112 protein-coding genes and 1 pseudogene (1 of these 113 only partly in view) are annotated in these 111,147 nt (G+C 66.3%); 47 read left to right on the top strand and 66 right to left on the bottom strand.

From position 1 onward, the window contains the following. Positions 1 to 219: the 3' portion of a hypothetical protein gene (locus tag RJT48_RS18025; RefSeq protein ID WP_311173744.1), read on the top strand. It extends 45 nt beyond the left edge of the window; only the last 219 of its 264 coding nucleotides appear in the window; the start codon falls outside the window, past its left edge; its stop codon occupies positions 217 to 219. A gap of 76 nt (positions 220 to 295) precedes the next feature. Here RJT48_RS18025 and RJT48_RS18020 read toward each other — a convergent pair whose 3' ends face one another. Beyond that, positions 296 to 4,576: a HEAT repeat domain-containing protein gene (locus tag RJT48_RS18020; protein WP_311173743.1), complete on the bottom strand. Its 4,281-nt coding sequence runs from the start codon at positions 4,574 to 4,576 to the stop codon at positions 296 to 298. Positions 4,577 to 4,688: 112 nt separating this feature from the next. Between RJT48_RS18020 and RJT48_RS18015 the strand changes: the two genes are divergently transcribed. Continuing rightward, on the top strand, positions 4,689 to 6,527 hold the full coding sequence (locus RJT48_RS18015) for an ATP-binding protein (RefSeq protein ID WP_311173742.1): 1,839 nt from the start codon (positions 4,689 to 4,691) through the stop codon (positions 6,525 to 6,527). A gap of 42 nt (positions 6,528 to 6,569) precedes the next feature. On the opposite strand, the gene RJT48_RS18010 is transcribed toward RJT48_RS18015, so the two are convergent. From RJT48_RS18010 to RJT48_RS17975, 8 genes are all read right to left on the bottom strand, one after another. Continuing rightward, on the bottom strand, positions 6,570 to 7,325 hold the full coding sequence (locus RJT48_RS18010; protein WP_311173741.1) for a DICT sensory domain-containing protein: 756 nt from the start codon (positions 7,323 to 7,325) through the stop codon (positions 6,570 to 6,572). A gap of 21 nt (positions 7,326 to 7,346) precedes the next feature. Beyond that, complete coding sequence (gene tpiA / locus RJT48_RS18005) at positions 7,347 to 7,991, bottom strand: triose-phosphate isomerase (RefSeq protein ID WP_311173740.1); 645 nt, start codon at positions 7,989 to 7,991, stop codon at positions 7,347 to 7,349. A gap of 156 nt (positions 7,992 to 8,147) precedes the next feature. Continuing rightward, positions 8,148 to 8,681: a multiprotein bridging factor aMBF1 gene (locus RJT48_RS18000; protein ID WP_311173739.1), complete on the bottom strand. Its 534-nt coding sequence runs from the start codon at positions 8,679 to 8,681 to the stop codon at positions 8,148 to 8,150. 52 nt (positions 8,682 to 8,733) lie between these two features. Then, entirely contained in the window at positions 8,734 to 9,810 is a 1,077-nt protein-coding gene (locus RJT48_RS17995; protein ID WP_311173738.1) for a S1C family serine protease, read from the bottom strand. A 26-nt stretch (positions 9,811 to 9,836) separates the two neighbouring features. Beyond that, a complete protein-coding gene (locus RJT48_RS17990; RefSeq protein ID WP_311173737.1) occupies positions 9,837 to 10,031 on the bottom strand; it encodes a DUF8143 family protein in 195 nt (64 codons plus the stop codon). Beyond that, positions 10,031 to 10,246: a zinc ribbon domain-containing protein gene (locus tag RJT48_RS17985; RefSeq protein WP_311173736.1), complete on the bottom strand. Its 216-nt coding sequence runs from the start codon at positions 10,244 to 10,246 to the stop codon at positions 10,031 to 10,033. Before RJT48_RS17985 ends, RJT48_RS17990 begins: the two co-directional genes overlap by 1 nt. Positions 10,247 to 10,501: 255 nt before the next feature. Continuing rightward, positions 10,502 to 12,148 carry a hydantoinase B/oxoprolinase family protein gene (locus tag RJT48_RS17980; RefSeq protein WP_311173788.1) on the bottom strand — a complete coding sequence of 549 codons (1,647 nt, stop codon included), beginning with the start codon at positions 12,146 to 12,148 and terminating at the stop codon, positions 10,502 to 10,504. Positions 12,149 to 12,183: 35 nt separating this feature from the next. Beyond that, a complete protein-coding gene (locus RJT48_RS17975) occupies positions 12,184 to 14,199 on the bottom strand; it encodes a hydantoinase/oxoprolinase family protein (RefSeq protein WP_311173735.1) in 2,016 nt (671 codons plus the stop codon). A 534-nt stretch (positions 14,200 to 14,733) separates the two neighbouring features. Here RJT48_RS17975 and RJT48_RS17970 point away from each other — a divergent pair. Next, entirely contained in the window at positions 14,734 to 14,973 is a 240-nt protein-coding gene (locus tag RJT48_RS17970; RefSeq protein WP_311173734.1) for a DUF7120 family protein, read from the top strand. Between the two features lie 152 nt (positions 14,974 to 15,125). On the opposite strand, the gene RJT48_RS17965 is transcribed toward RJT48_RS17970, so the two are convergent. From RJT48_RS17965 to RJT48_RS17940, 6 genes are all read right to left on the bottom strand, one after another. Then, positions 15,126 to 16,592: an MATE family efflux transporter gene (locus tag RJT48_RS17965; protein ID WP_311173733.1), complete on the bottom strand. Its 1,467-nt coding sequence runs from the start codon at positions 16,590 to 16,592 to the stop codon at positions 15,126 to 15,128. Beyond that, entirely contained in the window at positions 16,589 to 17,224 is a 636-nt protein-coding gene (locus RJT48_RS17960) for a TetR/AcrR family transcriptional regulator (RefSeq protein ID WP_311173732.1), read from the bottom strand. The genes RJT48_RS17965 and RJT48_RS17960 overlap by 4 nt, the downstream gene beginning before the upstream one ends. Before the next feature lie 185 nt (positions 17,225 to 17,409). Further along, positions 17,410 to 18,009, bottom strand: coding sequence for a DUF7998 family protein (locus RJT48_RS17955; protein WP_311173731.1), 600 nt, complete (start codon positions 18,007 to 18,009; stop codon positions 17,410 to 17,412). 66 nt (positions 18,010 to 18,075) lie between these two features. Next, positions 18,076 to 18,396, bottom strand: coding sequence for a CGCGG family putative rSAM-modified RiPP protein (locus RJT48_RS17950; RefSeq protein ID WP_311173730.1), 321 nt, complete (start codon positions 18,394 to 18,396; stop codon positions 18,076 to 18,078). Between the two features lie 80 nt (positions 18,397 to 18,476). Next, a complete protein-coding gene (locus RJT48_RS17945; protein WP_311173729.1) occupies positions 18,477 to 18,878 on the bottom strand; it encodes an SRPBCC family protein in 402 nt (133 codons plus the stop codon). Positions 18,879 to 18,886: 8 nt separating this feature from the next. Beyond that, complete coding sequence (locus tag RJT48_RS17940; RefSeq protein ID WP_311173728.1) at positions 18,887 to 19,120, bottom strand: DUF2249 domain-containing protein; 234 nt, start codon at positions 19,118 to 19,120, stop codon at positions 18,887 to 18,889. A 173-nt stretch (positions 19,121 to 19,293) separates the two neighbouring features. On the opposite strand from RJT48_RS17940, the gene RJT48_RS17935 reads away from it, so the two are divergent. Both RJT48_RS17935 and RJT48_RS17930 read left to right on the top strand, forming a co-directional pair. Then, positions 19,294 to 19,722, top strand: coding sequence for a universal stress protein (locus tag RJT48_RS17935; protein ID WP_311173727.1), 429 nt, complete (start codon positions 19,294 to 19,296; stop codon positions 19,720 to 19,722). Between the two features lie 64 nt (positions 19,723 to 19,786). Continuing rightward, entirely contained in the window at positions 19,787 to 21,013 is a 1,227-nt protein-coding gene (locus tag RJT48_RS17930) for an MFS transporter (RefSeq protein ID WP_311173726.1), read from the top strand. Positions 21,014 to 21,027: 14 nt separating this feature from the next. On the opposite strand, the gene RJT48_RS17925 is transcribed toward RJT48_RS17930, so the two are convergent. The 3 genes from RJT48_RS17925 to RJT48_RS17915 all read right to left on the bottom strand — a co-directional run bounded on the left by RJT48_RS17925 (position 21,028) and on the right by RJT48_RS17915 (position 22,890). Then, positions 21,028 to 21,405: a hypothetical protein gene (locus RJT48_RS17925; protein WP_311173725.1), complete on the bottom strand. Its 378-nt coding sequence runs from the start codon at positions 21,403 to 21,405 to the stop codon at positions 21,028 to 21,030. 54 nt (positions 21,406 to 21,459) lie between these two features. Further along, positions 21,460 to 22,092, bottom strand: a complete 633-nt coding sequence (locus RJT48_RS17920) for a hypothetical protein (RefSeq protein ID WP_311173724.1) — start codon at positions 22,090 to 22,092, stop codon at positions 21,460 to 21,462. Between the two features lie 156 nt (positions 22,093 to 22,248). Beyond that, a complete protein-coding gene (locus RJT48_RS17915; protein WP_311173723.1) occupies positions 22,249 to 22,890 on the bottom strand; it encodes a helix-turn-helix domain-containing protein in 642 nt (213 codons plus the stop codon). Between the two features lie 216 nt (positions 22,891 to 23,106). Here RJT48_RS17915 and RJT48_RS17910 point away from each other — a divergent pair, with 216 nt between their 5' ends. After that, complete coding sequence (locus RJT48_RS17910; protein ID WP_311173722.1) at positions 23,107 to 23,724, top strand: halocyanin domain-containing protein; 618 nt, start codon at positions 23,107 to 23,109, stop codon at positions 23,722 to 23,724. Positions 23,725 to 23,743: 19 nt separating this feature from the next. Here RJT48_RS17910 and RJT48_RS17905 read toward each other — a convergent pair whose 3' ends face one another. Next, a complete protein-coding gene (locus RJT48_RS17905) occupies positions 23,744 to 24,112 on the bottom strand; it encodes a helix-turn-helix domain-containing protein (protein WP_311173721.1) in 369 nt (122 codons plus the stop codon). Between the two features lie 196 nt (positions 24,113 to 24,308). Here RJT48_RS17905 and RJT48_RS17900 point away from each other — a divergent pair, with 196 nt between their 5' ends. Further along, entirely contained in the window at positions 24,309 to 25,463 is a 1,155-nt protein-coding gene (locus RJT48_RS17900; RefSeq protein WP_311173720.1) for a multicopper oxidase domain-containing protein, read from the top strand. A gap of 162 nt (positions 25,464 to 25,625) precedes the next feature. Further along, a complete protein-coding gene (locus RJT48_RS17895; protein WP_311173719.1) occupies positions 25,626 to 27,908 on the top strand; it encodes a nitric-oxide reductase large subunit in 2,283 nt (760 codons plus the stop codon). Between the two features lie 191 nt (positions 27,909 to 28,099). On the opposite strand, the gene RJT48_RS17890 is transcribed toward RJT48_RS17895, so the two are convergent. Next, positions 28,100 to 29,266: a TIGR04053 family radical SAM/SPASM domain-containing protein gene (locus RJT48_RS17890; RefSeq protein ID WP_425604732.1), complete on the bottom strand. Its 1,167-nt coding sequence runs from the start codon at positions 29,264 to 29,266 to the stop codon at positions 28,100 to 28,102. A 153-nt stretch (positions 29,267 to 29,419) separates the two neighbouring features. Between RJT48_RS17890 and RJT48_RS17885 the strand changes: the two genes are divergently transcribed. Then, positions 29,420 to 29,689, top strand: coding sequence for a DUF2249 domain-containing protein (locus RJT48_RS17885; protein ID WP_311173717.1), 270 nt, complete (start codon positions 29,420 to 29,422; stop codon positions 29,687 to 29,689). Positions 29,690 to 29,910: 221 nt separating this feature from the next. Continuing rightward, the gene (nirK, locus tag RJT48_RS17880; RefSeq protein WP_311173716.1) at positions 29,911 to 30,987 is read left to right on the top strand and encodes a copper-containing nitrite reductase; all 1,077 of its coding nucleotides are present in this window, start codon (positions 29,911 to 29,913) and stop codon (positions 30,985 to 30,987) included. Positions 30,988 to 31,168: 181 nt separating this feature from the next. On the opposite strand, the gene RJT48_RS17875 is transcribed toward nirK, so the two are convergent. The 3 genes from RJT48_RS17875 to RJT48_RS17865 form a co-directional block, all read right to left on the bottom strand. Then, positions 31,169 to 31,474, bottom strand: coding sequence for a cupin domain-containing protein (locus RJT48_RS17875; protein WP_311173715.1), 306 nt, complete (start codon positions 31,472 to 31,474; stop codon positions 31,169 to 31,171). Next, the gene (locus RJT48_RS17870; RefSeq protein ID WP_311173714.1) at positions 31,471 to 31,902 is read right to left on the bottom strand and encodes a cupin domain-containing protein; all 432 of its coding nucleotides are present in this window, start codon (positions 31,900 to 31,902) and stop codon (positions 31,471 to 31,473) included. The genes RJT48_RS17875 and RJT48_RS17870 overlap by 4 nt, the downstream gene beginning before the upstream one ends. Before the next feature lie 75 nt (positions 31,903 to 31,977). After that, positions 31,978 to 32,286 carry a hypothetical protein gene (locus RJT48_RS17865; protein ID WP_311173713.1) on the bottom strand — a complete coding sequence of 103 codons (309 nt, stop codon included), beginning with the start codon at positions 32,284 to 32,286 and terminating at the stop codon, positions 31,978 to 31,980. A gap of 88 nt (positions 32,287 to 32,374) precedes the next feature. Between RJT48_RS17865 and RJT48_RS17860 the strand changes: the two genes are divergently transcribed. The 4 genes from RJT48_RS17860 (at position 32,375) to RJT48_RS17845 (ending at position 36,875) form a co-directional block, all read left to right on the top strand. Continuing rightward, complete coding sequence (locus RJT48_RS17860) at positions 32,375 to 33,721, top strand: hypothetical protein (RefSeq protein WP_311173712.1); 1,347 nt, start codon at positions 32,375 to 32,377, stop codon at positions 33,719 to 33,721. A 299-nt stretch (positions 33,722 to 34,020) separates the two neighbouring features. Then, positions 34,021 to 34,704 carry a DUF1405 domain-containing protein gene (locus RJT48_RS17855; protein ID WP_311173711.1) on the top strand — a complete coding sequence of 228 codons (684 nt, stop codon included), beginning with the start codon at positions 34,021 to 34,023 and terminating at the stop codon, positions 34,702 to 34,704. 62 nt (positions 34,705 to 34,766) lie between these two features. Then, positions 34,767 to 35,564 carry an SDR family oxidoreductase gene (locus RJT48_RS17850; protein ID WP_311173710.1) on the top strand — a complete coding sequence of 266 codons (798 nt, stop codon included), beginning with the start codon at positions 34,767 to 34,769 and terminating at the stop codon, positions 35,562 to 35,564. Positions 35,565 to 35,750: 186 nt separating this feature from the next. Further along, positions 35,751 to 36,875 carry an MFS transporter gene (locus RJT48_RS17845; protein WP_311173787.1) on the top strand — a complete coding sequence of 375 codons (1,125 nt, stop codon included), beginning with the start codon at positions 35,751 to 35,753 and terminating at the stop codon, positions 36,873 to 36,875. A gap of 45 nt (positions 36,876 to 36,920) precedes the next feature. On the opposite strand, the gene RJT48_RS17840 is transcribed toward RJT48_RS17845, so the two are convergent. From RJT48_RS17840 to RJT48_RS17830, 3 genes are read right to left on the bottom strand one after another with little or no spacing between them, the layout of a single operon-like run. Further along, entirely contained in the window at positions 36,921 to 37,898 is a 978-nt protein-coding gene (locus RJT48_RS17840; protein WP_311173709.1) for a hypothetical protein, read from the bottom strand. Next, positions 37,898 to 38,929 (bottom strand): sulfurtransferase, encoded by a 1,032-nt coding sequence (locus RJT48_RS17835; RefSeq protein WP_311173708.1) that lies wholly within the window; start codon positions 38,927 to 38,929, stop codon positions 37,898 to 37,900. The genes RJT48_RS17840 and RJT48_RS17835 overlap by 1 nt, the downstream gene beginning before the upstream one ends. Continuing rightward, positions 38,930 to 40,216 (bottom strand): YncE family protein, encoded by a 1,287-nt coding sequence (locus RJT48_RS17830; protein WP_311173707.1) that lies wholly within the window; start codon positions 40,214 to 40,216, stop codon positions 38,930 to 38,932. It abuts the gene before it with no gap. A 155-nt stretch (positions 40,217 to 40,371) separates the two neighbouring features. Between RJT48_RS17830 and RJT48_RS17825 the strand changes: the two genes are divergently transcribed. Both RJT48_RS17825 and RJT48_RS17820 read left to right on the top strand, forming a co-directional pair. Further along, a complete protein-coding gene (locus tag RJT48_RS17825; protein WP_311173706.1) occupies positions 40,372 to 41,580 on the top strand; it encodes a YeeE/YedE family protein in 1,209 nt (402 codons plus the stop codon). A 51-nt stretch (positions 41,581 to 41,631) separates the two neighbouring features. Beyond that, a complete protein-coding gene (locus RJT48_RS17820) occupies positions 41,632 to 42,657 on the top strand; it encodes a PLP-dependent cysteine synthase family protein (RefSeq protein ID WP_311173704.1) in 1,026 nt (341 codons plus the stop codon). A gap of 31 nt (positions 42,658 to 42,688) precedes the next feature. Here the strand turns inward: RJT48_RS17820 and RJT48_RS17815 are convergent, their stop codons facing one another. Beyond that, positions 42,689 to 42,970 (bottom strand): MoaD/ThiS family protein, encoded by a 282-nt coding sequence (locus tag RJT48_RS17815; protein WP_311173702.1) that lies wholly within the window; start codon positions 42,968 to 42,970, stop codon positions 42,689 to 42,691. Positions 42,971 to 43,199: 229 nt separating this feature from the next. Between RJT48_RS17815 and ubaA the strand changes: the two genes are divergently transcribed. Further along, the gene (gene ubaA, locus RJT48_RS17810; protein WP_311173700.1) at positions 43,200 to 44,048 is read left to right on the top strand and encodes an SAMP-activating enzyme E1; all 849 of its coding nucleotides are present in this window, start codon (positions 43,200 to 43,202) and stop codon (positions 44,046 to 44,048) included. A 148-nt stretch (positions 44,049 to 44,196) separates the two neighbouring features. Next, positions 44,197 to 45,402, top strand: coding sequence for an inorganic phosphate transporter (locus RJT48_RS17805; RefSeq protein ID WP_311173698.1), 1,206 nt, complete (start codon positions 44,197 to 44,199; stop codon positions 45,400 to 45,402). A gap of 6 nt (positions 45,403 to 45,408) precedes the next feature. Here the strand turns inward: RJT48_RS17805 and RJT48_RS17800 are convergent, their stop codons facing one another. From RJT48_RS17800 to RJT48_RS17785, 4 genes are all read right to left on the bottom strand, one after another. Next, positions 45,409 to 45,840, bottom strand: coding sequence for a universal stress protein (locus RJT48_RS17800; protein ID WP_311173696.1), 432 nt, complete (start codon positions 45,838 to 45,840; stop codon positions 45,409 to 45,411). Positions 45,841 to 45,948: 108 nt separating this feature from the next. Continuing rightward, positions 45,949 to 46,359 (bottom strand): desampylase, encoded by a 411-nt coding sequence (locus RJT48_RS17795; RefSeq protein ID WP_311173694.1) that lies wholly within the window; start codon positions 46,357 to 46,359, stop codon positions 45,949 to 45,951. Positions 46,360 to 46,362: 3 nt separating this feature from the next. Further along, entirely contained in the window at positions 46,363 to 46,707 is a 345-nt protein-coding gene (locus RJT48_RS17790; protein WP_311173692.1) for a rhodanese-like domain-containing protein, read from the bottom strand. 1 nt (position 46,708) lies between these two features. Then, on the bottom strand, positions 46,709 to 47,008 hold the full coding sequence (locus tag RJT48_RS17785) for a sulfurtransferase TusA family protein (protein ID WP_311173691.1): 300 nt from the start codon (positions 47,006 to 47,008) through the stop codon (positions 46,709 to 46,711). 136 nt (positions 47,009 to 47,144) lie between these two features. Between RJT48_RS17785 and RJT48_RS17780 the strand changes: the two genes are divergently transcribed. Further along, positions 47,145 to 47,630, top strand: coding sequence for a dihydrofolate reductase (locus RJT48_RS17780; RefSeq protein ID WP_311173690.1), 486 nt, complete (start codon positions 47,145 to 47,147; stop codon positions 47,628 to 47,630). Between the two features lie 97 nt (positions 47,631 to 47,727). On the opposite strand, the gene msrA is transcribed toward RJT48_RS17780, so the two are convergent. The 8 genes from msrA to RJT48_RS17740 all read right to left on the bottom strand — a co-directional run bounded on the left by msrA (position 47,728) and on the right by RJT48_RS17740 (position 53,118). Further along, complete coding sequence (msrA, locus tag RJT48_RS17775; protein ID WP_311173688.1) at positions 47,728 to 48,258, bottom strand: peptide-methionine (S)-S-oxide reductase MsrA; 531 nt, start codon at positions 48,256 to 48,258, stop codon at positions 47,728 to 47,730. Positions 48,259 to 48,343: 85 nt separating this feature from the next. Continuing rightward, on the bottom strand, positions 48,344 to 49,693 hold the full coding sequence (locus RJT48_RS17770; protein WP_311173687.1) for a glutamate-5-semialdehyde dehydrogenase: 1,350 nt from the start codon (positions 49,691 to 49,693) through the stop codon (positions 48,344 to 48,346). Beyond that, the gene (gene proB, locus RJT48_RS17765) at positions 49,690 to 50,520 is read right to left on the bottom strand and encodes a glutamate 5-kinase (protein ID WP_311173686.1); all 831 of its coding nucleotides are present in this window, start codon (positions 50,518 to 50,520) and stop codon (positions 49,690 to 49,692) included. The genes RJT48_RS17770 and proB overlap by 4 nt, the downstream gene beginning before the upstream one ends. A gap of 46 nt (positions 50,521 to 50,566) precedes the next feature. Next, the gene (proC, locus tag RJT48_RS17760) at positions 50,567 to 51,340 is read right to left on the bottom strand and encodes a pyrroline-5-carboxylate reductase (protein ID WP_311173684.1); all 774 of its coding nucleotides are present in this window, start codon (positions 51,338 to 51,340) and stop codon (positions 50,567 to 50,569) included. A 118-nt stretch (positions 51,341 to 51,458) separates the two neighbouring features. Further along, positions 51,459 to 51,752: a DUF7521 family protein gene (locus RJT48_RS17755; protein WP_311173683.1), complete on the bottom strand. Its 294-nt coding sequence runs from the start codon at positions 51,750 to 51,752 to the stop codon at positions 51,459 to 51,461. Then, positions 51,752 to 52,126, bottom strand: coding sequence for a helix-turn-helix domain-containing protein (locus RJT48_RS17750; RefSeq protein WP_311173682.1), 375 nt, complete (start codon positions 52,124 to 52,126; stop codon positions 51,752 to 51,754). The genes RJT48_RS17755 and RJT48_RS17750 overlap by 1 nt, the downstream gene beginning before the upstream one ends. Positions 52,127 to 52,362: 236 nt before the next feature. Continuing rightward, positions 52,363 to 52,608, bottom strand: coding sequence for a DUF8145 family protein (locus tag RJT48_RS17745; RefSeq protein WP_311173680.1), 246 nt, complete (start codon positions 52,606 to 52,608; stop codon positions 52,363 to 52,365). 3 nt (positions 52,609 to 52,611) lie between these two features. Next, a complete protein-coding gene (locus RJT48_RS17740) occupies positions 52,612 to 53,118 on the bottom strand; it encodes a macro domain-containing protein (protein ID WP_311173679.1) in 507 nt (168 codons plus the stop codon). A 107-nt stretch (positions 53,119 to 53,225) separates the two neighbouring features. On the opposite strand from RJT48_RS17740, the gene RJT48_RS17735 reads away from it, so the two are divergent. From RJT48_RS17735 to RJT48_RS17710, 6 genes are all read left to right on the top strand, one after another. Further along, the gene (locus RJT48_RS17735) at positions 53,226 to 54,107 is read left to right on the top strand and encodes an inositol monophosphatase family protein (protein ID WP_311173678.1); all 882 of its coding nucleotides are present in this window, start codon (positions 53,226 to 53,228) and stop codon (positions 54,105 to 54,107) included. 48 nt (positions 54,108 to 54,155) lie between these two features. Then, a complete protein-coding gene (locus tag RJT48_RS17730) occupies positions 54,156 to 54,839 on the top strand; it encodes a YqjF family protein (RefSeq protein ID WP_311173677.1) in 684 nt (227 codons plus the stop codon). Between the two features lie 138 nt (positions 54,840 to 54,977). Then, positions 54,978 to 55,436 carry a copper resistance protein CopD gene (locus RJT48_RS17725; protein ID WP_311173675.1) on the top strand — a complete coding sequence of 153 codons (459 nt, stop codon included), beginning with the start codon at positions 54,978 to 54,980 and terminating at the stop codon, positions 55,434 to 55,436. Positions 55,437 to 55,442: 6 nt separating this feature from the next. Then, positions 55,443 to 55,910, top strand: a complete 468-nt coding sequence (locus RJT48_RS17720; protein WP_311173674.1) for a PH domain-containing protein — start codon at positions 55,443 to 55,445, stop codon at positions 55,908 to 55,910. 1 nt (position 55,911) lies between these two features. Beyond that, positions 55,912 to 57,750: a PH domain-containing protein gene (locus RJT48_RS17715; protein WP_311173673.1), complete on the top strand. Its 1,839-nt coding sequence runs from the start codon at positions 55,912 to 55,914 to the stop codon at positions 57,748 to 57,750. A gap of 26 nt (positions 57,751 to 57,776) precedes the next feature. After that, positions 57,777 to 58,487, top strand: coding sequence for a carbonic anhydrase (locus RJT48_RS17710; RefSeq protein ID WP_311173671.1), 711 nt, complete (start codon positions 57,777 to 57,779; stop codon positions 58,485 to 58,487). A 33-nt stretch (positions 58,488 to 58,520) separates the two neighbouring features. Here the strand turns inward: RJT48_RS17710 and RJT48_RS17705 are convergent, their stop codons facing one another. The 3 genes from RJT48_RS17705 to RJT48_RS17695 form a co-directional block, all read right to left on the bottom strand. Continuing rightward, positions 58,521 to 59,180, bottom strand: a complete 660-nt coding sequence (locus RJT48_RS17705; RefSeq protein WP_311173669.1) for a bifunctional 4-hydroxy-2-oxoglutarate aldolase/2-dehydro-3-deoxy-phosphogluconate aldolase — start codon at positions 59,178 to 59,180, stop codon at positions 58,521 to 58,523. A gap of 152 nt (positions 59,181 to 59,332) precedes the next feature. Beyond that, a complete protein-coding gene (locus RJT48_RS17700; RefSeq protein WP_311173667.1) occupies positions 59,333 to 60,094 on the bottom strand; it encodes an ABC transporter permease in 762 nt (253 codons plus the stop codon). After that, positions 60,091 to 61,026 (bottom strand): ABC transporter ATP-binding protein, encoded by a 936-nt coding sequence (locus RJT48_RS17695; protein WP_311173666.1) that lies wholly within the window; start codon positions 61,024 to 61,026, stop codon positions 60,091 to 60,093. Before RJT48_RS17695 ends, RJT48_RS17700 begins: the two co-directional genes overlap by 4 nt. A gap of 107 nt (positions 61,027 to 61,133) precedes the next feature. Between RJT48_RS17695 and RJT48_RS17690 the strand changes: the two genes are divergently transcribed. Next, positions 61,134 to 62,573, top strand: coding sequence for a PQQ-dependent sugar dehydrogenase (locus RJT48_RS17690; RefSeq protein WP_311173665.1), 1,440 nt, complete (start codon positions 61,134 to 61,136; stop codon positions 62,571 to 62,573). A gap of 129 nt (positions 62,574 to 62,702) precedes the next feature. Here the strand turns inward: RJT48_RS17690 and RJT48_RS17685 are convergent, their stop codons facing one another. Together RJT48_RS17685 and RJT48_RS17680 are read right to left on the bottom strand one after the other, a co-directional pair. Continuing rightward, positions 62,703 to 63,722: a DUF7547 family protein gene (locus tag RJT48_RS17685; protein WP_311173664.1), complete on the bottom strand. Its 1,020-nt coding sequence runs from the start codon at positions 63,720 to 63,722 to the stop codon at positions 62,703 to 62,705. Between the two features lie 180 nt (positions 63,723 to 63,902). Further along, positions 63,903 to 64,991, bottom strand: coding sequence for an NADH:flavin oxidoreductase/NADH oxidase (locus RJT48_RS17680; RefSeq protein WP_311173663.1), 1,089 nt, complete (start codon positions 64,989 to 64,991; stop codon positions 63,903 to 63,905). Between the two features lie 94 nt (positions 64,992 to 65,085). On the opposite strand from RJT48_RS17680, the gene RJT48_RS17675 reads away from it, so the two are divergent. From RJT48_RS17675 to RJT48_RS17655, 5 genes are all read left to right on the top strand, one after another. Next, entirely contained in the window at positions 65,086 to 66,762 is a 1,677-nt protein-coding gene (locus RJT48_RS17675) for an acyl-CoA mutase large subunit family protein (RefSeq protein WP_311173662.1), read from the top strand. A 368-nt stretch (positions 66,763 to 67,130) separates the two neighbouring features. Then, complete coding sequence (gene mce, locus RJT48_RS17670) at positions 67,131 to 67,523, top strand: methylmalonyl-CoA epimerase (protein WP_311173786.1); 393 nt, start codon at positions 67,131 to 67,133, stop codon at positions 67,521 to 67,523. 51 nt (positions 67,524 to 67,574) lie between these two features. After that, entirely contained in the window at positions 67,575 to 69,236 is a 1,662-nt protein-coding gene (locus tag RJT48_RS17665) for a class I adenylate-forming enzyme family protein (RefSeq protein ID WP_311173661.1), read from the top strand. Between the two features lie 68 nt (positions 69,237 to 69,304). After that, positions 69,305 to 70,456: an acyl-CoA dehydrogenase family protein gene (locus tag RJT48_RS17660; protein WP_311173660.1), complete on the top strand. Its 1,152-nt coding sequence runs from the start codon at positions 69,305 to 69,307 to the stop codon at positions 70,454 to 70,456. A gap of 70 nt (positions 70,457 to 70,526) precedes the next feature. After that, complete coding sequence (locus RJT48_RS17655) at positions 70,527 to 70,727, top strand: DUF7835 family putative zinc beta-ribbon protein (protein WP_311173659.1); 201 nt, start codon at positions 70,527 to 70,529, stop codon at positions 70,725 to 70,727. A 158-nt stretch (positions 70,728 to 70,885) separates the two neighbouring features. Here the strand turns inward: RJT48_RS17655 and RJT48_RS17650 are convergent, their stop codons facing one another. Next, positions 70,886 to 72,691 (bottom strand): bacterio-opsin activator domain-containing protein, encoded by a 1,806-nt coding sequence (locus RJT48_RS17650; RefSeq protein WP_311173658.1) that lies wholly within the window; start codon positions 72,689 to 72,691, stop codon positions 70,886 to 70,888. Positions 72,692 to 72,950: 259 nt separating this feature from the next. On the opposite strand from RJT48_RS17650, the gene RJT48_RS20840 reads away from it, so the two are divergent. Together RJT48_RS20840 and RJT48_RS17645 are read left to right on the top strand one after the other, a co-directional pair. Beyond that, positions 72,951 to 73,115 carry a DUF7563 family protein gene (locus tag RJT48_RS20840; protein WP_425604731.1) on the top strand — a complete coding sequence of 55 codons (165 nt, stop codon included), beginning with the start codon at positions 72,951 to 72,953 and terminating at the stop codon, positions 73,113 to 73,115. Between the two features lie 132 nt (positions 73,116 to 73,247). Next, entirely contained in the window at positions 73,248 to 74,993 is a 1,746-nt protein-coding gene (locus RJT48_RS17645; RefSeq protein ID WP_311173657.1) for a DNA mismatch repair protein, read from the top strand. Positions 74,994 to 75,048: 55 nt separating this feature from the next. Here RJT48_RS17645 and RJT48_RS17640 read toward each other — a convergent pair whose 3' ends face one another. The 5 genes from RJT48_RS17640 to RJT48_RS17620 are packed head-to-tail and all read right to left on the bottom strand — an operon-like array spanning position 75,049 to position 80,731. After that, positions 75,049 to 75,933 (bottom strand): CheF family chemotaxis protein, encoded by an 885-nt coding sequence (locus RJT48_RS17640; RefSeq protein WP_311173656.1) that lies wholly within the window; start codon positions 75,931 to 75,933, stop codon positions 75,049 to 75,051. 6 nt (positions 75,934 to 75,939) lie between these two features. Beyond that, the gene (locus tag RJT48_RS17635) at positions 75,940 to 76,791 is read right to left on the bottom strand and encodes a CheR family methyltransferase (protein WP_311173655.1); all 852 of its coding nucleotides are present in this window, start codon (positions 76,789 to 76,791) and stop codon (positions 75,940 to 75,942) included. After that, positions 76,791 to 79,415 (bottom strand): chemotaxis protein CheW, encoded by a 2,625-nt coding sequence (locus RJT48_RS17630; RefSeq protein WP_311173654.1) that lies wholly within the window; start codon positions 79,413 to 79,415, stop codon positions 76,791 to 76,793. Before RJT48_RS17630 ends, RJT48_RS17635 begins: the two co-directional genes overlap by 1 nt. Before the next feature lie 3 nt (positions 79,416 to 79,418). Further along, on the bottom strand, positions 79,419 to 80,597 hold the full coding sequence (cheB, locus tag RJT48_RS17625) for a chemotaxis-specific protein-glutamate methyltransferase CheB (RefSeq protein ID WP_311173653.1): 1,179 nt from the start codon (positions 80,595 to 80,597) through the stop codon (positions 79,419 to 79,421). Beyond that, the gene (locus RJT48_RS17620; RefSeq protein WP_311173652.1) at positions 80,594 to 80,731 is read right to left on the bottom strand and encodes a hypothetical protein; all 138 of its coding nucleotides are present in this window, start codon (positions 80,729 to 80,731) and stop codon (positions 80,594 to 80,596) included. The genes cheB and RJT48_RS17620 overlap by 4 nt, the downstream gene beginning before the upstream one ends. 142 nt (positions 80,732 to 80,873) lie before the next feature. Between RJT48_RS17620 and RJT48_RS17615 the strand changes: the two genes are divergently transcribed. Further along, a complete protein-coding gene (locus tag RJT48_RS17615; RefSeq protein WP_311173651.1) occupies positions 80,874 to 81,362 on the top strand; it encodes a chemotaxis protein CheW in 489 nt (162 codons plus the stop codon). Positions 81,363 to 81,366: 4 nt separating this feature from the next. On the opposite strand, the gene RJT48_RS17610 is transcribed toward RJT48_RS17615, so the two are convergent. Continuing rightward, positions 81,367 to 82,965: an MFS transporter gene (locus RJT48_RS17610; protein ID WP_311173650.1), complete on the bottom strand. Its 1,599-nt coding sequence runs from the start codon at positions 82,963 to 82,965 to the stop codon at positions 81,367 to 81,369. A gap of 74 nt (positions 82,966 to 83,039) precedes the next feature. On the opposite strand from RJT48_RS17610, the gene RJT48_RS17605 reads away from it, so the two are divergent. Both RJT48_RS17605 and RJT48_RS17600 read left to right on the top strand, forming a co-directional pair. Further along, positions 83,040 to 83,555 (top strand): metal-dependent hydrolase, encoded by a 516-nt coding sequence (locus RJT48_RS17605; RefSeq protein WP_311173649.1) that lies wholly within the window; start codon positions 83,040 to 83,042, stop codon positions 83,553 to 83,555. Positions 83,556 to 83,650: 95 nt separating this feature from the next. Further along, positions 83,651 to 83,845 carry a cold-shock protein gene (locus tag RJT48_RS17600; RefSeq protein ID WP_185192500.1) on the top strand — a complete coding sequence of 65 codons (195 nt, stop codon included), beginning with the start codon at positions 83,651 to 83,653 and terminating at the stop codon, positions 83,843 to 83,845. A gap of 156 nt (positions 83,846 to 84,001) precedes the next feature. Here the strand turns inward: RJT48_RS17600 and RJT48_RS17595 are convergent, their stop codons facing one another. Then, positions 84,002 to 85,549 carry a cryptochrome/photolyase family protein gene (locus RJT48_RS17595; protein ID WP_311173648.1) on the bottom strand — a complete coding sequence of 516 codons (1,548 nt, stop codon included), beginning with the start codon at positions 85,547 to 85,549 and terminating at the stop codon, positions 84,002 to 84,004. A 178-nt stretch (positions 85,550 to 85,727) separates the two neighbouring features. Here RJT48_RS17595 and RJT48_RS17590 point away from each other — a divergent pair, with 178 nt between their 5' ends. The 5 genes from RJT48_RS17590 to RJT48_RS17570 all read left to right on the top strand — a co-directional run bounded on the left by RJT48_RS17590 (position 85,728) and on the right by RJT48_RS17570 (position 90,952). After that, entirely contained in the window at positions 85,728 to 86,315 is a 588-nt protein-coding gene (locus RJT48_RS17590; RefSeq protein WP_311173647.1) for a response regulator transcription factor, read from the top strand. Between the two features lie 218 nt (positions 86,316 to 86,533). Continuing rightward, positions 86,534 to 87,151 carry an SRPBCC family protein gene (locus RJT48_RS17585; RefSeq protein ID WP_311173646.1) on the top strand — a complete coding sequence of 206 codons (618 nt, stop codon included), beginning with the start codon at positions 86,534 to 86,536 and terminating at the stop codon, positions 87,149 to 87,151. Positions 87,152 to 87,202: 51 nt separating this feature from the next. Continuing rightward, the gene (locus tag RJT48_RS17580) at positions 87,203 to 87,703 is read left to right on the top strand and encodes a (2Fe-2S)-binding protein (protein WP_311173645.1); all 501 of its coding nucleotides are present in this window, start codon (positions 87,203 to 87,205) and stop codon (positions 87,701 to 87,703) included. Position 87,704: 1 nt separating this feature from the next. Further along, the gene (locus tag RJT48_RS17575) at positions 87,705 to 90,080 is read left to right on the top strand and encodes a xanthine dehydrogenase family protein molybdopterin-binding subunit (RefSeq protein WP_311173644.1); all 2,376 of its coding nucleotides are present in this window, start codon (positions 87,705 to 87,707) and stop codon (positions 90,078 to 90,080) included. Continuing rightward, the gene (locus RJT48_RS17570; RefSeq protein ID WP_311173643.1) at positions 90,080 to 90,952 is read left to right on the top strand and encodes an FAD binding domain-containing protein; all 873 of its coding nucleotides are present in this window, start codon (positions 90,080 to 90,082) and stop codon (positions 90,950 to 90,952) included. Before RJT48_RS17575 ends, RJT48_RS17570 begins: the two co-directional genes overlap by 1 nt. A 105-nt stretch (positions 90,953 to 91,057) precedes the next feature. Here RJT48_RS17570 and RJT48_RS17565 read toward each other — a convergent pair whose 3' ends face one another. Together RJT48_RS17565 and RJT48_RS17560 are read right to left on the bottom strand one after the other, a co-directional pair. Further along, entirely contained in the window at positions 91,058 to 91,858 is an 801-nt protein-coding gene (locus RJT48_RS17565; protein WP_311173642.1) for a creatininase family protein, read from the bottom strand. An 80-nt stretch (positions 91,859 to 91,938) separates the two neighbouring features. Then, entirely contained in the window at positions 91,939 to 93,072 is a 1,134-nt protein-coding gene (locus tag RJT48_RS17560; protein ID WP_311173641.1) for a polymer-forming cytoskeletal protein, read from the bottom strand. A gap of 116 nt (positions 93,073 to 93,188) precedes the next feature. On the opposite strand from RJT48_RS17560, the gene RJT48_RS17555 reads away from it, so the two are divergent. Continuing rightward, complete coding sequence (locus RJT48_RS17555; RefSeq protein WP_311173640.1) at positions 93,189 to 94,166, top strand: aldo/keto reductase; 978 nt, start codon at positions 93,189 to 93,191, stop codon at positions 94,164 to 94,166. 45 nt (positions 94,167 to 94,211) lie between these two features. Here the strand turns inward: RJT48_RS17555 and RJT48_RS17550 are convergent, their stop codons facing one another. Then, the gene (locus RJT48_RS17550; RefSeq protein ID WP_311173639.1) at positions 94,212 to 95,411 is read right to left on the bottom strand and encodes an MFS transporter; all 1,200 of its coding nucleotides are present in this window, start codon (positions 95,409 to 95,411) and stop codon (positions 94,212 to 94,214) included. A gap of 121 nt (positions 95,412 to 95,532) precedes the next feature. On the opposite strand from RJT48_RS17550, the gene RJT48_RS17545 reads away from it, so the two are divergent. Continuing rightward, a complete protein-coding gene (locus tag RJT48_RS17545; protein ID WP_311173638.1) occupies positions 95,533 to 96,834 on the top strand; it encodes a DUF7405 family protein in 1,302 nt (433 codons plus the stop codon). A gap of 131 nt (positions 96,835 to 96,965) precedes the next feature. Here the strand turns inward: RJT48_RS17545 and RJT48_RS17540 are convergent, their stop codons facing one another. Beyond that, positions 96,966 to 97,634, bottom strand: a complete 669-nt coding sequence (locus tag RJT48_RS17540; RefSeq protein ID WP_311173637.1) for a DsbA family protein — start codon at positions 97,632 to 97,634, stop codon at positions 96,966 to 96,968. A gap of 119 nt (positions 97,635 to 97,753) precedes the next feature. Here RJT48_RS17540 and RJT48_RS17535 point away from each other — a divergent pair, with 119 nt between their 5' ends. Both RJT48_RS17535 and RJT48_RS17530 read left to right on the top strand, forming a co-directional pair. After that, entirely contained in the window at positions 97,754 to 97,972 is a 219-nt protein-coding gene (locus tag RJT48_RS17535; protein WP_311173636.1) for a DUF1918 domain-containing protein, read from the top strand. 35 nt (positions 97,973 to 98,007) lie between these two features. Next, complete coding sequence (locus RJT48_RS17530; RefSeq protein WP_311173635.1) at positions 98,008 to 98,466, top strand: RNA-binding protein; 459 nt, start codon at positions 98,008 to 98,010, stop codon at positions 98,464 to 98,466. A 191-nt stretch (positions 98,467 to 98,657) separates the two neighbouring features. Here RJT48_RS17530 and RJT48_RS17525 read toward each other — a convergent pair whose 3' ends face one another. The 9 genes from RJT48_RS17525 to RJT48_RS17485 all read right to left on the bottom strand — a co-directional run bounded on the left by RJT48_RS17525 (position 98,658) and on the right by RJT48_RS17485 (position 108,770). After that, positions 98,658 to 99,221, bottom strand: a complete 564-nt coding sequence (locus RJT48_RS17525; RefSeq protein WP_311173634.1) for a thioredoxin family protein — start codon at positions 99,219 to 99,221, stop codon at positions 98,658 to 98,660. A 107-nt stretch (positions 99,222 to 99,328) separates the two neighbouring features. Next, positions 99,329 to 99,754 (bottom strand): EamA family transporter, encoded by a 426-nt coding sequence (locus tag RJT48_RS17520; RefSeq protein ID WP_311173633.1) that lies wholly within the window; start codon positions 99,752 to 99,754, stop codon positions 99,329 to 99,331. A gap of 74 nt (positions 99,755 to 99,828) precedes the next feature. Further along, positions 99,829 to 101,079: an MFS transporter gene (locus RJT48_RS17515; protein ID WP_311173632.1), complete on the bottom strand. Its 1,251-nt coding sequence runs from the start codon at positions 101,077 to 101,079 to the stop codon at positions 99,829 to 99,831. A 76-nt stretch (positions 101,080 to 101,155) separates the two neighbouring features. After that, entirely contained in the window at positions 101,156 to 102,058 is a 903-nt protein-coding gene (locus tag RJT48_RS17510; protein ID WP_311173631.1) for a DUF58 domain-containing protein, read from the bottom strand. 2 nt (positions 102,059 to 102,060) lie between these two features. Next, complete coding sequence (locus RJT48_RS17505; protein WP_311173630.1) at positions 102,061 to 103,008, bottom strand: AAA family ATPase; 948 nt, start codon at positions 103,006 to 103,008, stop codon at positions 102,061 to 102,063. 60 nt (positions 103,009 to 103,068) lie between these two features. After that, entirely contained in the window at positions 103,069 to 104,178 is a 1,110-nt protein-coding gene (locus tag RJT48_RS17500; RefSeq protein WP_311173629.1) for a DUF7502 family protein, read from the bottom strand. Then, a complete protein-coding gene (locus RJT48_RS17495) occupies positions 104,168 to 104,527 on the bottom strand; it encodes a hypothetical protein (protein ID WP_311173628.1) in 360 nt (119 codons plus the stop codon). The genes RJT48_RS17500 and RJT48_RS17495 overlap by 11 nt, the downstream gene beginning before the upstream one ends. After that, positions 104,524 to 106,959, bottom strand: coding sequence for a VWA domain-containing protein (locus RJT48_RS17490; RefSeq protein WP_311173627.1), 2,436 nt, complete (start codon positions 106,957 to 106,959; stop codon positions 104,524 to 104,526). Before RJT48_RS17490 ends, RJT48_RS17495 begins: the two co-directional genes overlap by 4 nt. After that, positions 106,959 to 108,770, bottom strand: coding sequence for a DUF7408 domain-containing protein (locus RJT48_RS17485; protein ID WP_311173626.1), 1,812 nt, complete (start codon positions 108,768 to 108,770; stop codon positions 106,959 to 106,961). Before RJT48_RS17485 ends, RJT48_RS17490 begins: the two co-directional genes overlap by 1 nt. Positions 108,771 to 108,925: 155 nt before the next feature. Between RJT48_RS17485 and RJT48_RS17480 the strand changes: the two genes are divergently transcribed. Together RJT48_RS17480 and RJT48_RS17475 are read left to right on the top strand one after the other, a co-directional pair. Then, positions 108,926 to 109,414: an Lrp/AsnC family transcriptional regulator gene (locus tag RJT48_RS17480; protein ID WP_311173625.1), complete on the top strand. Its 489-nt coding sequence runs from the start codon at positions 108,926 to 108,928 to the stop codon at positions 109,412 to 109,414. Further along, entirely contained in the window at positions 109,411 to 110,577 is a 1,167-nt protein-coding gene (locus tag RJT48_RS17475) for a pyridoxal phosphate-dependent aminotransferase (protein WP_311173624.1), read from the top strand. Before RJT48_RS17480 ends, RJT48_RS17475 begins: the two co-directional genes overlap by 4 nt. 87 nt (positions 110,578 to 110,664) lie before the next feature. Here RJT48_RS17475 and RJT48_RS17470 read toward each other — a convergent pair. Further along, a pseudogene (locus tag RJT48_RS17470) lies at positions 110,665 to 111,030 on the bottom strand (HalX domain-containing protein); the annotation flags it as partial. Positions 111,031 to 111,147 lie beyond the last annotated feature (117 nt).

Here is a 111,147-nt window from a genome sequence, read left to right as displayed (position 1 = left end):
ACCGCCGGGATGGCGCTGCAGGCCGGACCGCCCTCGGACCTGCCGGGAGCGGTGCCGGATTTCGTTGGCGGAATCCTCGATGAGATCGGCGCCTCCGCGGGTGAGGCGACGGACGGCCTCGGTGAAACCATCAGCGGCCTGACGCCGGGCGGGAGCGAAACGTCCGAGAGCGTTGGGTCGGCCGCGGGCGCGGCTGCGGAGAACGCTCCTGACCAGTAACTATCTCCTCTTTGCTCGGATAGCCCCCAGCTTCATCCCCGCTGACGGACGAAATCCTCCGGCCCGCCCGCCCACGTTATCCCGCTCCGGCCTCCGGGATCCGTTCTCGGAGCCGCTCCAGCGCAGCCGACGCTTCCGCCCGAACGCGCGGCTGTGATTCGTCGTCACTCGCCAGTGCCGCGATCGACGGTTCGTCCTCGACAGTGCCGATGAACCCCAGACAGCGACACGCTTCGGCCCGTACCACGGGATTCCGGTCGGAAAGCCCCTCACGAACCCGCTCGCGAACCGGATACGAGACTGCAGCCAGCAGCCGCTCGACCGTCGCTGCGTCGTGAGCGGCGACAATCGTGGTCACACTCTCCAGTGCGTTCCGGCGGGCCCACAGATCCGACGCGGCGAACGCGTCCTCGAGGGCCTCGAGCGCCCGTATCGGACTCCCGTCGGGTCCGTTCGCTTCGCTCCCTCCTCCGACGACTTCCCACTCGCTGGTGCTCGTGGGAATCCCATCGGTTTCGCCGAGTTTCCCGACGGCCAGGATGCTGCCTCGCTGCTCCAGGGAGTCACCCGCCTCCAGTAGCGTGAGGACTCGGTTTTCGACGTCGAACGTCTCGCGAACGTCGGCCGGCAGCCGATCGAGAATCTCCGCGGCACGGCGGCGCACGTGACCGTGTTCGTCGCCGAGCCCCGCGACAGCCACACCGACGACGGTCTCGTATTCCTCGATGCCCGCGCCTCCTGCGGCGAGTACGGCCTCGATCGCCCGATAGGCTTCGCTTCTGACTGCCCAGCTCCCGTCGCCCGCACAATCAAGCAGCGCCGATAGCACGGTCGTTTCAAGCACTGTCGCGTCGTCGGGATCCAGTTTTCCAACCGCTTCAGCGATCGAGAACGCGGCGTGCTGGCGAACGGCTGCCTCCGGATCGGCGAGTTTCTCAGTCAGCGCACCGAGCACCGCCGCTGTGCGCGATGGATTCCCTCGTATCGCCGGTCCGATCGCGTCGATTACGGCTTCCCTACGTTCTCGCCGTGGCGCCGACACTGCGTAATCGACGACAGTATCCAGTTCTGTGAGGGGCGTCTCGGATCGGTTGCGGATCGCCTCCCGGAGGTGATCCGGATAGTCTGGCGAGTAGAGACGGGCGAGGGCCTCACGCGTGTGCGGTTCGTCGGAGCGATCTGCAAGCTCCGTCTCGTACTCTCGCACTGCCTCCGGGTACTCCGCTGCGACCGCTGCGACAGCTGCACGGATCGATCGTCGGCCGAGTTCCGCCATCAGCCGGTCGAGTTCGCCGGCGAGAGCCTCGGCATCTGCCGTGGCCAGCGATCCGAGCGCGGTCGCGGCGTCCTCCTGTGCCCGCCCGGAGTCCTCGTCCTGGAGGAAGTTCACGAGGCGTCGGGACGCGCCCGGAACCGACGCGATCGCCTCGGGTGGCGCATATTTCAGCACCGAGACAGCCTCCAGGCGAACGAAATCGACGGGATCCGTGAGTCGGCGGGTCAGCGCCTCGACCGCGTCGGTCAGGAGGTCCGGGTCGACTGTTGCGAGCCGATCGAACGCCCCGACGATGTGCGCTCTCGTCGTCGGATCCTCGTCGTCCAGGCGGCCAGCCAGGGCCCCGATGTGCGGCCGGACCGTCTCCGGGGAGATCGCCCCGACCACCCCCACCGAGCGGATCACCCACTGCCGGACGAGCGGTTCCTCGTCGTCGAGGTGCGCGCCCAACGCGTCGATCAGCGCGGCTGGGTCTGCTGTGGTCTCGTCCGCAGTCGCACCGACACCGTATGCTGCCATCGCCCGTTCCAGCGGGTCGGCGGCATCGAGCCAGTCGACGAACGCGGCCGGGGGGTCGATCGCGGAGCCGTCGCCGTCCGTCACCTCGACGAGGAGCTCCCGGATCCGTACCCGGGTGCGTGCGTCCGCTTCGCGGGCGGCGACGACGCAACGCGCCAGAAACCGGTCCGGGGCCTGAGCCGCCGTCTTCCTGAGTGTCGTCCGTGCGCGCTTCCGTCCAGTCGAGGGGTATTCGAAAACGTCTTCGAGACCGTCGTCGCTGCCGCCCTCGTCCCCGGGGGCGTCGAGTCGCTGCCCAGCGGTTTCTGCCGCGTTCCGAACTTCGGTTCGCGGGTGTGCGGTGAACGGCTCGATCGCGCTGCGAACCGTCCCGTCACCGACGCGTCCGAGCGCCCGCAGCGACCACTCGGGGACGTGACTGTTCCAGTCGTCGAGGGCCTCGATCAACTCCGGTACGTAGCTGCGAACCCACCGCGGGTGGTCGGCAGCGATCACGGCGAAGGCCTCCGCGCCGTCCCACCGCACCCAGTCGTCGCCCGCTTCGAGTGCGAGCCGACACAGCTCCATCGTGAGCGGCGCGACCCGCACGTCGGCGCTCCCGAGTTCGCCCAGTTCGTGGATCCACCAGTTGACGGCGAAGTGATCGTCGACGGCGCGGATCTCGTGCTCCAATTCCGTCGCAATTCGCAGCGCAAACAGCGGCCGAAGGCTCGCAAGCCGGACCACGGCGGGCGCCAGCGCCTTGGCCTCGTAGTCGCCGATCACCCGCTCGATCATCCGGTCGTCGACCGCCCCGACCGCCAACAGCGCGTCGAGCAGAAAGCCCGCATCCGGCTGTCGTCCCTCCCCGAGCAGTTGCCCTCCCAGCGAGGCGGCGAACGGACGGACCGCACCGGGATCGGCGGCCGCGACGGCGGCGAGCGCTCTCGGGAGATTATGCGTCTCCGGCGTGTCCTCGTCGATCAACACGTCCACGAGTCGCTCGACGGACGGGGAAATCGAGGTGGGATACTCGCGGGCGACGACGACCAGGCCGTCGAGGAGGGCCTTCTGTCGGTCGGTCAGGTGGGCGTCACTCGAATAGGGTGTCGGCCCGTCCGCCGCTTCGTCGGCCTGAAACGACTCGAAGGCGCCGACGAACCTGTCGACCAGCACCTCGACGACGGGCGCGGCTTCCAGCCGGCAGGCCGTTTCCGCGACCATCTCGGCGGAGTCGGGGTCGTCGAGACGGCCGATCAGGGAGGCGCGGACACCCGCAGTGTCCCCGGCGCGGGCGAGCGCCTCGAAGGCGTCTTCACGGACCAACCGATCGTCGTCTCGCGTAGCCGATACGAGCGTCTTGCGGAGTTCCGGCGAGGGCTCATCCCGCCGCCCGAGGCGGTCGGCGATGGCGTCGATGGCCTCGCGTTGGACCGCTGTGGCATCCGCCCTCGCCCCCTCGGCGAGCGCCTGCTCGATCGACGCCTCCGCCGTCGATCCCGGGGCGATCCGGCCCAGCACCCGGAGTGCGGCCTTTCGTTCGTCGATTGGCTGCGCCGGCGCCGCCGCGGCCGTGAGGAGGTCGACCGCGTTCGGATCGATCGTCTCCGCCTCGGTGAGTCGCTGCAGCGCTTGCAGCAGCGCGACCCGTACGGATTCCGCGTCGGCGGTCGACAGCCGATCGAGGAGCCGTTCGATCGCCCGCTCCCTCCGATCACCGCGGTGGGCCGCGGCCCGCGCCAACGATGTCGCTGCCGCGGCGACGACGCTCTGCGCCGACGCGTCGAGTGTCTTCGTGATGGTCTCGAAGAGGTCGGTATCGGCCCCGTCCCAGGGGACGCCGAACGGCGCGTCGGTCCACGTTTCCGTCCCGGCGATTCGTCCCAGCGCCGAAACCGCCGCGGATCGGAGTTGCTCGTCGTCTGCATCCGCAAGGGCGACGATTTCGGGAACCGCTGATTCGACCATCTCCGGGGCGACGAGCCCCAACTGCCCGAGCCGTTCGAGCGCCGCCTGCTGGTCGGTCGTACTCCCGGTGAGATCGTCCCGAAGCGACTCGACGACCGGCTCGAACGCCGTCGGATCGGTCCGGTGTGCCCGCGCGATCGCCCAGCCCCGCTGTGGTCGGACCGTTTGGCCCTCGTACTCGGGATCGGTGAGGATCTCTAACTCCCCCGCGAGGAACTCGGGGTTGCGTCGCCCCATCGCTATCAGGAACGCCTCGATCGCCCACTCGTCGAATCCGACCTCTTCGGCGGCCCCGAGGAGATCCGAAATCGCCCCGGCCGACGCCGGATCGATCCGTGCCAGATCGAGTGCGAGCACCACCCCCGTCTGTCGATAGACGGCGTCCTGCCGCTCCAGCCCGTCGAGCACCCACGTCGAGACACGCGGCAGGATCTCCGCGACGACCTCGGGGCGTTCGCGGGCGATTTCCCGGGTCGCGTCGGCGGCGACCGCGCGGAAGGCTTCCCCGTTCACGACCTGCTCTACCAGCGCCGTCGCCGTCTCCGTGGCCTGGTCGCTGCCGTCGTCGTCTATACAGGCCCGCTTGCGGTGGACAATCTCGTCGGGGGTGAGCATCGAAACCCTCTCCGATCGGGCTGTCTCGCTACGTGTTCATAAATTGACGGCCGGCAGGGACCCGACTGTCAGGGGGAAGGAACTATGCCGCGCGAGGGAGACGAGTCGATAGATGACCGAGGACACGGAGACCATCGCCGTCGCGAACGTCAGCGAGGGGCCGGGCGGCGACGGCGACCACGAGCCGGGAACGGGGGTCGAACTGCCGGTCGTCGACATCCTGACCGGGCGGGGGTTCATCACGGGGAAGTCGGGGTCGGGGAAGTCGAACACGGCGTCGGTGATCATCGAGAACCTGCTCGAAAAGAACTTCCCGGTGCTCATCGTCGACACCGACGGCGAGTATTACGGCCTCAAAGAGCAGTTCGAGCTACTCCACGCGGGCGCAGACGACGAGTGCGACATCGTCGTCAACCCCGAACACGCCGAGAAACTCGCCTCGCTTGCGCTGGACAGCAACGTTCCGATCATCCTCGACGTCTCGGGCTACATCGACGAGGACGAGGCGCAGGAGCTCCTGCTCGCGGTCGCGCGGAACCTCTTTGCGAAGGAGAAGAAGCTGAAGAAGCCCTTCCTGATGCTCATCGAGGAGTGCCACGAGTACATCCCGGAAGGCGGCGGGATGACGGAAGCGGGCAAGATGCTCATCAAGATCGGCAAACGGGGTCGGAAACACGGCCTCGGGATCGTCGGCATCTCCCAGCGTCCCGCCGACGTGAAGAAGGACTTCATCACGCAGTGTGACTGGCTCGTCTGGCACCGGCTGACCTGGAACAACGACACGAAGGTCGTCGGTCGGATCCTCGGCTCGGAGTACGCGAACGCGATCGAAGATATGGGCGACGGCGAGGCCTTCCTCGTCACCGACTGGTCTGCCTCGCTCCGTCGAGTCCAGTTCCACAAAAAGCAGACGTTCGACGCGGGGGCGACGCCCGGGCTCGACGACTTCGAGCGCCCGGATCTGAAATCCGTCGACGGCGATCTGGTCTCGGAGTTAGAGGAGATCACCGAGGAGAAAGCCCGTCGCGAGAGCGAGATCGCGGATCTCAAGCAGGAACTGGACAAGAAGGAGGCGCGGATCCGGGAACTCGAACGCGAACTGGAGGAAGCGCGGGACCTCTCGCAGATGGCCGATCAGTTCGCACAGGCGATGTTCCAGACCGCAGAGGCGCCGTACCGCGGCGGAAGCGGCCGGAACCTCGCCCGCTCCGGTGACGGACAGGCCGCCCTGAACCAGTACGAGGACATCGACGCAAACGCCGCCGACGCGGCCGACACCGCCCCTGCCGACACGGATGCAGTCGACCCCGGCGACGCGGAGTCGACGTCGGACGACGAGACGTCGTCTGCCGACGAATCGGACGTCGTCACCGCCGCCGCGGCCGGCGCGTATCCCGGCCTCGACGTCGAGAACGGCTTCGGCACCGACAGTGGGAGCGGTCCGAACGGCGGCGACGTCCCGCCGGAGCGCGCTCACGAGGGAACAGCGGATCTGACCGGGCGTGCGGACGTGATCAAACGACTGCGCGGGGTTGTGACGTCGCTCCCGCCGGCGGCACAGCGGATGCTCGCCTTCTACCGGGAGGTCGACGCGTGTGATCCCGTGGATGCCCACGTCGCGGCCGGCGAGATTGGCGACAAGCAACTCGCGTACAGCCGGAACCGGGCGCTCCGGCGCGCCGGGTTCGTCGAACACGTGGGTCGGGGGCGGTACGCGTACACGCTGCCGGACCTGGTCCGCGAGGAGTTCGCCGACCGTCTCGACGAAGCGGAGCTTCGGGACGTCGTCGCGGCCGTCGAGGACGCGTTCCGACCGGACAGTGGGGGCGAATCCAGCGCGGACGGTGACGACGCTGCGATGTCTGGGGTCAAAGATGACGATACAAGCGAATCTGGCTCCGACGACACCACTGCGGAGTCGGACCCGGGAACCGAGACTGCCGACGACTAGCGGTGTCGGTTCCCTCGGCTCGGCTGCCGGTCTTCCGCCCTGCTACAGCTCCTGTTCGATGTAGTCGTTGATGTCTTTCACCAGTGACTCCCGGTAGGTCCAGAAGCCGGTCCACTCGTTTGGACCATCTTCGAGAGCGAGGAGGGCTACGTGCCCCTCCACGCCCTCCGGCGGCGTGTAGACGACGAACCACGATTCCAGGAAATCCTCCTCGTATCCGATGTGGGCGGTGATGGTGGACGCCGGCGACGGCTCCCAGCCGGGCGCCCCGTAGACGTGGACGTCGACCGGGGAGTCGTCGAGTCGCCGGTAGACCTGCTGTGTCCCGATCTCGTCTTGAATGCGATCCAGCGACTGGAAGGACGTCCTGAGCGTCCCGCCCTGCTGTTCCCACGCGGTCCGCTCGATGTAGCGCGAGACTAGAACCAAAAGCAGCTTTTCGGTGTGTGACTCCGGGTATCCACGGAGGAAGAAGGGCACGTCGTGGAGTTCGTCCAGCGCGGCCGGGAGTGTCACTTCGTCCAGTTCCCGCGAGCCAGTGATAAAGAGATCCGAGTTGACCATCAGGATCGAATCCTGCAGCTCCGAAAGCGGCGATCTGGCGACGACCGTGTCGTCTTCGACCACCAGCACCTGATCGTCGGCCTCGCGAGCCAGATCGACCTCCTCGACGTTGATCGGCTGGTTCTCGAACATCTTCTCCAGCATCCGCTGGAGCGGTTCGGGCGCCTTGCGGTTCAGGATGACGAGCGATCGATCCGGCGGATCGACCTCGTCGAGGAACGTTCGGAGTGTCATCGGTCGGATCTCGGCGGGTGACTACAGCGGTTCGACGAGCGATTCCAGCGCCGCCCGCGGGTCCTCGGCCTTGGCGACGCCGGAGGCGAGCAGGATCCCCGACGCGCCGAGGTCGCCCGCAGTCACGACGTCGTCGCCCGAGGAGATGCCCGCGCCGCAGAAGACCTCGACCGAGTCGTCGACTGCGGCCGCAGCGGCGACCGCGTCTTCGACGATGCCGGGGTCGGCCGTCGCGACCGAGACGTCGCCGCCGATGAGTTCCGGCGGTTCGACCGCGACGCTGTCGGGGCCGAGAGCGGCGACGGCGCCGATCTGTGCCGGGTTGTTCGCACAGACGCACGTCTCCAGCCCGGCGCGTTCGGCCGCGCGGACGGAGCCGTCGATGTCCGCGAGTTTCAGGCGCTTCTCGGAGTGGTTGATCAGCGTTCCCTCCGCCCCGGCCTCGGCGACCGCTTCCGCCAGCGTGCTGCCGGTGTGGCTGCCGTAGTCGTTCGGGTCGACGTGCTGTGCCCACGTCTCGACGCCGGTCTCGGCGACCCGCGCGAGGTCTGCGGCCTGCGGTGCGACGGCGATTCGAACGTCTGCCGCCTCGGCGACGTCGCGGGCAGCCGTCGCTACTTCGATCGGATCACACGGGTACGCTTTGAGATTTACTACGATGAACATAGTGACGTGTGCGTGCCAGGGGAGGAAATAGGTTGCTCATCGGCGAATGTGAGCGCTTCGGTTGGCGGGACGGTTTATACTGATTACTCTCGTCGGTTCCCGCCGAGCGCCGCTAACCTGGGTGGCGCTCGGCGGAAAAAGTGAGAGTAATCAGTATCAGTCCTTTCGCTTGACGACGTCGCCGAGCGTCGTGGTCGTCGAGGAGCCGCCGGACCATTCGTTGTCCTCGCCGTCGCTTCCCTCGACCAGCGATATCTCCAGTTTCCGTTCGAGCTTCTTCCGGACGTCGTCGGAGGGGAGGATGTCGCCGCGTTCGAGCTTGCGGATCAGGCTCGCCTTCTCGTTGAGCGAGTCCGCGAGATCCTCCTGGCTCAGGTCGCGCCCTTCGCGAGCCTCGCGGATCTTTTGGTCGTAGTCGGCAGCGATCTCGTCCATATCGTCGAACATATCGCGCCGCCTGGTCGAGCCGCCGGAGGAACCCCCCGACCCTGCGCCCGAGGAGCCGCCCGAACTCGACGAGGAATCGCCGGAACTCGACGTCGAATACTTCGTCGACGCCGAGGAACTCGACTCAGTGCGGACCTCGGTGCCGAACTCCTTGCAATCCTCGCACAGTTCGAGTTCGGCCCCTTCGACCTTGACCGTCGTGAGGGACGACTGCTGGCTGCCGCACATCTCGCACTGGGGCATACTCGACCGTAATCGAGGGGACGGTATAAAGGACACGCCGGTGCCGCGACCGCTACGCCGACGGTCGCGTGCCGAGTTCCAGATCGAGCGTCACCGTCGATCCGTCCCGGCGAACTGAAAACGTCACTTCCTCGCCCGGTCGCGTGTTCAGCGCGAGATAACTTCCCAGATCTTCGGTGGTACGGAGCGGCTCCCCGTCGATTTCGCGGAGGACGTCGCCGCCGACACGGACGCTGGTTCCGTCGACGAGTCGGTCCTCAGTGCCGCCCCGGAGGATCCCCTCCGCCGGGCCGTCATCGAGGATTTGCGTGACAAGCAGGCCCCGCGCCTCGCTCATCTCGATCGCCTCCGCGATGGCCGGCGTCACGGGACGGATCCTGACGCCGACGAAGGAGTGGTCGTACTCTCCGTCCTCGATGAGTCGCGGGACGACCCGGCGAGCAAGCGCGGCCGAGATACCGAAGGCGATGTTCTCCCCGCCGCCGGAGTTGATGACCGCGACCACCTCCCCCTCCAGCGACACCAGGGGTCCCCCGCTGTTGCCGGGGTTGACCGCCGCGTCGGTCTGGATCGCGTCCGGGATCCGCGACCCCGTCGGGGCGGGAATCGACCGGTCGACGCCGCTGACGATCCCGGCGGTGACCGTGCCGCCGAGATCGAACGGGTTGCCGATGGCGACGACTTCCTGCCCGACGGTCGGCGGCCGCTCGGCGAACGACAGCGGACCGGCCTCCGGGACGGGGTCGTCGACGTCGATCACTGCGAGGTCGCTGTGGGGATCGGTGCCGACGACCTCGCCAGTGCTCCACCGGCCCTCGCTGTATCTGATCTCAACGGTCGAGGCGTCGTCGACGACGTGGGCGTTCGTGACCACGTACGGCCGCCGCGGGACGAATCCGGTGCCCTGGCTGCCGTCCGCGCGGACCAACACGACCGAATCGACCGTCTGGCGATACACCCGTGTGTAGGGGCTCGTCGCGGTCGCTGTCGATGTCTGCGTGTCATCGGACGTCGTGGCAGAGTCGGTGCCGGCGGTCGGCGCTCGCGTGCTGCAGCCGGCCAGCGCGGCAAGCCCCAGGCTGCCGGCGAGTTCGAGCACGCGTCGCCGCGTCGGAGTCGGATCGCCCATCCTTGCCGACGGTTCGGATGGCGGCCTTATCCGTGCTCCGCATCGGAGCCGTCACGTCGGTCTTCGTCCGCGTCCGGCGTATCCCGCCGCGCCGACTGCTCGGCCGCACGCCGATCCATCGTCTCCCGCGCGTCGTGTTCGCACCGGACGAGCGCATAGAGGACCAACGGAGCGAGGACGGCGATCAGGACGAACACGACGACGAACGCGCCGGCGGCCATCACCCCAGGAAGACGTCGACGATGTCGCTCGTCCCGGAGGTGGTGTCGCGGTACAGTTCCGAGTAGCCGCAGTTCGTACACGAGACCACTTTGAAACTGTTCGTCTGGATGTCGAACATCTTCGAGAGGCCGCCGCCGGTGGTCGAGATCTTCCCGACGTCGGTCTCTGTGTGACCGCACTTCGGACAGCCGCGATCGTCGCTATCGGGGACCATATCAGCAAGCAATCCAGTGACCGATATCAGTTTTCTGCTCGTCACCCGGCGTATATTTATATACGAAACCGCGGCCATCGACCCCGTGAGGTAAGCGACGCCCCGCGTCGGGCAGCGGGTGTTCGGCACGTCGACGCGGGGAGGGGTGAATGCGGGACTTCCCTGCTCGAACACGTAGGTCGACGGCTATACTCGGGCCGAATGAGCTCCCGCACTCACCGCTTTCGTGCCGACTGCAAGCCCCTCGACCGACGGTCACCGTTTCCCGTCGCGCCGATCGGCCTCGCGGGCCTCCGGATCGCGATCAGCGGGTGGGCCGTGGCCACCACCGCCCGGTGTGCGGATTGTGACTGTCGTCCCGGCGTCGACGTCTACCGTCGTCTTCGCAGCGACCGGGTCGCCGTCGATCCGGTTCTCGCCGGTCGCGCCGTCTTCACCGCCGTCGATTCCCCGCGGGTGAGTGCGGCGGCGCTCCGTGAGCAGCGACACCGACGCGTCGCAGCCCAGGGTCAGCGCGCGTTCGAGGCCCAGACCGCCGCGGTGTTCCCCGTCGCCGCCAGTGCCCGGCCGGAGCGCGTAGCGTTCGACGGTGAGCGGATATTCGGCTTCGAGCACCTCGATCGGCGTATTCAGGGTGTTGGTCATCCCGACCTGTGCCCCGTCGATCCCGTCGCTCGCGGCCGTGGCACCGCCGCCGCCGCCGATGGTCTCGTAGTAGGTGAACTCGTCCTCGCGGGAGCCGATGATCAGGTTGTTCATCGTCCCTTGGCCGCCGGCCGGTGCTCGCTGGGGGACCGCCTCGGCCAGCGCCGCGAACACGACGTCCGTGACGCGCTGGCTCGTCTCGACGTTGCCGCCGACCACCGCGGCCGGCGGCTCGGGGTTCAGGAGCGAACCGGTCGGGGCCGAGACCGAGACGGGATCGTAACACCCCTGATTCGGCGGGATCTCCGGGTCCGTGAGACACCGGACGACGAAGTAGACCGCGCTCTTCGCGACCGCGAGCGGGGCGTTGAGGTTCCCGGCGACCTGGTCGGCCGTCCCGGCGAAGTCGACGTCGAGGTCGGTCCCGTCGACGGTGACGGTCACCTCGACCGGGATGTCGTCGTCGGTGACGCCGTCGCCTTCCAGCACATCGCGGGCGGCGTAGGTCCCGTCCGGGACAGTTTCGAGTTCCGTCTCGATCCGGTCTCTGGAGTAGTCGATGATCGCGTCGAACGCGTCCAGGACTGTCTGGCCCCACTGCTCGAACAGGTCGCCGAGGCGTTCCTCTGCTCTGTCGTGGGCGGCGAGTTGGGCGCGGACGTCCGCCCGCCGTTCGTCCGGCGTCCGGACGTTCGCCAGCAGCAGCGAGAACACGTCGTCGACGAGTTCGCCGTCGTTGACGATCCGGACGCCCGGAATGCGAAGGCCTTCTTCGTAGATCTCCCGGGCGCCGGCGGGCATACTCCCCGGTGTCGAGCCGCCGACGTCGGCGTGGTGGGCACGCGAGACCGCGTAGCCGACGATTTCGTCTCCGCCGTCGGGGCCATCGCTGGTTCCGTACCCAGTCCCGGGAGCCAGCGGCGACACGAGGGTGATGTCCGGGAGATGGGTCCCGCCCGCGAATGGATCGTTCAGCGCCCAGACGTCGCCCGGTTCCGGGCCCCGCTGCCTGATCGCCTCGACGGCTTCCGGCATCGCGCCGAGGTGGACCGGGATGTGTTCCGCCTGCGCGACCATCCGCCCGTCGGCATCGAAGACCGCGGTCGAACAGTCCTGGCGCTCCTTGATGTTCGGCGAGTACGCGCCGCGGATCAGCACCTGGCCCATCTCCTCGGCGATCCCTTCGAGTTGGTTCCGGAGGATCTCCAGGGTCACCGCGTCGACGCCGCCCGTGACTTCGCTCCCGTCCGGATCCACGGAGTGATCCTCGTCGTCCGCGTCGGTGTCTCGTGTCACTGGTCTCCCTCCACGAGCAGGAGCGATCCATCGGGGCGGACGGCCGCCTCCCAGGCCGGCGGGACCACGACAGTACTCTCCGTGCCCTCGATCACGGCGGGGCCGCCGACTGTCCGCCCCCTCGCGAGGCCGGGCCGGTCGTACACGGGAGTCTCGTAGCGGGTCCCGTCCTCGAACCGCGCCTCCCGCGTTCCGGTGTGACTGTCGCCGCTCGCCTCCGAGGCGACTGCCGGTCCCTTCCGCGGTACCGATGCGGAAACGCGAAGGTTCACGAGATCGACCGCGTCGTCCATCCGGTAGCCGTAGGTCGACTCGTGGGTTTCGTGGAACCGATCCGCGACAGCCGCTGGGTCGAACGTCTCCCCGACAGCCACCGTCAACTCGAAGCTCTGCCCGGTGTAGCGGAGGTCGGCCTGTCGCCGCACCGTCGCAGCAGCGGGATTACGGACGTCGTCAAGTACCGCTGACTCCAGTTCCGCGTAGTACTCGTCGATACGGGCGGGACCGGCGTCGTCGAGCGCGACCCGGTGGGTCCGAACCGCGTCGTGTTTCTCGTCGGCCGCGAGGAGTCCGTAGGCCGACAGCACCCCGCAGGCCCGCGGGACCACGACCGTTCCGATTCCGAGGTCCGCCGCGAGCGCCCCGGCGTGCATCGGTCCGGCACCGCCGAAGGCCACGAGGCCGAATTCGCGGGGGTCGTGGCCGCGTTCGACCGTCACGCTCCGGATCGCCCGGGCCATGTTCGCGTTCGCGACGCGGTAGACGCCGCGGGCGGCCGCCACTGGTCCGTCGAGGCCCGCTTCCGCCGCCAGTTCCGCGAGCGCGTCGTGGGCGGCGTCGACGTCCAGTGAGAGTTCGCCGCCGAGTTCGGTGCTCTCGCCGATGTACCCGAGCACGAGGTTCGCGTCGGTCACGGTAGGTTCGGTCCCGCCCATCCCGTAACAGGCTGGTCCCGGATCAGCGCCCGCGGATCGCGGGCCGACGCGCAGCGCGCCGCCGCTGTCGACCCACGCGATCGAGCCGCCGCCCGCGCCCACCGTCGTCACGTCCACCATCGGCGTGCGGACCGGCTGGCCGGCCAGTTCCGCGTCGGTCGCCCGTTCGGCCTCGCCGTCCCGAACGAGGCTCACGTCGCTCGAGGTGCCGCCCATATCGAAGGTCACCAGCCCTCGAAGGTCACGCTCTTTGGGCAGGTCGGCGGCGCTCTCGCTCGCGCCCACGACGCCTGCGGCCGGCCCGGACATCGTCGTCGTTACCGCGTGTTCCCTCACAGTGTCGATGGCTGCGATGCCGCCGTTGGCCTGCATCACGAGCGGTTTCGGCAGCCCGGCCTCCGCCGCGCGTTCGGAGAGCCGCCCGAGATAACTGTCGATCTTCGGGGTGACGTACGCGTCGACGACGGTCGTCGAGGTCCGCTCGTACTCCCGGAACTCCGCGAGCACCTCGTGGGAGGCCGACACCGGCACGCCGAGTTCGGATCCCAGGATCTCTGCGACCCGCCGTTCGTTGTCAGCATCGGCGTAGGCGTGAAGCAAAGAGACCGCAACGCTCTCGGCGTTGCACTCGCGGATTTCGGCCGCCACCTCGCGAACGGCGTCCTCGTCGACGATTTCCGTCACCCCGTCGGGCGTCGCACGCTCTCCGATCTCGAATCGGCGGCGACGCGGAACCAGCGGTTCCGGGCGCGTAGCGTCGAGATCGTAGAGATCCGGCCGATCCTGCCGGCCGATCTCGAGGACGTCGCGAAACCCCTCTGTGGTGACGAGCGCGGTCTTTGCACCCGAGCGCTCGAGCAGGGCGTTGACCGAGACCGTCATCGCGTGGGTGAACTCATCCACGTCTGCCGGGTCGATCTCTGCCGATTCGCATGCTTTCCGGACTCCGTTCATCACGCCGATGCTTTGATCGTCGGTGCTCGGGACCTTCGCGGTCACGAGTCCCTCGTCGGTCGCGAGCACCACGTCGGTGAACGTGCCGCCGACGTCGGCGCCGAGTCTGACCTCGCCTGTCATCGGTCAGATCACCCGGGTTTCTGCCGTGGATGTCCCCCCGAGGCGAACGATCGCTGCAGGAACGACGGGCGGTGACTGGTTTGTGACGTCAACTCGCATCCTGATATCTGTCGAGAAAACGCTTCACAACTAATAATGATTATCCTCGACGGCGGAGTGAGCCTGATCGCGGTTCGACCGAGAATAAGTGCGATGAATCGATGCTTAGAGCCCGCGTAGTTGGTTGAGGGACGCAACCGTCTTCGACGCGAACCTGAACCCAGTGGCCCACACGGTGTGGGCAGACGTTGCTGAGCGCGTGGGACCCGTTCCCAACCCGAAACAGGGCGATCTGCTCGCCGTCGAGGGTCGCGACCCGGTGGAGAGATCAACCGCCGGACGTGTCTGACATACCTCCTTTCCCGAGGTCGCAATACCGCGTTTACCATTGTTCGCTGTTCGCCGCTCATCGAGCCGATACGGCGGGCGGCATCGCCGCCGAGTACGAACGGCCGAAGCCGGAAACTCAAGTACCCGGGGGACAAAGCGCTGACAATGCCAATCGTGGAAGTGACTCTCCCGGACGAACTGCTCAGCGAGTTCGAACAGCTGGTCGACGAGGAGTTCGTCACCGAGGAACAGGCGGTCGAGGAACTGCTCAGTATGGGCATCGACGCGTACAACGTCGACGTCGTGGACGACGACGAACCCGGAGACGACTTTATGGAGGGCGCGGAGAACAACCTCTTCGATACGGCCTCGGACCCCGGCGGCCTCGACGACGACACGCTGTAATTCGGGGAGGTCCGGTTCGATCTCGGCGTAGCCGCTCACTGTTTCACAGCCGGAGTCGCAACTGATCGTACGTAATTCTCGTCACACGGTCGGAGCGACTGCTTACCCGAGTTCCCGGGAACGATCTTCGATCGCTTCACAGTCCCTCAGTGTCAATCGTCCGCGGGCGTCGGCCCCCGCACGGACCCGGTCTGCCAGGTCCCACGGCGGTACCACGCGAATGCGATGAGCGCCCCAGCGACGTTCGAGACCGGGAAGGCGAGCCAGATCCCCGGTGGCCCCCAACTGAGCGAGACCAGGTACGCGACCGGGATCCGGATGAGACCGAGCATCACCACCGAGATGGCCGCGGCGGTGAGCGTCTTGCCGGCACCGCGGAAACTGCCGGTGTACGCGCGCATCACGCCGATGAAACCGAACGACGGCGCCACCCACCGGAGGAAGTCGACCCCGACGCGGATCACCTCGGGATCGTTAGTGAAGATTGCCACGATCGGTTTGGTTGCGACCAGGGCGACGACCCCGAGTCCAGTCAGCAGCAGGAACATCACCTTCGCCGCGAAGTCGGCGGCCGTTCCCGCGCGATCGGGTTTCTCGGCCCCGATGTTCTGCCCTGTCATCGTCTCGACGCCGCGGGCGACAGCGATCGCCGGGAGGAAGATGACCGAGAAGATCCGGACGCCGATCCCGAAGGCGGCGACGACCGTGGTCGGAAACATCCCGACGACCAGAAGAAGGAGGTTCACCGACAGCGCCCGCCCGGTTCCCTCGACGGATGCCGGAATGCCGATGTCGAGGAGGCGCCGCAGGTAGGTGAGGTCGGGCCGCATCTGCCGCGGATAAATTTGCACGCCGCGGACGCCCTGGAACATCACGCCGATGCCGACGATGAACGCGAGTGCGCGGGAGAAGATGGTCGCGATCGCTGCACCGGTGATTCCGGATCCCGTGTAGCCGGTCGCTGCCAGCAGCGACGTCTCGACCCCTCTGATCCCCAACATTCCGAATAGCGGGTTCCCCTCGAACCCGAAGATCAGGATCGGATCGATCGCGATGTTCAGGACCACCGAGCCGAACATTACGAGCATCGGCGTCACCGTGTCCCCGTACCCGCGCATCAGCGCGATGAAGACGAAGAAGCCGAACATGAACGGCATCCCCGCAGCGATCACCTGCATATAGCCTGTTGCGAGCGGCAGTACGTCCGGTGATGCCCCGAGGAACGCGATGAACGGGCCGACACTGAAGTAGCCCACTACACCGAGCAGGATCGAGCCGAGGATCGAGAACGCGACCGTCTGCGACGCCGCGTACTCCGCCTCCGACTCCTCGTCGGCGCCGATGTGCTGGGCGACGAGGACGCTCCCGGCCACGGACAGCCCCATCCCCATCGAGATCAGGAGAAACACCATCGGGAACGCGAAACTGATCGCGGCCAGCGCCTCGGTGCTGTACTGGCCCAGCCAGAAGGTATCGGCGAGGTTGTAGGCCGTCTGCAGCAGGTTCGTGATGACGATCGGCAGGGAGAGATAAAACAGCGGCCGTCCGATCCCGCCGCTCGTCAGGTTCAGATCCTCGGGCCCCTTGAAAACGGAGCTAAACCACTCGCGAGGGCTCATTCGGCTGCGCCTCCTGAGTCGGTCTGCTCTGTGTTCGACGCGCCCGAGTCGTCTCCAGGATCCGACTCACAGCACACCATTTCGTCGATGTACGCGTCCAGGGCCGCAGTCGACTCCTCGACCGGGTGGCCGGCGCCGACGTGTCTGGTCTGTACCCCGTTGACGAACGTCGTGAGAAACGAGGCGACCGTGTCGGGATCGAGGTCGTCGCGGAACGAGCCGTCTTCGATCCCCTCCTCGACGGTCGTCCGCACCGCCGCGCCGAAGGTGTCGTCGAAGCGGCGAAGCCGCTCGCGGAACGCGTCGTCGTACGGCGATTGGGCCTTGATCTCCAGCAACGCCGTCTGAAACGCCGGCGCGTCGCTCTGCCGTGTCACGATCGAATCGACGAGCGACCGGAGTTTCGCTTCGGGCGTCGTGCCCGACGGATCGGCGATCCGCTCTTCGAACCGCTCGTAGAGGTGATCGAGAAACGCGAGGAGGAGATCGTGTTTGCAGTCGTAGTGGTAGTGGATCGACGCTTTGCTCAGATCGGTCTCGTCGGCGATATCCTGCATCGTCAGTTCCGCATAGCCGTGTTCGCAGAGCGCGCGGTGGGTCGCGTGGAGGATCTCGGTGGGGGCGTCAGTCATACTGGCGGTGAGAGGGTTAGTATCAAAACTGACTGTCCGGTCAGTCAAAAAGGGTTCGAAACCTGGGGTCTATGCGGCACGCTCTCATCCGGTTCGTGTGACTCTGCCACGGGTGAGTTACGGATGGAGGGGGCGCAAAACGGGCGCTCGGCGGCCAGAGAGCGTGTCGGGTTATCGCGCGGAGATCAGAACGGGGCGTCGGGGCCGTAGCCGGCCTCCTCCGGCCCCTCGTCGCCGGTTCCCGGTGAGATCTCGTCCGAGGAAGGCAGCCTCCCGGATTTCGGAGTCGGATCGTCCGGAACCGTCCCGGTCTCCCGAAAGGTCGCTTCGAGATCGGCTAACTGCTCGTTGATTCGTTGGGCCTCGTTGTGCATCGGGTGGACCCGGATGCGGACCAGTTCGTAGTCGTGCCGGTCGGCGAGGCCGTTCCAGGCGCGGAAGGAGCCGATCGTGAGGGTGTGACTCTGCGGACAGAACGGCGTCGTCGGCGTGAACTCGGCCCGGAGGACGTCTGCAGATTCCTCCGCGTATCGGTAGCCCGCCGACGGATGCCGTGTGTCCTGGTTCAGACGGGCCAGGTTGTAGCCGAAGGTCATATCGTACACCGTCCGCTCCTCGAAGACCTCCCGGGCGATTTCGTGCACCGCCAGGTGATCCTCGCCGGTGAGAACCTGTTCATCCTCCAGGAATGGACCGGGATCGGGGACGTGTTCGGGAACGAACTCCCCGGCGTCGTCGAAGAGGTCCTCCTTGTCGCTGCCGAAGGGGGAAGGGATTCCGACCATACCATCTCTTGCGGTCGCGAGCCCGGTAGCAGTCTCCCCGAATCCGTTCGGGGAGGGCGGCCCCGATCAGGTGTAGACGCGGACGACGTGGCCGCCGCAGCCGCACTGATCGACGTACTCCCACTCGACGGCGTCGCCGTAGGACTCGTCTAACGCCTCGTAGAGGTACGTCTCCGGATGCCCGTGGTCGCCGTGCGTCACGAGATTGACGTGGTTGTCGGGTGCGGTGTGTTCAACTGCCGAGAGCGCCTGCTCGACGAGGTGGGCTCTGTCCGCGGCGTGTTCCGGGCCTTCGAGGTTCGCCGACCACGAATTGTCGTGCACGCGGTCGGTGACAGGATCGGCAGCCTCGTGGCCGTGGTCCTCGGCGTCTGTGTCGGTTGACATACGCACTACTCGGGGCCACTCACCGACGAGGCTTCCCCCGAATATGTTCCGATGGCTGGGTAGGCTGCCGAGTTGTCGGGCTACTCCAGATAATCGAGCTGCGCAGTGAGTTCCCGTCGCCGCTGCCGCTTGATCACCGTCGCGTCGAGGAACGAGCCGATGATGGCGGCGTCGAGGGCGAATTCGGTCTCCGCTTCGATGACTGTCGATCCGTCGCCCTCGGTCACGGTGTACGTCGTCGTCATCTCCTCGAAAATCCCGTCGACCTGCCGGTAGGCGAGGTCCGCGTCCGGATCGTCGGAGAGTTCGAGGAACAGTTCGATCGTCACCGGACCGACTTCGTTGGCGATTTCGACGCTGGAATCGGTGTGCCGAACCTCGTCGAATCCCGCCGCGAGCATAAACGGCTCGATGTCGTGCATCCGCTCTCGAACAGCGTCGGCGTCGCGAGCCACCTCTCGGCGGACGGAGACTCGTTCCATCCTTGCGGTTACTTTTTCGGGAGTCGGGCGACGAACTCGGTCGCTCCGCGCTGTTGGACCTCGTAGGCGTCGGCGTCGAAGTCCTCGACTTCCGCCTGGAACTCGTAGAACAGCGGCTTCGGTTCGTGGTCGTTGACGATTTCGAGGGTTTCGCCGCTGCCCAGAGCCTGGAAGGCGTCGTGGATCTTTGGATGTCGTTCCGAGGGCGGGACGTCTCTGATGTCGAGTGTCGTGGCGGCCATACGGACTACCATTGTCTCCTGCCGCACGAACCATTGTGGGCGAATATGTTCGATCAGCCGTTCGCTCCGGAATCTCACATTCTCCGGGGCCCGGGTGAGGACACTCTTCGGTCGGTGACTTCGGAGGGGGATCCCCTCCCCAGAATTTTATCACACGCTTCCGATTGTGGGCTATGGAATACGATCGAATCCTGGCGCCGACGGACGGCAGCGAGCCGTCGGATCGCGGCGTCGATCGGGCGATCGAACTGGCCGCTCGGTTCGAGGCAACCATCCACGCAATCTACGTCATCGATCAGGGCGGTCGGCCCGGTGACTGGGATATCGCCGTCGAACGACAGGAAGCGACGGGCGAAGCAGCGCTGGATTCCGCCGGAGAACGGGGAGAGGCCGCCGGGGTCGAGGTCGAAAAGCACCTGCGTCGCGGCACCCCCGCCGAGGAGATCCTCGCGTGCGTCGACGAGGCCGACATCGACCTGATCGTGATGGGTACCCACGGATGGAGCGGGATCGACCGATTCCGACACGCGGGTAGTACGACCGAACGGGTGATCCGCGGCGCGACGATTCCGGTATTTGCGGTTCCGCCAGGCGAAGATTGATACTCACTGTCGTGGTCCACGGGGACCGTTTTTTTATTTAACAGGCAGGCGAGACATTCGGCCGATGGCCGGGAGCGACGAAACTGACGCCGACGGGTCGGAGACCAGGGAGCGAAGTCGCGTGAGGACCGTCGGCTTGGTCCTCGGCGCGAGTCTCGTCTCGGCCGGACTCGCTGCCTACGAAATCGTTCCCGCGAGCGTCACGCCGCTGATTCGCGAGTCGCTGGGCGTCGGATCGACGCGGGCAGGCTTTCTCGTCGGGATTATGTTCGGGGTCGCCATCGTGGCGAGTCTGCCGGCCGGCGCGGTTCTCGACCGGACCGACTCCCGGCGGGTGATGGCGCTCGCCGTCCTTGTGTTAGTCGTCGCCGGGATCTGGGGGTGGTTCGCAGGCGGGAACGGCAACTACTGGTCGGTGATCGCCTCCCGTGCGGTGGGTGGTGTCGCGTTCGTGGTCGTCTGGAACGCCGGCATCGACATCGTGAGCCAGGCAGCGAGTCCGGAGAACCGCGCCACGGTGGTCGGTGTCTTCACTGCGAGCGGGCCGATCGGGTTCGCGCTGGGGCAGAGCACCGGACCGATCGTCGCCGGCCGGTTCGGTTGGCCCGCGATTTTCATCGCGTACACGGGCGTCGCACTCGTCGGACTCTCCATCTTCTGGCCGATGAGCCGCGGTCTCGGCGCCGCTCGGGGCGAGACGCCCTCGCTTTCGGAGTTCGGAACGGTCCTGCAGAGCGGCACCGTCTGGCGGATCGGCACGCTGGGCTTTCTCAGCTACGCCCTGTATCTGTTTATCAACAGCTGGGGATCCTCGTACCTCACCGAAGAGATCGGTCTCTCCCTCGCCCTCAGCGGCGCGCTTGTGGCCGTATTTCCGGCTATCGGCGCGCTCTCGCGGGTCAGCAGCGGCGTGCTTTCCGACCGCGTGTTCGGCGGCAAACGACGCCCAGTCCTGATCGGCTCGTTCGGACTGGCGACGCCGCTGATGCTCGTTTTCACCCAGTTCGGCACGATCCCGGTGCTGATCGCGCTGCTCTTTCTGTCGGGCTTTGCGATCCAGTTGACGCTGGGGCTCTCGTTTACGTACGTTCGAGAGGTCGTAGAGCCACACGTCGCGGCGACGGCCGTCGCGTTCCAGACCAGCGTTGGGCTGGCAGGCGCGTTCCTGTCGCCCATCGCCGGCGGAGCTGTCATCGATGCGGCCGGCTTCGACGTCGCGTTCGCGCTTGCCGGCGGGTTGGGTGCAGTCGGCGTGCTGCTGGCGTGGCGCGCCCCGGAGCCGGGGGCGTAGGCTTCCGACCGAGCCTACCGCTGCTGGACGCACTCGCTTACGACTTCGATGCTATCGTCGATCATCCGGACGGTCCGGTCGAAGAGCACGCAGGTGTCCGCGTGCCACGCCAACGTTCCCTGCCAGTCGTCGCCCGAGACGGTGGCCTCGTGGCGGCCATCTGCCCCGACCGGGACGTCAAAGGGACGGGCCACGCCGTTGCCGATCCGGCCCCACTCGTCGGCAGACGTCGTTCCCTCCCCGTCGGTTACCACTACCTGTGCGGTGATCGGGTGGGCGCGCTCGTTCTGCACGGTCAAATCGAGGCGGCTCGGCTCGTCGCCACCAGACAGGCCCGCACAGCCCGCCAGCGAGAAAATTCCCGCGGTGGTGAGGAACTGACGACGGTCCATACGCCGAACACGGGGGGGTTCCACTTGAACCCACTCGTGCAAAACGGACCTCGCTCACGCCGGTTCGATCGTCACCGAGAGGTCGTCGACGTAGTGGGTCGCGTCGGCCTCCCAGATGACGGCGGTCCCGACGGCGAAATGGAGCGTATCGGTCGAAAGTTCGGGTGTCGTCCACCCGAAAGCGTACTCCCGCCATCCCTCGGAGAGCCACAGCGGCTCCCGGAGCCCACCGTATGGCGTCTCGCCGAAGTCCGAGGAGTTCACGCCGAGTTGCGGGAAGTCCTCCTCGACCGTTGCGGGTTCAGGGCCGAGACGCATCACCGCGTGGCGGATCGTGTTGAACGACTCCGAGTCGCTCCAGAACTGCCCCCGGACCCGGATCTGGTATTTCTGCCCCGGCTCGACCGCCACCGGGTGCGTGACCCAGGTCACGCCGTCGTCGTAGTCTCCCTCGTTCCAGACGCGCAGCGACCGGTCTCCCTCGGCCGCCTCGGCCGTCGACACGTCGACCTCCCACTCGAAATCCTCGATGTCTACTTCCGGACCGATCGTCGCCTTCGGCTCCCAGTCCCCGATGCCGTCCTCGAAGCCCGCGGTGAAGTCGGGCTCGTTCGTCGGAACGGAACAGCCGGCAAGCCCTGCGACGCCGGCCGCTGCTCCCGCTCGGAGTACATCACGGCGGAACATATCCCTTATATATGGCCGAACGGGATAACTGCTGTGTGAGGAATTAACACGACTCGCGGGCGAAACAGTTTCCAGTGCCGACTCGGCCGATATCGCCCCGAACAGCTCCCGTCGAGGCAGCCTGGGATTCGAGATCCCGAGGCCAGGGTCGCCGCCTTACACCAGTTCCGCTTCTTCCCGACCGATGAACTTCTTCATCACTTTGCCTTCCGCGCGATGAAGCTTCTCGCTCGTCGTCGACTTCGCGAGCCCGACACTTTCGGCCAACTCGGTGAGCGTACAGGTTCTGGGGGTGTCGTAGTAACCACGTTCGATCGCGGTTTCGAGCAGGTCGTACTGATCCTCCGTGAGCAACGACTGGGTATCGATCGACTGCGTGATCGAGATGAGTTCGAACGGAATTCCGAACCCGTCGAGCAGCGAACCCAGTTCCGAGAGTTTCTCCCGCGGCGCGGTCAGTTCGACCGTCACCTCGCCGTCGACGATGGTGATCGGTAGCTCGAGCGGGATGCCGGCCTCGCTGAGCGATTGGATCAAAAGCGGCTCCGTCGTCTCGAACTGGACGAGCGCTCGATCCGCCTGCGCCTCTAAGATCGTGACGGACACGACCGATTCGTACCCGTCGATCGTCGTCACGATCGGTTCGATGTCGTCGGCGGAGATCTCGACGAGCCCGACACCCGTTTCGTCCGCAGGCATCGCTGCGAGGACAGTGAACTCGGCGGCCGGATACTGTCGGGACAGCGCCGAGACCCATACTTGTTCGGGGAGGTCGAGCGAAAGTGTTGCCCGGGGCATCGTTGTCGGTAGCTACTGGACGACCGCTGAGTAAAGTACCTGCGAATATGTTCGGGATGGTACGATCCGAGCGGGAACGGTCGGCCGGGTTATCCCGTTAAGGTTTGGAGTATCGAACACCCGATGACCACAACTGAACGCGCTGTGTCGGACTGCAACGATCGCGGGCCGACCTCGACAGACAGTCGCGGTGATGCAACGGCGGACGACCGAACGATGTCTCGGCGTGGCGCGCTCCGTGCGATCGGTGGCGGCGTTGCAGCAACCGCTGCAGCCGGTGCCGTCCCGGCGGCTGCCAGTGCACAGTCCGACGGGACCGACCTGGAGGCGTGGTTCGACAACGTCTCTAACTACGACGGCGTCGTCGATCGGACCGAAAGCGACGCGGTGACAGTCGATGTCGGCGTCGAGGCCAACCAGGGCGCCTTCGGGTTCGGCCCGGCAGCGATTCGCGTTACTCCGGGCACGACCGTCACCTGGGAGTGGACCGGTGCGGGCAGCTCACACAACGTCGTCGACACCGACGACGCCTTCGGGTCGGAGTTGGTCGAGGATTCGGGCCACACGTTCGAGCACACTTTCGAGAGCGAGGGCACGTTCACGTACGTCTGTGTCCCCCACGAGACACTGGGGATGAAAGGAGCAGTCGTCGTGGGCGAAAGTGGCGGCGACGGGGACGGTGGCGCAGAGTCCGGTGTCGATCCGCTCGCCGGTTCCCGCGCGGGCCGATTCGGCGCTCTCGCGCTCGGCGGCATCTTCGCTCTCGCGCTGGCCTCGCCGGGGCTGTTCGGCCTCTTCGTCTGGTTGAAGGAGCGATCCGGCGGTTCAGTATGATTCTACGCTCTCAGCGACGCTAATCGCCACGCGATTCTGCGCGCACTTCGCCCCAGAGCTCCGAGAGCTGTTCTGCGGCCGATCGCGACGGCGGCGTGATCTCCAGCTCCAGGTCGCCGTTCGGATTTCGCACCACAACCTCCTCGAAGTCGACTGTATACCGTGCGGCCTCCTCTCGGTCGTGTTTCCGGAGGAGGCCGGCCTCGACCATCCGTTCGAGTTTGCCGTACACCGTCGACCGCGGGAGATCGCAGGCCTCGGCGATTTCGGTGGCCGTCATCGGCGTATCGAGCGAGCGGAGCACCTGCTGACACTGCCCGTTTTTGAGCGCAGCGAACACTGTCGACGGATCGGGCTCCAGCGCGTCGGAGAGTGGATTTTCGGACATCAGTTCGGTGGGGACCGGGCCTCCGTTATCGTCGAATGGGACCGGGTGTAAGGGCTGCGGTCGATCCTGGTGCACTTCCATATTTGCATCCGACCGTGAACCGGTTTGGCGCTACCCCGAACATATTCGATCTCCTCCGGACGGACTGGAAGCGGATCGACCTTATACGGCTTTCCCACCCCCAGCGTCGAGTGTAATGGGAAGATACGTTGGCGCACCCGGATCGACGATGTCCCGTCGCGAGTTCGTCGCCGCCACCGGCGGCGCGGGTATTCTCGGTCTCGCGGGCTGTACCGCACCGACGAACGACGGCCGACAGGACGCGCTGAACAAAGAAACCGCCACCGCGGCGACACAGGACACCTCACTCCCGACGACGAGTCCGCCGGAGCTCGTGAACGTCGACGAACAGGGCGGGTCGGTCACGCTGAAATCCCGCCCCGCGCGCCACTCGGCGCATCCGCTCGAAACGATGGGCGGACCGGTCGAACTGCCGCAGGTCTGGGCGTTCCAGGCCGGCGACGGCGACCCGAGCGTTCCGGGGCCGATCCTCCGGACGACAGAGGGCGAGGATATGGAGGTCACCCTCGACAACACCGACGGCAAGCGGCCGCACACGCTACACTTCCACGGCGTCCGGAAGGCCTGGAAGGACGACGGCGTCCCGACGACGACGGGCATCCGCGTGGACGCGGGCGAGAAACACACGTACACCATCCCGGCGAACGTCCCCGGCACGCATCTGTATCACTGTCACTACCAGACGCACCGCCACATCGAAATGGGGATGTACGGCATCTTCCGGGTCGATCCGAAGGGCTACGAACCGGCCGACCGGGAGTACTTTATGACCGTCAAAGACTGGGACTCCCGGCTGTCGCGGATGATGGCCGGCGAGGACGCCAGCTACGACCCGCGGAACCGGAACCCCGACGTGTTCACCGTCAACGGCAAGAGCGCCCCGCGGACGCTTCATCCGGAAGACGGCTCGCCCATCATCGTCAGCGAGGGCGATCAGGTCCGGCTTCACCTGGCCAACAACGGCTACATGAGCCATCCGCTGCACATCCACAACCACCGGTTCCAGCTGACCGAGAAGGACGGTGGCACGATTCCCGAGAGCGCTCGGTATGATATGGACATCACGAACATCGCACCCGCCGAGCGGCACACGATCGACTTCACCGCCGACGCCGAACCGGGAATCTACCTCCTGCACTGCCACAAGGTGAACCACGTGATGAACGGCGGCTTCTACCCCGGCGGAATGCTCGGCGGCGTCGTCTACGAGGACGCGATGGACACCGATATCTTCGCGCAGTTGATGGAGTACGCGGGCTACGAAGGGTAGTCGCGGGCGACGATCCGGCTCGGAATCGACGACGACCGTCTGCTGACTTTTTGCGGCAGGTCACACTCGCTCCCAGGGTGAAACGAATATGTTCGACGGTTCGCGGACGACTCGAAAATCGGTCCCCCGTTTGTATACCCTCCTACTCGGACTTCCACGTGTATGAAGCTCCGACGCAAAACGATCGCGAAAGCCATTGTCGTCATATTCGTCTTCAACCTCGTCGTGATGGGTGCTGGCGCCTGGTTCGCCTACCAGGAGGCGCCGCCGATCCCCGAGGAAGTCGTCGGGTCCGACGGCGAGGTTGTCCTGACGGGCGAGGAAATCCGCGACGGCAAGCGGACGTTCCAGAAGAACGGCCTGATGAATCACGGCTCGATCCTGGGCAACGGCGCGTACTACGGGACTGATTACACCGCCGACGCGCTGGCGTTGAAAACCGGCTATATGCGCGAGTATTACGCGCAGGAACGCTACGGACAGTCATACGACGACCTCAGTTCCGAGCGGCAAGCCGCGGTGGGTGACGTCGTGAAACAGGATCTCGACGGCGCCTACGACGGCGGCGCCATCGAGTACTCCGCGGCCGAACTGTACGCCCACGAGCAGGTCCGCGAGGAGTACGTCGAGCGGTACCACGAGGGCTCCCACGAGCGCGGGGTGCCCACATCGATGATCGACTCCGCGTCCGACGCCCGCGACTTCGCGGACTTTGCGATGTGGACCGCGTGGTTCTCCCACACCGACCGGCCCGGGAGCTCCCACTCCTACACCAACGACTGGCCCTACCAGCCCGGCGCCGGCAACGACGCCACGCCCGCCGCGATGACCTGGAGCGTCATCGCGATGGTGCTGCTCGTCGCCGGCGCGGGCGCGGGCATCTGGCTGTACCGCTCGGTCGAACTGCCCGAACCGGAGGCCGAGGGGATCTCGGTCCCCGAACCCGGAGATATGAGTATCTTCCCCAGCCAGCGCTCGGCGCTCCGGTTCGTGCCGGTCGCCGCCGGGCTGTTCCTCGCGCAGGTCCTCCTCGGCGGCTTGCTCGCGCACTTCTACATCGAGCGTGCGGGCTTCTTCGGGATCGAGGAGCTGTTCGGCGTCCACATTCTGCAACTGCTCCCCTTCGCGATCGCGAAGACCTGGCACATCGACCTCGGGATCCTGTGGATCGCAGCGACGTGGCTGGGGGCGGGGCTGTTCCTCCCGCCGCTTTTGACGGGTCACGAACCTTCGAACCAGTCCACGTACGTCGACGGACTGCTGGTGGCGATCGTCGTGGTCGTCGTCGGCGGCCTCGCAGGCATCTGGTTCGGGTCGAACGGCTACATCGACGGGGAACTGTGGTGGATCCTCGGCAACGAGGGCCTCGAATACCTTGAGGTCGGCAAACTCTGGCAGTTCGGCATCCTCGTCGGCTTCGGCATCTGGGCGGTCCTGGCGGTCAGGGGACTGAAGCCGCTGCTCGACCGGGAGCCGCCCTACGGGCTCGCGCATATGATCCTCTACGCCGGGGGCTCGATCGCACTGCTCTTCACTGCAGGATTCCTCTTTACGCCCGCGACGAACATCGCCGTCACGGAGTTCTGGCGGTGGTGGGTCGTCCATATGTGGGTCGAGGGTGCCTTCGAGTTCTTCATCGTCGCCATCGTCGGGCTGACGCTCGTCTCGATGAACCTGCTGTCGCGCCGCAGCGCCGAGAAGGCCGTGATGCTCCAGGCACTCTTGGTGATGGGGACCGGCGTCATCGGCGTCTCCCACCACTACTGGTGGATCGGGATGCCCGATATGTGGGTCCCCATCGGGAGCGTCTTCTCGACGCTGGAACTCCTCCCGCTTGTGTTCATCCTCTACGAGGCGCTCGGCCAGTACAGCGCGATGTCGGCCGAGGAGTTCCCCTACCGGCTCCCCTTCCTGTTCATCGTCGCCAGCGGCGTCTGGAACTTCGTCGGGGCCGGCGTCCTCGGCTTCTTCATCAATCTCCCGCTGATCAACTACTACGAGCACGGGACGTATCTCACGGTCGGTCACGCCCACGCGGCGATGTTCGGCGCGTTCGGCTTCCTGGCGCTGGGGATGGTCACGTACATGCTCCAGATAGCCATCGAACCCGACCGCTGGGACGGTTCGTGGCTGCGTGCGGCCTTCTGGTGCTGGAACGTCGGCCTCGCGCTGATGGTGTTCGTCTCCGTGCTCCCGGTCGGGTTCCTCCAGTTGGAGGCGGTCTTCACCGGAGGATACGCCGCGGGACGCAGTCTGGCGTTCTACAATCAGCCGATCATCCAGTCGCTGTTCTGGGCCCGGCTGCCCGGTGACACGCTCATCATCCTCGGCACCGCCATCTACGCCGCCGATCTGATCAGAAAACGGTTCGTGCTGCGCGCCTCGGAGGACGATCCGACCGTCGACGATATGGCCGTCGCGGAAGGGGTGCTGAGCGACGACTGAATCGGAGTCTCCGTTTTCGCTGCCCTGCCAGTCCCCTCCCGCTGCTGCCGAGCCTTTTTAAGCGATAACGGGGCCACCGCCCCTGTGACGTAGACGCCACCCCGCGTCGTCTAGCGGTTGTTCGGCACACCGACGCGGGACGCGACCGTGCCGACTGTTCGCCAAAACTTTACCCAGGGAAGAAACGTCCGTCAATCCGCCCATCCCGCCGGCATCGATCCCTCGTACCCGTCTGGCACGTACGCACACAGCGGATCACTCGCCAGAGGGTCACCCGTGTACGCGTACGCCCGGGAACGGCTGCCGCCGCAGATGTGGCGAAACTCACAAACCCCGCACTTCCCGCGAAACGCGTCCGGATCCCGAAGCGACTCGAAGAGGTCGCTCTCGCGATAGCGATCGACGAGCCCGCCGTCCCGGACCGACCCCGCCGACGACGGGAGGAATCCGGACGGATACAGCTCCCCGGTGTGGCTGACGAACGCGAAGCCGTCGCCGGCTCTGATCCCGAGTCGGCGGCCGATTCCGTCTTCCGAAGGCGCGTCGCTTGCGTCGCGTCGGCGCTGGATGGCGACACGCCGGTAGTGCGGCGCTTCCGTCGTCTTCACACCGAACGGCGCGTCCTCGCTCACCGTCGAGAGCCACGTCAGGAGTTCCTCCGCCCGCTCGGGCGAGACCGGATCGAGCACGCGGCCGCGACCGACCGGCACGAGGAAGAACACCGACCAGAGCACGGCCCCGAGGTCGGCGACGCGGTCGCGGAGGGCCGGCAGATCCCCGGCTGTCGCCGCACAGACGGTGGTGTTGATCTGCAGCGGGATTCCGGCTCGCGCGGCGGCCTCCGCTGCCTCGATGGTCTGTGCGAAGCTCCCGGATTCGCCGCGGAAATCGTCGTGGGACGCCGCCGAGGCGCCGTCGAGACTCAACGCCAGTCGTTCGATCCCCGCGTCGGCGAGTCGCTCGATCACCGCCGGCGTCAGCGACGACGTTCCGCTGGGGGTCAGCGTCATCCTGAGTCCCTGCTCGGTGCCGTATTCGACGAGTTCGATCAGATCGGGACGGGCCAGCGGGTCGCCGCCGGAGAGCACGACGAGCTGGCCCTCCCCGAAGGCCCGCGCCTGGTCAAGCAGCCGTTTACCCTCCTCCGTGGTGAGTTCTGCGGGATCCCGCGCCGGCTGGGCGTCCGCCCGACAGTGGTCGCAGGCGAGATCACACGCCTGCGTCACCTCCCAGACGAGGACGAACGGCCGACGACTGGTGTCGATCGCGCTCGGATCCGGTGGTTTCCTCGTCCGACTTCCACCATCACCCGGCGGCCCTGCTCGCTCGGATCTCGTATTCGAATCCGGCTTCGCCATCCCCGACTGATCGTGAGGCGCAGTCATATAGATGGACGTACGACCTCGGGGATCCAGATAAGCGACGCCGAATATATTCGACTGCGCCCCGCACCACCGTGGAGAACATATTCGGCGTCGCTTATCTGAGGCTCGGCGGTCTACCTCCGGTGTATGAATCCCGAAACCTACCTCGCGGACGTCGACGTCTCGTCCGACCGCGCGATAGACTTCCTTGACGCGCGTGAGTTGCCGCCGCCGGAACCGCTCCAGGAGACGATGAATCGCCTGTCGGACCTCGATGAGTCGAGCGTGTTCGTCCAACTCAACGATCGCGTCCCGCAGTTCCTCTTCCCGAAACTCGACGACCAGGGGATCGCCTACCAGACCGTCGAGGCCGACGAGGGCGTCGTCACCGCCATCTGGCGCCCGGCGTCCGAATAGGATGGATCGAACGACTCCTGCCTTGCGGGAAGACGAAACCCGATTCCGAAATCGAGTATATCCGTGACGTCTGAGCGGGAGCCGGTGATCGTTCGTTCGATTTCTTCGGACTTTTCTTAAACGTGAAATCTGAATATGTTCGGCCGGTCTTGCAGGTCAGAGAATTGACTTTCCCTTATACGTGTTCCGGGGTCCTTCGTCCAAACAGAGGTTGAAGACAAATGCTCGAAGTCACCCGACGCCGGACGCTACAGGCCCTCGGACTCGGCGGCGCTGCATCGGTCGCCGGCTGTGCGTCGAACGCACCGACGGCGGACGGATCGGCGGCGACGACGACCGTCCAGGACACCAGCACACCCGCGGCGACCGACGTCGACCGGATCGCCGCGGATCCGACCGATATACCCGATCCGATCGATCGGGACGAGCCGACGGAACACGACATCACGCTGCGATCCGAGGAGGTGACCGCCGAAATCGAAGACGGCGTGACCTTCACATATATGACCTACGGCGGTCAGGTCCCCGGACCGTTCATCCGGGTGCGCCTCGGCGACACGGTGAACCTAACCTTCGAGAACCCCGAATCGAACTCGCTGCCGCACAACGTGGATTTCCACGCCTGTGCCGGCCCCGGCGGCGGTGCCGAGGCGACGACGACGGCGCCGGGCGAGACCGCCGAACTCCGGTTCCAGGCCACCTACCCCGGCGCGTACATATACCACTGCGCGGTCCCGAACCTGGATATGCACATCAGCGCGGGAATGTTCGGGATCATCCTCGTCGAACCCGAGGAGGGGCTGCCCGAGGTCGACCACGAGGCGTACCTCGGCCAGCACGAACTCTACACCGACAAGGCGGCCGGGACGGACGGCCACCACGAGTTCGATATGGAATCGATGCGGAACGAGGAGCCGTCGTACGTCCTGATGAACGGCGAAAAGTACGCCTGGACGCCCGGCGTCCACGGCCCGGCTGTGACGGCAGGCACCGACGAGACCGTCCGGGTGTTCTTCGTCGACGGCGGGCCGAACCTCGCGAGCAGTTTCCACCCGATCGGCAGCGTCTGGGAGAAGCTCTACCCGGACGGTTCACTCAGCACGGAGCCACAGACGCACATCCAGACGCGGGAGGTCCCGCCGGGCAGCACGACGATCGCGACGATGAACTCGCCGGTCCCCGGCGACTTCAAGATCGTCGACCACTCCCTCTCGCGGGTCGCACGGAAGGGCTGTATGGCGGTCGTCCGCGCGGAGGGCGAAGAACGGCCGGAGATCTTCGACGCCGATCCGGAGTGAGGCCGGCCGTCCGCTTCGCCGCTGACCCGCTGCAGTCTGCGGTGATCGTCGGAACCGAAGATTCGGGGTCGAACGGTTCTCTTTTGCGCTGTTCGGGGTGCGGTCAGCCGACGGACAGCGACTGGAATCAGTCGTCGTGTCTGCGAGGTCCTCACTCCTCCGGGCGAGCCTCCGGTCCGATCTATTCTGTCGCGCGCGCAGCCAGAACGACAAGCGCCGTACTCGGCTCTGTCGCGACCGGCGAAATCTCCCGCTCGCCGTCGAATCGGGCGATATCGCCAGCTTCCAGGGAATGCGTCTCTTCGTCGAGGTGTAGCTCGATCGCTCCTTCCAGCAAGTAGAGGACGACGTCGCGGCCGGGGTGGGTGTGCGGGTCGACCCCCTCTCCGGCCGCGAGCGTCAGTCTGATCGTCTTCGGCTCCGACGACGGGAACACGTTCGCGTGCGGCTGCCCATCCAGCGCCGAGAGCTGTTCGATCTCCGTCATCGGTCTCCCTCCGTTTCTTCGGCTGCGAGTTCCTCGCCGGCGTCCCCACTCGAGAGCGACGGCTCGAACTCGTCGTTCCGCAGGCCGCGTCTGACGGGTTCGTGCTCCGCATCCGTCGGGGGTGGCGCGGTCACGAGCAGGGCTTCCAGCCGCTCGCCCTCGTCCGCCAGTATCCCCCGCCGCGTGCCGGCTTCGATTGCGACAACGTCGCCGGGGCCCACGCGGTGCTCTTGCTCTCCCTCCCTGACGAGTCCGCCCCCGGTACGGACCTCGACGACGACGTCACTGTCGGGCGCGTGCACCGGGATGAACTGCCCGGGCTCGAAGCAGGCGTAGACGACTTTGCTTCCCTCGCTTCGGAACACGCCGTTGGCGCCGAAACCCTCCGCTACATAGTTCCGAGATCCGTCGATGTCGATCTGTGGCATCGTTTGTTCTCAGGGGCCAGGCCCGGATCGACGTTCGCACGAACATATTCGCCCGTCACCTCCCCTGCAACGGCTTTAATCGACGACGTACGACTGATGTTCGCCGCGCGTCTCGCTGTCGACGAACTGGCGTCTGGTAGTGTCGCCGAAGGCTCCCGCCGAGGAACCATCGGCCGCATCGCAGTCGTACACCTCGTTGGTGCCGTAACAGCCGTGTTCCTCGAAGAGTGCGATCAGATCCGACGGAACGTCGCTGTCGGCCGATTCCAGGTCGACGACCAGTTGGCGATCGGTGAAACTCTTCGCGACGAACGCGTCTGCGACCGCGTCGTACTCACACGCTCGCTCGGCGAGGGTTTCGAGTTCCGCCTCCCGATCGGTCATCGTCGAACGGACGCCGCCGACGGGCCTAACGCTGTCCGCGAACATATTCGCCCGGATATACAGGCGGCTTCGCCACCGAGACGTCGGTATGGGCGCGATACCTGCGGGGGTCGAGACGGACGCGGGGCCGCCGACGGCGATCCCGTTACGGCATTTCCTGGTCGGTCTTGGCTTTCTCCTGGCCGGCGCGGCCGTGGGCGTCCTTTCGTCGCTCGGCGTGCTTCCCGGAGCCGCTCCCCTCGCGCACGTGCATCTCCTCCTGGCCGGGTGGGTGTGTGTCACGATCCTGGGTGCGATGACGCAGTTCGTTCCGGTCTGGTCCGGCACGACGCTGTACTCCCGGCGCCTGTCGAGAGTGCAACTGTGGACCGTCACCGGCGGGTTGGCGGGCCTTGTCGGCTGTCTGCTCGGCAGTTACTACGCGTGGCTGCCAGTCTTCGGCGGGGTGTTGCTGCTCGGCTTCTGGATCTTCGTCTACAACGTCGGGCGGACGCTGCTCTCTGTCCGTCCGTGGGACGTGACGGAACGGCACTTCGCGCTCGCGCTCGGATTCTTCCTCGTCGTGACGGCCTTCGGTCTCGTGCTCGCGGTGGGCTACACCCGACCGGTCCTCGCGGATCTCCCGGTCTCGCGGTCCGGGCTCAGGGATGCCCACGCGACGCTTGCGGTGTTCGGCGCCGTCCTGACGACCGTCTTCGGCGCCCTGTACCAACTCGGTACGATGTTCACCCAGTCTGATCTCCACGGCGTCGACATCCCGCTGCAGCGGATCGAGGAAATCGGGTATCCGATCGGCGTCGTCCTCCTTGCGTCCGGGCGGCTGTTCGAAGCCGCGCTCGTGGCCCGGGTCGGCGGGGTGTTGGTCGCTCTCGGCGTCGCGTCGCTGGGGCTGGTTCTCGGCCGTCGCCTCGTCGAAACCGCTGTCGAGTGGAACCCGATGCTCCGACGGTACGCCGTTGCTGCCCTCGCGATGGTGCTCTGGACGGTGCTCGCCGTCCCCGCGTGGATCGCCGACCCGCTGGACCCGGCGGCGACGTTCGGCGCGGCCGGGACCGCTCATCTGCTCCTCTTCGGCATCGTCGGCTTCGTCGTCGCGGGCACGCTCTATCACGTGATTCCCTTCATCGTCTGGGTCGATCGCTACAGCGACCGGCTGGGGTTCGAGTCGGTGCCGATGATCGACGACCTCTACGACGACCGTCTGGCGCGGATCGACCTGGCCGCGCTCGTCGTCGGCTGTGGGCTCCTCGTCCTCGCGGAGGCGCTTCCCGCCCCGATCCTCGGATCGCGAACGACCGCCCTGCTCCTTTTCGCCGGAAGCGTGTCGACTGTCGGGTTCGCGCTCTTTGCGGGCAACCTGTTCTTGACGATCCGCCGCCACGCATCCGGAGGGACGCCGTCTGCAGAAGGTCAGGGTGGCTCCGAGTTCAACTGATACTGATTACTCTCACTTGTTCCCGCCGAGCGCCACCCCCCGGTGACGGCGCTCGGCGGGAAGAGACGAGAGTAATCAGTATGAGCGGCTGCGACCCCCGGGATCCGGGTGCGGGAGTCAGTGATAGTATTCCGAGGCTCTGCGCTCTCCGTCAAATCTTAACGGGGAGACACCAAAGAGTCGGCCGTGTCCGACCGAGACGCCGATGCCTCGCGGCGACGCCGACGGCCAGTTGGTGTCGATCTCGTAAGTATCGCTATCCCCATAGCTGAGCCGCTCTTCCGGACCCAGTAACCACGATGGCCTCGCTCCCCGCTGCAGACGACCTCCCAGCGTATCTCGCTCCGTTGCCCACGCGGATCGAAACGCTCACACTCCGATTCGCCTGGGTGATCGTCGCCATCAACCTCGCCGGCACCGCGTTCGGGTTCTGGTACTACCGGTTTCAGCTCCTGAACACGCCGCTCGTGATGTGGCCTGTCGTGCCCGACAGCCCGGTAGCGACGCTTCTGATGATCGCGAGTCTCGTGTCCTGGCGGATCGGGCGGAACCGGAGCTGGATTCACGCGCTGGCGTTCGTCGGGAATCTCAAGTACGGCTTCTGGGTGGTGATCGTCCAACTCACGATCAACGACGTGCTCGCTACCGGGGACCCCTACCACTGGTTTCTCCTCGTCAGCCACTTCGGAATGGGGCTGCAGGCGTTCGTGATCCACCGATATGCGGACTTTTCCGTTCCAGCCGTCGGCGTCGCCGCTGGCTGGTTCGGGTTCAACGACGTCGTCGACTACTTTCTCCCCATCGTCGGCACCTATCACCACTCGTACTTCGGGCCGAGGCTGGTCGGTCCCGGCAACCACGACGTCCTCGCACACGACATTGCTGCTGCCGCCGCAGTCAGTCTGACGCTCCTCGCGACGTTTCTCGCACTCGCAGTTCGCGTCCGACGCGGAGAATCCGGGACTGCCGGCGGCAGCGAATGATTCTTCTCGGCGAATCAGTCGACGCTACCAACGCTTTTGTCCCCGCCTTCACACCTACGGCTATGGATCTGGAACTGAAGGACAACGCGGCGCTTGTGACCGCGTCGAGCAGCGGTCTCGGGAAGGCTTCGGCGCGGGCGCTCGCCGCCGAGGGCGCGGACGTCGTCCTGAACGGCCGAGAAGAGGAGCGACTCGCCGCCGCCGTCGAGGATGTCCGCGGGGACGCGGCCGACGGTGCGACCGTGATCGGCCACGCTGCGGACCTCACCGACCCCGACGAGATCGAGGGGCTCGTCCGGCGACCGGTCGACGAGTTCGGAGGGCTCGACCACCTCGTGACCTCTGCCGGCGGCCCGCCCGCGAAACCGTTTCTCGAAACGACCGACGAGGAGTGGTACGAGGCGTTCGACCTCCTCGTGATGAGCGTGGTCCGCACAGTCCGCGCGGCGACGCCGCACCTCCGCGATGGCGACGGCGGGACGATCGTGAACATCGCGTCGATTACGGTGAAGGAAGCCGTCGACGACCTCGCGCTCTCGAACTCCGTCCGGATGGGCGTCGTCGGCATCGAGAAGACCCTCTCGAAGGAACTCGCTCCGGAGATCCGCGCAAACGCCGTCCTGCCGGGAACCCACGAAACTCCGCGTGTCGAAGAGGTGGTCGAGGACCGGATCGAGCGCGGCGAGTACGAGAACTACGATGCGGCTACCGGGGAACTCAGCGCGGAGATTCCGGTCGGCCGCCTCGGTGAGCCGATGGACCTCGGACGAACCGTCGCGTTTCTCTCCTCGCCGGCATCCGCGTTCCTCTCCGGCGTGGCCCTCCCGATCGATGGCGGCGAGAGCGCCTCCAACCTCTGAACTGAGTCGAACACCGAGAGTCTGACCTCCGCTGTTCTCCCACCTGCCGGGCCACAGCGAGGCGCAAATCGGAGGTTCGTATGCGACCGACACCCGCACGGCGAAACCGGAAGCCACCTTACGATCCGACGACGACGCGGGACTGTGACGGATTCGACGGCCGAGACGTCGGGCTACGCGCGACAGATGTTGGTGACGGTCTCGCTGGGGTGGGCAACCCTCCAGACCGGTCGCTTTCTCCTCTCACCGCTGCTCCCGACGATCATCGACGACCTCGGGATCACTGAGGCGACAGCCGGGATCGCGCTGTCGGTCTTCACCGTCGCCTATGCGTTGACGCAGTATCCCGCCGGCGAGTACTCGGACCGCTGGACCCGGACGACGCTCGTCGTCCCCGCGTTGGTTATTCTGACCGTCGGATTCGCGCTCTTCGGCCTGACGACCGGTCTGGCGACGTTTATGTTCGCAGCGACTGTCGTGGGCGTCGGCAAGGGGCTGTTCGCGAGTCCCTCGCGTGCGCTCCTCTCCGATCTGTTCACGGCGAATCGCGGGCGTGCGCTCGGCATCTACGCCGCCGGCACCGACGTCGGGGGCTTACTCTCCTCGGGAATCGCTGTCATCGCGCTGACGTACTTCACCTGGCGGACGCCGTTTTTCCCCGTTGCCATCGGTCTCGGGATCCTCACCGCCGTCTACGCGGCGATAACGCGGGAGGGCTACCAGATCGGCGAGCCGTCGCTGGATCTCAGCGGGACCGTCGGACGGCTGGTGAAAAGCAGCCAGCAGCGGGAGACGCTGGTCGCCTTTGCCCTGTTTTACTTTATGGTCGGCGGCTTCATCAACTTCGTTCCGACGTACCTCGCGGCGACGAAGGGATTCTCCGAGAGCCTGGCGGGCCTGACCTTCGCAATCGTGTTCGCTGTCGGCTTCGCGGTGAAGCCGACCGCCGGAATGCTCGGCGATCGGTTCTCACGCCGTGGGGTGGGCGTTACCGGGCTCCTGGTCGCCGCTGCGGGCCTGATCGCCCTCATCGTCGCCTCCGCTGACCTCGCTGTGTGGCTGGCTGTCGGACTGCTTTCGCTCGGGTACAAGACCGGCTTCCCGCTCGCCGACGCGATCATCCTCGATGGGGCGCCCGCGGATGGAATGGGTGCGGACATCGGTGCGGCGCGGGCGCTGTTTCTCACCGCGAACGCGCTGGGTCCGGCATACGTCGGGATCGTCGCCACGTACGGTAGTTACGACCTCGCGTTCGGCGGATTCGTGGTCTGTTTGCTCGTTGCCGCCGGATTACTCGCCCGCCGCGACTGATGGGTCTCGTGATCTCACCCACCTACCGCGTCTCGGATCGCCACCCTAGATCACTTCGGGCTCGAACGGCCGAGCGGCCGTCTCCGTCGTCCAGGTGACGCGGCCCGCAGCGACGTCCACGGCGCTCACGGCGTCGTCGTCGTAGTGGGAGACGTACAGGCGCGTGTCGTCTCTCGGGTCGACTGCGGCGGCGAACGTCGGGAACTGAAGGTCGACAGTCGGTCGCTCCCCGGATCGGTCGGAATCGAGCGCGACCAGCCGCGGCCGCTTGCGGTCCAGCACCCAGGCGCTTCCGTCCGCGAGGACGACGTCGGCGGGCGCTCCCCCGACCTCGTGAGTTCGGGCCTCGCTCGGCCCCGACTCCTCCCTCGCTGCCCGCGGCACCTCGGTGACTGTCCCGTCATCCCGGCCAGCGACGAGCACCCGCGAGTCGTCGACGACGGCGTCGTAGGGGTTTGCGCCGACGTCCCACGACGATTCGACACCATCCGCCGTCAGCCGATGCAGGCGGGCGTTCCGCTGGTCGACGGCGTAGACGCCCTCGCCGGCGGCGTCGACGCCCTGGATGCGTGCATCGGGGCCAAATTCGTGCGTCGCGTGGACGGTCCCGTTCGAGTGATCGACGACGGTCACGGTCCCGTCCGCGCGACTCCCGACGAACGCGAGGCCGTCGCGGACGGCGACGTCGTGGGGTTCGGCGCCGACGCCGATCCGTCGCCGGAGTTCCAGCCGTTCGACGTCGATGACGGCCAGGGCGTCGCCGCCGGTACACGGGACGAGGACCTCGCCGTCGGTCCTCGCGAAGTGTGACGGGCCGAGAACGCCGGTTTCGACGCGCTGGACCCGACCGTCGACGACGACGCTCACGGCACGCTCGCCCATCGTCGCGACGAAGGTCCGCCCGTCGACCGTCGTCAGGTGGACCGGGTGCGCGCCGACGGCGATCCGGCCCTGTTCGGTTCCGCGTTCGGCGTCCAGGAGGACGACGCAGTCGTCCTCGGAACAGGGGACGGCGACGAGCATCAGCCCGTACAGGAGAACCCGCCGTCGTCGCTACTGCCGACGGAGCCGCTGGTCTCGACGACGGTCGTGGTCTTCGTCTCGACGGGGTAGTCGCCGCGCAGCGACTCCCGGACGTTCACCCACTCGCCGAACCCCCCGTCGTAGAGTTTGACGTCCGCGGCGCGGAGCGCGCGGAGCAGCAGCCACGTGTTCGTCGGGTCGATGTTGCCCTGCCCGTAGACGACGATCGTGCCCGACTGATCGAGGCCGGCTGCGCTGAAATACAGCTCCGCGAGCTGGGCGGGCTCCGTCATCGTCCGGCCGTCGATGTTGCCCGTCCAGTGGACGTCGATCGCGCCCGGGATGTGGCCGTGGCGGTCGTTCGACGCGACGAGCGCGTCGGACTGCCGCGCGGCGAGATACGCCTCGGGCGGTCTGACGTCGACGAGTCCCGGGCCGCCGTCGTTGAACGATCCGAGCCGGTCAGCGAGCCACTCCCGGGTGACGATCAGGTCATCCTGCGGTTCCGCCTCGTAGGTCGTCGGGTCGCGGCTCCGCCGTCCGACGCCGACGCGGCCGTTCCACGCCTCGTACCCGCCGTTCAGGACCGACACGTCGCCGTTGTGGCCGAGGTACTTCAGCGCGAAGACGACCCGGGAGACGCGCGAACCGACGCTACTGGCGTAGACGACGATGTCGTCGTCCCGGGAGATGCCGATCGATTCCAGCGCCGCCGAGATCGCGTCGACGTCGGGGACGCGTCCCGCGTCGGTCTCCGTTCTCGCCGACAGTTTTTCGACCGGTGCGTGGCGCGCGCCGTAGACGTGCTCGGTCCGGTACTGCTCGGCCGAGCGCGCATCGAGGAACACGGCGTCGTCCGCGTCGATCTGTGACGCGCCGCGGAAGTAGCCGACGTTGCCCTCGACGCTCGCGGCGCTTGCGATGTCCGTCGGGGTCGTGACGCCTGCACACCCGGCGCTGCTCGCGACACCTGTCCCCGCCGCCGCCGCGAGTAGCGACCGCCGCGTAACCTCGTAGCCGTCGTCGCTCATCTACAGTTGGTGGCCGCAGGCGCAGTTGCCGATGCAGTACGTCGTCCCCGCATCGGAGAGTTCGACCCCGAGCGACGCTATGGACGCCAGCAGGTTGCCGGCGGTGTCCTCGTCGGGCCGAACGCGCCCGGCCGTCGCGCCGTACGGTTTCGCGCCGACGGAGATGGTCTCGACGATCTCACGGGAGGCGTGTTCGATCACCTTCACCTCGTCGCTGGTCTGCACCGGGACGTACAGTTTCTCGCCCGCCGGGTCCCAGGTCCCGACGAACGCCGATCCGCCGAGGTCGATCGTCTCGATCACCTCGCCCGCCGGGATGTCCAGCACCGTGACGCTCTCGGAGTTCGCGGTGAACACGTAGCCGATCTCGGAGTCGGGGCCGATCTCGCTCGTCAGCGGCAGTTCCCCGAGGCCGTCGTCGCCCGTGAGTCGCACGCGCTCTTCGGGTTCGGCCGGGTCGCTGATGTCCCAGATGCTCTCGGTGCCGGCCTCGCCCTCGTTGTTCTCGACCAAGAGCGTCTCGCCGTCCCAAGAAACCGTGTCCATCCACGGCGCGACGGCGTCTGCGTCGTCGACGGGCGACACCGACACCTGATTGACGACCTCGAAGTCGGCGATGTCGATGACAGAGAGCGTGTCCGCGAAGATATCAGGGACGTACGCGTACTCCCCGTCGGGGTGGATCGAAACGTCACACGGCCCCGGACCGTCGTTGTCGCCGCGGCCGCCCTCGGGTTTTCTGTCGATCTCGGCCGTCACGTCGCCGAAAGAGTCCGACCCCGGATCGGCGTCGAGGCGGTACTGTTTGTGTGTCGGTTCGCGGGCGCTGACGACGAGATGAGACCCGTCGGGCGTCACTTCCTGCCAGTTTGCGCCGGATCCCGTATCGAGGGAGGCCATCTCCGAGAGCGACCCGGCGTTGACCGCCCGAACGCCGTTGTTGACGTTCAGCCACATCGCGCCGTCTGCGCTGTCGAGCAGGTTCGGGAGGAACTGGTTCGACGGGAACGACGCCGTCGCGCCCAGATACGTCGTGGTGAGCAGGTCGTCGTTCTCGGCGTCGATCACGCTGACGGTGTTGTCGCCCGTGTTGAACACGAACACCGTCGCGGGGGCCGCCTCGTCGTCGCCGCCGTCCGATCCGGAGATGGCGCCGGTACATCCGGCTGTCGCGGTCGCGCCGGCCGCGGCCGAGCCAGCCAGCAGCCGTCGCCGCGAAACCCCCGACGTCGAGTCACCTTTCCCCCGGTTCGGGTAGAGATTTTCGTCCGCAGCGTCCTCGGTCATAGCCACGCATAGTGGGTCCGGGGAGATAGGGACACCGGCACACCCCTGCGTTGCCCGTTGTCTCCGAAACCGGACCTTGTTGCTTGTACCTGGGTGAGGGGGCAAGGTTGTACTCGACCGTCAAACGAAGGTTACCGTGTGTGTATCATACGGTAATGCCGACTCTCTCGCCGTTCGCGTACATTGCCCTCTCGGTGGGCGTCGGGCTTGCGTTCGGGATCCTCCTCCAGAAGGCCCGGTTCTGTTTCGTGAGCGCCTTCCGCGATTTCGTGGCGTTCAAAGACACCCGCGTGCTCAAGGGTGTCATCGCCGGCGTCCTCGTGATGACGCTGTTCTGGAGCGCGCAGGCGACGCTGGGATACTTCCGCGGCTTCTGGACCCCCGCGTGGGGCCTCGCGTCGCTTTTCGGCGGGTTCGTCTTCGGAATCGGGATGACGATGGCCGGCGGGTGTGCCTCCGGGACGCTGTACCGCGCCGGGCAGGGCTACGTGCAGTTCTGGATCACGCTTCTGTTTATGGGAGTCGGCTACGTGCTCTTCGCGTACGCCTTCCCCACGCTCCGCTCGGTGTACTTCGAGCCGCTCCGGTTCGGCGAGGGGGCGACGCTGTATCTCGCTTTCCCGTGGCCGCCGGCGCTGACTGGCGTGCTCGTGACGGCGGTTCTGGTCCTGCTGTACGCGTTCGTCCGCGGTCGGGCGTCGCTGCCGGACGAGCCCCGACGCGGTACGGAGGCTGGTTCGGGAACCCGTGCGCAGGCGACGCTGCCGACGCGGTCGCTGACGGCGCTTGGTCTCGGGCTCCGGGAACTCCTCGCGGGCACGCGGACCTACCTTCGCGGCTTCGTCGAGGACGACCGTCCCGTCGCGGCCCGCCTGCGGGATTCGTGGGACGCCCGGACAGCCGGGATCGGGCTCGCGCTCGTCGCCAGCGTCTGGTTCTGGGTGTACGGCGCGTGGGCCATCACCGGCAGCGAGGCCAAGTGGGCGGGCTGGCTCCTCGCACAAGGCGGCGTCGACGTCGGTAACGTCGAGTACTGGGGGTCGGTCCTCTTTCGCGGCGGCGACATCTCGGTCACGATCGATATGCTGATGATCGCGGCGGTGATCGTCGGCTCCTTCCTGGCGGCGAAAGCCTCCGGCGACTTCCGCCTCCGCTGGCCGAAGGTCGAGCGCCTCCACAACCCTGTAGTCGGCGGCCTGCTGATGGGTGTCGGCTCCCGACTCGCGCCCGGCTGCAACATCGCGAACCTGTTCAGCGGCGTCGCGCTGCTGTCGCTGCACTCGCTTCTGGCCGGCCTGGGGATCATCCTCGGGACCTACGTGATGACGCACTACCTCTACCGGGAGGTCGGCTGTGCGATCTGATGGCGGGAGCCGGGCGTACCCCTTATCGGGCTCAACCACGGAGGAGACACGATGACTGACACGACGATCGACGAGAGCCGAATCGGCCGGACGCCGCTCGTGGAACTCGACGTGGACGTCCCCGCGACGGTGTGTGCGAAAGTCGAGTGGTTCAATCTCTATACTGCGGACCACGGGGGCGGCTCGATCAAATCGCGGATCGCCCGCGAGATGCTCGACGGCGCCGAGGAATCCGGCGAGTTGACGCCTGACCGGACCGTGATCGAACCCACCAGCGGCAACACGGGCAGCGAGATCGCGCGATTGGCGACCGCTCGCGGGTACGACGTCGAGATCGTGATGCCCGACAACGCAAGCGGCGGCAAGATCGAGGCCGTCCGGGACGCCGGCGCGGAGATCCACTTTGTCGACGCCGACAAGGGGTACGACGCGGTCATCGAGCGCTGCGAGGAACTCGTCGCCAGCGATCCGGAGGGCTACTACCGACCGAACCAGTACGAGAACCCCGACAACCCCGGCGCCCACGAGCGGACGACCGCCCCGGAGATCTGGGAGCAGACCGACGGCGACGTGACACACTTCGTCGCCGGCGCGGGGACGGGCGGGACGGTCACCGGCACCGGCCGCGGCCTCCACGCCCGCGGCGACGTGACCGTCGTCGGCTTCGAGCCGGCGAACCCGCTGCACGCCATCGACGGCCTCAAATACCTCAGAACCGGCGAGCACTACCACCCGGAGACCTACGACGAGTCCGTCCTCGACGAGAAGCTCTACATCGACACCGGCGACGCGTACGACCGCGCGCGAGCGCTCCGGGAGCGCTACCTCGACGAGAACCCCGAGGTCGTCGACACCGGGCAGTACGATCGCGAGACCGTCGCAGAACACCTCCGCGTCGAGGATCAGTTCGTGGTCGGGACGTCCAGCGGCGCGGGCGTTCGCGCGGCCGAGCGACTCCACGAGACGGTCGGCCTCGCTGCCGACGACGTCGTGGTGATTGTGCTCTGCGATCGCGGCGACAAGTACGCCGACATCCCGCTGTGGGAGGGCTACCTCGGCGACGACGGAGAAACGTAGGCCAGTTCGCGCGGGAGGGAGATGAAGGTCCTCAGAACGAAGACCGACCCGCTATCGCACCGCCGCTGGCTGCCGGAATCACCCGAATCCGGCTGTCTTCCTCGACCGACGCGTCCGGGTCGGAAACCTCGCTCCCGTCGACGTAGACGTTGATGAACTCCTTGATCTCGCCGTCCTCGAAGACGCTGTTCTGCAGGCCGGGACCGTGCTCTGCGGCGTGGTTCTCGAAGACTTCTCCCAGCGTCGACCCGGCGACTTCGACGGTCGACGCGCCGCGGTCGCCGAGGACTGCAGGAATCTTGATCTCGGGCATACCCTCTCTTGGGCGATAGAGCGTAAAAATGACCGGCCACCGGCAACGGGGACCTGGCGCCTATGACGGCGTCGACGGACCGAAAAGCCCGGCCGCTCGTTCGGTGGGCCGAGGAGCGCCCACGCTTCCCGGATCGCATCGTGGCGGAGAGTATGGCCCGCGTCATCGACGGCGGCGAGGCGTGTACCCCTCCAACGGGCTTATTCGGTAAGCTCACATAATAGATGCTATGAGCGGCCTCGATCTCGACCCGACACAACTCGATCGGTACTCTCGGCACATCATTATGGACGACGTGGGGCCCGAGGGGCAGCGGGACCTCCTCGACGCCGAGATACTCGTACTCGGGGCCGGCGGCCTCGGCGCGCCAATTATCCAGTATCTCGCCGCGGCGGGGGTCGGCAGCATCGGTATCGCCGACGACGACGAGGTGGAACTGTCGAACCTCCAGCGGCAGGTCATCCACGGCAATGACGACGTCGGCCGCAAGAAGGTCGACAGCGCCGCCGAGTTCGTCGCGAACCTGAACCCCGACATCGACGTCCGGACTCACGACCTCCGCGTGAGTCCCGACAACATCGAGGACCTGATCGACGGCTACGACTTCGTCGTCGACGGGACCGACAACTTCCAGACGCGGTATCTGGTCAACGACGCCTGTACGCTCGCCGGGATTCCCTTCTCGCACGGCTCGATCTTCCAGTTCGAGGGGCAGGTGACGACATTTGCCGGCACCGACGACTCGCCGTGTTACCGCTGTATGTTCCCCGAGGCCCCACCGGCCGGGATGGTCCCGAACTGTGCGACTGCGGGCGTCCTCGGCGTTCTACCGGGAACGGTCGGCTGCATTCAGGCCACCGAAGCGGTCAAGGCCATCCTCGGCAAGGGGGAACTGCTCGACGGCCGGATGGTGTTCTACGACGCCCTCGAGATGGAATTCGACACCGTCGAGATCACCAAAAAGGAGGAGTGCCCCGTCTGTGGGGACGATCCCGCGATCGATTCCGTTCACGACGTCGAGTACACGGAATCGTGTGCGATCACCCGCGAGAGCGACCCGGAAATCTCCGCGAACTGACCGTTCCGCGCCGCGTTCGGGCTGATTCGAACTCCCGACGCTCACCGGCGGGGAGATGTCGACGTGGAGCTAACGACCGAACGTTTATTCGGGTACTCGAAAAACCCCCTGGTATGATTGCCACGGCTCCCCGTGGAGGCCGCTGAGAGTGCCCGATCTCGTCTTCTGGGCGCTCGTCGTCCTGGCGACGCTCACCAGTCTCGCGACGGCGTGGGCGCTGGGCGCCAACAGCAACTCGCCGCCCTTCGCCCCGGCGATCGGTGCCAACGCCATCTCGACGATGCGCGCGGCCTTCCTCATCGGGATCCTCGCTGCGCTCGGCGCGCTGACGCAGGGCGGGGCCATCTCGGAGACGGTCGGCGCCGGCCTCATCGACGGCGTCCAGATCACGTCGCTGGCGGCGACGGCCGGGCTGCTGACCGCCACCGGTTTCATGGCCTTCGGCGTCTACTCCGGCTATCCGGTGCCCGCGGCGTTCGCGACGACCGGCGCGATGGTCGGCGTCGGCCTCTCGCTCGGCGGCGACCCGGCCATCGACACCTACCGGCGGATCGTGACCTTCTGGGCGCTCGTCCCGCCGGTCTCGGGCGGCCTCGCGTATCTCACCGCTACGCTGCTCCGCCGCGACGACATCCCAGAGACCGTCGGTGTGCCGCTGCTTGCGGGCCTGGTCGGCGGAATCATCGCCAACGTCCAGTTGGCGATCGTTCCCTCGCCGCCCGACGCCACACAGAGCTCTATTGCGGGGTTCCTCGGCAGATTGGTGGGGCTTCCCACTGTCGGCGGAGTCGACCCCGTAGTGGTTCTGGTGACAGTTCTCGCCGCCGCTGCGAGTTTCCAGTTCATCCGCCGACGGACCCAGGCGTCGGTCGAAAAGGGAGTCCGGACGTTTCTCGTCCTGTTGGGGAGCGTCGTCGCCTTCTCCAGCGGCGGCAGTCAGGTCGGACTCGCGACGGGGCCGCTCGAAAACCTCTACGGCGCCGAACTCGGCCTGCCGGGGATCGTCCTGCTGGCGCTCGGCGCGGTCGGCATCCTCGGCGGCGCGTGGATGGGGGCGCCGAGACTCCTCCAGGCCACCTCCCGGGAGTACGCACAGCTGGGGATCAGACGCTCCATCGCGGCGCTGGTGCCCGGGTTCATCATCGCCCAACTCGCCATCGCGCTCGGCATCCCGATCTCGTTCAACAACATCATCATCTCGGGCGTCATCGGCGGCGGGTTGGCCGGCGGATCGGCGGGCGTCTCCCGCCGGAAGATCGGCGTGACGATCGCCTTCTGGCTCATCACGCTCGTCGCCTCGATCACGATCGGCTACGGGCTCTACAAGGTCTTCGCCGCGGTGCTCGGTGGGTAACCTGGCTCACCGAACGACGGTGACGGTCACGGGCGCCTTGCCGACGACGGTCGTCGCCACCGTTCCGAGCAACCGGCGGCCGATGTCGCTGCGGTCGCCGCCGTGGCCGCCCATCACGACGTGATCGATGTCGTGGCCGTCGACGTACCCGAGAATAGTGTCTGCCGGGTCCCCCGTCTCGACAGCCGTCTCGACCTCCCGGTCGGACTCGCTGGCCCGTGTTTTGGCCCGGTCGACGATGCGGTCGGCTCTGTCGAGGGCGCGCTCCTGGCGCTCGCTCCCCGGTTCGAGAATCCCGCCCTCGCTCATCTTGGCGTCCATCGGCGTCACTACGTTCAGGACCGTCACCGAACAGTCGAAGGTATCCAGCGCGTGCACGAGCGCCTTGTCCGAGAGCGGCGACCCGTCCAGCGGAACGAGGACGTGCGAAGGTGCCATAGGGACTCCTCGGGGCGGGGGCACAAATTCCCGGCGGTCGGCCGGTGCAATGACTGGAGAGTGACCGACACCTCGACCGGTGCCGCCTCTGAAACCGAGAGAGCGGTGCTACTCCTCGACGACGACGCGCTCGCCCTCGAACTCGTCGCCGGTCCACCGCCAGGAGCCGAGGAAGGGGTACCCGTCGAACGCACAGATCGCATAGGAGTAGCCCGGCCACGTCGCGCGGTCGGCGTCGGTCTCGCTCGGATGCGTCGGTCCCGACGGGTGGCTGTGGTAGAACCCCACGACCTCGTGACCGGCGGCTTCGAGCTCCTCTGTCACCGCCAGTTGCTCTTCGGGATCCATCGCATAGCGGATCTGCGGGGTCTCGGCGGCGTTGTCGACCGGATACACCTCGGCGACGTGGCTCTCAGTCTCGCCGTGCTCGCCGGCGAGGATCCCGCAGATCTCCTCGTCGCCGCCGTCGTAGCCCTGGTAGACGATCTCGTCGTAGGCCGCTCGGGTGAACGAGATCACGGGTCAGGAGTCGTCGTCGCACTCCTCGGGGCCGGTCTCGAGGTCGTAGTCCCAGTCCCGGTACCCGCCGGCCATACTCTTGACCGCCGATCCGTCGTCGACGCCCTCGTAGCTGCCGATGAGCCGTGCCGCCTGGACGGAGGATTGCCCGATCGGACAGGCGACGACCACGTCGTCGCCCCACTCGACCTCGTCGACGCGGCGCGGAAGTTCGGCCATCGGGATGTTCTTCGCGCCGGGGATGTGTCCACGCTCGAACTGTGCAGGCTGGCGAATGTCGATAATCTGGGTGTCCTCGCCCGCCTCTAGCTTCTTTTTGACGTCTTCGGTGGAGACTTCTTCGACCATCTTACTGTTTCCGGAGGAAGATCCGGTATCGACCGTCGCCGCTCTTCCAGACGTTTGCTTCGGCCTGATCGGCGACCGCTTTCGGGACGTTCTCCGTGCTCGGGACGTGGTCAGTCTCCTGGACCAGCATATCGCCCGATTCGAGCCCCTGAATGGCCTTTTTGGCTTCCACCTGCGGGTACGGACACACCTCGCCGGTCATATCCTGTACCTCCGTCGCACGGTCGAACAGTTCCTCGGCCGTTTCGTCGTCGAGTTCGTCGGGAAGGTCGACGACGTCCTCCCAGCTTGAATCTGCCATAGTGAGTCTCAGGATCTCTCGGGCCATACCCATTTCGGAGGGCGCAGAGCTGACCTCTATCTCTGACATCGCAGAGCGGGAGTCCGGACCGCCCCGGCCGTTTGGGTTATAGTCGCGCCGCCCGGAATGGAACACGATGGAACTCGTCGCCGTCGCTGCGCTGGCTGAAAACCGCGTGATCGGTCGCAACGGTGAACTCCCGTGGGAGAGCATCCCGGCTGACAAGCGCCAGTACCGCGAACGCGTCGCCGACGCGCCCGTCATCCTCGGCCGGCGGACCTTCGAGTCGATGCTGGAGAACCTCCCGGGCAGTCACCAGATCGTGCTGAGCCGCACCGAGCGCGACTATCCTGTCGCGACGGCGTCGCACGCGGGCGACGTCGAGGCCGCGATCGCGGTGGCCGAGTCGCTCACCGACGGGGAGGTGTACGTTCTCGGCGGCGCAAAGATCTACGAGCTGTTCCAGCCCCACGTCGACCGGATGATGCTGAGCCGCGTCCCCGGCGAGTACGAGGGGGACGTCTGGTATCCGGAGTGGGACGAAACCGAGTGGCTGCTGACGTCTGCCTCCGAGGAGGCGGGCTTCACGCTGGAGCAGTGGGTTCGTCAAGCGAGTGACTGATCGACGGAGTCCGTCTGGTACTGATTACGCTCACGTTTCACCCCCGAGCGCTACCCTGTCGACGGCGCTTTGCGGGAAGAGACGAGCGTAATCTGTCTCAGGCTTCTCCGATCTTCGCCGCGAACTTCTCTCTGACTTTCTCGACTTTCGGTGCCGCGTGCATCCGGCAGTACGCGTCGTTGGGGTGTTTCTCGAAGTAGTCCTGGTGTTTCTCCTCGGCGCGGTAGAACGTCTCTAACGGCGCTAGTTCGGTGACGACCTCGTCGTCGTACTCCGAATCGAGCGCGTCGATGTAGGCGGCCGCCTGCTCGCGCTGTGTCTCGTCGTGATAGAGGACGATCGAGCGGTACTGGGAGCCGACATCCGGACCCTGGCGGTTCAGTTGCGTCGGGTCGTGCGTCGCGAAAAACACCTCAAGCAGTTCGTCGTAGGCTAAGACCTCCGGATCGTAGGTCACCTGCACGACCTCGGCGTGGCCGGTCTTTCCGGAACAGACCTCTCGGTAGGAGGGGTCCTCCGTGTGACCGCCGGCGTAGCCTGATGTGACCGACTTCACGCCGCCGAGTTCCTTCATCGCCGCCTCGGTACACCAGAAGCAGCCGCCGCCGAACGTCGCGGATTCGGGCATACCCGTGGTAGGGCTCCAATCCGTATGTATGTGGCGCGCGGGTCAGAGACCTGCTCGCGAGCTGTTGTTCCGGATGATCGGGGAGCTATTCGTCAGGGTCCGCGAGCCGTCCCGGCGACCACTCGCCCTCGAAGTCGCGGTGCGTGTAGGGTTTCGCGTCCTCGCCCGCGTAGGTCGCGACGAGCTGGCCGTCGCCCTCCAGGTGGTACTTGTAGGTCGTCAGCCCCTCCAGGCCGACCGGGCCGCGGGCGTGCGTCTTGCCGGTGCTGATCCCGACCTCCGCGCCCAGGCCGAACCGGTAGCCGTCGGCGAAGCGGGTCGAGGCGTTGTGGAAGACGGACGCGGCGTCGACGCGCCGCATAAATTCGCCCGCGCGGTCGGCGTCCTCGGTGATGATCGACTCGGTGTGCTTCGAGCCGTAGGTGTTGACGTGGTCGATGGCGTCCTCGGCGGAGTCGACGATCTTGATCGAGAGGATCAGATCGCCGTACTCCGTCGACCAGTCCTCCTCGCTCGCGGCGTCCATCTCGACGATCTCGCGGGCGCGCTCGTCGCCCCGGAGTTCGACCCCCGCGTCGCGGTAGCGGGTTGCGAGGCTGGGCAGCACTGCCTCGGCGACCGATTCGTGGACCAGGAGCGTCTCGACGGCGTTGCAGACGGCGGGGTACTGCACTTTCGCGTCGAATGCGATGTCGGCCGCCATCTCCAGGTCCGCCTCGGAGTCGACGTAGACGTGACAGACGCCCTCCGTGTGTCCCAGGACGGGAATGCTCGTGTTCTCCTCGACGTAGCTCACGAACGCCGAACTGCCCCGCGGCATCAGGAGGTCGACGGCGTCGTCGCGGTCCAGCAGGGTCTCGACGTCCTCGCGGGCCTCGATGAGTTGCGCCCATCCGTCCGGGACGTCCGACGCGGCCTCACGGATGATCTCATAGAGGATCCGGTTGGATTCGGCGGCCTCGCTGCCGCCCTTGAGGATGACCGCGTTACCTGATTTGAGGCTCAGCGCGGCGATCTGGACCAGCGCATCTGGCCGGGACTCGAAGACGGTGCCGAGGACGCCGATCGGGACCGACACCTTGTACAGTTCCAGGTCCTCGTCGAGTTCCCGCGCGGCCAGCGTCCGGCCGAGGGGATCCTCCTGGCCGGCGACGCTGCGGACCATCTCGGCGATGTCGCCCAGTTTCGATTCCGAGAGCTTCAGTCGGTCGACGAACGCCTGGGTGTACTCGCCGGCTTCGAGCAACTCTTCGGCCGCCGCGACGTCGCGCTCGTTGGCTTCGAGGATCTCCTCGCTTTTCGCTTCGATCGCGTCGGCGATCGCCTGCAGCGCCTCGTTCCGCGTCGCCTCCGAGAGGTTCGCGAGTTCGAGTGCTGCGGACTGTGCTTCAGTGATCTTCGTCTCGGTGGATTTCTCGGTGGTTTGCTCGCTCATAGGTGATCGTTGATCGGCGTGAAGATAGTTCCCACGGGGCGTTCGGTTGCGACCTTCTCTAAGACGTCCTCCTCTGTCGAACGGGCGATGACCGCCGGGATGCCGTGCTCGCTGACGGTGCGTGCGCCCTGGACTTTCGTGCGGATGCCGCCGAAGGACCCGCTGGCGCTCTCCTCGACGATTGCCTCCACCTCGTCGTAGTTGCGGCCAACCGCCTCGATGCGTTCCGCCTCGGGGTTCTCCTTGGGGTTACCGGTGTAGACGCCGCCGACGTCGGTCAGCGTGACAAGCAGATCCGCGTCGACGCCGATGGCGATCGACGCCGAGATCATGTCGTTGTCGCCGATCCGGATCTCCTCGGTCGCGACGGCGTCGTTCTCGTTGACGATCGGGACCACGCCCCACCCGAGGAGCGTCTCGATGGTGTTCTTGAAGTTCGTGAATCGCTCGGGGTCTTCGAGGTCGTGTTCGGTCACCAGAATCTGTGCGACGGTGAGCCCGTATCGCTCGAAGCTCTCGGTGTAGCGCCGCATCAGGTGGCTCTGTCCGATCGTCGACAGCGCCTGCGACTCCTCGACGGTGTCGTCCCGGGCGAAGCCGATCCGGCCCTTTCCGGCGCCGATCGCTCCCGACGAGACCAGGATGACCTCCTTGTCCCGTTCGACCAGCCCCGCGACGTCATCGACGAGTTTGTCGAGTTTCCCGTCGTCGAGATTCGAGGATTCGTCGGTGAGGGAGTTCGTTCCCGCCTTCACGACGACGCGACCGGCGCTCGCGGCCAGCGACCGCGCACTGGAGACTTCCTCGGCGGTGACGCCACCGCTCATTGCCGTCCTCCGACGGCGAACCCGCTCTCTGTGCGACCGGTGCTGCTCATTCGTCGGCTCCCTCCGACAACTCGACCGAGCGCCGCCGGGCGGCGCTCAGTGCGTCACCGACGACCGTATCGACGTCGCTGTCGAACAGAACGTCCATCCCCTCGATCGTCGTGCCGCCCGGCGAGCAGACGGCGTCGATCAGCGAGTCGATATCCCTGTCGGACTGGAGGACGGTCTCGGCGGCGCCGACGAACGTCTGCGCGGCGAGCACCCTCGCGTCCTCGGGGTCCAGTCCTTCCTCGACGGCGCGGTCCCGCATTGCTTGAATCAGGTAGAATACGAACGCGGGGCCGCTCCCGTTCAGCGCCGTGGCGACGTGCATCAGGTCCTCGTCGATCTCGACGAACGACCCGAGATCCGAGAGCATCTGCCGGACGTTCTCGTCGGGTTCGTCCCACGAGACGGCTGCAGCCATATTCCGCGTCTCGGCCGCCAGATTCGGCATCACGCGGATCACTGTCGCTTCGGTCTCCGCCTGGACGACCCCGCGCGAGACGCCCGCCGCGATGGTCACCAGTGTCCCGTCGGCGTCGAGAGCAAGATCCTCGAGCACAAGCGGGACGATATCGGGCTTCACCGCGAGGACGACGACGTCAGATCCCTGTACGTCTTCGAGGCTCGTCGTCGTCCGATCACAGTAGGCCTCGACTCCCTCGAAGGCGTCGGGGTCGACGTCGTACCCCGTGATTCTGTAATTTTCCGCCTTCGAGAGCCCCGTGATGAGGGCGCTGCCCATATTTCCACAGCCGATCACGCTGACGTCAATCATCTTGTGGAGACGTAGGAGTGGCCGCCGATATACGAACTTTGGTTTCGCTCCGGAATTCGGCGGCCGTCGGGTCCCTCCAAAACCGCCGTTCCGGTGCGGGCTGTCGGCCGCCGGCGCCCTACTCGGCGTACAGCGAGTACGTGATGACAGCGAGGCCCACGAATGTCAGAATCGCGTCGATCAACAGCCCGGTCGCGAGGTCGACACCGAGGATGAAGTCCAGTGTGCCGCCCAGGAGCGCGCCGAGCGTGATGATCCCGAAGCCGATCCCGAGTGCCCGGAGGGACCGGGAACCGCTCTTCCGGTAGGCCTTCATCGAGAAGTACGTGATGAGGCCGCCCAGGACGAGAATACCCGTCTTCACCACGACAATTCCCGTTGCGATGCTCGCGGATGTACCAGTGTGTACCATTATGTTTCCTCCTTGACAGCAGTCCAGATGTCTGCGAGCCGTTCTTCGGGCCCGTGGTCGGGGCGCGAGATCCGAACGTCGAGTTTCCGCGTCTCGGTGAGCGCGATGCGGACCTCCTCGAACGCGACCGCGTACGTCGTCGTGTGGTGTCCGTCCGATCGGATCTCCGTCCCCTCCTCGAGCAACTCCGCATCGGTCAGTAAATCCAGTTTGCGATACGTCGTCGAGAGTGGAATGTCACACCGCTCGGAGATCTCGCTCGCCGTACGCGGCTCCTCCAGTTCCCTGATAATCGCCCTCGCATCCTCGTCGTCGAGCGCGTCGAGAACGGATCGGAGGTCCGACGGTTCCTTCGCGGACGGCTCGCTCGCCATTACCGGATCCTCGGACACGAGCGGTATTAATCTCCCGGGATCGATATCACGAGCGGGAGCGACGATCGACGAGAAATCCCGACGCTCCCGGGCGACGACCACGCTCTCATAATGATTACTCTCGTCTCTTCCCGCCGAGCGCCGCCAACGGGGATGGCGCTCGGCGGGAACAAGTGAGAGTAATCATTATCAGCGGGCCGCTCGGACGTGTTGGACGCGTCCTCGTTGTGCAAAAGCTATTCGGTCCCTGGAGTCACTGGATCGCTGTCGGTGCTGGATCCATCTTCGGATACCTGGCCGTGCGTATGGTGATAAAACCGGACCCACGCGCTCCCGTCGACGAGAACGGGATCGAAACAGACCCGGCGGTATCGCTCGTTGTCGAGCAGATTGACGGCGAGTCCGCCTTCGTGTTCGGAGATCGAGTCGTACGCTGTCTCACAGACGGGACACAGTTCGGGTGCGTCGTCCGGAACCCGCATCAGTCAGGACGTCTCCTCTGCGAGGACTCGGTTCGCCGTCTCGTATTCGGCATCGCTGTAGATGATAAACCGGACGTCGTCGAGCGATTCGGGGTCGAACGACCGGATTTCCTCACCGATGATGGCCGCGCCGTCCCCGGTCGAAAACCCGGCGACCCCGCATCCGAGCGCGGGGATCACCAGCGATTCACAGCCGAGTTCGTCGGCCGCTTCGAGGGCGTTTCGCGTCGCGTCGCGAATGCTCGCTTCGGTTGCTTTCCCGTCGCCGTAGTGGGGCATCGCCGCGGCGTGGATCACGTACTCGGCGTCGAGGCCGTAGGCGTCGGTCACGGCGACGTCGCCGAGTTCGACCGGGCCCTTCGAGACGGCCGCGTCGTTCAACTGCTCGCCACCGACGCGACGGAGTGCGCCGGCGACGCCCGACCCCATCTGGAGGCTCGTCCCCGCGGCGTTGACCAGCGCGTCCGTAGACTGCTGTGCGATGTCGCCTTGGATGAGCGTGAACTCCATATCGCGGCGTTCGGCCGCCAGGATCAAAAACGTCGGCGCCCGCCGCGAGGGCGGTGTTCCAGCTCCGGACCGAACGGCTCTTGATACGGCCGGCACGTCTGTCCTGTATGAACGGAACCTCGTCGGCACCGCCAGACGCCGAGGCGGTCGCAGCACGGGCGGTTCGCGCCGGCGGGGAATACCTCCGCGACGTCTTTCGCGACGTTTCGATCGAAGCCGAATACGGCACCGACGACGTGAAGTCGGCCGCCGATCGTGCGGCGGAAGAACGCGTCTGCGAGGTGCTCAGCGATGCGTACCCGGACCACGCGATCCACGGAGAGGAGTCGGGGCGGAACGGCAACGGCCGCCACGAGTGGGTCGTCGACCCGCTCGACGGGACGAACAACTTCGCTGCCGGATTCCCGTCGTTCGCGACGGCTGTCTGTCTCCTCCGGGAGGAGACGCCTCTCGTCTCGGCGATCTACGAACCGCTCCCGGACTCGCTGTATCTCGCCCGGCGCGGCGAGGGCGCGACCGTCGACGGCGACCCGCTCGTGGCCGAAAGCGAATTGTCGCTGTCGCGGGCGACGGTCTCGTACGTCATCGGATTGCCCGCGCTCCGTGACGGCGCTGCGCGGGCGCGGGGCGACCGGATCGAGGCTGCGCTCGATACCCGCTGCAAGCGCGTCCTCGACACCTGGTCGCCCTGCGTCGACTGGGGACTGCTCGCCCGCGGCGGCATCGAGGGACTGGTCGCGTACAAACCCGACGTCTACGAGCAGTATGCGGGTGAGCTTCTGGCCGCCGAGGCCGGGATCGAGCATCGAATCTTCGACCTGGACGACGGCGCTGCCAGCGACGTCGATTCCGGCGGTGCTGACTCCGGCGGTGCTGACTCCGGCGATCACGTCTCCGGTGTCGGGCGGCTGTACGTCGCTGCCACCGACCAGGAGCGTTGTGACGACCTCGTAACGACGACGCTCGACGCGCTCGATACCGAGGTGTGACACCACACCCCGAGGAAGCGGAAAGTGCTTCAGGGACGTACGTTCCGTATGGACCTCCTCGAAATGCGGTGGCGCGACGCGCTGTTTGCCCACTGGCGGGTCGACCCCGCGGTCGTGGCCGCGCGGCTTCCGGAGGGGCTCGACGTGGCGACCTACGACGGCGACGCCTGGCTCGGGGTCGTCGGCTTCGAGATGACGGACATTCGTCCGCGCGGCGCTCCTGTCGGCCTCTCGTTTCCGGAGTTGAACCTCCGGACCTACGTCCGAGGCCCGGGCGACGACGACCACGCCGTCTACTTCTTCAGTCTCGACGCCGACGATCCGCTCGGCGTCCTCGTCGCCCGCGGACTCTTTCGACTCCCGTACTACCGGGCCGAGATACGGTTGACCCGCGATGCCGACGGAGCAGTGACGCTCCGGAGTCGGCGTACGAGCGACGCGCCCGCGGCCCGGTTCGACGGGACCTACCGACCGACCGGCGAGCAGTTCGTTCCCGAGGCGGGGACGCTCGAAGCGTTCCTGACCGAGAACTACCGGTTCTACACCGGGGAAGAGGCGCTGTACTACGGTGACATCTCCCACGCGCCGTGGCCGCTTTTCGACGCCACCCTCGACATCGAATCCAACACGCTGTTCGCGGCGAATGGATTCGATGCACCGGAAGGAGACCCGCTCGTTCACTACTCTCCCGGCATCCCGGTGACGGCGGATCGGATTCGACGCACCAGGTGAGGTCAGGCGGACGGGTCCGGTGTGGGGGTATGGCGCAGGATCGGAGCCCACTATCTGGACTTTCCTGACCCGAACTCGGCTGTGCGAACCCGCCCCGAACCGCCGGGTTTCAAGCGTCCCGGGTCCTTCGCGGTTGCTATGGTACTCGACACTGTGATGACGACCCTGCACGTCCTCGTCGGGGCGCTTTGGGTCGGCAGCGTCGTCTTCGTCGCCGGAGCGATCCTGCCCGCGGCGGTCGCGGGCGATCTCGACGCCGCCCCGCTCGAAGGAATCGCCGACCGGTTGGTCTACTTCTCCCGGGGCGCCTCGGTCGTGATGCTCCTCACGGGCGGGCACCTCGCCGGAACGGGCTACACCGTCGCCACGCTGACGGGCTCTTGGCGCGGTCACCTCGTGCTCGCGATGCTCCTGCTGTGGCTCGTCTTCTCCGCGCTCGTCGAGGTCGGCCGGAGCCGGCTCGTCGACGGCCTGCAGCAAAAGCGAGTGCGTGCCCCCGCAAAAGCCGCAACGACCGTGTTTCGCGCGGCAGCCGTCGTCGGCGTGCTCCTCCTCGTCGATGCCGGGTTGCTCGCCTCCGGGATGTCCCTGTACTGAGTCACGATGAACCGTCTCCACCCCCGGGTTCGGCTCATCTGGATCGGCCGGTCGGTGCTGACTGCGGCCCTACTCGCCGGTGCCGTATTCGGTGTGTGGCGGTTTTTCCGGCCCGCGTGGCTGCCATCCTGGGCGCCCATCGCCGTGTTCGGTGTCCTTGCAACGCTCGGCGTCACGTTCGCGATACTGCGATACCGCTCGTGGCGGTGGGAGGTCCGGGAGGACTCGCTGTACCTCGAACGGGGCGTGCTCACTCAGGTCCGGACAGTCGTGCCGTTCGTCCGGATCCAACACGTCGACACCGCACGGTCGCCGATCCAGCGGTTCCTGGGCCTCGCCAGCACCGTGGTCTACACCGCCGGCTCCCGCGGCGCCGACGTCTCCGTCCCGGGACTCGAAGTGGGCGGTGCCGACGACCTCCGCGAGCGGCTCAAGCGGCTGGCAATCCGCTCGGAGGGCGAAGACGCCGTCTGAGATGTCCCGGACGCTCTCTCCGCTGTCGATCCCGTATCGTGTCCTCCAGCGAGGCGGCGGTATCGTCGTCGGGATCGCGTTCGTGCTCTTCAGCGGCGGATCCCTGCCGGGGATGGAAACCGCCGCTCCGCTTCTGTTCCTCGGCGCACTGGTCGCCGCCGGAGCCCTGATCGGCTACGAAGTGGCCTACGTGCGCCGGTTCAGTTACGAACTGGCGGGCGATACGCTCGACATCGATTCGGGTGTGCTCTCCCGGCGGAGCCGTGAGATCCCGCTTCGCCGGGTCCAGAACGTCGACATCTCCCGAAACGTGTTCCAGCGACTGCTCGGGATCGCGGTCGTCTCTTTCGAGACCGCCGGGGGCGGCGAAACCGAGGCCGAACTCCGGTTCGTCTCGTACACTGAGGCAAAGCGGCTCCAGCGCGAACTCGGCCGGCTCAAGCGCGGGGACGCAGCGAGTGCCGGGACGGAAGCAGAGGCCCGCGAAACGTCGGGCGAGGACGTCGTCGACGATGTCGCGACTGACACCGGCCCGGAACAGTCGGAACTGTTCGCGCTGGGGCGGTCCGAACTCGCGCTGCTGGCCGTCTTCTCGATCGATCTCCGTGTGCCCGGAATCCTCTTCGTGCTCGTTTCGACCGCCGGCTCGGCTGTCGTCTCGAACTTCCTTTCGACGGTCTCCGGACTGCTCTTCGTCCTCGGCGGCGTCCTCATCGTCGTCGGCGTTGTACTCCTCTCGTGGGTCGTGGGCGCCGCGGCCGCCATCGTCAACTACTACGATTTCCGGCTGGTTCGTTCCGGCGAGGAACTCCAGTACGAACGCGGCCTGCTGCAGCGGTACGACGGGTCGATCCCGTTCGAGAAGGTCCAGACGCTGACGATCGCCGACAACCCGCTGAAACGGTACTTCGGGTACGCGTCGCTCTACATCGAGACGGCGGGCTACGCGCCGGGGTCGGGCGGCAGTTCCCGCGGGTCGGAGGCGGCGATTCCGATCGCCGACCGCGAGCGGATCCTCGATCTCGTCGAGGAACTGGAACCGGTCGGCGACGTCGACTTCCGGCGGCCACCGAAGCGTGCCCGGGAGCGATACGTCATCCGCTATTTGCTCGTGATCGCAGTGCTGACGGCGGGTCTCTACGCCGCCGACGCGTTCCTCGGGGTGCAGATCCCGTGGTGGCCGCCGCTCGTGCTCGTCCCCTTCGCGATCGCGTTCGCTCACGCCAACTGGAAACACCGCGGCCACTGGCTCGGCGAGTACCACGCCGTCACTCGGAACGGCGTCCTCCGGCGGGAGACGAAGATCGTTCCGTACTATCGGATCCAGACGGTCATCGACTCCCGGAACGTCTTCCAGCGCCGACGTAATCTCGCGACGGTGGCGATCGACACTGCCGGCTCGCTCTCTCTCGGCGGCAAAGACGCCGCGGCCGTCGACATCGCCGACGAGCGGGCGGACGAACTGCTGACCGAACTCGAAGCCCGATTGAAACGCGCCGTCGACGCCTTCAGAGCCGGACGCGCGGGCGTCGGCATCGCCGATCCGGAAGAAGACAGTCCCGCCGAAACGCCGGAAGAATACGGTCCTGCAGAGACGCCGGAAGAAGACAGTCCTGCAGAGACGCCGGAAGAAGACAGTCCTGCAGAGACGCCGGAAGAAGACAGTCCTGCAGAGACGCCGGAAGAAGACAGTCCTGCAGAGACGCCGGAGAATGACGGCGACGCCGGCGACGCAAAACAGGAACCTCCCCAATCCGACGACGGCACCGAGGCCCCGCTCGACGACGAGTCGTCGAACCGGGACCAGACGACGGATGGCCGGGACGATCCGGGCGATTGAAACGAATGTCCGTGGACAGTTTGGGTATGGAATCGCTGGAACGCATACTGCGGGGCAACGACGAACACGTTGCATCGATCGGCGAAGATCACTTCGAGGGCGTTCGTGAGCGTCAGGACCCGCCGATCGTTTCCGTCTCGTGTTCCGACTCGCGCGTTCCCGCCGAGGGGGTCTGGAACGCGGCAGCCGACGGGGACCTGTTTACGTCGGTCAACGTCGGCAACCAGGTCTGGACCGACATCGACGGCCAGCGCGTCGTCAACGACGCCGTCGGCTACGCCGTGTCGTCGCTGTCCGTGGACCTGATCGCCGTCCTCGGACACACCGGATGCGGTGCGATCACGGCCGCCTACGAAGCCGTGTTTGGCGACAGCGCGGACGTGAACCCGCTCCCGGACAGGCACGCACAGCCGGCGGTCGAGGCGGCTGTCGGGCGTCTGATTCCGATCGTCGAAGAAGCGAAGCGAGCGGGCGTCGTCGACGCGTCGACGCCGCCACTGAGAGCGGTCAATCGGCTCGTCGAGTATGCGGTCCGCGAACAGGTCGAATTCTTGGTCGACGACGAGAGCGTCCCCGAGGATGTCGTCGTCGCCGGGTTCGTCTACGACTTCCAGCGCGCGTACGGTGATGCCGATGGAGCCGCCTATCTCGTCTCTCTCGACGCCGAGACGGACGCGGAGCTGCTCCGCGACACCCTCGCAGCAGAATATCACGCCCGCGTCGTCTCGCTGCTGTAAGCGACAGGTCCACGGACGGCGTGAGTTGCCCCGTCACTCGCCGCGCGCCTCGTCGATGACCCGCGTGAACTCCCGGGCGGTTTCGGTAATCGCCTCGAAGTCTCCGCGAGCGATCGCCTCCTCGTCCATAATCGCGCTGCCGGCGCCGACGACGACAGCGCCGGCCTCGATGTAGTCAGCCACGTTGTCAGCGTCGATCCCGCCGGTCGGCATCAGCGGGACCTGCGGGAGCGGGCCGGCGATGCTCGACAGATGCGAGGGCCCCAGCGAGGCGGCCGGGAACACTTTCACGAGGTCCGCGCCGGCCTCGTAGGCTTCGAGCGCCTCTGTCGGCGTCATCGCCCCGGGCGCGACGAGCGTTCCGTAGCGATTGCACGTCGTCACGACGTCAGATTCGAAGGTCGGGCTGACGACGAACTCCGCACCGTTCGTGATCGCCGCCCGGGCAGTCTCGCTGTCGAGCACTGTCCCCGCGCCGACGATGGCTTCCGACTCCGAGAAGGACGCCGACACCTCCGCGATCAGTTCCATCGCGTCGGGATTGTCGGCGGTGACCTCGAAGGCGGTGATGCCGCCCGCGGCGAGCGCGTCGGCGACGTCGATGACGGTGTCCGCGTCGGCGCCGCGCATCACTGCCACGACGCCGCTGTCCACGAAGCGCTGCAGGTCCTCGCTCGCATCGAGTGTGACCATCTCGTCCGATATCGGTTCCGCGGCCGAATAAAGCCGATGGCGGATCCGCGCGCGGATCGTGCGGCCGCTCTCTCGGCGCGTCGCTCGGCCAGTCGATCCGTCGGCGCGTCGCTCGGCCAGTCGCTCCGTTAGCCCGTCGAACGGACTGCGTCTCACTCCGTTCGCGGGACCGCGAACGCGCCGGCGACGAAGAACACGACCGCGAGCACCGCCGCAACCGCGAGGTTCGGGACGGCCGCTGTCGTCGCATCCGCGTAGGTCACCGCGCGGATGCCCCGGGCGACGTACGTCAACGGCGAGAGCTCCAGCGCCGGACGGAACCACGCCGGCAGCAGCGACGGGGTGACGAACGTCTCCGAAAGGAAAAGCACCGGGAGGGCGATCGCGTTCGAGGCTGCGATGACGCCGTCCTGGGAGTCGGCAACCCGGCCGATGATAGCCCCGAGACCGCAGAACAGCACGACGCCGAAGGCGACGAACGGGACGACGAAAAGCGTCGCCGGCGTCAGTGGGATTTCGGTCCCGGTCACGAGGACGGACAGCGCGAGCAACAGGAGCGCTGCGATACCGATCACGACGACGTTCACGAGCGACTGCGCGAACAGCCACTCCGCACGGGTCAAAGGCGTCGTCGCGAGCTTCTCGAACCGGCGACCGTCCCGATAGCGGGCCACCGTGCTCCCGATCCGGGAAAGCGGCGTGAACAGCACGACGACCGCCAGATAGCCCGCGATGTAGTACCCCTTCGGTTCCGCGAACAGACCACCGCCGGTCGGCTGGGTCTGCACCAGCGCGCCGAAGATTACGACGATGATCGCCGGGAAGAAGAACGTGAAAAACACCGCCGTGCGGCGCCGGAGGAAGGCGTGCCAGGAGGCCGTGAACTCCGCGCGAATCCGGCCGGCGCGACTCATCGACCGTCACCCCCGGCTGCCGCCCCATCGCGATCCGCGGTGAGATGCTCGCCCGTCAGTTCGAGATACACGTCTTCGAGGTCCGGCTGTTTCCACGTCAACGACTCGAACTCAATCCCCGCTCGCTCGAAGGCCGCGACGACGTCGCCGATTTCTCTGGGTCCGACGTCCTCGACGACGACCTCGCCATCCCGAACGGAAGTACTAAATTCGAGAGCGAGGTCGTCCACCGCCGCGGTATCGGCGTCACTTTCCACGAGGAGGCGGCTCCGACCGCCGTGAGCTTCGATCAGTTCCCGGGGCGGACCGACGGCGACCAGTCGGCCCCCGTTCAGGAACCCGACCCGATCGGAGAGCTGTTCGACTTCGGCCATCGAGTGACTCGTGAGGAGTACCGTCGTCCCGCCGTCCGCGAGGGTTTCGAGCAGCCCCCACAGTGCGCGCCGGCCTGCCGGGTCGATTCCGGTCGTCGGCTCGTCGAGGAAGAGCACGTCGGGATCGTTGACGAGCGCGATGGCGACGCAGACGCGACGCTTCTGCCCCCCGGAGAGCGTCTCGTACCACTGTTCTGCCGTTTGGCCTTCGATTCCGACCTCCGCGAGGACCGCGTCGACGTCCCGCGCTTCGTCGTAGAGGCCCGCGTACTGCGACACCAGTTCCCGGGCAGAGAGCCGCCCAGCGGGAGAGAACGACTGCGGGAGCAGACCGATCCGCGATTCCGCTACCCGTCCGGGGGCCTGGCCCAGCACCGAGATCTCCCCGTCGACGCGTGTCGTTCCGGTCAGCGCGCGGACCAGCGTCGTCTTTCCCGCGCCGTTGGGCCCGACGAGACCGAACACTTCACCGGCGTCGATCTCGACTGAGACGCCGTCGAGGGCTTGTACGTCGCCGTAGGTCTTCCGCACCTCCTCGGCGACGAGTACCGCAGACATACGGCTCTCTCGGAACCCTCGGATGGTAAGCCGTTCGGATCTCGCCAGGCGGAGTCGACTCCCACCAGCGGCGAATCACCCTTGTGCGTTCGAGCCGTGACGTCGGTATGAACGAGTCGTCATCTCCGGCTTCCCCCCGTCGCCGTCGCTTCCTCCGGTCCGGCCTCGCTGTCGGCCTCGCATCGATCGCGGGGTGTGCCGCAACCGATGGTCCCGACGACAGCGACACGGATGGATCGACCGGATACAGGACTGACTCGGCGACGACGGGCGGGAGCACTCCGTCGACGCGGATTCCGACGCCCGCCGACGCCGACGGCCCTCCTCCGGACCTGGAGCGCGCTCGCGTCGGGGTCGAACGGGTTGCATCGGGCTTTTCGGCGCCGCTCGACTTCGTTGCTCCGGCGGGAACCGACCGGCAGTTCGTCGTCGACCGCGTCGGAGTGCTCTCCGAGTTGACCGACGCCGGCCGGAGCGACACGCCGCTTTTGGACCTCTCGGACCGCGTGGTTCTCGGGGGCGAGCGTGGCCTGCTCGGCGTCGCAGCGCATCCGGAGTTCGCGGACACCGGCCGCCTGTACGTCCGATACAGCGCGTCGTCACGTGGAGAGACGCCCGACAACTACAGCCACACGGCGGTCCTCGCGGAGGTCACCGTCGATCCCGAAGCGGACGCCGCGGACGATTTCACCGAGCGGAGGCTGCTTGCGGTCCCACAACCGCAGTCGAATCACAACGCCGGCGCGCTCGCGTTCGGTCCCGACGGGTACCTCTACGTCGCGTTCGGCGACGGCGGCGGCGCGAACGACGTCGGCACTGGACACGTCGACGACTGGTACGACGCCGTCGCTGGCGGCAACGGTCAGGACGTCACGGAGAACCTGCTGGGGAGCATCCTGCGGATCGACGTCGACGAACGCGGCGGCGTGGATGGCTCCGGCGGCGAGGGCGGCAACGACAAACCCTACGGGATCCCGGATTCGAACCCGCTCGTCGGCCGCGAAGGCCTCTCAGAGCAGTACGCGTGGGGGTTTCGGAACCCCTGGCGACTCTCGTTTGCCGGCAGCGACCTCTACGCTGCTGACGTCGGGCAGGACGCCTGGGAGGAACTGAATATCGTCGAACGCGGCGGCAACTACGGCTGGAACGTCCGCGAGGGAGCCCACTGTTTCCGGGAAGATACCTATCCGGCCGCGACGCCGACGGGCGACCCGTTCCTCGATCCGGTCGCGGAGTATTCCCACGACGGCGACCTCGGGGGTGTCTCGATCATCGGTGGGTACGTCGCCGAGAGCGACGCGGTGCCCGCTCTCCAGGGGGCCTACGTGTTCGCCGACTACGTCGCCCGGGGGCGGCTGTTCGCGGTGGACCCGAGTGCGACACCCCCGTGGGAGATCGAGACTGTCCCAGTGGTCGGGGAGACGGATCTCGGACGGTACGTGCTCGGCTTCGGTCGCGGGCGGGCGGGGGACCTGTACGTGCTCACTACCGACGACCCCGGCGGTGAGGGCGACGACGGGCAGGTGTTCCGGATCAGCGAGCCCTGATAGGGATTATCGTAACTGTTCATAGATTCTCGCCGCCCCGTCCGGCCAGAATTCTATGAGGACTTACGATAATCCCTATGAGAACGCGGAATGGTGCCATCGTTGAAGCGGCTTCCGCGAGCTTGAGCCTTAGGACTCGTCCTCGTCCGGTTCGTCGGCAGATCTGTCGCCGGAGTCGGACGAATTCCCTTCCGGGGAGTCGCTGTCGGTCTCTTCGTTACTCTCGACGTCACCCTCCTCGCCCGCTGTCTCGTCGACTCCGTCGGCAGAACCGCTGTCGGTTGCAGATTCGTCTCTCTCACCGCGTGGTTCGACTTCGTCTTTGATCGAGGCCAGTTCCGCCTCGACGTCGATCTCGACCTCCTCGGTCGACGGTTGTTCCTGCATTTCGCCGCCCGCACTATTCTCGGACTGAGTCTCGTCTCGACCAGTGGCCAGATCGTCGGTGACGTCGATCGTGACCGCATCGGCTCCGGTGTCTGGCGCCGCTTGGGAATCGTCGCTTTCGCCACGATATCCGTACCGTTCGGATTCGCCCTCCGTTTGCGCCGCCGCGAGTCGCTCCGCGACTTCCCCGGAGAGCCGCTGGGCGTCCTGGAGTAGCTCGCGAGAGGTCTCCTCTTCGGGGAGGTCCGACTCCGAGAGCGCCCGCTGGAGTTCCGAGAGGGTCCGTTCCAGTCCGGAGACCGCGCCGCGCCCCATCCCCGAGACCGCGTCTCGGCCGGCCCTGGTAACTTCGTCGCCGAGGTCTGTCGCTCGCGTCCGGCCGCTCCCCGAATCGCGGGGATCGAACGCAGATCGCTCCGGATCCGCGACGCGAAGTACCCCTCGGAGGAGTTCAAGCGACTGGATCGTCGTCTCCAGTAGCGAAATCACGGTCGGCAGCGTGTACTGCTCGGTGAAGCGGAACAGGTCCCGCAGCGACGGTGGACGCGGCGGGTCCCGTCTCATTCGACCGCGGTGCGAGTCCGGATCGATCCTGGTCGATCCCCTCCGATCCCGGCTCCCGTCCCCTGCCTGATCGTCGGCGGGCGGACGCCCGGCCTCGGCGCTCAGCTCGTTCTGAAGCGCCGAGAGGGTGGTTTCGAGATCGTCGAGAAGCACGCGCAGATCCGCTTCGTCGCGGTCGGCGTCGTCGCGGGAGGACATACCAGTCGTAGGGAACGAGCGGACAAAAGGGTATGCGCTGGGGTGGAGTTCCGATGCTATTCGCGGTCAGTCGGCCCGGCCGTGATCGGTCGAAGTGACCGCGATCAGTCGAACCGGTCGCAATCAGTCGAACCGACCACAATCAGTCGAACTGGCCGCGGTCAGTCGAACCGGCAACAATCAGTCGAACTGACCGCGTTCGTACTGTTTCGGCCACTCGACGTCGACGCCGAGTTCGTGGGCGGCCTCCAGCGTGAAATAGGGATTCCGGAGGTGTTCACGGCCGACGATCGCGAGATCCGCGCGGTCGTTTCGGATCAGTTGGTCGGCCTGCTGGGGCGTCGTGATCCCGCCGACGGCCCCGACGGCGGCGTCTGTGGCCTCCTTCACGCGTTCGGCGTACGGCACCTGATAGCCTGGGCCGCTTTCGGGGACCTGCTGGTCCGGATGGATGCCGCCGGAACTGACGTCGATCAGGTCGGCGCCTGCGTCGGCAAGCAGCGGGGCGAGTCGCGCGGAGTCGTCGAGGTCCCACGACTGGCGGTCCGGCAGCCAGTCGGTCGCCGAGATTCGCACGAAAACCGGCTGATTGTCCGGCCACACTTCCCGGACCGCCTCGGTGACCTCGCAGGCGAGTCGTGCGCGGTTCTTGAAGGTGCCGCCGTACTCGTCGTCGCGGTCGTTCGTGACGGGCGAGAGGAACTCGTGGAGCAGGTAGCCGTGCGCGGCGTGGACCTCGGCGATTTCGAAGCCGACATCGCGTGCGCGCTCTGCGGCCAGACGGAACTGTTCGACGACTCGATCGATGTCCGCTTTCGTCGTCCGCTCGGTCGGCACCGGTTCGCCCTCCGGATGGGGGTACGGCGTCGCGCTCGGAGCGAGCACCTCCCAGCCGCCGGAGTCCGGCTGAATTGGGGTGCTCCCGTCCCAGGGCGGGCGAGTGCTTGCCTTGCGGCCGGCGTGCGCGAGCTGGATCCCGGGGACGCTCCCCCGATCGCGGACGAACGCGACGGTATCACGCAACGCGTCGGCGTGATCGTCGGACCAGATGCCGAGGTCCTGTCGCGAGATTCGCCCGGCGGGGGAAACGGCGGTCGCTTCCGTCATCACGACACCGGCGCCGCCGACGGCGCGGCTCCCCAGATGCACTTTGTGCCAGTCGGTCGCGTAGCCCTCCGGTGCCGAGTACTGACACATCGGCGACAGCATCACGCGGTTCGGGATGTCCGTTCCGCGGAGCGAAAGCGGCGTGAACAGCGAATCAGTCATCGTGGGTGCTTCACCACGGCGAGGGCAAAGGCCTGCTGACTCGCTTTGAGCGGGAGCGGACAGTTTCAAGAGCACCCGGCCGCCACCATCGGGTATGTTCGACCCCGACGAGCTCGCCGAGATCCGGGCGGCCAAACGCGAGTGGGAAGAAGAGACGCTCGCGCCCACGCTCGAGCGGTTCGGGGAGCGCCGGGAGACGTTCACCACGGACACCGGCGGGCAGGAGGTCAAGCGGCTCTACACGCCCGAGGACGTCGCAGACCTCGACTACGAGGAAGACCTGGGATTTCCGGGAGAAGAACCGTACACGCGCGGCGTCTATCCGACGATGCACCGCGGACGGCACTGGACGATGCGGCAGTACGCCGGGATGGGGACCGCCGCGGAGACGAACGAGCGGTTTCGCTATCTGATCGAGCAGGGCTCCTCCGGGCTGTCGATGGCGTTCGATCTCCCGACGCAGAAAGGCTACGACTCCGACGCCGCGATGGCCGCCGGCGAGGTGGGGAAAGCCGGGGTCGCGATCGACAGCCTGCGGGATATGGAGGTCGTCTTCGACGGCATTCCCCTGGACGACGTGTCGACGTCGATGACGATCAACGCGCCCGCGGCGGTGCTCTTTGCGATGTACGTCGCGATCGGCGACCAGCAGGGCGTCCCTCGTAAGGAACTCCGCGGGACGATCCAGAACGACGTGCTGAAAGAGTACATCGCCCGCAATCTCTACATTTACCCGCCGGAGCCGTCGATGCGCCTCGTGACCGACATCTTCGAGTTCTGCGCCGAGGAGACGCCGAATTTCAACACTATCTCCATCTCGGGCTACCACATCCGCGAGGCCGGGTCGACGGCCGCCCAGGAAGTGGCGTTCACGCTCGGGGACGGCATCGAGTACGTCGAGGCGGCTCTCGACGCCGGCCTCGACGTCGACGAGTTCGCCCCGCAGCTCTCCTTTTTTTTCAACGCACACAACAACATCTTCGAGGAAGTCGCGAAGTTCCGCGCCGCCCGCCGGATGTGGGCGAAAATCCTCGAAGAGCGGTTCGGCGCCGAGGACCCGAAGTCAAAACAGCTGAAGTTCCACGCCCAGACCGGCGGCTCGACGCTCACCGCCCAGCAGGTCGAGAACAACGTGGTCAGGGTCGCCTACCAGGCGCTTGCGGCCGTCCTCGGCGGGGCCCAGAGCCTCCACACCAACGGGAAAGACGAGGCGCTGTCGCTGCCGACCGAGCAGTCCGTCAGGACGGCGCTCCGAACCCAGCAGATCCTCGCCCACGAGTCGGGCGTCGCGGACACGATCGATCCGCTGGCGGGGAGTTACTACGTCGAGTCGCTCACCGACGATATCGAGGCGGAAGCCACCGAGATCCTCGAGGAAGTCGACGACCGCGGCGGGATGCTCTCGGCCGTCGAATCGGGCTGGGTGAAACGGCAGATCCAGGACGTCGCCTTCGAGCGGCAACGGGAGATCGAATCGGGCGACCGGATCGTCGTCGGCGTCAACGAATACGAGGTCGACGAGGAGCCGCACGTCGACATCGAGGAAGTCGAGGAGGAGGACGAGAAACGACAGCAGGAGCGATTGACGGCGGTGAAAGCCGAACGCGACGAGGAGGCCGTCGAGGCCACACTGTCGGCGCTTCGGACGGCCGCCGCCGGCGACGACAACCTCGTGCCGCCGATCATCGACGCGGTGAAGGCCTACGCTACCGTCGGCGAAATCTCCGACGTGCTCCGTGACGAATTCGGCGAGTACCGGCCTAGTATTTAGTTGATTATCGAGCGCTTTCTGTGAGGAGAAACCCTTGTTGTGTTCTTCCGAGTGAAAGATGTGTGTTATACGCCCAGCGAGGACTTATCATATATGAGAGAAAATGTCGGTCGATCTGGCGAGAGAAAAATTCAGATGCGGTGTGACTGTGGGAACTGGCTCAAAGCAGATACAGCAGTACATCGCGTCAATTGTGTGTGTGGGAAGACGTTTGCAGTGGCTGTCACAGATGTGGCCAACAGTGTTCCTCCGGAGACAAAATGATACCCTGCAGTTTCTCGTTTGATGAACAGCATTGAGCATTCCCAGAACCTACTGAATTCTCGATAACCGTTATGTCGCCATCCCCCGAGAGTGGGCGTATGTCGATGGCTTTCGACCACCTCGGGATAGCGACGACCGACGCCGACGATCTAGCGGCGCTGTTCGAGGTGCTCTGTGACGCGCCGCCCGTACATAAAGAGCGATTCGGGGGAATGGACGTCCGGTTCCTCGAACTCGACGGTGGCTACTTCGAACTGCTCGAACCGCACGACGAAGGGCCGATCCGGGGGTTTCTCGACAGTCACGGCCCGGGAATCCACCACATCGCGCTCCGCACCGACGACATCGACGCGGCGCTCGACCGGGCACGCGAGGCAGGCGTCGATCTGGTGGATGAAGAGCCCCGCCAGGGGGCCTGGGGTCACGAGGTGGCGTTCCTGCACCCCTCGTCGACCGGCGGCGTTCTCGTCGAGTTCGTCGCGGGCGAGGGAGCGTAGCGCGTCCGGCGAACGGAGGGATTTAGGCGGTCGGGCCCGCCCACACGAACGATGCGTGATTGGCTCTCCCACCGGGCCCGGATCGATCCCGACGACGAGGCGCTCATCGAGGCCGAAACCGGTGACATATATCGGTTTTCGGATCTCGACGCGCTCGTCGACGACGTCGCCGGTCGGCTCGCAAGCCTCGGCGTCGAGCGAGGGGACCACCTCGGGGCCGTGTTGCAACCGAGCCTGGAGTACGTGTGTCTGCTCCACGCCGCGATGCGACTCGGCGTGACGATCGTGCCGATGGGCGCCGGGCTCACCGCTCGGGAACTCGCCGGGAAGATAGCGACCGCCGACGTGACGATAGTTCTCTGTGACGCATCGACCGAAGGCAGCGTCGTCGACGCCGTGGCCCGCGTCGCGGACGGCACGGGAGCCGATATCGGAGCCGGGTCGGACACGAAAGCGCCCAGCACCGACGGGGGAGCCGACCGCGACGGGGAGGCGGCTGACCCACCGGCCGTCGTCTCTGTCGACGACCCGCAGGGCGACTGCACGGAACCGCTCTCGGCTGCGACCCCCGAGCAGGTGACGGTCGCGGACCTGTCGCTTTCGGATACCCAGTTGATCGTCTACACGTCGGGCACGACCGGCGATCCGAAGCCGGTTCGGCTGACAGTCAAGAATGTCCTCGCCAGCGCTGTCACTTCCGCGTTCCGGCTCGGACTCGATCCGGCCGATCGTTGGCTGGCGACGCTGCCGTTGCACCACGTCGGAGGGATCACGCCGCTGCTCCGGATGCCGCTGTACGGGATGACTGTCGTCCTCCGGGGGTCGTTCGAGGCTGGTTCGGCAGCCGACGATCTGGACCGCTACGACGCGACCGCCGTTTCGCTCGTCCCGACGATGCTCAGGCGGATGCTCGACAAACGCGGAACGCTCACGGACTCGCTGCGGATCGTGTTGCTCGGGGGAGCCCCGGTCTCCACGGAGCTTATCGAGCGGTGTCGGGACTACGGGGTCCCGGTCCATCCCACCTACGGGATGACGGAAACGGCGTCACAGGCCGCGACGGCGACCCCGAAAGAGGCGTTTGCGGACCCCGAGAGCGTCGGCCGGCCGCTTTTGTTCACCGAGATGACCGTCGTCGACGGCAGCGGCGTCCCGCTGCCGCGCGGCGAGTCGGGGGAACTCGTGGTCGACGGCCCGACCGTGACTCCCGGGTATTACGGGAACGAACCAGCCGCTGCCGAATCGTTCGGCGAGTTCGGTCTCCACACGGGTGACGTGGCCGTCGTCGACGAATCCGGGACGCTGAACGTCCTGAATCGCGTCGACGACCGGATCATCACGGGCGGCGAAATCGTCGACCCCGGCGAGGTTTCGAACGTACTCGTTTCACATCCTGCGGTACGCGATGCGGTTGTCGTCGGGGTTCCCGACGCGGAGTGGGGCGAACGGGTCGCTGCACTCGTCGTTCCGGACAACGGGGTCGGGTCGGGTACCTCTGATGGCGGTTCCCCCGCGGACGCCTCCATCGATCGTAGCGAACTCCTCGAGTACTCGCGTGAGCTACTGGCGGGGTTCAAGCTCCCGAAAACGATCGCGTTCACCGACGAACTCCCGCGGACCGTCTCCGGAACGGCAGACCGCCAGGCGGTACGAAAGAATCTTTCCTACAGTAGTTCGGAGTCTTCGGCCCCTGATCGCTCGGACAGCATATAAACTCGTAGCACGTTTGAAGTTTTTCACCGTTCCGAGAGTTATTTGCTGGTGGCACGACAGAGCGACCTATGGACTTACTCGACGAGTCGATCCTCCCGGAACACGCCCGCGGTGTCAAACAGGAAGCCCGGGAGTTCGCCGACGAACATATCCGACCGAACGCCGAGGAGTACTTCGAGTCCGCCGAGTACCCCTGGGAGATCCTCGAAGCGGGGATGGACGCGGGACTGGTCGCCCAGGACATAAGCGAGGAGTACGGCGGTCGCGGGCTCGGCCTCGAAGAGATCCTCGCGATCAACGAGGAGTTCTACGCGGCCGACGCCGGGATCGCGCTGACCCTGATGTTGGCATCGTTCGGCTGTGAAATCGTCGAAACGTACGGCAGCGACGAGCAGAAAGAGGAGTATCTCCGGCCCGTGGCCGCAAACGACCAGATCTCGGGACTCGCTGTCTCGGAGCCGCACACGGGGTCGGATATGGCCGGGATGACGACGACCGCCGAGCGAACCGACGACGGGTGGGTTCTCAACGGCGAAAAGTACTGGATCGGCAACGCGGTCGAGGCCGACTGGCTCACGGTCTACGCGAAGACCGGCGACAGCGACGACCGGTACGGCAACTACTCGCTTTTCATCGTCGAGACCGACACGCCCGGCTACGAGGCCGAACACATCCCCGAGAAGATCGGGATGCGCGCCTCCAAACAGGGCCACATCGTCTTCGACGACTGTGAGATCCCGGAGGAGAACCTCGTCGGCGCCGAAGGGGGCGGCTTCTACGCGCTGGCGGACTTCTTCAACCACGGCCGCGTGGTCGTCGGCGGTCACGGCATCGGCCTCGCTGCCCGGGCGATCGAGGAGACCTGGAAGTTCGTCCACGACCGGGAGGCGTTCGGCCGCGAGGTCGCCGAGTTCCAGTCGACACAGCACACCATCGCGGATATGCGAATGGAGTTCGAGGCCGCCCGCGCACTCAACTGGCGGGCCGCCGAGAAGGTCGCCACGAACGACAACGCCGGATTCTGGGCGGCCGCGACGAAGACCAAGTCCACGGAGGTCGCCGTCGACTGTGCGGAACGCGGAATGCAACTCCACGGCGGCCGGTCGATCCTCAAGGAGTACCCGATCTCCCGTGTCTACCGCGACGTCCGAATCCCGGTCATCTACGAGGGAGCAAACGAGATCCAGCGCAACCTCGTCTACCGACAGGGGTCGATCTGAGTCTCGGGCCTATCCTTGTAGGGTCGCGAGTGAATGGGATAGTGCCCCTCGTATCAGGTACTGAAACACAATGTCGAAAACACAATCGACCCAGGCCGAACTGCGGGAGCACTGCGATGAGTGCGGCACCACGACGCCGCACGCGGTTTCGATCGAACTCAAGACGGAGAGCCAAAAGAAGACGAACCGGGCGTTCTCCCGGGAGCCCTACCGGGTGACGCAGTGTCGCGTCTGCGGCGACGAGTACGCCCAGCGGATGAACAACGCGTAGGCGTCGTCCCGGGAGATTCTCCCCTCCCCCTGCGGGATCCGCCCTCCTCGATGACCGCCGGGCTTGCTCGTCGGCTTTCATACTGTCGGCTGTCGGTCTGTGAAGAATTTCGTGACCCCGGAGCCGCGAACATCTCGCAACAGTTAGAGACGAGAGTATCAGTCGTCCCCGGCGGCGTTCTCGACGTCACGCTTCGCGCGCGACCCCTTCGCCTCCGCGAAGAACGATTCCACGAGCTTCCGCTCCCCCGAACGGAGATGTTCGTGGAACGTCGGGGCGGAAATCCCCAGGGACTCGGCGACCTCCTCGGCGGTACTCCCCCGGGGCCACTCGAAGTACCCCGAGACCATCGCCGTCTCCATCACGTCACGCTGCCGGTCAGTGAGTTTCGCTTCGAGCTGTCGGCGGAAGGAGGTCGGCGACTGGACGTCGTCTTCGACCTCCCGTTTTGCCACGACCGAGACGTCCGGATACGACGACTGAATGGCGTCGGTGAGTGCGCGCAGATCTGAGCCCGCCGGCGTCCGGAGGACGAGCGTGCCCTCGCCGCCGGTCGCGGTAAACGACTCGACGGTCGCGCCGAGTTCGGTCAGCGTGACCAGCACCGAGGCGTCCGTCAGCCGTAGCTCGAACAGCACCTCGTTGCTCTCCTCGGAGACGATTCGAGCCTCGACCAGCGCTTCCAGAGAGCCGACGGCGGACAGCACCTGCTCCGCCTCCACATCCTCGATCGTGAGATAACACGACACGGCGCCGTCACCCGCAGGAGCGACGTTCTCGAGTCGGACAGTCGTGTCGAACTCCAGAGAGAGATCGACGACGACGTCCCGGGTGTCGGTGTGGTCGAATTCGAGTTCGACCGCGCTGTCGCTGTAGAGTAACTCCTTGGACGTCGCAGCGTCGATACCGTTCCCGATCGTTCCGCCGATCTCACCCAGCACCGACCGTTCTTCGTCTGTGAGGATACCGCTCACGTAGACGACGAGCGCCCCATACGTCGACTCGCGGTATCGGATCGGGACCGCGACGACGTCGTATCCGCCCTCCGCGGTGTCGCCGCCCGTGTCGATCACCGGAACCGATCCGTCGGTGACTGTCGTCGTGGCAACTGCGCCGTCGTCGACGGCATCCCTGACGACGTCGAGCGCGACGGGTTGCCGATCCCCGTCGGCGCCTCTGTCGCGGATCGCATCGATATCCACGGCATCGGTCGTCGCCCTCGGTTCGACTGTCCCCAGGGTCGCCTCGTACCTGGCGATCCACGCGCCCCGGTACGGCGAGGACTCGAAGGCCGAACAGACCGCCGTCTCGATATCCTCACGCGTCGTCGCGTCGACGAGTGCCCCATCGACGTCCCGAAGCAGTTCGTTGATCCGGCGCACCCGGGTCAGTTGTTCCTGGCGACGCTCGATCTCCGAGGCCCGTTTCTGCTTGAGGTCTCGGATCCGCTCGGTCAGGGCTTCCAACGCGGCCGGATCACCGAGGTCACCCGCCTTCCGCGTGTCGAGTGCCTCCTCCGTCGATTCGAGGGCGAAATACTCCCGCACCTCCTCGTCGAACTCCGAGCGGACGAGCAGTTCTTCGACTGTCTCCCGGAGTCCGTCCTGGCCGACGGGCTTGACGAGGTACTCGTCGAACGGCATCTCGACGATGTCGGTGTCGGGATCGACCGCCGTCATCATCGCGACGCGGCAGTCGAATCCGCGGTCGTCGATGGCTTCGAGTACCTCGTCGCCGGACAGGTCCGGCATCCGCCTGTCCAAAAGCACGACGTCGACGGTGTCGTCCATCTTTTCCAGCGCTTCCTCGCCCCCGTAGGCGACGCGGACGTCGTACTCCTCGCGCAGCCAGTACGCACAGGTGTCCGTCAGATCCCTGTCGTCGTCGACGACGAGGACGACTGGGTCGTCGACACCCGAATCGCTCCCCTTCTCAGTCTCCCCCGACGTCCGGTCCGTTGACATCCTGATACGCGGAAAAAACGGGGCGACGAACTAATACCTGCCCCCTTCGCCGTCCGACCGACCGGGCGCCGAAACCTATCAGAAAGACCCTCTTCTTCCCGGTCGCTGCCGACTGGTGTGACCCGTCGATCCGATGGCTGGTGAAGCTTGACAGAGACTATCGGCCAAACCCTACTATCTTAGGGCCCTGTGTTAGGAGTACACACTCGGTATGAACAGATGGATATGAAAAATCGAATCGTCGTCGAGGTGGCCTTCCGTGCCTGAATGCCAGAACTGTGGCTCGTTCGTTTCACGCGATTACGTGCGTGTGTTCGCACCCGAGGGCGTCAAGGACGCGCGGGTGTGCCCGAACTGTGAGGATGCGATCAGGGAGGGTGCAAAGGTGCGAGATGCCCGGGCGCGGCGCGTCTCGTCCCTGTAGACCGCTGCCGTCCCCCGTGACCCGAAGAGCGGTCCCGCGAAGCGCCGGGTAAACCGCCAACCTACAAGGTGGTGCCGCGGGACGTCGTGTGAACCGCCAACCTACAAGGTGGTGCCGCGGGACGTCGGGTGTATGCGACTGGAGGACTACTGGGGGGTGGGCCCGAAGACGAGCGAACAGCTCCGGGAGTCGATGGGCGTCGAGCGCGCTGTCGAGGCTATCGAAAGCGCCGACATCCGGGCGCTTGCAGAGGCGGGTCTCCCGCGGGGCCGGGCGGTCCGGATCCTCCGCCGGGCCAACGGCGCTACGGGAATCGAAACCCTCGGGACGCGAGACACCCGCGAGGTGTACGACGAACTGCTCGAACTGGCGAGCCAACACGCGTTGACGGCGCACGCCGCAGACCGGATCCGCGTCCTGACCCCGCTGCCCGACGTCGAAGACCGTGAGGAACGACTCGACCGGGTGCTCGCGGCCCGCGACGCGTGGCTCGGACTCGACGACGAGGAGCGCGACGCCGTTCGCTCGGCGTTCGCGTCCTACGACGAGGCCGACGGCTCCGACCGGGCGGCCGTCGAAACGGCGCTGGAACTCCGCGAAGCGGGTCTCTGCGGCGAAACCTTCGAATCGCTCGAAGTCCTCGACGACGACGCGCTCTCGGCGGCTGCCGACGCCTTGGGGACCGTCTCCGAGGACGGATCGGTCGCCTCCGGCGTCGACGACGAACTCGACCGGCTCCGTGAGCGCCGCGACGATGTCGCTACCCTCCAGTCGAGTGCGCTGGACGTCCTCGAATCCGTCCGTGAGCGCGGGGTCCGGTCCTTCGAGGAGTTCCGCGCAGCGTTCGTCGAATACGTCGCCGCCGAAACGGAGGTGCCCCGCGGCCGGATCGAAGCCGCCGTCGCGGAGGACGCCCGCGACGAGGCGGACTTCGCGGCGACGTCCCTCCGGAATCTGCTCTCGGAACTCGACGAGGAGGTCGACGAGCGCGAGTCGACCGTCGCCGCGGACCTGCGCGAGTCGGTCGAGGAAGCCCGCCGGGACGTCGACGTCGCCGTCGCGGCCGTCTCCGACATCGCGTTCGAACTTTCGCTGGGTCGATTCGCCGCCGCCCACGAGCTAACCCGCCCGCGACTCGTCGACGACGGACTCGCCGTCGCCGGCGCGCGCAACCTGACGCTCTCCGGCGACGTCCAGCCCGTGAACTACGCGGTCGGGGCTCACGACCTGAATCTCGCCGGGGAGTCGCCGCCCTCGGGCGATCGGGTCGCCGTCCTCACCGGCGCCAACTCCGGCGGGAAGACGACGCTGTTGGAGACGCTCGCGCAGGTCGTCCTGCTGGCAGCGATGGGGCTGCCTGTCCCCGCACAACGCGCCGAGGTCGGCGGGTTCGACACCGTCGTCTTCCACCGCCGGCACGCGAGTTTCAACGCGGGGGTCCTGGAATCCACGCTGAAGTCGATCGTGCCGCCGCTGTCGACCGGGGACCGGACGCTGATGCTCGTCGACGAGTTCGAGGCGATCACCGAACCCGGCCGCGCGGCGGACCTTCTGAACGGCCTGGTCGATCTGACCGTCGACCGCGGCGCGCTCGGGGTCTACGTCACTCACCTGGCCGACGACCTGAGCCCGCTCCCGCCGGAGGCCCGAATCGACGGGATCTTCGCCGAGGGACTGACCGAGAACCTGGAACTCAGAGTCGACTACCAGCCGCGGTTCGGGACGATCGGCAAGTCGACGCCGGAGTTCATCGTCTCCCGCCTGGTCGCGAACGCCCGCGATCCCGTCGAGCGACAGGGTTTCGAGGCACTCGCGGCCGCCGTCGGCGAGGAGGCAGTCCAGCGGACGCTGTCGGACGCCGCGTGGTCGGACGGGTAATCGACCTGAAGCGAATCCAACGGGGATCTGGATCGGCCCAGCGTGGGAGAGATTATTACATTTCGGCGCCCTGCTCGTCGATCGCATCGGCCGCGATCGACCGCCCGCGGGCGTTCAACTCGACCTCGTGGCGGACGCGGACCTCGTCGAGGACGTCGTGGTCGATGAGTCTGACGAACAGTTCCTCGACCTCGTCGACGTCGATCCCGAGGAACGCCGGGATGTCGAACGGCGAGACGCCGGAGTACAGCGCCATCAGTACCTGTTTGTCCTGCTGAGAGAGGTCAAGCGACGTCTCGGTCTGCTCGTCGCCGATCTGCAGCAACGATTTCAGGTTGTCGACTGCGTCTTTCGGCCCGGAGATGTACGTCTGGACGCTCGTCCCCTCGTCGTCGGAGTGTTCGACCTCGATGACCTCCCGTTGCTCTTCGCGGACGGTCCGCCGGCCCATCTCGATGTCGCCGATGTCGTCGAGTTTGACCTCGACGAACGTGCCGTTGACCGTCGCGATGCTGACCGCCTCCTCCTCGACTTTCATCCGCGCACCCTCCCACTCGGTGTTCTGCACGACGCCGCCCTCGACGGCGGGGTGCCGGATCAGGAACTTCGTCGACGAGAGGAGCGCGTCGTAGAAGTCCATCTCGAACTCCTCGTAGTCTCCCGGCGCGACGAGAATGACGTTCTCCCCGTTGTCGAACTGCAACGCGAGGTAATCGGAGACGGTCGCGACGCGCTGATTGACGTCGAACCGGCCGCCGACGCGGTCGATCGCCGACAGCGGGAAGGTGCGTTTGCCGCCGGTGCCCGCCAGCACGATCCGACGGTTCGAAAGCAGGATGCGCCCGTTGGTCCAGGCCGCATCGTTCCGCTCTCGGCCGTCTCGGATCGCCTGCAGGAACCGACCGCGCGTGTCCGCAATCTTCGTCTCGCCGGATTTCACCTCAGCTCACCCCCGAGAGTCACCCGGCTCGCCCTCCCCGGTGTCGCGGTAGATTCGGAGTCGTTTCTCGACGGGGTCGAACTGATCCCGACAGGAGGTCGGGATCGTCTCGGTCATCCCGATCGTCAGGTACCCGCGGGGCTTGACGGCGGAGCCGAGCGTCTCAAAGATAGCCTGTTTCGCTTCCCGATTGATGTAGATGAAGAGGTTCCGACAGATGACGAGATCGAACGTCCGCGGCGGATCCTCCTGCACGAGATCGTGACGCTCGAACGACACCAGATCGCGCACTTCGTCGGTGACGCGGTAGGTGTCGCCGTCCTGTTCGACGTACCGGTCGTACTCGCTCAGCGGTTCGAGTTGCGACTTGAGGTCGTTCGTTTCCGACGCCTCGTACTCTCCTCGACGGGCTGCACGGAGGATCTCCGGTTTGATGTCGGTTCCGAGGATGTTCACTTTCCTCGCGTCCACACGGTCGTCGTCGAGAGCGAGCATCGCGACGGAGTACGCCTCGCGGCCGTCCGAACTGGCCGCGCTCCAGACGTTGATCCGCCGCTCGTCGTTCAGCTCGGCCAGGATGTCCCGGATGCCTTCCCAGACGTCCGGGTTGCGGAAGAAGCTGGTCACGTTGACGGAGAGCGCGTTCAAAAGCGCCTCCTGCTCGTCCGTATCGTCCGTCAGGAGGTCCAGGTACTCGCCGTACTCGTCGACGTGACGGCGACGCATCCGCGCGGAGATGCGGCGGTCGAGGTACGACCGGTTGTAGACGCTGGTCGCAAACGACAGCGACGTCTCGACGTAGGAGAGCAGCTCCTCGAAGCCCTCGTCAACCTCGTCGGTGTCGGTTTCCAGCGCCATCAGTCGGCCACCCCCTCGGCCTCGGCGCTTTCGTCTTCCGGCGGCACCCACTGTCTGCGAGCCTGTTTACCCTCGTCCGGGATGCGCAGGGAGTTCACGTCCAGGATGGGGACGACGTTGCCGTCGCCGACGACGGCCGTCCCGGAGAGCCCCTCGGTTCCGCGGAGCGGCCCCTGCAGCGGCGTGACCACGACCTCCTCCTGCCGGGAGACGCCCTCACACTGGAGCGCGACCTGGCGGTCGGCTGGCCGGATCCGCACCACCATCCCGTCGTCGATCGGCTCCGTGTCCAGATCCAGTGCCTCCCGGAGTCGAATCAGCGGGAAGATGCGCTCCTCGTGGACGATCACCTCCGCGCCGTCGACGCGCTGGATGCGCGTCTCCCGGGAGATCTCGTCGATGTACTTGATCGGGACACCGAACTCCCGGTCGCCGACCTCGACGAATAGCACCTTGATGATCGCGACCGACACCGGCAGCCGGATCGAGACCGTCGTCCCCTCGCCGAGGGTGCTGTCGACGTCGACCGACCCGTCCAGGGATTCGACGGTGGTCTTGACGACGTCCATCCCGACCCCGCGGCCGCTGACGTCGGTGATCTCGTCGTTCGTCGAGAGGCCGGGGTGGAAGATGAAGTCGTAGATCTCCTCGTCGGGCAGCTCCGCGAGTTCCTCGCGGGTCCGGATCCCCTCTTCGGCGACCGTATCGCGGAGGGCGTCCGCGTCGATCCCGCCGCCGTCGTCCTCGACGGTGATGACGACGGTGTCGTGTTCGCGCTCCGCGCGGAGTTCGACCGACCCCATCGCGGGTTTGCCGACCGCCTCGCGCTCCTCCGGCGCCTCGATCCCGTGATCGACCGCGTTCCGGAGCACGTGCATCAGCGGATCGGATATCTCGTCGAGGATCGTCCGGTCGAGTTCGATGTTCTCGCCCTCCACGGAGAAGTTCACCCGCTTTTCCTCCTCGCGGGCGAGGTCGCGAACGAGCCGCGGGAACTTGTCGAACACCTTCTTCAGCGGGATGAGCCGCATATCCATCACGGTGTCCTGGAGGTTCGAGGAGATCTTATCGAGTTCGTCGAGGGTGTCGCGGCCGCCCGTCGAGGTGTCTTCGCCCTCGACGGCCTGCCGGAGCTTGATCCGGCTCGTGACCAACTGTTCGACCAGGCTGTGGAGTTCGTCGAGCTGGTCGACGTCGACGCGGACAGACTTCACCTCCGAGATCGACGGCGTCGACTCGCCGCCGTCCGATCCGTCGTCTCCGTCTTCGGCAGACTTCGAGCCGCCCGAGTCGTCGCTGTCGTCGGCGTCGGACTCCTCGGTGCTCCCGGCGTCGCCGCCGCCGTCGTCTGCGGACGTATCCGCGCCCGGGGTGTCCGACGATCCGCCGTGGGAACCGCTGGCGGATGCTGACTGCCCGCCTGCGTCGCCCGCCGCTTCCGATCCAGCCGTCGAGTCGCTGGACGGAGATGCCTCGCTGCTGTCCCCGGCGTCTGTCGCTTCGGCGTCACTTCCGGCCGGCGACGCTGACGTTTCGGTCTCCGAGGACGCGGTGGCGTCGCTCCCGCTTTCGGCGCCGGCGTCGTCCGTCCCGTCGGACGAGTACGCGTCCACCACGGCGTCGACCGCGGCGGCCGCCGAGTCGGGATCGACGTCGCTGTCGGGGACGGAGTTGCCAGCCGGTGCCGCGCCGGCGGAGTCGTCCGTGGCCGTCGAATCCGTCTCGACGGGATCGTCGGCAGCGCCGGCAGAGCCGCCGCCGTCCGCTGGACTGCTGTCGTCCGTCGATGCGGTATCACCCGCCGGTTCCGGAACGCCGCCATCCAGCAACGCGCTCACGTCGGTGAGCGATACCGATTCGACTTTCCAGAGATCGCGGAGGATCGCGTCGAGTTTGTCCTCGGTCTCGTCGGCGACGAAGACGACGAACGTCTCGCCGAAGTCTCCCTCCTCGATCCGGTCGAGACTCGGCTTCGCGCCGACGACAGCCAACTCCTCGGGCAGACCGTCGACGAACAGGCCGCCGTCGACGCCCTTCATCTCGCCCGCATCGAGCGCGACCTCTGCGTGGAAGAGCCACTCGGTGTCGGCCAGCGCCGGGTCCTCGGGGTCGAGTACCTCGGCGGCGAGTTCGAGTTCCGCGCTGGATTCCGGCGGCCGTTCCTGTGCGGTCGATTCCCCGGCGTCGCTTTCGTCCACTGAGCGGGCTTCGTCCTCAGCGGCCCCGTCGGACCCGTCGCCACCTGACTCCGGTTCGGCCGCTGCCCGGATCTCGTCGACCAGATCGCTCGGATCGCGGGTGGATTCGCCCTCTTCCTCGATCTCGTGGAGGATGTCGAGGATCTCGTCCATCCCGTCGAAGACCAGGTCCATCCGCTCGTGGGTCACCTCGATTTCCCCCTGGCGGACCGCATCGAGCAGATCCTCGACGGCGTGGGCGACGGTCGAGGCGTTGTCGAACCCCATCGCCCCGAAGTTCCCCTTCAGGGTGTGTGCCTGTCTGAAGATGTCGTCGATCGCCTCCTCGTCGTCCGGATTCGCCTCCAGATCGAGCAGGGAGTTATTCAGCTGCGTGATGCTTTCTTCGGATTCGGTGATGAATTCCTGGTAGAGTTCGTCGTCCATCTGTCACTCCTCCGCGAAGTACTGCAGTGCGTTCTCGGCGATCTCCTCGGCCGGTGCGACCGTCTCGACGCTTCCCGTTTCGATCGCCCGCTTCGGCATCCCGAAGATTGCTGAGGTGGCTTCGTCCTGCGCGATCGTGTGCCCTCCGGCGTCGGCGATGCGCCCCATCCCGTCGACGCCGTCCCGGCCCATCCCGGTAAGCAGGACGGCACACAGCGGGTGTGCGGCGTTCTCCGCCGCGGACGCCATCACCAGATCGACCGCGGGCCGGACGCCGTGGATCGGCTCCGTCTCCGTCAGTTCCAGGCGGAGACGCCCGTTCCGATCCCCGCTGACCACCAGATGATGGCCGCCGGGAGCGACCCGCGCCTCGCCCGGCCCGATCCGTTCGCTCTCCTCGGCCTCCTGGACGGTGTACTCCGATTTGTCGTCGAGTCGGGTCGAAAATCGGCCCGTAAACCCTTCCGGCATGTGCTGTACGACGAGGACCCTGAGGTTCGCAGCGCGCGGGAGCCCCGAGAGGACGCGTTCGACCACGTTCGGACCGCCGGTCGACGCTCCGATCACGAGCGTGCCGGCGTCGGGATACGACCGTCCGGCGGCCGCCGATGCGGACGGTTCCGAGTCAGCCTTTCTCGACGGTCGTGACGTCGTCACCCCGCTTGCACCGGCGCCGGTTCTCTCTGCCGAGGACGTCGACGCCGATGTCGCCGCTGACGCGTTCTTCGAGGACATCCGCGCGTTAGCCGAGAGGTCCACCCGGGCCGCGGACTCGACTTTCTCGACGAGTTCCCGTTTCACCTGGGGCATCGACGACGTTACCTCACCGCCCGGTTTGGTGACGAAGTCGACCGCACCGCGGTCCAACGCCTCGAAGGTGACGTCGGCGTCCTCCTCGGCGTGCGCCGAGAGCATCAACACCGGCGTCGGGTGCTCGTCCATAATGGCTTCGACGGCTTCGATGCCGTTCATCGTCGGCATCTCGATGTCCATCGTCACCACGTCGGGATCGTATTCGACGACCGCATCCACGGCTTCCGACCCGTCGTCGGCCTCGCCGACCACCTCGATGCCGCCCTCCTCGAGCAGCCGTCGAATCAGCGTCCGCATAAACCGCGAGTCGTCGACGATGACCGCCCGAGTCGTGGATCCGCGCCCCCCGGATTCCGACGCCGTGCTCATCGCATCGACGCCTCCGTCACGGCGCCGGTCCTAACCTGGACCGCGTGCGTCGGACGCGCGGTCCGGACCGTCGGCGGCTCCCGTCGTTCCGCAGGTCCCGTCGGCCGACCCGCGTCGTGCTCGTGCCCGCTCATCTCGATTTGCACTTTCCAACTGGGGAACTTAAGCACTCGCCGGTGAGAATCAGCCCTGATAACGGCGGCCGTACATTTATTGATGCCGTGTGCCCCTTCGGAAACAACGACCGGCGGCGCGGACGTCGCCGGAGAACCCCCTATGTCACAGGAACAAACCGCAGCGGCGGGCGTCACCCGCGCCGCCGCAGACGACGACGCAGAAACCACGGCCGAACAGATGCAGGTTCTCGAGTTCGAGTTGGGTGGCGAGCGCTACTGCGTCGACATCGACTACGTCTCCGAAATCGTCGACCGAGGCTCCGTCACGAAGGTGCCGAACGCCCCCGAGTTCGTCGAGGGCGTGATGGATCTCCGCGGCCGAACCACCTCGATCGTCAACCCGAAAACGCTCCTGAACGTCGAGGGTGACGACACCGAGGCGGGGCGGATCGTGATCTTCGACGCAAGCAAATTCGAAGACGAGGCAGCCGTCGGTTGGATGGTCGACGAGGTGTTTCAGGTGATCCGCGTCTCGATGGACGACGTCGAGGAACCGCCGATGGAGCGCGGCGACTTCATCGAGGGAATCGTCCGGCGGGAGGACGACTTGGTCGTCTGGATCACGCCGACGAAGACCACAGGAGCGTAGCGCTTCACTCGCGGAGGGATCGCGCCGTCGTGGGCGACGATTCCGTGGTCCCGCGCAACCCGTCTATTGCGATGACTGTTCCGGCCACGACACAGACGCCCGCCACGAGAAAGGCGGGCAGATAACCGACTGTGTCCGCGAGGGCACCGCCGAGGACGCTCCCGAGTCCGGCACCGAGACTTCCGATGGCGGTGTAGGCGCCGAGTGCCTCAGCGCGGACGGGGGCGGGCGCTAAGCGCGTGACTAACCCCACTGCAGTGACCGCGATTACCGCCCACGAGGCACCGATCGCTATGAAGAACGCTGCCACGAGGACGAGACCGAGAGGTGGGGCAACGGCCGCTCCCACCACCGCGACGACCGGGAACGCACCGGCGCGGAAGAGCAACGCGCCGACCTGCAGCCTGAACGGGTCGGCGGCGGAAGCGAGTGTCCCGACAGCCGCGTACGAGACGGCTGCAGCCGCAGAGGTGAGGATGAACAGCGCGAACACCTCGTCGGTCGCATAGCCCGCGTCGACGAGGTACGCCGGGAGGGGGGCGAAGAAGGCCGAGAAGCCGGCAAAGAACACGACCGCCGCGAGGAGATACCGGACGAGGGGTCCGGAGAACCGATCGCTCAGCCGTGATCGGATTCCGCGGCCGAGTCCGATATCGCGGAGCGCCCAGTACATCCGTGCGGGACCGAACGGGATCGCCTGGATCGCCCGTATTCCGGTCCCCTGTGGTGACCTGATGCGGCGGGAGAGCCGCCGGAATCGTTGGTTCGAGATCGTCGGCGGCTTCGGATACCGGTTCAATACCAGCAGAAACCCCCCCAAGGTCACGAGCGCACTCCCGATGAAGAAGAGCCGTTTCGCGGCCAGGGGCGACAGTCCGACTCGGGTGCCGGCGAGCGACGACCAGATGCCGCCCGCCACGAGGCCGATCAGCCAGCCGTAGCCCTGATAGTGGTTCAGCAGTCCGAACCGGCGGTTCCAGTCGGCCGGCCGGTATCCCTCGACGACGACGACGTTGAGTACGGGCGCGGCGGCGGCGACGACAAACCAGAGTGCGGCGTTGGCGATCAGGACAGTCCACGGTGATGCAAGAAACGGCAGAAGGAGGAAGACGATCCCCGTCAATCCGAGCGCAACCAGAATGAACGGTCGTCGACGATCCGTCCGCGTCACGAGCCGTCCCCAGAGGATCGCGCCCGGAATGCCCGCAAACGCTGCCGTCGCGGCTACCAGACTCACGATCAATGCGCCGGCTCCAAGATCGATGGCGTAAAGCGGAACGAGCAGCGAGGCAGCCCCCACGGCAGCGTATCCGAGCGCCCAGCCGTACAGCCACGCGTCCGACCCCGTTCCCTCAGCCGTAGCGTCGACACCGCTTCCGTCGGCCGTTGCGATAGCACCGCTTCCCTCAGCCGTAGCGTCGACACCGCTTCCGTCAGCCGTAGCATCGACGCCGCTCCCGTCGGCCGCTACGATAGCACCGCTTCCGTCGGTCGATTCGGCGGCGCCACCGTCAGAAACAGCGGCGCGTACGGCGGATACGCCTTCCGCTTGGGTACGCTCGTTGGGACTTCCCGCAGCCGTCGATTTCCTCTCTTCGTCCACGTCACGTCGAACACGAGGGGCCCGTATATATTTCAGGCAGGACGCTTTTCCCCGCCCCAGTCCGAGGTGGGTGTATGTACCGCAAGGGCCACTTCGGCGTTTCGCTGCTCGTCTTCTCCCCTATCGCCTTCGTCCTCGTCGCCGTCGAGCAGATCGGCCTGGCGCTCGTCGTCGGTGGGGTGATGGTGTGGCTCTCGATGCTTCCTGACCTCGACCACCGAGTTCCGGGCATTCCACACCGGGGACCCACGCACTCGCTTCTCTTTGCGGCCCTCGTCGGCGCGGTCTTCGCCGGACTGGGGATCGCACTGAAGTCAGCAGGTATGGGATCGGAACCGTTCGCGGTCGGGACCATCGCCGGAGGACTCTCGCTGGCGGCGCTCGGATTCGCCGTCGGGTCGATCTCGGTCGTCGCGCACCTCCTCGGCGACGCGCTCACGCCGGCGGGCGTCAACTTCCTGTGGCCCTTGTCGAGCCGGACGTACACGCTCGGCCTCTGGCGAGCGAACAACACACTCGCGAACTACGGACTGTTCGCCGTCGGGATCTTCGCGACCGGCGCCGCGACGTACCTCGGATTCGCGTTGTGAGACCGCCCGGCGAATCCCGGAAGCCCCCCGAACGGCCCGCTCTCCCGGTCCACGGCACAAATCTTAAATATCGCCTTCCCGTGATGTAAACTGCAATGGCGACAGGCACGGTTGCGTTCTTTAACGACACAGGCGGTTACGGTTTCATCGAGAGCGAGGATTCTGAGGAGGACGTCTTCTTCCACATGGAGGACGTCGGGGGTCCCGACCTCGAAGAAGGACAGGAAGTGGAGTTCGACATCGAGCAGGCCGACAAGGGCCCGCGCGCGACGAATCTCCAGCGCCTGTAAGGACGCACCACGACAGCGGCACTGCGGTCGGCGGTTCCGTCGAGTCTCACCACGAACCTCTATTTCTCACGTGCTGAGCGAACGGTATCTCAGGCGTTTGTAGAGCAATCGGTACCGCCGCTCGTACCACGTTTCCCTGTGCCCTCCGCGTTTTCCTCACAACTCGCCGGCTTCGGCCTGCTCTCTGATCTCGGCCACGCGCTCCCGGATCGCCGCCCACTCGTCGTCGTCTTTCCGGTCGACGTGTGAGTACATCAGCCCCATCCGGCCGGTCCCGCGAAGCGTCTCCTCGTTGCGTTTCAGGAAGTCCCAGTAGAGGGCGTTGAACGGACAGGCGTTCTCCCCGGTGGTCTTCGATTTCGCGTACGGACAGTGTCCGCAGTGGTCGCTCATCCGGTCGATGTAGTTCGCCGAGGACGCGTAGGGCTTCGAGGAGAGGACGTCGGTGCCGAACGACCCCATCCCGACGACGTTCGGCGTCGTCACCCAGTGGTAGGCGTCGACGAACCCCAGATGGAACCACTCGTTGAGTTCCGCGGGGTCGACTCCATACAGCAGGGCGAAGTTCGAGAGGACCATCAGCCGCTCGATGTGGTGTGCGTACCCCCGCGTGTGGACGTGGTCGACGGCCGCCGAGAGACAGCGCATCTCCGTGTCGCCGTCCCAGTACGCAGGCGGGAGCGACGCTGTCGCACCGAGCTGGTTCGCCGACGCCAGTTCCGGCATCGCCCGCCGGTAGACGTGGCGCATAAACTCCCGCCACCCGAGCACCTGCCTGACGAACCCTTCGACGCTATTGAGCGGGGCGTCACGGGCCTCGTACGCCGTAACGACCGCGTCGATCGCCTCCCGCGGGTGCAGCAACCCGAGATTGAGCGACGCCGAGAGCAGCGAGTGACAAAGCGCCCACTCGTCGTCGACCATCGCGTCCTGATACGTGCCGAACTCGGGCAACCGCGCTGATACGAACGCGTCGAGCGCGCGCTTTGCCGCGGCCCGGGTCACCGGCCATCGGAAGCCGTCCGGCTCACCCCAGAGGTCGTCGTAGCGCTCGGCTACGAACGATTGGACCTCGCGGGTGATCCGGTCTGGCTCGAACTGCGGCTCCTCCGGCGGCGTCCACTCCGGCGGCGGCGGCTCCCTGTTTTCCTCGTCGTAGTTCCACGCGCCGCCGACAGGGTCGCCGTCGTCCATCAGAATACCCGTCTTCCGGCGGACGTGGCGGTACCAGTTTTCCTGTCGGTAAGGGCCGACGTTCACCGGATCGTCGTCACCGTCGCTTGCGGATTCGCCATCGGATCGGCCGTCATCGGCCCACGCCTCGAACGTCTCGCGGGTCGTCAGAAACAGGTCGTTTTCGACCAGCGTCAGCGTGCTGTCGCGGTCGGCCACTAGCTGCTGCCGACGCTCGTCCGACCCGTGGCTGGGCGATCGCATCCCCACGAGTTCGTCGTCGGGATTCGCCGCGAAGTAGCGGTCGAGCCCGTCTCCGAAGGTCTCCGCCTGCAGATACGTGACGTCGTAGCCACGGTCACGAAGGGCGTCACGGAAGTGACGCATCGCGCTGAACACCAGCGTGAGCTTCTGCGGGTGGTATCGATGCCGCTCGGCGAACGCGTGCGCTTCGATAAGCAGAACGCGCTCTGCGGACTGTAGCGGAGCAGCCTCCGGATAGAGTTGATCCCCGAGGAGCCAGACCGTCATTACCGAGCGTTCGCGAGGCGGCGTAAAAACCACCACGGCCGTTCCACGTCGGCGTCGTATCCTGTGTCGGCCGCTGGGAGAGACAGCGATCCGTCTTGGGAGCCGAGAACACCCCCGCAGTGTAGGACTCGGGGACAAGAATTTAGATGGCGGCCTCCGTCGGGGTCGATAACGAGCTATGGACCGTTCCACACCCCGGATTGTCGTGGTCGAAGACGAGACCGATCTGGCGGAACTCTACGCTATCTATCTTTCGGACGAGTACGACGTCGAGACGGCGACCGACGGCGAGTCTGCCCTGGAGATCATCGAGGAAGACACCGACGTGGTGCTCCTCGACCGGCGGATGCCGCAGATGACCGGCGACGAGGTGCTGGGAGAGATCAGATCCCGAGGGATCGACTGCCGTGTCGCGATGATCACGGCGGTCGAGCCCGACGTCGACATCGTCAAGATGCCGTTCGACGACTACCTGGTGAAGCCCGTCACCCGGGAGGACCTCCAGAGTCTCGTGGAGGTGCTGCTCCGGCGCTCCGACTACGATAGTCGAACACAGGAGTTCTTCCAACTGGCCTCGAAGAAGGCCGCCCTCGAATCCGCTCCCGACGTCACCGTCGAGGAGGAAGCGGAGTACCAGGAACTGAAAGATCGAATGGAGAAGATCCGAGCCGAACTCGACGAGCAGCTCGCGGAGTTGAGCGACGGGGACTTCCGGACCGCGTTTGCATCGTTTCCCGACATCGAGATGGACGACGATTCGACGTAGGCGCCCTCCTGAGGAAGGTCGGTCCGCCTCCGGGACATTCGCTTCCGAAGACGGCAACTCTGCTGTTGATTGGTCTCACCGGCTACTGGTGAGTGTTTCCCCCGGTGACGGCGCTTACCGGAAAGACCTCTCCTGTGGCGCGTTTTGATCACAAGACACACGTTAGTTTTATTGAACTGATGATCTGTAATATGTAGTATGGTACCAAAGGCTCAATTATGAAATTCGATGGAACCTTCGAAATCGATAACGTCTCCCTCGAGGAAGTCTGGCTGGCGCTTTCAGACCCCTATATGATCAAAGCGTCCCTGCCGGGCTGTCAATTCCTCGTGCCGGTCGAAGACGGGGGGGACGTAGACTTCGAGCAGCTCCGGACGGAAGCAGAAAACGACGGAGAGGATCCGCCGATCCTCCCGGACGCAACACCCGAGGATGTCGCTGAACGGGCCTTCGTGGAAGGAAACACGTACGCCACGCTCATCGAACTCAGTGTCGGTAACGTGAAACCGAGTTTCGAGTCGACGGTTACCATCACAGAACGGGAATTTCCACGTATGAGCGCAGCGGGCGAAGGCTCAGCTGCGAATAGCGCCTTCGAGATGTCGGCGTGGATGGAACTTTCCGAGGTCGAAGACGGGGTCGCTGTCGAATGGAACGCTGAAGCGGACGTGTTTGGCAAGATCGCACAGCTCGGCGGTCGAGTCATCAAACCGGTGGCCAACCGCGTCGTCAAACGGTTCTTCGACCAGGTTGCCGACCGCCTGAAGGAAGTCGGCGACGCGGCCGATGAGGAAACACAGAGTAGTCTCCGCGACCGGGTGTCGGGATTGTTCTGACACCATCCGAGCCAGCGCAACGAATTCGCAAATGTTCAAAAATACACTATGATGGAAGAAAAACAAGAAAAACACGAGATCACACTCGAAGTGAACGGCGAGGAACGGAACTTAAGCGTGAAACCGGAGACGCTTTTGGTTCACGCGCTCCGGGAAGAACTGGGCTATACCGGCCCGAAAGTCGGCTGCGAGAGCAGTCTCTGCGGCGCTTGTACGGTCCACGTCGACGGCGAACCGATCAAATCCTGTACGATGCTCGCAGTTCGGGCGGACGGTGCAGAGATCACGACTGTCGAGGGGCTCAGCGACGGCGAGGAGTTCCACCCGCTCCAGGAGTCGTTTCAGCAGGAACACGGACTGCAGTGTGGATACTGCACCCCGGGGATGCTGATGACCGCAACCTCGCTGCTGGAGGAGAATCCAGACCCGTCCCGGGAAGAAATCCGTGAGTCGATCGACGGGAACCTCTGTCGATGTACCGGCTACCAGAACATCGTCAACGCGGTCGAATCCGCGGCAGAGGAACTGTCCAGCCAGGGAGCGGGTGATTAGAATGGCATCCGAGCAACAAGCAGTCGACGACGTATTCGGATCGACCGTGGAACGGCGAGAGGACTCCTCGCTGCTCACGGGGGAAGCGGAGTTTACGGACGATAAGCTCCCCGACGCCGCTCACGTCTCGATCGTACGAAGCCAGTACGCTCACGCCCGCATCGAGACCATCGACCTGAGCGAGGCCGAGGCACAAGACGGCGTCATCGCCGCGTTCACCGGCGAAGATATCGAGTCCAGCGGCATCCCGAACAACATCCCGACGGCGTGGATGCTTCCGGGCCTCGTGACACCGCAGTACCGGATTATGGCGACCGACAAAGTCCGTCACACCGGTGACGCGGTCGCCGCCGTCGTTGCCGAAGACCGGTACAAAGCCCACCAGGCCGCCAGCCTCGTCGACGTCGAGTACGAGCGTCTCGAGTCCGTGACGGAACCGACGGAAGCAGTCGGTGCCGAACCGACGGTCCACGAGGAGGCCGAGGACAACGTGGCGTTCGACTTCGAACTCGGCGACAGTGAAGCCGTCGACCAGGCATTCGCCGAGGCCGACAACGTCGCGAGTGTCGAACTCGAACAGCCAAAGATTATCCCCAACGCTGTCGAGCCACGGGCCGCGGCGGCGAGCTACAACCCGGGCAGCGACGAGTTGACGCTCTGGATGACGTCGCAGAACCCGCACATCCACCGGATGCTGCTGTCGACAGCGACGCTCGGGCATCCGGAACACAAACTGCAGGTCATCGCGCCAGAAGTCGGTGGCGGATTCGGGAAGAAGATCTATCACTACCCGGACGAAGCCATCACTGCCTGGTGTGCAAAGCAACTCGGACGTGACGTCAAGTGGCAGGCCGCCCGCAGCGAGGACTACGCCACCGGCAGTCACGGACGGGACCACGTCACCGAAGCCGAAATCGCGGTCGACGACGACGGCACAATCCACGGACTGAGGGCCGAAACGCACGCCGGTCTCGGCGCGCACCTCCTCCAGTTCGCGACGGCGACCCCCTCGTACCTCTATGCGACGATCCTTTCGGGCGAGTACGAGATCCCCGCCATCCACTGTCGAGTCGTCGGTGCCTTCACGAACACGGCCCCGGTCGACGCATACCGCGGCGCAGGACGTGCGGAGGGGATCTACGTGACCGAGCGAATCCTCGATGTCGCCGCGAACGAACTCGGGATGGATCCGACGGAACTCAGACGCAAGAACCTGATCGATCCCGACGACTTCCCCTATGCGTCGCCGGTCGGCGTCCACTACGACAGCGGCGAGTACGAGCGAGCGATGGATCGCGCCCTCGAGTTGATCGACTACGAGGCGCAGCGTGAGAGACAAAAGCGGCTCCGTGAGGAGGAAGACCGGTACCTGGGGATCGGCGTCGCGAACTTCGTCGAGTCCGCAGGGCTCTCACCGTCGAAAGCTGCCGGTGAACTCGGCTCGGTCGTCGGCGGCTGGGAGGCCGGCGTCGTTCGCTTCCATCCCTCGGGGAAGGTCACTGTCTACTGTGGGACCTCTGATCAGGGGCAGGGCCACCGGACAACCCTCGCGCAAGTCGCCGCCCAGGAGCTCGGTGTGCCGCTCGACGACGTCGAAGTCATCGAGGGCGATACCGACGAAGTCCCGCAGGGGATGGGGACCTACGGGAGCCGAAGTGCTCCTGTCGGCGGCGCCGCTGTGTCGACAAGTGCCGAGAAGGTAATCGAAAAAGCTCGCTCGATAGCCGCACATCAACTCGAAGCCGACGAGGAAGACGTCGAGTTCGAAGACGGAGAGTTCCACATCGTCGGGGCACCCGATCGTTCGATGAGTATCCAGACGATTGCCCACGAGGCCTACATCAGCCACGACATCCCCGACGAGATGGAACCGGGGTTGGAAGCGACATCCTACTACGACCCCGAGAATTTCACCTTCCCGTTTGGAACCCATATCGCGCTCGTGGAAGTCGAGCCGGAGACTGGCGAGGTCGAGATCCAGCGGTACGTTGCAGTGGACGACTGTGGCGAGCAGATCAACCCGATGATCGTCGAAGGGCAGATACACGGCGGTATCGCCCAAGGGATCGGCGCAGCGCTCCTGGAGTCGGGCGAATACGACGACGAGGGGAACCTCGTCACGGGATCGATGAACGACTACGCCCTTCCGCGCGCGAACGACCTCCCAGAGTACGAGACGGACAGTACGGTGACACCGAGCCCACACAACCCACTTGGGGTGAAAGGCGTCGGGGAGTCCGCAACGATCGGTGCCACACCGACTGTCGTCAACGCCGTCGTCGACGCTCTGGAGCCGTTTGGGATCGATCACCTCGATATGCCGCTCACCAACGAGACAATCTGGTCAGCTGTCCGCGATAAGGAGGGTGATTCATAATGTACCCGTCCTCATTCGAGTATTATTCACCCCAGGACGTCGAGGCGGCCGTCGATCTCCTCGTCGAACACAGCGAGGAAGACGTCGAACTGATGGCAGGGGGACACAGCCTCCTGCCGGCGATGAAATCCGGCCTCTCGAACCCCGATGTGATTATCGACGTCGAGGACGTCGATTCCCTGTACGGAATCGACCACGGGGACGAGTCGAGTACCGTCGGTGCGATGACCACCTACGCGACTGTGGCCGACGACGACGTGCTTGGGCGGAAAACGATCGTCTCGGAGGCTGCTGCCGAGATCGGCGATATGCAGATCCGGAACGCGGGGACGGTCGGTGGGAACATCGCCCACGCCGATCCGGCAGCCGACCTGCCTGCCGCAGTCCTCGTCTCCGACGCGACGATTCACGCTCGCGGGCGGGATGGTGAACGGACGATCCCCGCCACCGACTTCTTCGAGATGATGTTCACCACTGCGCTCGCCGAGGACGAGGTCCTCACCCGGATCGAAATCCCGCACCTCGAACAGGAGTCGGCGGCGGCGTACATAAAGAAGGAGAGCCCCTCGTCGGGGTACGCGCTGGTCGGTGTCGCCGCAGTGCTGGAGACAGACGGTGAGACGATTACTGACGCCCGTATCGCGGCAAACGGCGCGTTCGATCACGCAATGCGACTCGGGCCCACAGAGGACGTGCTGACCGGCGAACCGATCGACGCGGACCTCGCCGAGCAAGCGGCAGCGCACGCGACCGACGACGTCGAGTCCTATATGCTGATGGAGGACACCAACGCCTCCGCGGAGTTCCGGAGCCACCTGCTCGAGGTGTACACGGCGCGGGCGATCGAGACGGCGGTCAGTCGTCTCGGATAGACGAGAACGCGGGCGAGTGAACCGCCTTCTCCCTTCGCTCCTCGCCGAACGGCGCGACGAGAACCGCCGGATAGGACGATACTCCCGCTCAGGACTGCCCGCCCACTACTCCCGCCGGCTTCCCGGCTGCGGGTCCACGTGGGCCGGCGCCAGCAGGTCCTCGATCGGTCGGTCGTCGAGCCACTCCAGCAGGCGGACGAGCTGTTCGGTGGCCGCCTCGAACAGGCGTTCGCCGATCTCGGCTGTCGCGTCCGTCTGATCGCCGAACACGCCGTTCTCGGAGTTCTCGATCGCGTCATAGAACGTCCGGGCGCCGTACTTCTGGATGTGTTCGGCGGCGTCGACGTCAGGGAGTCCGTTGTCCCGGGCGGCGGTGAGTTTCTCTTCTCGGACCAGGTCGGGGGCGAGGTGCTGGATCATCGCCGTCTCCTTCGGCCCGCCGTGGGGCCCGTTCCGCTCGAAGACCTCCTCGACGAGATCCGGGATCGACTCGTCCCACATCCATTCCACCGCGTAACACGCGCTGTCGTCACGGAGTCGCCTGCCGACCTCCCGGAGGTGCTGGACGTTGCCGCCGTGAGCGTTGACGTAGACGACCCGGTCGATACCGTGGTACGTGAGGTTCCGCGTCAGCGACTCGACGTAGTCGCGGAACTGCGGCGCGTCGACCCACATCGTCCCGTGAAACTGGCGGTGATGCGGGCTGACGCCGACGTTGACGGTTGGCGTGCAGAGAAAGCCAGTTCGCTCGCTCGCCTCGCGCGCTAACCCCTCGGCGATCAGATGGTCGGTCGCAAGCGGGAGATGCGGGCCGTGCTGTTCGGTCGATCCGAGCGGGACGATCGCGACCGACTCCTCGGCGACGTAGTCTCCGAGTTCCGGCCAGGTCCGGTCTGCAGCGTACATACCGGAGGAAGGCGGCGCGGCGCCAAGAATGTACGCCACAGAGACGGGGCGTGGACCCTGACGCCGAACCGACCCGCGAACTATTCGCCACCGACGACGCCGGTGAGATCGTCAGGCTCCGTCTCCGCCCCGCCGCGCCGGTAATCGTACGCCGCGAGCGCGAACGCGCCGAACCCGAGTATCAGGACCACGAACTGGACGAGCCCGCCCACGACCGGAATCGCCTCGAGCAGTCCGACGACCACGACGCCGACCAGCAGCGCGGCCCACCGGTTCTCGTAGTCCGCGAGCGACAGCGCACTCGTCCCCACGATCAGCGCCCCGTACACGGACGTCACCCAGAGGAGAATCAGGAAGGTGACGAGGCCGGCGATCGACAGTGGGATCCCGACGATCGTGACGGCTATGAGCAAAAGCAGGATCGGGACGCCGACGATCGAGAGGAGACCCGTGCCGGCACTGTGAAGCGCCCGCGAGGTGCCCGTCGCCACGAGTCGGCGTGAGAAGGTCGGCACGGCAGCCAGGAGGACCGCGCCGAGGAGGAGTTCAGCCAGGCCGCCGTAGAGGGGGCCGACCCAGCCCGGGATATCCGAGAGTGGTGAACCGCCACCGCCGGCCCCGAAGGTGTCGGGACCGGCAAGTTCGACCGACTCCTGTTGGCTGACCGGGCCCGAAATGCTCGCCTCGTCGGCGAGGGTGACGTCCTCGCCGGCGTAGGTGAGTGACCCGCCGAGCGTGGCCGTCGACCCGACGACCAGCGTGTCAGCGCTGAGCGTGACGTCGCCCGCGACGGCGCCATCGAGGCGAACGTCGGCGGCGCCGGCTTCCAACGCCCCGCCGACCTGTGAACCTTCACGAAGTTCGAAGGCTGCGGCGCCGACCGAGACGTCGCCGTCGACGGTGCCCTCGATCACGACGCTCCCGGCGGCGGCGTCGAGCGACCCGGTCACCCGTCCCGATTCGGTGACGATGACCGATCCTGCCGACGCCGACACGTCGCCCTCGACAGTGCCTGCGATCACGACCGACGCGGCCGTCGCGTCGATCGATCCGTCGTAGGTCTCGCCGGCGTCGACGCGGACGACGCTGCCGAACTGGCTGTTGCCATCGCTGGTCGACCCGGCCTGCTGTGCACCTGCGACCGCTGGCAGCCCGCCAATCACGAAGAGGGCTACGAGAAGGACTGTGAGTCGTCTCCTGTTGTGTCGCGACATACTGTCTCACGAGAGGGGGACCTCTCGTTGCGGCGCTACGACGGCGTCCGGTTTAATTGTTGTCAGATCGTTGTGGGGTCGCGTAGCTTTTTGCATCCACCGTCCGTGAGGCCGCTATGGAGTATACGACTCTCGGCGAGACTGGAACCACGGTCTCGAAGATCTGTCTGGGCTGTATGAGCTTCGGGACGAGCGACTGGCGGGAGTGGGTGCTCGACGAGGAGGAGGGCAAGGCGCTCGTCGACCGGGCGATCGAACTCGGGGTGAACTTCTTCGACACCGCGAATATGTACTCCGAGGGGGAGTCCGAACGGGTGCTCGGCGAGGCGCTCTCGGAGTACGACCGCGACCGGTTCGTCGTGGCCTCGAAAGTGTACTTCCAGATGGACGACGACGATCCGAACTCCGGCGGCCTCTCCCGGAAGGCGATCGAACAGGAACTCCATAACTCTCTGGACCGATTGGGGGTGGATACCCTCGATCTCCTCCAGATTCACCGCTGGGACTACGACACGCCGATCGAGCAGACGATGCGGACGCTCGACGACGTCGTCCGACGGGGGAAGGCCAGACACATCGGCGCCTCGTCGATGTGGGCCCACCAGTTCGCAGAGGCACAGCACGTCGCTGATCGACAGGGGTTGACGCCGTTCGCGACGATGCAGAACCACTACAACCTGCTGTACCGGGAAGAAGAGCGCGAGATGCTGCCGCTGTGTGACAAACAGGGGGTGGGCGTCATTCCGTGGTCGCCGCTGGCCCGCGGGTGGCTGGCCCGTCCGCATCAGGAAGCCAGAGCGACCACACGCGGCGAAACTGACGACCACGCCCACGAACATCCCTATCTCGAAGGCGGGGGACGCGAGATCAACGAGCGCGTAGCCGAACTCGCCGAAGAGAAAGGCGTGAAGATGGCCCAGATCGGGCTCGCGTGGCTGTTCTCAGACGACCGTGTCGACGCCCCGATCGTCGGCACGTCGAGCATCGAACACCTCGAGGACGCGGTGGAGGCGCTCTCGATCGACCTCAGCGACTCGGAGATCGAGTACCTGGAGGAGCCCTACGAACCGGTCCGGGTCTCCGGGCACGAGTAACCGCCGCCCAGTGCGGCGGCCTTCGAGGGCAGAGGATGATCGACCTCATCCGGGATCGATGTCGGGCCCAGGATCGGAATCGGAACCGGAAATCCGCCAGACGGCCCGGGCGGCGACGAGTGCGATCCCGACCTCCGAGAGGCCGACTACGAGGAACGCCGCAGTATAACCGGCAGTCGCAGTCGTCGATCCGCCGAGGAGGAAGCCGGCGAGAAAGCCGAGGCTGCCGAAGACGTTGAAGCCGCCGAGCGCTGCGCCGCGAGTCTCCGGGGAGGCGACGTCGGTCACGAGCGCCATCGTCGCTGGCGCGACGAGCGCGCCCAGCGCGCCCACGATTGCCATCGCACCGATCGCGAGAACGAGGACGGGCGCGATCCCGACGGCGATAATGCCGATCCCGTAGCAGACCGAGCCGACGACGACCGGCACCGCCCGGCCGATCCGATCGGAGAGGACCCCCGCTGGATACTGCAAGAGGGCGAAGGGAACGAAGAACGCGGCGAGTGCGAGGCCCGCGCCCGCGGCGTCGAGTCCGAACGTCTCCCGGAAGTAAAAGACCCCGACGAGCGCGAAGAACCCCGCCGTCATCCGATCGATGAATCCGAACGCGAACGGCACGAGCAGGGCCGGGCGGCTCCGGATTCGCGTGAACACGTCGCCGACGCGCAGGGGATCCGTGTCCGGCAGGCTCTCGGTCACCGTGAGAAACAGGATCGCGACGGCAACGAGCGTGACCGCGGCGGCGAACAGCGGATAGAGTGGATCGGCGTCTGCAAGCCACCCGCCGAGTACCGATCCGAGCGCCGCTCCCAGTCCGATTGCGATGCCGGCCGCGCCCATATTCTGCCCGTGGCCCCCCGAAAGATCCGCGAGCGCGGTGATCGAAAGCGAAAAGGCGCCGATCGTCGCCGCGCCGCCGACCAATCGGATGACGATGACACCCGCGAACGGAACCCCGACCGTCGGGACCGCTGTCAGGAGCAGATAGCAGGCCGCACCGCCGAGTGCGCCGACGGCAGCGAGCGGCATCCGCCGGCCGAGGGCATCGCTGACGGCGCCCCACACGCTGGCGAAGGTGACGAACGCCGCGAACTCCGCGACGAGAAACCACATCCCCGCCTGGATGGTGTCGTCCCCGCCGAGCGCGACGACGATGTCTTCGACGCCGGGGTAGAGAAACACCTGCGAGACGAGTACGCCCCAGACACCGACTGCCAGTCGGATTCGCGTCCCGCGGGGAGTCACAGCGGCGATTGATGCTCCGAACAAATATCCGCGTCGTTTTGCGAGGCGTCCGTCGGTCTCTCGTCGTGAGGCTCCCGCTCCGGATCAGAATCCACTTTGCCGCGGCTTCCCTAGGCCGTATATGTTCGACCGGGGTGGGAACCTGACTCGTCGGGAACTGCTGAAGGCGGCCGTCGCTGCCGGCGGCACCGCAGCGCTTTCCGCGTGTCTCGACCGCTCGGGGGACGCGGTTCCCGGCGGCCCCGACGATCCGTCGACGCTCCCCGAACGGCAGCACGCCTGGAACGAACGCGTGCGGACCGACGAGCACGGGAACAGCCTTCTCCCCCGTCATCAGGTGTTGCTCTACCTCACGCTCCCCGGTGACGGAGCGCCCGATCCCGCGGCCAGGCAGTCGGTCGAATCCGCGCTTTCCGCGCTCGACCGAGCCTACGAACGGAGCAGTGAGGGTCTCCTGTCCACGATCGCGTACTCGGCGCGGTATTTCGATCGATTCGACGCGACCCTTCCCGACTCGATCGATCTTCCCGAGCCGCGACCGCTGTCGCCCTTCGAGTCGCCCGCGCTCGATCGACAGGACGCGCTGCTGCATCTCGCCTCCGACCGGGCCGAGGTCGTCCTCGCCGCGGAGGAGGCGCTACGCGGCAACGAACCGAGGGCAAACGGGGTTGCCGTCGAGACGCCCCTCACCTCGGCCTTCGAGGTTGCGGACCGCCGAACCGGTTTCGTCGGCGCCGGGATGCCCGCGGAGCGGCAGGAAGGACTGGCCGGCATCCCCGACTCGAATCCGGTCCCGGCGGACTCACCGCTGTTTATGGGGTTTATCGCGGGCTTCAGGAAGAATCAGGCGACCGAGGACTACGTGACACTTTCGGCGGGTCCCTTCGCCGGCGGCACGACGAAGCACGTCTCGAACCTCCGGATGCGGCTGGACGACTGGTACGAGGAGCAGACCTTCGAGCAGCGGGTCGCGGAGATGTTCTCGCCGGTTCACGCCGAGCGTGGGCTGGTCGACGGCGTCGGCGGGAATCTCGGCGACGACAGCGGCCTCACACCCGAGATGATCGAGAACGTGCGCGAACACGCCCGGGAGTACGCCCGGGTAGGCCACGCCCAGAAGGCCGCGCGCGGCAATCGTGACGCCGACGGGAACGTTCGGCTGTTGCGACGCCACTTCGAGTCCACTGACGACGACGAGGCGAGCCTCCACTTCCCGAGTCTCCAGCGGGGAATCACCGCGTTCGAGGAGGTCCGGGAGGCGATGAACGGGACGGACCTCACCGACGTCCCGACGATTCGGCAGCGCGTGAACAACGGCATTCTCGAATACATCTTCGTGAAGCGCAGGGGGAACTTCCTGGTCCCGCCGCGTTCGCTGCGCGCGTTGCCGACACCGGAGGGAGCGACACCCGGACTCGATTGAAGTCGGCGAGGGGAGCCACACCTGGGCTCGACTGAGGTCGACGGAGGGAACGATATCGGGTCTCGAATAGGACCGAAGGATCCCTGATCGCGAACAGCGAACGGCGCCGACGATCCCGGAGGGGCGATCAGTTAGCTATCGAGAGCGCTGGCAATGGCGGTGTCGACGGTGTCCCAGTCGTACCCGCGGAGTAGTTCCCCGTCGACGTAGACGGCGGGAGTGCCGGGAACTCCGCGATCGCTGCCGGTCTGGCGGTCGGCCTCGACCACGTCGCGGTACGGTTCCTGCTCGGCCGCCGCGGCGACCGTGCAGCCGTCGACCCCGGCGTCATCTGCGAGATCGTGGACGATCTCGTACCCGTTGTCGCCGAGGCTGTCCTGGTTCTCGTAGACGCCCTTCGCGAACGAAAAGAACGTCTCGGCGTCGCTTCGGTCCTGCACCGCCCGGGCGGCGGAGGCGGCCCGGTAGGACCACTCCTCGTCGACCGGGATCGGGAAGTCGAAGAACCGATACCGGATCTCGCCGGGGTCGATGTAGGTGGATCTGATCTCCGGATACGTCTCGACGGTAAACGTCTTGCAGTGCGGGCAGGCGTAGTCCTCGAAGACGTCGACAGTGACGGCGGCGTCCTCGGGCCCGAGAGCGGGACGCGACATCGAGGAGACGGAATCGAGTGACCCGACGTCACAGCCCTCGGGGAGGGGACCACTGCCGCCCGATCCACCGAGACAGCCGGCAGTCGCTCCGAGCGTTGCCGCGCCACCGAGCGCAGCGAGATACGATCGTCTGGTCGTTGGCATACCCGTTCGCAGGACCCCCTGACTTATATAGTGACGGTCACTTGGCGGTGAACCCGCGTTCGTCGACACCGCGCTCCCGAACCAGACGACTTTTCACCGCTGCAGGACGCTTCTCGTGTATGGAGTTCGACGAAGACGACAGCGTGGTACTGCACGACAAACACAGCGAATTCGACGGCGAGGTCGGAACGATCACGCAGGTCGTCGAGACGATGTTCGGCGACGCCACCTACACCGTGAGCTTCGACGACGGCCAGGAGGTCGGCATCGCCGCGGATCAGCTCGAACCCGCAGACGGCGACGGGGACGAAGAGTCCAACGACGCGGACGACGAGTAACCGGAGTTTTCCGTTTCCCCCCCGAAGCTCTTCCAATGCCTCGAATCCCGTTTCATTACGTCGATCTGCGGACCTTCTCGTACGAGACCGAAGACGAAAAGCGGGTCGAGCGGGCGCTGCGGACGTTCCTCCCCGAGGAGTTCGAGATCACGCGAACCGAAAGCGAGGGCCACCACGGAGATCGGATCGTCGTCCTCTCGGCGCGGGTGGAGAGCGCCGACGACGTCCGCTACGCTCTCGGTCGCCTCACAGAGTTGCCGGAGTTCGAGGGGCTCGTGGCCGAACTCGACGAGCGTGTCACCGAGAACACCGAACTGTTCCTGCGGCTGGACAAGCAGGCGGCGTTCGGTGGCGAGGTCCGCCGCGGCGACGGAATCACGCTCAGAGCGAAGGTCGAGGCCTATCCGGCAAAGAAGGAGGCGGCCGTCGAGAACGCCCGCGAGGCGCTGGAACGCGCGGAAGCGCTCGATCCGCCATCTGACGACGGGGAGTGATCGACTCGTCCCGTCACCGACGACTGATGGTCGGGCCCGCCAGCAAATGGCGACGAATGGCGAACAGGTAGCACTACGGCATCCGCAGGACGGCGTGCTACACACCCGCGGAACGCCCTGCGGCGGTTCTCACCGCACGGCGGTCGTGGTCCCGGGCTAGTATATAAACTCTCGCCAACGCCTCGTGAGTATCACTCCTCTGTCCACTTGATCGAACAGCCCTGCGAGGGCGTCGCCTCGATCGGAATCTCCTCGCCGGCGAGCAGCGCCTCGACGGCCTCCCGCATCTCGTAGCGCTCCGGTTCCGCGTCCGGGTTCATCGCGTCGTCGAGACGAGAGTGGAACGCGAGCCGGAAGGTCCCGCCGTCGTTCTCGAAGAGGAACGGATCAGGTGTACAGACGGCGCCGTATTCCCGAGCGACGGCCTGGGACTCGTCTCGCAGATAGGCGGTGAACTGGATTTCGCCCGCCTCGACGCGCTCCTGCATCCGCTCGTAGGAGTCGTCGGGGTACTCCCCGGCGTCGTTCGGGTTGATCCCGACGACAGCGAGGTCGTCGTAGGCGGAGGCGAGGTGGTTCAGTTCGTCGACCTTCGCCTCGGCGTAGGGACAGTGGTTGCAGGTGAAGACGATCAAAAGCGCCTCGTGCTCCACGAAGTCCGCGAGCGCGTACGTGTTCCCGTCCGCAGCTGGGAGTTCGAACGCCGGTGCCTCGTCTCCCTGGGACAGTTCGGAATCGGATTCGAGTACTACCATACCTTCGTGTACGCACGTTGGACGTAAAGATGCTGTCCGTTCGCCATCGACTATCCTGTGCGCCGTCGGCTAGTTCGTCCACCGTCGATCATTCCACTCGCCGTCGACTATTCGACGCTGACGAGGTAGATCGCGACCACCCCGAGGCCGATTCCGAGCAGTTTCCGAGCGGTCAGGGATTCGTTGAGGAACGCGAATCCGATGGCCGAACTGAGAACCAGAAACATCCCAAAGATGGGCGAGACCACGCTCACCGGCCCGAGCGACAGGGCGCGGTAGTACGCGAGGATGCCGACGGTCACGCAGACGCCTGCGATCAACACGTAGATGGCTTTCGGATGGCCGATGTAGCCGAGCGGGTCCTCGCGGTTGACGACCACGACGAGGGCGGACAACACCACCAGGACGAAGTTCGTCATCAGCGTCGCCACGTTGCTCGGTATCGCCGTCGATCCGGTAGTCGCGACGCTCATCAGCGGCGGCACGACAGAGTAGGTGGCAAGCGCGAGCAGCGCCCAGGGAAGATAACTCATACACCCGTCTGGGGAGACCTGCCGATTCACCGTTTCGATCCTGACCGGCGATGCGGACCCCTCGTCGCCGCAGATCAATCGTCGGCGGCCGGCACCGTCGCGGAGCGCCGGCGCGCCGCATCGCGGACGATCCACCACCCGATTCCCAGCGAGAGGACCCCGAGGGCTGAAACGGCAGCAAACGAGATCCCGAGTCCCGCGGCGTCGACGAGGTAGCCGAAGAACGGCGGCGCGACAGCCCCGCCGAGGGAGATCCCGATCGTGACGAGGGCGAAATTCTTCCCCAGATCCGCACGCGCCGATAGTTCGTCTGCGAGCGTCGAGCGCGCCGGGCGCGACAGGCTGATACTCCCGCTGAGAACCAGGACGATCCCGACCGCGAAGATCGGGAGCGCGAGCGTCGCAAGCAGCGCGGCGACGACCGCAAGGAGGCCGTATCCGCCGATCAGGATCGGGGCGGCCCCGAGCCTGTCGGTGAGCCCCCCGCCGAGGAGGATCAGACCAGCACCGACCCCCAACATCGCGGACGTGAGGACGTTCGCGGTTCCCTCAGGGAGGCTATAGCCCGCCGCCAGCAGGCTGGGTGTGTAGGTTCGGATCGCCCACGCCGCCGCGGAGGTTGAAAACGCCAGCACCGTCAGCGCGAGGATGCCCTTCGATGCGGTCAGCGTTCGGAGGAGGCGTCGCAACCGCCCCGGGATCGAACGGAGCGTCGGCCGGCCGTCGGGGCGCTCAGCCAGGCCGGGTTGCGTGATCGACTCGTCGACGCTTCGGAACCGTAGCAGACAGTACGCGGCGTACAGAGCCCCCAATGCAGCGATAGAGGCGATCGCGACGCGCCACGAGAACCCGAGCGCCGCGGTAGCTGCGACGATTGCGTACGGCGCCGCGAGGCCGACTGATCCCCCGAAAGCGTGGGCGCTGTAGGCGCGGCCGCGGTTGCCATCCGTCGAGACGGCCGCAAGCAGCGGATAGTGTGCCGGGTGATGGCCCGCCACCCCGACGCCGACAACCACCTGTGCCGCGAGGAGCCACGCGTAGGACGTCGCAAGCGCGGTGAGGGCGGCGCCGACCGTTCCGACGACCAGCGATATCGCCAGGACGAGCGTCCGGCTGTAGGCGTCGGAGACGTAGCCAAAGGGGAGCTGCAGGAGGAGGACGACCGCGTTCTGGATCCCGATCGCCAGCCCGATCCCGGCGATACTCACGTCGAACCGCCCAGCGAGCACTGTCACGAGCGGGGCCAGCATTACGATGTACGTGTGGTTCACGAAGTGCGACCCGGCGATCAGCGCGACCACTCGACGATCCTGCGCGGCGGACACGGACGAAACTCACACACGGACCGAAATATACCCGCCGAATCGCGTCGCGCCGGTCGAAATTTGGACCCCCTACAGGTCACCGACCCCGCGAGCCGCGCCCCGGCGTGCCCCGACGCTCCTGTCGCGTCCAGACGTCGGCGAACGCCTCGAAGAAGTCGGCGTCGGTGTCGACGACGACGTGTTCCGCGCGGAGCGATCGTGCCCGCGCGGCGACGTCGTCGATGTGCCCCGAGAGCCGATCGCGGTACGCCTCGACTGTCGAACCCGAGAAGTACGATCGATGCGTCTCCCCCGTCTCGGGATCCTCGAACACGGCGTCGCCGACAACGTCGGGGTCCCGTTCCTCCGGCGCGACGACGTGGACCAGGAGAACATCGCTGTGGCCGAGCGCCGCGAGGCCGTCTTCGATCTCGTCGGGATCTTCGAGGAAGTCGCTGATCACGATGACGAGCGACCGAGACCGGATGGTTCGAGCGTACGTCTCCAGGGATTCCCGAAAGTCGGTCCGGCCGTCGGGATCGACGCCGTTCACCGAATCGAGGAGTCGGAGCAGTTCTCCGCGCGTCGAGCGGCCGCGGTCGAGTCGCTCGACGTCGGTTCGGAACGTCGAGACGCGGAACGAGTCGTGGGCCGCGGCCGCGAAGTAGGCGAACGCCAGTGCGAACCGCGCGCCGAACTCGAATTTGTGTTCGGCGCCGTCGCCGAAATCCATCGATGCCGAGGTGTCAAGCAGGATGTGGATGGTGAGGTTGCGCTCGGCCTCGAACTGCTTGATGAAGTGTTCGTCAGTCCGGGCGTAGACCCGCCAGTCGATCAGGCGCACGTCGTCGCCGGGGGTGTATCGGCGGTAGTCGCTGAAGGTCAACCCCTCGCCGACGTTCGAGGATTCCGTCCGGCCCTGTCGCAGGGCGTCGGTCTGCGCCCGCAGCGACCCCTCGAACCGCGCCAGTTCGTCGAGAAATGAGGGATCGATCGCCATCGTCACAGGAGGTCCGCGACGACCTCGTCGGGGGTGATTCCCTCGCGCTCGGCCCGGAAATCGACGATGAGGCGGTGTCTGAGTACCGGATGCGCCATCGCCTCGACGTCCTCCCAGGAGACGTGCGAGCGGCCTTCGAGGAACGCCCGTGCCTTCGCGGCGAGCACGAGCCCCATACTGGCGCGGGGGCTCGCACCGAACTCCACGTTGTCGGCCGTGCGCGTCGCCCGAACCAGATCGATCACCCGATCACGGATGTCGTCGGCGATTGGCACCTGGCGAGTCAACTGCTGGGCACGCATCAGATCCTGCCGGGAGAGCACGCGATCCACAGCGGGGTCCGGCGCACCCGTCGTATACCGGTCCACGATGGCTCGCTCCTCGTCGCGGCTGGGGTACTCGACGAGAATCTTCAGGAGGAAGCGGTCAGTCTGTGCTTCCGGAAGCGGATAGGTCCCCTCCTGGTCGATCGGGTTCTGGGTCGCGAGCACGAAGAAGGGGCGCGGCAGCTCCCGGGTCTCGCCCGCGGTCGTCACCTGCTTTTCCTGCATCGCTTCCAGCAGTGCCGCCTGCGTCTTCGGCGTCGCGCGGTTGATCTCGTCGGCGAGGACGAGGTTCGCGAACACCGGTCCCTCCTCGAAGACGAACTCGCGGGTGTTACCGGACTCGCGGATAATCTCCGTCCCGGTGATGTCGGCTGGCATCAGATCCGGCGTGTTCTGGATCCTGGAGAAGGACAGATCGGTCGCCTCGGCGATCGTCCGAACGAGCGTCGTCTTGCCCAGTCCGGGGTTGCTCTCGATCAGGGCGTTGCCGTCGCAGAGCAGACAGGTCATCAGCTGTTCGACCACCGCCGACTGGCCGACGATCCGCTTTGCGACCTCCTCGCGGAGGGCGGCGAGTCCGTGCTGAATCCGATCGATGTCGTCAGTGTCGTGTGGTCCGTTCATAGTGGCTGCATCCGTCGGGTCCTCGTGGTATCGTGTTCTACGTCGTTTGCGTCTCCGTCTTCAGTTCGTCCCTTCGGTTCCATCGTCCTCTCCGTCGTCGAACTGCCTGATCCGGACGTTGTACTCGCGGACGAGTTCGGCGTCCTCGAACCGCTCTTCGCCGGCGAATCCGGCCTCCTGGCTGTCGAATTCGCCGCTGCCGCCGCCACCGCCGCCGAGGCCGCCGTCGGGGGCAGTCGAGCCCTCACCGGTCCCCTCCCCGGTGCCCGGCACGGTGATGTTCTCCAGTTCGTCGCCCGCCGCGACGTCCTCCTCGTCGCCGAGGATCTCCTCGCCGTCCTGGAGTTCGTCGTCGTCCGGGCGGTCCACGCCGGGCGTGTCGGCCGTGCCGCCCAGGATCCCGCCAAGGTCGGGATCGACGACCGCAACCTGGATGCTCGCGAGACTGACGAGGACGACGAGCAGAACCGTGACTGCGACCCGCCGGGTCTCGACGAGTTCGCGACTCGACGTCTCCCTGAGCGTGTCGATCACGTCGTCGTAGAGGCGGCGCGCCATCTCGGTGTCCGCGCCGCCGTCGACCGCGTCGCGGGCGGTTCTGAGCGCCTCCCGGACCGGCGGGTTCGCGGCCTCGAACTGCTCGACGAGCGGTCTCCGGAGTCGGACGAGGTAGGCCACGACGAACGCGAGGAGGCCGACTGCGATTGCCGCGAGGGCGGTGACGCGGACGGTCCGCGGGGCGACATCGCCGAGTAGCGGGAGACCGCGGAGTGCCGCGACGACGACACCAGGGAGGCCGAGGCGTCCCGAAAGCCACGATGGGTCGGCGACTGCGAGCACGAGATTCGCCACGAGCGCCAAAAGCGTCGCCTCGACGGTCGCGTGCACGAGAGCGGCTTTGCGGACCTCCCGGCGGACTTCCGCGAGGGCGGCTTTGATACGGTCGGTCGTCGCGTCGACGTCGTCCCCGCTTCCGGGGGAATCCCCCCCGTCGCCGCCGAACCCGGGATCCGCGTCGAACGTCACGGGCTCGGTGGACGTATCTCCGGCCGCTGCCGACCCGTCGGAGTCGCCGGATTCGGATCGGCGATCGTCCTCGTGGTCGTCTTCGTGATCGTCCTCGTAGTCGTCTTCGTGATCGTCCTCGTGGCCGTCACGCTCACTCGACATTTTCGCATTCCTCCGGGAGGCTCTCGTTGCGCTCGCGTATCCCCTCACAGACCGCGCGCAGGTCCTCGCGGTAGGCGTCGCGCTCGGATCGGACCTCGGTGAGCGTCTCGTTTGTCGCCGCGAGGCGTTCTTCCAGCCGATCGACCTCGGAGCGCAGCGAGTCGATCCGGTCGCGTGCCGATTGCAGATCCTCGCGAAGCTGTTCGTTCTGTGCCCGCAACTGTTCGTTCTGGGCCTCGACGTCGGCGACGCCGGACTGGTACAGCACCGTGGCTCCGACGGTCCCCGCAGCGAGCACGAGGAGGGCGACGACGAGCGCGAGGTTCAGGCTATTGCCGACGTACGTCACGGGAGACCTCCGTCGGCGGGTCTATTTCGGCGACGGACTTGAAGCCGCCGGTAGCTCACCTCGATCGTGAAAACCAGGAGTCCGAGCACGAGCGGCAGCCACGTCCAGTCGGTCCTGACTGGTCGCACGCCGACGGACCGCTGTGCGGCCGCGCGGGCGATCCGCTGCCCCTGGGCCACGGTGTACTCTTCGCCGCCGGTCTCCTCGACCAGCGTCCGGAGCGCCGGATCGGGGCCGAACGCCGCGTACTCCCGCGGGTAGTTCGCGGCGTAGGTGGCGTTCAACACCTCGTAGTATCCCGCCTCGTCCGGCGTCAGGGACGCCCGGTACGTCTCCTCGCCGACGCGCTGGAACGACGCTTCGGCGGCCGTCGGTCGCTCCGTGCCCCGATACGTCACGCTCGTCGATTCGCCGACGCGGGTGTCGGGGACGCCGACCACGCCGGTCGCCTTCCGCTCGGGGTCGCCGACGGCGTAGTTCGTCGTCCGCGTTAAAAGCAGCGAGTCGGGCTCCCGGAGCAGTCCGTCGAGCGTCCCGTCCTCGCCGTGGGCGGTGATCGTCGCCACCCGACCCAGGCCGTACCGCCACGTCGCGAGCGCGGGCTGGCCGTTCTCGCCGGCGACGAGGAACGACGCCCCCGAGCGGACCGAGACGTCGTTGAAGGAGTCCGGCGACGCGGTGAGGGTGACGCCGGCGGTCACGAAGTGGGTGCGGTCCAGGACGACGAGCCCGGAGGCACCAGGCGCGCCCGCGCTGCCGAAGAGGATGCCGAGCTGGGTAGTCTCTGTCGCACGGAAGTAACTGCCGCCGCCCGCCCCGGCGATCGTTCGGAGCGTCCGCTCGTTGATCCGCTCGCCCGCGCCGACGGTCACGACCCTGATGCCGCGGTCGGCGAGCCCAGAAGCGACAGCAGCAGCCTCGTCCGGGCTGTCGTGGCCGTCGCTAACGAGGATGACGGTGCCCCGGCGGTCGCCCAGGAGTTCGCCGCCGCCGCGGACGCCCGCCGCGATGTCGGTGGCTCCGCCGGACCGGAGGCGCCGGAGCTTGTCTTCCAGTTCGCCGCGGTTCTCCGAGAGCGGTTCGACCGACGCGACGCGGTACGCCCGGAAATTGAAGCCGACCAGCCCGACCTCGTTCTCGTCGCCGAGCTGATCGAGCACCGAGAGCGCGGTGGCTTTCTGAATCCGCATCCCCTCCTCGGCGCTCCCGGAGACGTCGACCGCGAGGACGATGTCCGTCGCGCTCCGTTGCCCCTCGCCGACGGTCACCGGCAACATCGACGCGAGGTTCGAGCCCTCGTAGCCGCCGCGGTCGAAGGAGTTCTGGCCGCCGACGACCACCAGGCCGCCGCCCTCGATGACGAACTCCTGCAGGTGGTCGACGTTCCCGACCGAATCCGCGGGGGCGTCCTGTACCACGACGGCGTAGTACTCCGAGAGATCCTCCGGGACCTCCTCGGCGGTGTCGACATCGTACAACTGGTCGAGGTAGTCACGGTAGGGATACTCGCCCGGCGAGACGTAGAGGACCTCCGGCTGTTCGACCACCCGGACCGTCTTCCGGTAGACGTCGTTCTCCGAGAACCGGTCGAGCGCGTCGATTTCGGCGGTTACCGTGTGGCTCCCGGTCGAGTTGAACGTGTGGTTGAACTCGACGGTCGTCGGAACCGTCTCCGTCGTCCGCTCGGCGACCTGCTCGCCGTCGACGCGCACGGTGAGCGTCGCCGACGTGTTGGGGCCGACGCCGTCGATACGTGCAGCGAAGCGGTTCTCGACGCCGCGGCTGGCCTTGTCGGGCCCCGCGACGGTCACGTATCGTTCGGTCGTCCGCGGATCCGGGGAGACGACCGAGACGGTGGCGTTGACCGAGCGGGCGAGCGCGGTGGCCTCGCCGAGCGGCTGGCCGCTCGTCACCCGGCCGTCGCTGAGGAGGACGACCTCGCCGCCCTCCCGGAGGTTCGCCGCGACGGCGTCGCCGACCGGCGAGGTGTCGTTCGTCCCGACGGGCACCCGTCGGACCGAGACGCCCTCCGATTCGATGGACGACTCAAGGCGGTTCGCCACGTCGGGCGCGACGGCCATACTGTCGGAGCGGTCGACCAGCAGCGTCACGCTCGGTTCCCCGGCCGTCTCCCGGGACTGGACGGTGTGCGGGCCGGCGGCGCCGAGGACCACGAGCGCGACGACGAGCACCCGCGCGGCGAAGAGCAAGCGTCGCGAGCGCTCGGAAGCCGTCCCTTCGGCGCCGCGGAAGAGGAGCGCCCAGATCGCGAGGACGCCCAGCGGGAGCGCGACGAGGAACAGCGGACGGGCCAGGCCGACCGAGAGCGCCTCCGTGAGTTCGACCGAAACGGACGCAATCGGGGCCTCGAACGGGACGGCCGCCGCCCCGAGTCCGCCGCGAACACTCACCGTCGCCGCGAGCCCCAACATCAGAGATCACCCCGCTGGCGGAGGAACGCGAGTTCACCCAGCGCGACCGCGACGATGCCGAGGGCGACGAACTCCGTCAGTGGATCGGGCGCCGTCCGCCGCTCCTGACGTGTCGTCGGGCCACCGGCCGCATCCGAATCGATCTCCGAGGCCGAGACGTCGGACTCCGCGGCGCTAAGCAATGATGCACTGTACTGGTCGCCGTCCGCGACGTAGAAGCCTGCGTCCTGAACATCGATCGCTGCGGCCCTGACCTCCCCGCGCGGCGTCTCCACGGTCGTCTCGTTGCCGAACCGGAGTCGGTCGCCGGTCGCGCGGTTGAGTTCGGAGAGGGATTCACGGTCAGCGAGCGCGAAGACGCTTCGCTTCCAGAAGATCGGGTACTCGAAGTCGTATTTGAACGACGACGCCGACTCGATGTAGCCGTAGTAGAGGATCCGTCCCTCGCCTCGGTCGGCCGTCGCGATGAGCGGCGAGCCGTCGGTCGTCGAGACGAGCGCGCGGCCCGAACGGAGATCGCCGCGGACGTAGCGCTCCGGCGGCGGGAAGGTGATATCGCGGGTGAGTTCGTCGTCAGTCGGCGTTTCGAGCGTCGGATTCGAGGCGACACTCTCGGGCGAGAGCAAAAGCAGGTCCCCGTAGGCGTTCGTCGGCATCGACGTCCCCGCCTGGATGCCGACCCCGCCGCCGGCAGCGATCGCCTCGCGGCCGGCAGCGACGTAGCGTTCCCCGAACCGCTCGGGGTCGACGTTGCTGTAGAGGACGATGTCGTACGCGTCCGCCGGCGGATCCGGGATCGACTCCGGCGGTTCGACGACAGTCGTCGACACCGGATCGATCACCGACAGGGCGGTCGTCAGGTAGCGGTTCCGGTCGTTCGTGACGAGCAGGACGTCGACGTCGGCGTCCGCCGGTGCGGCCACGTACGCGACGTCGTCGGTCGGGAACGAATCCGACGGCGACAGTCGGATCTCGCCGCCGCCCGCAGGCACTGGGAGCTGGACGCTGCGGACGTCGCCGGGGGCGAGGGTGAGCGTCTCTTCGGCCTCTCCGAGCGAGACGCGACGGGTGACTTCCGAGTCCCCGAAGTTCCCGACCGAGACGGTCACATTGTCGCCCGAGAACTCACGGTCGACGATGCCGACGTTGTCCGCACCACCGCCGTCGAACTGCCGGAGGTCGACTGTGAGGCCGCGGGCACGCGCCGCCCGAACGGCCGACTCCCAGTCGCTGTCGCCGGCGAAGTCGCTGAGGACGACGATCCGGGCGTTCTCGCCTGCCACGCTCGTCGCTCGTGCGATCGACGTTCGGAGGTTCCCGGGCGCGTCAGTCGACTCGATAGCTGCCAGAGTCTCACGGGCGTCGGCCGCAGTCCCGTCGCGGAGGGCAATCGACCCGTGTCCGTCCGCGAGGACGATAGACGTCGTCGAGGTGACCGCGCCGTCGGCCGAATCAACCGCGCGATCGAACCGCGTCGTGCCGCCGTCTTCGACGTTCATACTCGCGCTCGCATCCAGCACCACGACGGTTTCCTGGACGGTCTCCGACTGGGAGACCGCCACGTAGGGCGCCGCAAGCGCCGTCGCAAAGAGGAGGATCGCGAGCAGTTGCAGCAAAAGCGGGATGCTGCGCTTCAGCCGCTCGAACAGCGGTGACGACGAGGACGTTCCCGCGGCCTCAGAGAGGAATCGCACTGTCGGCAGCGTCACGCGGCGGGGATCCGGACGAACCAGGTACAGGAGGATAACCGGCACCGCTGCGAGGAGGGCGGCGAACCCGAGTGGAGAGAGGAAGACGTCCGAGAGGGCCATCGTATGAGCGGGAGGCCGCCGGGGTATTGGACCTTTCCCACCGCCGGCGCGCTGGTTCGATCCGGAACGGCATCAGCGGTCCCGGCGGCAACCGCCGCCGAACCCGTCGAGACCGGAGAGCAAACCATTTCAACGGGGGCCGCATCGGATCGAGTATGGAAGCGAAGCGGGAACTGCTCGACCTGTTGCTGAGTGACGCTCGCGAGAGCACCGAAGACATCGCCCGACAGCTCGGTGTCGACGCAGCAACGGTCGAGACGCTGGTCGACGAGCTGGAATCCGAGGGCGCGATCCGCGGCTATCAGGCCGTCGTCGACTGGGACAACGTGGACGAGCCCCACGTCAGCGCGGAGGTCGAGCTGAACGTCGAACTCGACCGCGAGACCGGGTACGAGGAGATCGCTCGGCGGATCGCGAAATTCCCCGAGGTCTCGTCGTTGCGGCTCATCTCCGGCAGTTACGACTTCGCCGTCGACGTCGAAGGCGAGTCGATGCGGGACGTCTCGATGTTCGTCTCCGAGCAGATCGCACCGATCCCGGAGGTCACCCAGACGGTGACGCACTTCGTGATGACGACGTACAAGGAGCGCGGCGTCTACTTCGGCGACGGCGACGACGACGATCGCCTGGCCGTCTCGCCATGAAGGAGGCCGCGTCCAGCCCGCTCTCGCAGCGGGTGCGGGAGACGCCCCCATCCGGAATCCGGCGCTTTTTCGAACTCGCCGAGGAGATGGACGACCTCATCTCGCTGGGCGTCGGTGAGCCGGACTTCTCGGCGCCGTGGGCCGCCCGCGCGGCCGCGATCGACTCCCTCGAACGCGGGCGAACCTCGTATACGGCCAACCGGGGCCGAAGCGACCTTAGAGAACTGATCGCAGAACACGTCCGCCGGTACGACCTCTCGTACGATCCCGAGGAGGAGATCATCGTCAGTACGGGCGCCAGCGAGGCAGTCGATCTGGCGATGCGCGCGCTCGTCGATCCCGGCGACGCCGTCGCCGTCCCCCAGCCCTCGTACATCTCCTACGGGCCCACAGTGTCGTTCGCGGGGGGCGAGCCGCTCCCTGTCCGAACGCGCGCGGAGAACGACTTCGCGCTCACCTACGAGGACCTCGAACGCGACGGCGCGGCAGAGGCGTCGGTGCTCGTGCTCTGCTACCCGAACAATCCGACGGGCGCGGTGATGACGCGCGAGGAACTCGCAGAGGTCGCCGAGTTCGCCCGCGAGCACGATATCTTCGTCCTCTCAGATGAGATCTACGCGGCGCTCCGCTACGAGGACGACCACGTGTCGATCGCGACGCTCCCCGGAATGTTTGACCGGACCGTCGTGTTCAACGGCTTCTCGAAGGCGTACGCGATGACCGGGATGCGCCTGGGGTACGCGCTCGGTCCCGCCGAAGTGATCGGCGCGATGAACCGCATCCACCAGTACACGATGCTGTCGGCGCCGACGACCGCGCAGTTCGCCGCCATCGAGGCGTTGGGGTCCTGTGACGGCGCCGTCGAGGAGATGCGACGGGCCTTCAACCGCCGCCGGCAGTTCGTCATCTCGCGGTTCAACGAGATCGGAATGGACTGCTTCGAGGCGAAAGGCGCCTTCTACGTCTTCCCCGAGTGTCCGCCGGGCTGGGAGGACGACGAGGAGTTCGCCGAGACGCTGATCCACGAGGAGCGGGTCGCACTCGTCCCCGGCCGGGTCTTCGGCGACGGCGGCAAGGGTCACCTTCGCGTGTCCTATGCTGCCGGGATGGACGACCTGAAAGAAGCGCTGAACCGGATCGAGTCGTTCGTCGACGGGACGTAATTCCTCGCTCGATCACTCGACCCACTCAGACGTCCGCGTTCACTTCTTCGACCCGCGCAGAAGTCTGTGTTCACCCCTTTGACCCGCTCAGACGTCCTGGTCCGCTCCGTCGTCCATCTCGAAGGCAGCCTCGAAATCGTCCCCGATGTCGCGGTACATCGCCGCGACGTCCTCATCGTCGTCGAATTCGCCGACCGTCCGGTCGAGCTGTTCACGGAGCTCTTCGACTCGCGCCGAAAGTTGCTGGTACTCCTCGTTGTTCTCGAGGGCGACAGCGTCTTTCTCCGCCTCCAGAATGGCCTTCTTCGAGGCCAAAGAGAAGAGTTCCTGCATTCCCTCGTCGTAGGATTCCCGGAGGCGAAGCCCCTCGACAGTCTCCGTCAGCGACTCGCGGGAGACGGGCTTTACGAGGTAGTCGTCGAAGCCCATCTCGACGATGTCGAAGTCGGGTTGCCTTGTTTTGCCGCTAACTGACTGTAGTTTCAGACGCTCTCACAGGAAAATACCGTCAAGCTAACCGGGAATTGGACGCCGTCTGGCGATATGGGATCGCTCAGACGGCTAGCGATG

Origin of the sequence: Halobellus ordinarius (genome assembly GCF_031823395.1) — an archaeon.
GTDB classification, from domain to species: Archaea; Halobacteriota; Halobacteria; order Halobacteriales; family Haloferacaceae; genus Haloquadratum; species Haloquadratum ordinarius.
The sequence above is the reverse complement of the archived record's forward strand: the minus strand, read 5'-3'. Positions and strand labels throughout refer to the sequence as shown.

Bases quoted from the DNA above. Each gene is read 5' to 3' on its own strand.
- RJT48_RS18020 (WP_311173743.1), bottom strand. From the start codon at position 4,576: ATGCTCACCCCCGACGAGATTGTCCACCGCAAGCGGGCCTGTATAGAC.
- RJT48_RS18015 (WP_311173742.1), top strand. From the start codon at position 4,689: ATGACCGAGGACACGGAGACCATCGCCGTCGCGAACGTCAGCGAGGGG.
- RJT48_RS18010 (WP_311173741.1), bottom strand. From the start codon at position 7,325: ATGACACTCCGAACGTTCCTCGACGAGGTCGATCCGCCGGATCGATCG.
- tpiA (WP_311173740.1), bottom strand. From the start codon at position 7,991: ATGTTCATCGTAGTAAATCTCAAAGCGTACCCGTGTGATCCGATCGAA.
- RJT48_RS18000 (WP_311173739.1), bottom strand. From the start codon at position 8,681: ATGCCCCAGTGCGAGATGTGCGGCAGCCAGCAGTCGTCCCTCACGACG.
- RJT48_RS17995 (WP_311173738.1), bottom strand. From the start codon at position 9,810: ATGGGCGATCCGACTCCGACGCGGCGACGCGTGCTCGAACTCGCCGGC.
- RJT48_RS17990 (WP_311173737.1), bottom strand. From the start codon at position 10,031: ATGGCCGCCGGCGCGTTCGTCGTCGTGTTCGTCCTGATCGCCGTCCTC.
- RJT48_RS17985 (WP_311173736.1), bottom strand. From the start codon at position 10,246: ATGGTCCCCGATAGCGACGATCGCGGCTGTCCGAAGTGCGGTCACACA.
- RJT48_RS17975 (WP_311173735.1), bottom strand. From the start codon at position 14,199: ATGACAGGCGAGGTCAGACTCGGCGCCGACGTCGGCGGCACGTTCACC.
- RJT48_RS17970 (WP_311173734.1), top strand. From the start codon at position 14,734: ATGCCAATCGTGGAAGTGACTCTCCCGGACGAACTGCTCAGCGAGTTC.
- RJT48_RS17965 (WP_311173733.1), bottom strand. From the start codon at position 16,592: ATGAGCCCTCGCGAGTGGTTTAGCTCCGTTTTCAAGGGGCCCGAGGAT.
- RJT48_RS17960 (WP_311173732.1), bottom strand. From the start codon at position 17,224: ATGACTGACGCCCCCACCGAGATCCTCCACGCGACCCACCGCGCGCTC.
- RJT48_RS17955 (WP_311173731.1), bottom strand. From the start codon at position 18,009: ATGGTCGGAATCCCTTCCCCCTTCGGCAGCGACAAGGAGGACCTCTTC.
- RJT48_RS17950 (WP_311173730.1), bottom strand. From the start codon at position 18,396: ATGTCAACCGACACAGACGCCGAGGACCACGGCCACGAGGCTGCCGAT.
- RJT48_RS17945 (WP_311173729.1), bottom strand. From the start codon at position 18,878: ATGGAACGAGTCTCCGTCCGCCGAGAGGTGGCTCGCGACGCCGACGCT.
- RJT48_RS17940 (WP_311173728.1), bottom strand. From the start codon at position 19,120: ATGGCCGCCACGACACTCGACATCAGAGACGTCCCGCCCTCGGAACGA.
- RJT48_RS17935 (WP_311173727.1), top strand. From the start codon at position 19,294: ATGGAATACGATCGAATCCTGGCGCCGACGGACGGCAGCGAGCCGTCG.
- RJT48_RS17930 (WP_311173726.1), top strand. From the start codon at position 19,787: ATGGCCGGGAGCGACGAAACTGACGCCGACGGGTCGGAGACCAGGGAG.
- RJT48_RS17925 (WP_311173725.1), bottom strand. From the start codon at position 21,405: ATGGACCGTCGTCAGTTCCTCACCACCGCGGGAATTTTCTCGCTGGCG.
- RJT48_RS17920 (WP_311173724.1), bottom strand. From the start codon at position 22,092: ATGTTCCGCCGTGATGTACTCCGAGCGGGAGCAGCGGCCGGCGTCGCA.
- RJT48_RS17915 (WP_311173723.1), bottom strand. From the start codon at position 22,890: ATGCCCCGGGCAACACTTTCGCTCGACCTCCCCGAACAAGTATGGGTC.
- RJT48_RS17910 (WP_311173722.1), top strand. From the start codon at position 23,107: ATGTCTCGGCGTGGCGCGCTCCGTGCGATCGGTGGCGGCGTTGCAGCA.
- RJT48_RS17905 (WP_311173721.1), bottom strand. From the start codon at position 24,112: ATGTCCGAAAATCCACTCTCCGACGCGCTGGAGCCCGATCCGTCGACA.
- RJT48_RS17900 (WP_311173720.1), top strand. From the start codon at position 24,309: ATGGGAAGATACGTTGGCGCACCCGGATCGACGATGTCCCGTCGCGAG.
- RJT48_RS17895 (WP_311173719.1), top strand. From the start codon at position 25,626: ATGAAGCTCCGACGCAAAACGATCGCGAAAGCCATTGTCGTCATATTC.
- RJT48_RS17890 (WP_425604732.1), bottom strand. From the start codon at position 29,266: ATGGCGAAGCCGGATTCGAATACGAGATCCGAGCGAGCAGGGCCGCCG.
- RJT48_RS17885 (WP_311173717.1), top strand. From the start codon at position 29,420: ATGAATCCCGAAACCTACCTCGCGGACGTCGACGTCTCGTCCGACCGC.
- nirK (WP_311173716.1), top strand. From the start codon at position 29,911: ATGCTCGAAGTCACCCGACGCCGGACGCTACAGGCCCTCGGACTCGGC.
- RJT48_RS17875 (WP_311173715.1), bottom strand. From the start codon at position 31,474: ATGACGGAGATCGAACAGCTCTCGGCGCTGGATGGGCAGCCGCACGCG.
- RJT48_RS17870 (WP_311173714.1), bottom strand. From the start codon at position 31,902: ATGCCACAGATCGACATCGACGGATCTCGGAACTATGTAGCGGAGGGT.
- RJT48_RS17865 (WP_311173713.1), bottom strand. From the start codon at position 32,286: ATGACCGATCGGGAGGCGGAACTCGAAACCCTCGCCGAGCGAGCGTGT.
- RJT48_RS17860 (WP_311173712.1), top strand. From the start codon at position 32,375: ATGGGCGCGATACCTGCGGGGGTCGAGACGGACGCGGGGCCGCCGACG.
- RJT48_RS17855 (WP_311173711.1), top strand. From the start codon at position 34,021: ATGGCCTCGCTCCCCGCTGCAGACGACCTCCCAGCGTATCTCGCTCCG.
- RJT48_RS17850 (WP_311173710.1), top strand. From the start codon at position 34,767: ATGGATCTGGAACTGAAGGACAACGCGGCGCTTGTGACCGCGTCGAGC.
- RJT48_RS17845 (WP_311173787.1), top strand. From the start codon at position 35,751: ATGTTGGTGACGGTCTCGCTGGGGTGGGCAACCCTCCAGACCGGTCGC.
- RJT48_RS17840 (WP_311173709.1), bottom strand. From the start codon at position 37,898: ATGCTCGTCGCCGTCCCCTGTTCCGAGGACGACTGCGTCGTCCTCCTG.
- RJT48_RS17835 (WP_311173708.1), bottom strand. From the start codon at position 38,929: ATGAGCGACGACGGCTACGAGGTTACGCGGCGGTCGCTACTCGCGGCG.
- RJT48_RS17830 (WP_311173707.1), bottom strand. From the start codon at position 40,216: ATGACCGAGGACGCTGCGGACGAAAATCTCTACCCGAACCGGGGGAAA.
- RJT48_RS17825 (WP_311173706.1), top strand. From the start codon at position 40,372: ATGCCGACTCTCTCGCCGTTCGCGTACATTGCCCTCTCGGTGGGCGTC.
- RJT48_RS17820 (WP_311173704.1), top strand. From the start codon at position 41,632: ATGACTGACACGACGATCGACGAGAGCCGAATCGGCCGGACGCCGCTC.
- RJT48_RS17815 (WP_311173702.1), bottom strand. From the start codon at position 42,970: ATGCCCGAGATCAAGATTCCTGCAGTCCTCGGCGACCGCGGCGCGTCG.
- ubaA (WP_311173700.1), top strand. From the start codon at position 43,200: ATGAGCGGCCTCGATCTCGACCCGACACAACTCGATCGGTACTCTCGG.
- RJT48_RS17800 (WP_311173696.1), bottom strand. From the start codon at position 45,840: ATGGCACCTTCGCACGTCCTCGTTCCGCTGGACGGGTCGCCGCTCTCG.
- RJT48_RS17790 (WP_311173692.1), bottom strand. From the start codon at position 46,707: ATGGTCGAAGAAGTCTCCACCGAAGACGTCAAAAAGAAGCTAGAGGCG.
- RJT48_RS17785 (WP_311173691.1), bottom strand. From the start codon at position 47,008: ATGGCAGATTCAAGCTGGGAGGACGTCGTCGACCTTCCCGACGAACTC.
- RJT48_RS17780 (WP_311173690.1), top strand. From the start codon at position 47,145: ATGGAACTCGTCGCCGTCGCTGCGCTGGCTGAAAACCGCGTGATCGGT.
- msrA (WP_311173688.1), bottom strand. From the start codon at position 48,258: ATGCCCGAATCCGCGACGTTCGGCGGCGGCTGCTTCTGGTGTACCGAG.
- RJT48_RS17770 (WP_311173687.1), bottom strand. From the start codon at position 49,693: ATGAGCGAGCAAACCACCGAGAAATCCACCGAGACGAAGATCACTGAA.
- proB (WP_311173686.1), bottom strand. From the start codon at position 50,520: ATGAGCGGTGGCGTCACCGCCGAGGAAGTCTCCAGTGCGCGGTCGCTG.
- proC (WP_311173684.1), bottom strand. From the start codon at position 51,340: ATGATTGACGTCAGCGTGATCGGCTGTGGAAATATGGGCAGCGCCCTC.
- RJT48_RS17755 (WP_311173683.1), bottom strand. From the start codon at position 51,752: ATGGTACACACTGGTACATCCGCGAGCATCGCAACGGGAATTGTCGTG.
- RJT48_RS17750 (WP_311173682.1), bottom strand. From the start codon at position 52,126: ATGGCGAGCGAGCCGTCCGCGAAGGAACCGTCGGACCTCCGATCCGTT.
- RJT48_RS17745 (WP_311173680.1), bottom strand. From the start codon at position 52,608: ATGCGGGTTCCGGACGACGCACCCGAACTGTGTCCCGTCTGTGAGACA.
- RJT48_RS17740 (WP_311173679.1), bottom strand. From the start codon at position 53,118: ATGGAGTTCACGCTCATCCAAGGCGACATCGCACAGCAGTCTACGGAC.
- RJT48_RS17735 (WP_311173678.1), top strand. From the start codon at position 53,226: ATGAACGGAACCTCGTCGGCACCGCCAGACGCCGAGGCGGTCGCAGCA.
- RJT48_RS17730 (WP_311173677.1), top strand. From the start codon at position 54,156: ATGGACCTCCTCGAAATGCGGTGGCGCGACGCGCTGTTTGCCCACTGG.
- RJT48_RS17725 (WP_311173675.1), top strand. From the start codon at position 54,978: ATGGTACTCGACACTGTGATGACGACCCTGCACGTCCTCGTCGGGGCG.
- RJT48_RS17720 (WP_311173674.1), top strand. From the start codon at position 55,443: ATGAACCGTCTCCACCCCCGGGTTCGGCTCATCTGGATCGGCCGGTCG.
- RJT48_RS17715 (WP_311173673.1), top strand. From the start codon at position 55,912: ATGTCCCGGACGCTCTCTCCGCTGTCGATCCCGTATCGTGTCCTCCAG.
- RJT48_RS17710 (WP_311173671.1), top strand. From the start codon at position 57,777: ATGGAATCGCTGGAACGCATACTGCGGGGCAACGACGAACACGTTGCA.
- RJT48_RS17705 (WP_311173669.1), bottom strand. From the start codon at position 59,180: ATGGTCACACTCGATGCGAGCGAGGACCTGCAGCGCTTCGTGGACAGC.
- RJT48_RS17700 (WP_311173667.1), bottom strand. From the start codon at position 60,094: ATGAGTCGCGCCGGCCGGATTCGCGCGGAGTTCACGGCCTCCTGGCAC.
- RJT48_RS17695 (WP_311173666.1), bottom strand. From the start codon at position 61,026: ATGTCTGCGGTACTCGTCGCCGAGGAGGTGCGGAAGACCTACGGCGAC.
- RJT48_RS17690 (WP_311173665.1), top strand. From the start codon at position 61,134: ATGAACGAGTCGTCATCTCCGGCTTCCCCCCGTCGCCGTCGCTTCCTC.
- RJT48_RS17685 (WP_311173664.1), bottom strand. From the start codon at position 63,722: ATGTCCTCCCGCGACGACGCCGACCGCGACGAAGCGGATCTGCGCGTG.
- RJT48_RS17680 (WP_311173663.1), bottom strand. From the start codon at position 64,991: ATGACTGATTCGCTGTTCACGCCGCTTTCGCTCCGCGGAACGGACATC.
- RJT48_RS17675 (WP_311173662.1), top strand. From the start codon at position 65,086: ATGTTCGACCCCGACGAGCTCGCCGAGATCCGGGCGGCCAAACGCGAG.
- mce (WP_311173786.1), top strand. From the start codon at position 67,131: ATGGCTTTCGACCACCTCGGGATAGCGACGACCGACGCCGACGATCTA.
- RJT48_RS17665 (WP_311173661.1), top strand. From the start codon at position 67,575: ATGCGTGATTGGCTCTCCCACCGGGCCCGGATCGATCCCGACGACGAG.
- RJT48_RS17660 (WP_311173660.1), top strand. From the start codon at position 69,305: ATGGACTTACTCGACGAGTCGATCCTCCCGGAACACGCCCGCGGTGTC.
- RJT48_RS17655 (WP_311173659.1), top strand. From the start codon at position 70,527: ATGTCGAAAACACAATCGACCCAGGCCGAACTGCGGGAGCACTGCGAT.
- RJT48_RS17650 (WP_311173658.1), bottom strand. From the start codon at position 72,691: ATGTCAACGGACCGGACGTCGGGGGAGACTGAGAAGGGGAGCGATTCG.
- RJT48_RS17645 (WP_311173657.1), top strand. From the start codon at position 73,248: ATGCGACTGGAGGACTACTGGGGGGTGGGCCCGAAGACGAGCGAACAG.
- RJT48_RS17635 (WP_311173655.1), bottom strand. From the start codon at position 76,791: ATGGCGCTGGAAACCGACACCGACGAGGTTGACGAGGGCTTCGAGGAG.
- RJT48_RS17630 (WP_311173654.1), bottom strand. From the start codon at position 79,415: ATGGACGACGAACTCTACCAGGAATTCATCACCGAATCCGAAGAAAGC.
- cheB (WP_311173653.1), bottom strand. From the start codon at position 80,597: ATGAGCACGGCGTCGGAATCCGGGGGGCGCGGATCCACGACTCGGGCG.
- RJT48_RS17620 (WP_311173652.1), bottom strand. From the start codon at position 80,731: ATGAGCGGGCACGAGCACGACGCGGGTCGGCCGACGGGACCTGCGGAA.
- RJT48_RS17615 (WP_311173651.1), top strand. From the start codon at position 80,874: ATGTCACAGGAACAAACCGCAGCGGCGGGCGTCACCCGCGCCGCCGCA.
- RJT48_RS17605 (WP_311173649.1), top strand. From the start codon at position 83,040: ATGTACCGCAAGGGCCACTTCGGCGTTTCGCTGCTCGTCTTCTCCCCT.
- RJT48_RS17600 (WP_185192500.1), top strand. From the start codon at position 83,651: ATGGCGACAGGCACGGTTGCGTTCTTTAACGACACAGGCGGTTACGGT.
- RJT48_RS17595 (WP_311173648.1), bottom strand. From the start codon at position 85,549: ATGACGGTCTGGCTCCTCGGGGATCAACTCTATCCGGAGGCTGCTCCG.
- RJT48_RS17590 (WP_311173647.1), top strand. From the start codon at position 85,728: ATGGACCGTTCCACACCCCGGATTGTCGTGGTCGAAGACGAGACCGAT.
- RJT48_RS17585 (WP_311173646.1), top strand. From the start codon at position 86,534: ATGAAATTCGATGGAACCTTCGAAATCGATAACGTCTCCCTCGAGGAA.
- RJT48_RS17580 (WP_311173645.1), top strand. From the start codon at position 87,203: ATGGAAGAAAAACAAGAAAAACACGAGATCACACTCGAAGTGAACGGC.
- RJT48_RS17575 (WP_311173644.1), top strand. From the start codon at position 87,705: ATGGCATCCGAGCAACAAGCAGTCGACGACGTATTCGGATCGACCGTG.
- RJT48_RS17570 (WP_311173643.1), top strand. From the start codon at position 90,080: ATGTACCCGTCCTCATTCGAGTATTATTCACCCCAGGACGTCGAGGCG.
- RJT48_RS17565 (WP_311173642.1), bottom strand. From the start codon at position 91,858: ATGTACGCTGCAGACCGGACCTGGCCGGAACTCGGAGACTACGTCGCC.
- RJT48_RS17560 (WP_311173641.1), bottom strand. From the start codon at position 93,072: ATGTCGCGACACAACAGGAGACGACTCACAGTCCTTCTCGTAGCCCTC.
- RJT48_RS17555 (WP_311173640.1), top strand. From the start codon at position 93,189: ATGGAGTATACGACTCTCGGCGAGACTGGAACCACGGTCTCGAAGATC.
- RJT48_RS17545 (WP_311173638.1), top strand. From the start codon at position 95,533: ATGTTCGACCGGGGTGGGAACCTGACTCGTCGGGAACTGCTGAAGGCG.
- RJT48_RS17540 (WP_311173637.1), bottom strand. From the start codon at position 97,634: ATGCCAACGACCAGACGATCGTATCTCGCTGCGCTCGGTGGCGCGGCA.
- RJT48_RS17535 (WP_311173636.1), top strand. From the start codon at position 97,754: ATGGAGTTCGACGAAGACGACAGCGTGGTACTGCACGACAAACACAGC.
- RJT48_RS17530 (WP_311173635.1), top strand. From the start codon at position 98,008: ATGCCTCGAATCCCGTTTCATTACGTCGATCTGCGGACCTTCTCGTAC.
- RJT48_RS17525 (WP_311173634.1), bottom strand. From the start codon at position 99,221: ATGGTAGTACTCGAATCCGATTCCGAACTGTCCCAGGGAGACGAGGCA.
- RJT48_RS17520 (WP_311173633.1), bottom strand. From the start codon at position 99,754: ATGAGTTATCTTCCCTGGGCGCTGCTCGCGCTTGCCACCTACTCTGTC.
- RJT48_RS17510 (WP_311173631.1), bottom strand. From the start codon at position 102,058: ATGGCGATCGATCCCTCATTTCTCGACGAACTGGCGCGGTTCGAGGGG.
- RJT48_RS17505 (WP_311173630.1), bottom strand. From the start codon at position 103,008: ATGAACGGACCACACGACACTGACGACATCGATCGGATTCAGCACGGA.
- RJT48_RS17500 (WP_311173629.1), bottom strand. From the start codon at position 104,178: ATGTCGAGTGAGCGTGACGGCCACGAGGACGATCACGAAGACGACTAC.
- RJT48_RS17490 (WP_311173627.1), bottom strand. From the start codon at position 106,959: ATGTTGGGGCTCGCGGCGACGGTGAGTGTTCGCGGCGGACTCGGGGCG.
- RJT48_RS17485 (WP_311173626.1), bottom strand. From the start codon at position 108,770: ATGGCCCTCTCGGACGTCTTCCTCTCTCCACTCGGGTTCGCCGCCCTC.
- RJT48_RS17480 (WP_311173625.1), top strand. From the start codon at position 108,926: ATGGAAGCGAAGCGGGAACTGCTCGACCTGTTGCTGAGTGACGCTCGC.
- RJT48_RS17475 (WP_311173624.1), top strand. From the start codon at position 109,411: ATGAAGGAGGCCGCGTCCAGCCCGCTCTCGCAGCGGGTGCGGGAGACG.